Source organism: Paenibacillus sp. FSL R7-0210 (assembly GCF_038009085.1).
GTDB classification, from domain to species: Bacteria; Bacillota; Bacilli; order Paenibacillales; family Paenibacillaceae; genus Paenibacillus_AQ; species Paenibacillus_AQ silagei.
The window spans coordinates 57672-173014 of the sequence record NZ_JBBPAR010000001.1; the positions used below are offsets into that span (position 1 = coordinate 57672).

105 protein-coding genes and 1 riboswitch (2 of these 106 cut by a window edge) are annotated in these 115343 nt (G+C 53.4%); of the genes, 74 read left to right on the top strand and 31 right to left on the bottom strand.

What is annotated here, in order from left to right; genetic code table 11:
• Positions 1-665, top strand: partial view of a YutD family protein gene (locus MKY64_RS00295; RefSeq protein ID WP_340950388.1) — the 3' portion only. It extends 13 nt beyond the left edge of the window; only the last 665 of its 678 coding nucleotides appear in the window; its start codon lies off the left edge, out of view; it ends in the stop codon at positions 663-665.
• Between the two features lie 149 nt (positions 666-814).
• Here MKY64_RS00295 and MKY64_RS00300 read toward each other — a convergent pair whose 3' ends face one another.
• From MKY64_RS00300 to ylbJ, 4 genes are all read right to left on the bottom strand, one after another.
• The gene (locus MKY64_RS00300) at positions 815-2266 is read right to left on the bottom strand and encodes a S41 family peptidase (RefSeq protein WP_036722086.1); all 1452 of its coding nucleotides are present in this window, start codon (positions 2264-2266) and stop codon (positions 815-817) included.
• Positions 2267-2300: 34 nt separating this feature from the next.
• A complete protein-coding gene (locus MKY64_RS00305) occupies positions 2301-3479 on the bottom strand; it encodes a stalk domain-containing protein (protein WP_340950390.1) in 1179 nt (392 codons plus the stop codon).
• Positions 3480-3651: 172 nt separating this feature from the next.
• A complete protein-coding gene (locus MKY64_RS00310; protein ID WP_036722084.1) occupies positions 3652-4449 on the bottom strand; it encodes an NAD kinase in 798 nt (265 codons plus the stop codon).
• A 132-nt stretch (positions 4450-4581) separates the two neighbouring features.
• Positions 4582-5853, bottom strand: a complete 1272-nt coding sequence (gene ylbJ, locus MKY64_RS00315; RefSeq protein ID WP_340950391.1) for a sporulation integral membrane protein YlbJ — start codon at positions 5851-5853, stop codon at positions 4582-4584.
• Positions 5854-6294: 441 nt separating this feature from the next.
• Between ylbJ and MKY64_RS00320 the strand changes: the two genes are divergently transcribed.
• Complete coding sequence (locus tag MKY64_RS00320) at positions 6295-6678, top strand: globin domain-containing protein (RefSeq protein ID WP_339250957.1); 384 nt, start codon at positions 6295-6297, stop codon at positions 6676-6678.
• A 17-nt stretch (positions 6679-6695) separates the two neighbouring features.
• Positions 6696-7412 carry a DUF2225 domain-containing protein gene (locus tag MKY64_RS00325; RefSeq protein ID WP_036722075.1) on the top strand — a complete coding sequence of 239 codons (717 nt, stop codon included), beginning with the start codon at positions 6696-6698 and terminating at the stop codon, positions 7410-7412.
• Between the two features lie 120 nt (positions 7413-7532).
• Here MKY64_RS00325 and MKY64_RS00330 read toward each other — a convergent pair whose 3' ends face one another.
• Both MKY64_RS00330 and MKY64_RS00335 read right to left on the bottom strand, forming a co-directional pair.
• The gene (locus MKY64_RS00330) at positions 7533-7763 is read right to left on the bottom strand and encodes a hypothetical protein (protein ID WP_036722073.1); all 231 of its coding nucleotides are present in this window, start codon (positions 7761-7763) and stop codon (positions 7533-7535) included.
• The gene (locus MKY64_RS00335) at positions 7760-7951 is read right to left on the bottom strand and encodes a YycC family protein (RefSeq protein WP_036722071.1); all 192 of its coding nucleotides are present in this window, start codon (positions 7949-7951) and stop codon (positions 7760-7762) included. The genes MKY64_RS00330 and MKY64_RS00335 overlap by 4 nt, the downstream gene beginning before the upstream one ends.
• A 105-nt stretch (positions 7952-8056) precedes the next feature.
• Between MKY64_RS00335 and MKY64_RS00340 the strand changes: the two genes are divergently transcribed.
• Both MKY64_RS00340 and MKY64_RS00345 read left to right on the top strand, forming a co-directional pair.
• A complete protein-coding gene (locus MKY64_RS00340; protein ID WP_076081557.1) occupies positions 8057-9856 on the top strand; it encodes a M3 family oligoendopeptidase in 1800 nt (599 codons plus the stop codon).
• 353 nt (positions 9857-10209) lie between these two features.
• Positions 10210-10623, top strand: a complete 414-nt coding sequence (locus MKY64_RS00345; RefSeq protein WP_076081559.1) for an O-methyltransferase — start codon at positions 10210-10212, stop codon at positions 10621-10623.
• Between the two features lie 114 nt (positions 10624-10737).
• On the opposite strand, the gene MKY64_RS00350 is transcribed toward MKY64_RS00345, so the two are convergent.
• Entirely contained in the window at positions 10738-10971 is a 234-nt protein-coding gene (locus MKY64_RS00350; RefSeq protein ID WP_036701727.1) for an alpha/beta-type small acid-soluble spore protein, read from the bottom strand.
• Between the two features lie 102 nt (positions 10972-11073).
• Positions 11074-12045, bottom strand: coding sequence for an aldose 1-epimerase (locus MKY64_RS00355; RefSeq protein ID WP_340950393.1), 972 nt, complete (start codon positions 12043-12045; stop codon positions 11074-11076).
• Between the two features lie 447 nt (positions 12046-12492).
• On the opposite strand from MKY64_RS00355, the gene trpS reads away from it, so the two are divergent.
• Positions 12493-13482 carry a tryptophan--tRNA ligase gene (gene trpS / locus MKY64_RS00360; RefSeq protein ID WP_036722062.1) on the top strand — a complete coding sequence of 330 codons (990 nt, stop codon included), beginning with the start codon at positions 12493-12495 and terminating at the stop codon, positions 13480-13482.
• 1 nt (position 13483) lies between these two features.
• On the opposite strand, the gene MKY64_RS00365 is transcribed toward trpS, so the two are convergent.
• Both MKY64_RS00365 and MKY64_RS00370 read right to left on the bottom strand, forming a co-directional pair.
• Positions 13484-13675, bottom strand: a complete 192-nt coding sequence (locus MKY64_RS00365) for a hypothetical protein (RefSeq protein WP_036701722.1) — start codon at positions 13673-13675, stop codon at positions 13484-13486.
• A gap of 331 nt (positions 13676-14006) precedes the next feature.
• The gene (locus MKY64_RS00370; protein ID WP_340950394.1) at positions 14007-15011 is read right to left on the bottom strand and encodes a metal-dependent hydrolase; all 1005 of its coding nucleotides are present in this window, start codon (positions 15009-15011) and stop codon (positions 14007-14009) included.
• A gap of 206 nt (positions 15012-15217) precedes the next feature.
• Here MKY64_RS00370 and cyoE point away from each other — a divergent pair, with 206 nt between their 5' ends.
• Both cyoE and MKY64_RS00380 read left to right on the top strand, forming a co-directional pair.
• Positions 15218-16150, top strand: a complete 933-nt coding sequence (gene cyoE / locus MKY64_RS00375) for a heme o synthase (protein ID WP_036722057.1) — start codon at positions 15218-15220, stop codon at positions 16148-16150.
• 31 nt (positions 16151-16181) lie between these two features.
• A complete protein-coding gene (locus tag MKY64_RS00380) occupies positions 16182-16799 on the top strand; it encodes an SCO family protein (RefSeq protein ID WP_340950396.1) in 618 nt (205 codons plus the stop codon).
• 107 nt (positions 16800-16906) lie between these two features.
• Here MKY64_RS00380 and MKY64_RS00385 read toward each other — a convergent pair whose 3' ends face one another.
• Both MKY64_RS00385 and MKY64_RS00390 read right to left on the bottom strand, forming a co-directional pair.
• Positions 16907-17266 carry a DNA primase gene (locus MKY64_RS00385; protein ID WP_036722053.1) on the bottom strand — a complete coding sequence of 120 codons (360 nt, stop codon included), beginning with the start codon at positions 17264-17266 and terminating at the stop codon, positions 16907-16909.
• Between the two features lie 110 nt (positions 17267-17376).
• Positions 17377-18555 (bottom strand): MFS transporter, encoded by a 1179-nt coding sequence (locus tag MKY64_RS00390; protein ID WP_340950397.1) that lies wholly within the window; start codon positions 18553-18555, stop codon positions 17377-17379.
• Between the two features lie 253 nt (positions 18556-18808).
• Here MKY64_RS00390 and MKY64_RS00395 point away from each other — a divergent pair, with 253 nt between their 5' ends.
• The 14 genes from MKY64_RS00395 to MKY64_RS00460 all read left to right on the top strand — a co-directional run bounded on the left by MKY64_RS00395 (position 18809) and on the right by MKY64_RS00460 (position 35090).
• Complete coding sequence (locus tag MKY64_RS00395) at positions 18809-19252, top strand: hypothetical protein (RefSeq protein WP_036722049.1); 444 nt, start codon at positions 18809-18811, stop codon at positions 19250-19252.
• A gap of 51 nt (positions 19253-19303) precedes the next feature.
• On the top strand, positions 19304-20443 hold the full coding sequence (locus tag MKY64_RS00400; RefSeq protein WP_340950399.1) for a transglutaminase domain-containing protein: 1140 nt from the start codon (positions 19304-19306) through the stop codon (positions 20441-20443).
• Positions 20444-20593: 150 nt separating this feature from the next.
• On the top strand, positions 20594-22660 hold the full coding sequence (locus MKY64_RS00405; protein ID WP_340950401.1) for a peptidoglycan D,D-transpeptidase FtsI family protein: 2067 nt from the start codon (positions 20594-20596) through the stop codon (positions 22658-22660).
• Positions 22661-22693: 33 nt separating this feature from the next.
• On the top strand, positions 22694-24808 hold the full coding sequence (locus MKY64_RS00410; protein ID WP_340950403.1) for a peptidoglycan D,D-transpeptidase FtsI family protein: 2115 nt from the start codon (positions 22694-22696) through the stop codon (positions 24806-24808).
• A 93-nt stretch (positions 24809-24901) separates the two neighbouring features.
• Positions 24902-25681 (top strand): Cof-type HAD-IIB family hydrolase, encoded by a 780-nt coding sequence (locus MKY64_RS00415; RefSeq protein ID WP_036722039.1) that lies wholly within the window; start codon positions 24902-24904, stop codon positions 25679-25681.
• A 248-nt stretch (positions 25682-25929) separates the two neighbouring features.
• A complete protein-coding gene (locus MKY64_RS00420) occupies positions 25930-26415 on the top strand; it encodes a DUF456 domain-containing protein (RefSeq protein WP_340950406.1) in 486 nt (161 codons plus the stop codon).
• Positions 26416-26441: 26 nt separating this feature from the next.
• A complete protein-coding gene (locus MKY64_RS00425) occupies positions 26442-28070 on the top strand; it encodes a putative polysaccharide biosynthesis protein (RefSeq protein ID WP_209875896.1) in 1629 nt (542 codons plus the stop codon).
• An 86-nt stretch (positions 28071-28156) separates the two neighbouring features.
• Entirely contained in the window at positions 28157-28501 is a 345-nt protein-coding gene (locus tag MKY64_RS00430) for a thioredoxin family protein (protein WP_036722030.1), read from the top strand.
• 108 nt (positions 28502-28609) lie between these two features.
• Positions 28610-29545: a COX15/CtaA family protein gene (locus tag MKY64_RS00435; RefSeq protein WP_340950407.1), complete on the top strand. Its 936-nt coding sequence runs from the start codon at positions 28610-28612 to the stop codon at positions 29543-29545.
• 61 nt (positions 29546-29606) lie between these two features.
• Positions 29607-31379 carry a UbiD family decarboxylase gene (locus MKY64_RS00440; protein ID WP_340950408.1) on the top strand — a complete coding sequence of 591 codons (1773 nt, stop codon included), beginning with the start codon at positions 29607-29609 and terminating at the stop codon, positions 31377-31379.
• A 26-nt stretch (positions 31380-31405) separates the two neighbouring features.
• Complete coding sequence (locus tag MKY64_RS00445) at positions 31406-32152, top strand: Cthe_2314 family HEPN domain-containing protein (protein WP_036722024.1); 747 nt, start codon at positions 31406-31408, stop codon at positions 32150-32152.
• Positions 32153-32244: 92 nt separating this feature from the next.
• A riboswitch (SAM riboswitch) is annotated at positions 32245-32380 on the top strand.
• Positions 32381-32480: 100 nt separating this feature from the next.
• Positions 32481-33497: a methionine ABC transporter ATP-binding protein gene (locus MKY64_RS00450; protein ID WP_209875902.1), complete on the top strand. Its 1017-nt coding sequence runs from the start codon at positions 32481-32483 to the stop codon at positions 33495-33497.
• Complete coding sequence (locus MKY64_RS00455) at positions 33497-34156, top strand: methionine ABC transporter permease (RefSeq protein ID WP_036722016.1); 660 nt, start codon at positions 33497-33499, stop codon at positions 34154-34156. Before MKY64_RS00450 ends, MKY64_RS00455 begins: the two co-directional genes overlap by 1 nt.
• A 58-nt stretch (positions 34157-34214) precedes the next feature.
• Positions 34215-35090, top strand: a complete 876-nt coding sequence (locus tag MKY64_RS00460) for a MetQ/NlpA family ABC transporter substrate-binding protein (RefSeq protein ID WP_036722014.1) — start codon at positions 34215-34217, stop codon at positions 35088-35090.
• A 182-nt stretch (positions 35091-35272) separates the two neighbouring features.
• Here the strand turns inward: MKY64_RS00460 and MKY64_RS00465 are convergent, their stop codons facing one another.
• Entirely contained in the window at positions 35273-35521 is a 249-nt protein-coding gene (locus MKY64_RS00465; RefSeq protein ID WP_036701687.1) for a NifU family protein, read from the bottom strand.
• A gap of 82 nt (positions 35522-35603) precedes the next feature.
• On the opposite strand from MKY64_RS00465, the gene MKY64_RS00470 reads away from it, so the two are divergent.
• Entirely contained in the window at positions 35604-35858 is a 255-nt protein-coding gene (locus MKY64_RS00470) for a YuzB family protein (protein WP_063829082.1), read from the top strand.
• A 26-nt stretch (positions 35859-35884) separates the two neighbouring features.
• Here the strand turns inward: MKY64_RS00470 and MKY64_RS00475 are convergent, their stop codons facing one another.
• Positions 35885-36946: an NAD(P)/FAD-dependent oxidoreductase gene (locus tag MKY64_RS00475; RefSeq protein ID WP_036722010.1), complete on the bottom strand. Its 1062-nt coding sequence runs from the start codon at positions 36944-36946 to the stop codon at positions 35885-35887.
• 78 nt (positions 36947-37024) lie between these two features.
• Positions 37025-38131 (bottom strand): aminofutalosine synthase MqnE, encoded by a 1107-nt coding sequence (gene mqnE, locus MKY64_RS00480; protein ID WP_036722008.1) that lies wholly within the window; start codon positions 38129-38131, stop codon positions 37025-37027.
• A gap of 380 nt (positions 38132-38511) precedes the next feature.
• On the opposite strand from mqnE, the gene MKY64_RS00485 reads away from it, so the two are divergent.
• Complete coding sequence (locus tag MKY64_RS00485) at positions 38512-38871, top strand: HesB/IscA family protein (protein WP_036722005.1); 360 nt, start codon at positions 38512-38514, stop codon at positions 38869-38871.
• Positions 38872-39040: 169 nt separating this feature from the next.
• Here MKY64_RS00485 and MKY64_RS00490 read toward each other — a convergent pair whose 3' ends face one another.
• A complete protein-coding gene (locus MKY64_RS00490) occupies positions 39041-40450 on the bottom strand; it encodes a hypothetical protein (RefSeq protein ID WP_036722004.1) in 1410 nt (469 codons plus the stop codon).
• A gap of 280 nt (positions 40451-40730) precedes the next feature.
• Between MKY64_RS00490 and MKY64_RS00495 the strand changes: the two genes are divergently transcribed.
• Positions 40731-41216 carry a hypothetical protein gene (locus MKY64_RS00495; protein ID WP_036722003.1) on the top strand — a complete coding sequence of 162 codons (486 nt, stop codon included), beginning with the start codon at positions 40731-40733 and terminating at the stop codon, positions 41214-41216.
• A 281-nt stretch (positions 41217-41497) separates the two neighbouring features.
• Here MKY64_RS00495 and MKY64_RS00500 read toward each other — a convergent pair whose 3' ends face one another.
• Entirely contained in the window at positions 41498-42046 is a 549-nt protein-coding gene (locus MKY64_RS00500) for an RNA polymerase sigma factor (RefSeq protein ID WP_051477763.1), read from the bottom strand.
• 253 nt (positions 42047-42299) lie between these two features.
• On the opposite strand from MKY64_RS00500, the gene MKY64_RS00505 reads away from it, so the two are divergent.
• The 12 genes from MKY64_RS00505 to ltrA all read left to right on the top strand — a co-directional run bounded on the left by MKY64_RS00505 (position 42300) and on the right by ltrA (position 53414).
• Positions 42300-42905 (top strand): hypothetical protein, encoded by a 606-nt coding sequence (locus MKY64_RS00505; protein WP_340950412.1) that lies wholly within the window; start codon positions 42300-42302, stop codon positions 42903-42905.
• A gap of 260 nt (positions 42906-43165) precedes the next feature.
• A complete protein-coding gene (locus tag MKY64_RS00510; protein ID WP_036722000.1) occupies positions 43166-43828 on the top strand; it encodes a GntR family transcriptional regulator in 663 nt (220 codons plus the stop codon).
• Positions 43829-43849: 21 nt separating this feature from the next.
• Positions 43850-45010 carry an amidohydrolase gene (locus tag MKY64_RS00515; RefSeq protein WP_340950414.1) on the top strand — a complete coding sequence of 387 codons (1161 nt, stop codon included), beginning with the start codon at positions 43850-43852 and terminating at the stop codon, positions 45008-45010.
• A gap of 42 nt (positions 45011-45052) precedes the next feature.
• A complete protein-coding gene (locus MKY64_RS00520; RefSeq protein WP_340950416.1) occupies positions 45053-46096 on the top strand; it encodes a methionine ABC transporter ATP-binding protein in 1044 nt (347 codons plus the stop codon).
• Positions 46071-46730: a methionine ABC transporter permease gene (locus MKY64_RS00525; protein ID WP_209875913.1), complete on the top strand. Its 660-nt coding sequence runs from the start codon at positions 46071-46073 to the stop codon at positions 46728-46730. The genes MKY64_RS00520 and MKY64_RS00525 overlap by 26 nt, the downstream gene beginning before the upstream one ends.
• Positions 46731-46757: 27 nt before the next feature.
• Positions 46758-47777 carry a uroporphyrinogen decarboxylase family protein gene (locus tag MKY64_RS00530; RefSeq protein ID WP_340950418.1) on the top strand — a complete coding sequence of 340 codons (1020 nt, stop codon included), beginning with the start codon at positions 46758-46760 and terminating at the stop codon, positions 47775-47777.
• A gap of 12 nt (positions 47778-47789) precedes the next feature.
• Complete coding sequence (locus tag MKY64_RS00535; protein WP_036721985.1) at positions 47790-48623, top strand: MetQ/NlpA family ABC transporter substrate-binding protein; 834 nt, start codon at positions 47790-47792, stop codon at positions 48621-48623.
• A gap of 16 nt (positions 48624-48639) precedes the next feature.
• Positions 48640-49455: a pyrroline-5-carboxylate reductase gene (proC, locus tag MKY64_RS00540; protein WP_340950420.1), complete on the top strand. Its 816-nt coding sequence runs from the start codon at positions 48640-48642 to the stop codon at positions 49453-49455.
• On the top strand, positions 49455-50228 hold the full coding sequence (locus MKY64_RS00545) for a VOC family protein (RefSeq protein WP_340950422.1): 774 nt from the start codon (positions 49455-49457) through the stop codon (positions 50226-50228). Before proC ends, MKY64_RS00545 begins: the two co-directional genes overlap by 1 nt.
• 122 nt (positions 50229-50350) lie before the next feature.
• The gene (locus tag MKY64_RS00550) at positions 50351-50830 is read left to right on the top strand and encodes a DinB family protein (RefSeq protein ID WP_340950423.1); all 480 of its coding nucleotides are present in this window, start codon (positions 50351-50353) and stop codon (positions 50828-50830) included.
• A 23-nt stretch (positions 50831-50853) separates the two neighbouring features.
• Positions 50854-51393, top strand: a complete 540-nt coding sequence (locus tag MKY64_RS00555; RefSeq protein ID WP_340950425.1) for a GNAT family N-acetyltransferase — start codon at positions 50854-50856, stop codon at positions 51391-51393.
• Positions 51394-52115: 722 nt separating this feature from the next.
• On the top strand, positions 52116-53414 hold the full coding sequence (ltrA, locus tag MKY64_RS00560; RefSeq protein WP_340950427.1) for a group II intron reverse transcriptase/maturase: 1299 nt from the start codon (positions 52116-52118) through the stop codon (positions 53412-53414).
• A 295-nt stretch (positions 53415-53709) separates the two neighbouring features.
• Here the strand turns inward: ltrA and MKY64_RS00565 are convergent, their stop codons facing one another.
• Positions 53710-56505 carry an O-antigen ligase family protein gene (locus tag MKY64_RS00565; RefSeq protein ID WP_340950428.1) on the bottom strand — a complete coding sequence of 932 codons (2796 nt, stop codon included), beginning with the start codon at positions 56503-56505 and terminating at the stop codon, positions 53710-53712.
• 341 nt (positions 56506-56846) lie between these two features.
• Positions 56847-57056, bottom strand: a complete 210-nt coding sequence (locus MKY64_RS00570) for a hypothetical protein (protein WP_036701644.1) — start codon at positions 57054-57056, stop codon at positions 56847-56849.
• Positions 57057-57255: 199 nt separating this feature from the next.
• Between MKY64_RS00570 and MKY64_RS00575 the strand changes: the two genes are divergently transcribed.
• Together MKY64_RS00575 and MKY64_RS00580 are read left to right on the top strand one after the other, a co-directional pair.
• Positions 57256-57918: a YheC/YheD family protein gene (locus MKY64_RS00575; RefSeq protein WP_036721970.1), complete on the top strand. Its 663-nt coding sequence runs from the start codon at positions 57256-57258 to the stop codon at positions 57916-57918.
• 327 nt (positions 57919-58245) lie between these two features.
• Positions 58246-58389, top strand: coding sequence for a sporulation histidine kinase inhibitor Sda (locus tag MKY64_RS00580; protein WP_036721967.1), 144 nt, complete (start codon positions 58246-58248; stop codon positions 58387-58389).
• A 132-nt stretch (positions 58390-58521) separates the two neighbouring features.
• Here the strand turns inward: MKY64_RS00580 and MKY64_RS00585 are convergent, their stop codons facing one another.
• Positions 58522-59496 (bottom strand): NAD(P)/FAD-dependent oxidoreductase, encoded by a 975-nt coding sequence (locus MKY64_RS00585; RefSeq protein WP_340957991.1) that lies wholly within the window; start codon positions 59494-59496, stop codon positions 58522-58524.
• A gap of 325 nt (positions 59497-59821) precedes the next feature.
• Here MKY64_RS00585 and MKY64_RS00590 point away from each other — a divergent pair, with 325 nt between their 5' ends.
• Positions 59822-61015, top strand: coding sequence for an NAD(P)/FAD-dependent oxidoreductase (locus MKY64_RS00590; RefSeq protein ID WP_036701637.1), 1194 nt, complete (start codon positions 59822-59824; stop codon positions 61013-61015).
• Between the two features lies 1 nt (position 61016).
• A complete protein-coding gene (locus MKY64_RS00595) occupies positions 61017-61295 on the top strand; it encodes a hypothetical protein (RefSeq protein WP_209875925.1) in 279 nt (92 codons plus the stop codon).
• Between the two features lie 157 nt (positions 61296-61452).
• On the opposite strand, the gene hemQ is transcribed toward MKY64_RS00595, so the two are convergent.
• Positions 61453-62211: a hydrogen peroxide-dependent heme synthase gene (hemQ, locus tag MKY64_RS00600; RefSeq protein ID WP_340950431.1), complete on the bottom strand. Its 759-nt coding sequence runs from the start codon at positions 62209-62211 to the stop codon at positions 61453-61455.
• Positions 62212-62479: 268 nt separating this feature from the next.
• Between hemQ and MKY64_RS00605 the strand changes: the two genes are divergently transcribed.
• From MKY64_RS00605 to dnaI, 3 genes are all read left to right on the top strand, one after another.
• Positions 62480-62776: a YuiB family protein gene (locus tag MKY64_RS00605; protein ID WP_036721959.1), complete on the top strand. Its 297-nt coding sequence runs from the start codon at positions 62480-62482 to the stop codon at positions 62774-62776.
• Between the two features lie 181 nt (positions 62777-62957).
• Positions 62958-64508 carry a DnaD domain protein gene (locus tag MKY64_RS00610; RefSeq protein WP_076081645.1) on the top strand — a complete coding sequence of 517 codons (1551 nt, stop codon included), beginning with the start codon at positions 62958-62960 and terminating at the stop codon, positions 64506-64508.
• A gap of 18 nt (positions 64509-64526) precedes the next feature.
• A complete protein-coding gene (gene dnaI / locus MKY64_RS00615) occupies positions 64527-65486 on the top strand; it encodes a primosomal protein DnaI (RefSeq protein WP_340950433.1) in 960 nt (319 codons plus the stop codon).
• 126 nt (positions 65487-65612) lie between these two features.
• Here the strand turns inward: dnaI and MKY64_RS00620 are convergent, their stop codons facing one another.
• Together MKY64_RS00620 and MKY64_RS00625 are read right to left on the bottom strand one after the other, a co-directional pair.
• Complete coding sequence (locus MKY64_RS00620; RefSeq protein WP_036721951.1) at positions 65613-66986, bottom strand: glycoside hydrolase family 43 protein; 1374 nt, start codon at positions 66984-66986, stop codon at positions 65613-65615.
• A gap of 208 nt (positions 66987-67194) precedes the next feature.
• On the bottom strand, positions 67195-67356 hold the full coding sequence (locus MKY64_RS00625; protein WP_155991192.1) for a YqzM family protein: 162 nt from the start codon (positions 67354-67356) through the stop codon (positions 67195-67197).
• Between the two features lie 139 nt (positions 67357-67495).
• On the opposite strand from MKY64_RS00625, the gene MKY64_RS00630 reads away from it, so the two are divergent.
• From MKY64_RS00630 to MKY64_RS00660, 7 genes are all read left to right on the top strand, one after another.
• Positions 67496-67987, top strand: coding sequence for a GNAT family N-acetyltransferase (locus MKY64_RS00630; RefSeq protein WP_340950435.1), 492 nt, complete (start codon positions 67496-67498; stop codon positions 67985-67987).
• Positions 67988-68227: 240 nt separating this feature from the next.
• Positions 68228-68545, top strand: a complete 318-nt coding sequence (gene trxA, locus MKY64_RS00635) for a thioredoxin (protein ID WP_036701616.1) — start codon at positions 68228-68230, stop codon at positions 68543-68545.
• A 178-nt stretch (positions 68546-68723) separates the two neighbouring features.
• The gene (gene uvrC / locus MKY64_RS00640) at positions 68724-70787 is read left to right on the top strand and encodes an excinuclease ABC subunit UvrC (RefSeq protein WP_340950437.1); all 2064 of its coding nucleotides are present in this window, start codon (positions 68724-68726) and stop codon (positions 70785-70787) included.
• A 742-nt stretch (positions 70788-71529) separates the two neighbouring features.
• A complete protein-coding gene (locus MKY64_RS00645; protein WP_340950438.1) occupies positions 71530-76104 on the top strand; it encodes a galactose-binding domain-containing protein in 4575 nt (1524 codons plus the stop codon).
• Complete coding sequence (locus MKY64_RS00650) at positions 76104-77777, top strand: extracellular solute-binding protein (protein WP_340950440.1); 1674 nt, start codon at positions 76104-76106, stop codon at positions 77775-77777. Before MKY64_RS00645 ends, MKY64_RS00650 begins: the two co-directional genes overlap by 1 nt.
• Positions 77778-77842: 65 nt before the next feature.
• Positions 77843-79399, top strand: a complete 1557-nt coding sequence (locus MKY64_RS00655; RefSeq protein WP_340950441.1) for a response regulator transcription factor — start codon at positions 77843-77845, stop codon at positions 79397-79399.
• Between the two features lie 6 nt (positions 79400-79405).
• The gene (locus MKY64_RS00660) at positions 79406-81166 is read left to right on the top strand and encodes a cache domain-containing sensor histidine kinase (RefSeq protein WP_340950442.1); all 1761 of its coding nucleotides are present in this window, start codon (positions 79406-79408) and stop codon (positions 81164-81166) included.
• Positions 81167-81233: 67 nt separating this feature from the next.
• Here MKY64_RS00660 and MKY64_RS00665 read toward each other — a convergent pair whose 3' ends face one another.
• Positions 81234-82937: a CPBP family intramembrane glutamic endopeptidase gene (locus tag MKY64_RS00665; protein ID WP_340950444.1), complete on the bottom strand. Its 1704-nt coding sequence runs from the start codon at positions 82935-82937 to the stop codon at positions 81234-81236.
• Positions 82938-83178: 241 nt separating this feature from the next.
• Here MKY64_RS00665 and MKY64_RS00670 point away from each other — a divergent pair, with 241 nt between their 5' ends.
• The 7 genes from MKY64_RS00670 to MKY64_RS00700 all read left to right on the top strand — a co-directional run bounded on the left by MKY64_RS00670 (position 83179) and on the right by MKY64_RS00700 (position 92261).
• Entirely contained in the window at positions 83179-84549 is a 1371-nt protein-coding gene (locus MKY64_RS00670) for a TrkH family potassium uptake protein (protein WP_340950445.1), read from the top strand.
• Between the two features lie 12 nt (positions 84550-84561).
• Positions 84562-85230, top strand: coding sequence for a potassium channel family protein (locus tag MKY64_RS00675; RefSeq protein ID WP_036721939.1), 669 nt, complete (start codon positions 84562-84564; stop codon positions 85228-85230).
• Between the two features lie 244 nt (positions 85231-85474).
• Positions 85475-87742 (top strand): AraC family transcriptional regulator, encoded by a 2268-nt coding sequence (locus MKY64_RS00680; protein ID WP_340950447.1) that lies wholly within the window; start codon positions 85475-85477, stop codon positions 87740-87742.
• Between the two features lie 193 nt (positions 87743-87935).
• Positions 87936-88181 (top strand): hypothetical protein, encoded by a 246-nt coding sequence (locus MKY64_RS00685; protein WP_340950448.1) that lies wholly within the window; start codon positions 87936-87938, stop codon positions 88179-88181.
• Between the two features lie 491 nt (positions 88182-88672).
• Positions 88673-89632 (top strand): ABC transporter permease, encoded by a 960-nt coding sequence (locus MKY64_RS00690; RefSeq protein WP_076082240.1) that lies wholly within the window; start codon positions 88673-88675, stop codon positions 89630-89632.
• 14 nt (positions 89633-89646) lie between these two features.
• Positions 89647-90546, top strand: a complete 900-nt coding sequence (locus MKY64_RS00695) for a carbohydrate ABC transporter permease (protein ID WP_340950450.1) — start codon at positions 89647-89649, stop codon at positions 90544-90546.
• Between the two features lie 65 nt (positions 90547-90611).
• Complete coding sequence (locus MKY64_RS00700) at positions 90612-92261, top strand: ABC transporter substrate-binding protein (RefSeq protein ID WP_340950451.1); 1650 nt, start codon at positions 90612-90614, stop codon at positions 92259-92261.
• Between the two features lie 115 nt (positions 92262-92376).
• On the opposite strand, the gene MKY64_RS00705 is transcribed toward MKY64_RS00700, so the two are convergent.
• A complete protein-coding gene (locus MKY64_RS00705) occupies positions 92377-93276 on the bottom strand; it encodes a LysR family transcriptional regulator (protein ID WP_036701597.1) in 900 nt (299 codons plus the stop codon).
• Positions 93277-93693: 417 nt separating this feature from the next.
• Between MKY64_RS00705 and MKY64_RS00710 the strand changes: the two genes are divergently transcribed.
• From MKY64_RS00710 to MKY64_RS00745, 8 genes are all read left to right on the top strand, one after another.
• Positions 93694-94359, top strand: coding sequence for a succinate dehydrogenase cytochrome b558 subunit (locus tag MKY64_RS00710; protein ID WP_209875953.1), 666 nt, complete (start codon positions 93694-93696; stop codon positions 94357-94359).
• 42 nt (positions 94360-94401) lie between these two features.
• The gene (gene sdhA / locus MKY64_RS00715; protein ID WP_036701593.1) at positions 94402-96144 is read left to right on the top strand and encodes a succinate dehydrogenase flavoprotein subunit; all 1743 of its coding nucleotides are present in this window, start codon (positions 94402-94404) and stop codon (positions 96142-96144) included.
• A 38-nt stretch (positions 96145-96182) separates the two neighbouring features.
• Positions 96183-96947 (top strand): succinate dehydrogenase iron-sulfur subunit, encoded by a 765-nt coding sequence (gene sdhB / locus MKY64_RS00720; protein WP_036701591.1) that lies wholly within the window; start codon positions 96183-96185, stop codon positions 96945-96947.
• Positions 96948-97222: 275 nt separating this feature from the next.
• A complete protein-coding gene (locus MKY64_RS00725) occupies positions 97223-98041 on the top strand; it encodes a DUF3891 family protein (protein WP_340950453.1) in 819 nt (272 codons plus the stop codon).
• 18 nt (positions 98042-98059) lie between these two features.
• A complete protein-coding gene (locus MKY64_RS00730; protein ID WP_340950454.1) occupies positions 98060-98746 on the top strand; it encodes an ion channel in 687 nt (228 codons plus the stop codon).
• 37 nt (positions 98747-98783) lie between these two features.
• Complete coding sequence (locus MKY64_RS00735; RefSeq protein ID WP_076082256.1) at positions 98784-99716, top strand: metallophosphoesterase; 933 nt, start codon at positions 98784-98786, stop codon at positions 99714-99716.
• 52 nt (positions 99717-99768) lie between these two features.
• Complete coding sequence (locus MKY64_RS00740; RefSeq protein ID WP_340950456.1) at positions 99769-100311, top strand: GNAT family N-acetyltransferase; 543 nt, start codon at positions 99769-99771, stop codon at positions 100309-100311.
• A gap of 334 nt (positions 100312-100645) precedes the next feature.
• Entirely contained in the window at positions 100646-101386 is a 741-nt protein-coding gene (locus tag MKY64_RS00745) for an NADPH-dependent oxidoreductase (protein ID WP_340957992.1), read from the top strand.
• Between the two features lie 126 nt (positions 101387-101512).
• Here the strand turns inward: MKY64_RS00745 and MKY64_RS00750 are convergent, their stop codons facing one another.
• Both MKY64_RS00750 and MKY64_RS00755 read right to left on the bottom strand, forming a co-directional pair.
• Positions 101513-102322: a histidinol-phosphatase gene (locus tag MKY64_RS00750; protein WP_340950457.1), complete on the bottom strand. Its 810-nt coding sequence runs from the start codon at positions 102320-102322 to the stop codon at positions 101513-101515.
• A gap of 45 nt (positions 102323-102367) precedes the next feature.
• The gene (locus MKY64_RS00755) at positions 102368-103270 is read right to left on the bottom strand and encodes a LysR family transcriptional regulator (protein WP_036701586.1); all 903 of its coding nucleotides are present in this window, start codon (positions 103268-103270) and stop codon (positions 102368-102370) included.
• A gap of 386 nt (positions 103271-103656) precedes the next feature.
• Between MKY64_RS00755 and MKY64_RS00760 the strand changes: the two genes are divergently transcribed.
• The 5 genes from MKY64_RS00760 to MKY64_RS00780 all read left to right on the top strand — a co-directional run bounded on the left by MKY64_RS00760 (position 103657) and on the right by MKY64_RS00780 (position 108555).
• On the top strand, positions 103657-104112 hold the full coding sequence (locus MKY64_RS00760; RefSeq protein WP_036727095.1) for a chemotaxis protein CheX: 456 nt from the start codon (positions 103657-103659) through the stop codon (positions 104110-104112).
• Between the two features lie 28 nt (positions 104113-104140).
• The gene (locus tag MKY64_RS00765; protein ID WP_340950459.1) at positions 104141-104917 is read left to right on the top strand and encodes an SDR family NAD(P)-dependent oxidoreductase; all 777 of its coding nucleotides are present in this window, start codon (positions 104141-104143) and stop codon (positions 104915-104917) included.
• 185 nt (positions 104918-105102) lie between these two features.
• Positions 105103-106590: a DEAD/DEAH box helicase gene (locus MKY64_RS00770; protein ID WP_340950460.1), complete on the top strand. Its 1488-nt coding sequence runs from the start codon at positions 105103-105105 to the stop codon at positions 106588-106590.
• Positions 106587-107333 (top strand): ABC transporter ATP-binding protein, encoded by a 747-nt coding sequence (locus tag MKY64_RS00775; RefSeq protein WP_036701580.1) that lies wholly within the window; start codon positions 106587-106589, stop codon positions 107331-107333. Before MKY64_RS00770 ends, MKY64_RS00775 begins: the two co-directional genes overlap by 4 nt.
• A 1-nt stretch (position 107334) precedes the next feature.
• Entirely contained in the window at positions 107335-108555 is a 1221-nt protein-coding gene (locus MKY64_RS00780; protein ID WP_036727101.1) for an ABC transporter permease, read from the top strand.
• Between the two features lie 211 nt (positions 108556-108766).
• On the opposite strand, the gene MKY64_RS00785 is transcribed toward MKY64_RS00780, so the two are convergent.
• Together MKY64_RS00785 and MKY64_RS00790 are read right to left on the bottom strand one after the other, a co-directional pair.
• Positions 108767-108880, bottom strand: coding sequence for a YjcZ family sporulation protein (locus tag MKY64_RS00785; RefSeq protein WP_209875980.1), 114 nt, complete (start codon positions 108878-108880; stop codon positions 108767-108769).
• A 153-nt stretch (positions 108881-109033) separates the two neighbouring features.
• Positions 109034-110335, bottom strand: coding sequence for an aminotransferase class I/II-fold pyridoxal phosphate-dependent enzyme (locus tag MKY64_RS00790; RefSeq protein WP_340950461.1), 1302 nt, complete (start codon positions 110333-110335; stop codon positions 109034-109036).
• Between the two features lie 224 nt (positions 110336-110559).
• On the opposite strand from MKY64_RS00790, the gene MKY64_RS00795 reads away from it, so the two are divergent.
• From MKY64_RS00795 to MKY64_RS00805, 3 genes are all read left to right on the top strand, one after another.
• Positions 110560-111345 carry a helix-turn-helix domain-containing protein gene (locus MKY64_RS00795; protein WP_036727103.1) on the top strand — a complete coding sequence of 262 codons (786 nt, stop codon included), beginning with the start codon at positions 110560-110562 and terminating at the stop codon, positions 111343-111345.
• Positions 111346-111771: 426 nt separating this feature from the next.
• The gene (gpmA, locus tag MKY64_RS00800) at positions 111772-112521 is read left to right on the top strand and encodes a 2,3-diphosphoglycerate-dependent phosphoglycerate mutase (protein WP_036727105.1); all 750 of its coding nucleotides are present in this window, start codon (positions 111772-111774) and stop codon (positions 112519-112521) included.
• Positions 112522-112691: 170 nt separating this feature from the next.
• Positions 112692-113561 carry an imm11 family protein gene (locus tag MKY64_RS00805; RefSeq protein WP_340950462.1) on the top strand — a complete coding sequence of 290 codons (870 nt, stop codon included), beginning with the start codon at positions 112692-112694 and terminating at the stop codon, positions 113559-113561.
• A 151-nt stretch (positions 113562-113712) separates the two neighbouring features.
• Here MKY64_RS00805 and asd read toward each other — a convergent pair whose 3' ends face one another.
• Positions 113713-114504: an archaetidylserine decarboxylase gene (gene asd, locus MKY64_RS00810; protein ID WP_036727108.1), complete on the bottom strand. Its 792-nt coding sequence runs from the start codon at positions 114502-114504 to the stop codon at positions 113713-113715.
• A 90-nt stretch (positions 114505-114594) separates the two neighbouring features.
• Positions 114595-115343: the 3' portion of a YheC/YheD family endospore coat-associated protein gene (locus tag MKY64_RS00815; RefSeq protein ID WP_340950463.1), read on the bottom strand. Its footprint extends 349 nt past the window's final position; 749 of the gene's 1098 nt are visible here — the last part of the coding sequence; its start codon lies beyond the right edge, outside the window — the gene reads right to left on this strand; it ends in the stop codon at positions 114595-114597.

The following is a 115343-nucleotide window of genomic DNA, read 5'->3' on the forward strand; positions in this document are numbered from 1 at the left end:
GTGGAAAAGGTTACGAGCTGATGCTCGATCATAAGGATGGCTGGAACCCTGAGGCTTTTCGCGGAAGATACAGTGAAGTGCTGGACCGGTACGATTATATCATCGGTGACTGGGGCTACAGCCAATTGCGCCTCAAAGGCTTTTACCGGGATAATCACCCTAAAGTGAACCGGGACACGGCCATCTCAGGCATGGTGGATTATATTAACGAATACTGTAACTTTGGTTGTGCGTACTTTGTGCTGCATAAGCTGAAGGAGTCCCCGCAGGAGGGAAGCTTCAAGGATATTCTGATCAAGGAAATCCCGGAGCCGGAGCTAGACGAGGATCTGGAGCAGGATGCTGAACAGGTGGTGACGGTAAAAGAACACCGGGAGCCGCAGACCAAGGGTGCAGGCCGGGAGCATGTAACCAAAGACAGACCGGTGCGTGAGCACCAGAGCCGCAATCACCGCAACAAAGAAGGCCAGGGCAAGAAGAACCATAAAGAGTTCCAGGGCAGAGGCCAGCAAGGCCAACCGAATAATGCCCGGCAGAACAGAGAACACAAAGACAACCATTCCAACCGGTCTAACAAGCAGGCGAATCAGAATAAGCAGGATAGACCGGAGAAGCAGGACAACCAGAGCAGACAGGATAGTAACCAAAACAAGCAGGACAACTAGAACGATAGCCAATGGGGACAGCATGTACCCCCGGTTTCTCAATGTAACTCAAAAAGCCTCTTCAGCACACTAGCTGAAGGGGCTTTTTCTAATTCTATGGGCGGGCGAGAGGGCACGGGCCAAAGGTATGCGAAAAACCTCTGACGATTCTATTTCACAGCTAATTTCAGCTGTTTCAGTGAAGCATTGTAGCTCCATACGAGCGCAGGGAACTTTTTCTTGAAGGCATTCAGCTCGATGAAGGACTCTCCGTCCTGGAACAGCGCCTCCTTGGAGGCCAGGGTGAACCCGAATACGTTACCGGCGCCGGTGGTCAGCATTACCTTTTTATTCTTGGCATCCCAGGAGACCTCATTCTCCACTAGCGCGGCGAGGACACGGGAGGCAGCATACACCTTATCGCCCTGCTTGATCAGACCTACATTTCCGGCAAAAGCAGTGCCGTTGATATCCAGAATATGATGGTCACCAGACGCGACAATCTCTTTCATGCCGGCAATTTGCAGAGCGGTAATCAACTGGGCAGTTTTGCCCTTGACCTCGATATCAGGCGCAAGCCCGATATGGTTGAAGTCCTCCTTGTTCGGAGTCAGATACTTCATGGTGGTCAGCTTCAGCTCGCCGCCGCCGGACATGGGAATCAGGCTCTGAATCCGGGCCTTTCCGTATGAGCGTGTGCCTACAACTGTAGCCAGCTTGTTGTCACGAAGTGCACCGGTTAAGGCTTCGGAGGCGCTGGCCGTATATTCATTGGTCAATACGACCACGGGCACGCCGATCTTGCTGCCGTTCGTAATTGCGACCGGCTTCAGTGTACCGGTCTGATCGGAGGTGTACATCATAATACCGGAATCCATGAACTTTGAGACGATATTCTGGGCGCTGTCCATATAACCGCCCGTATTATCTCGCAGATCAAGAACCAGCGATTTCATGCCGCCTGAACGCATTTTGTCCAGCGCTGCGGAGAATTCCTCATCGGCAGTCTGGGTGAAGCCGTTGATGGAGATATAAGCAATTTTAGAGTTAAGCATCTTGCTGGTTACGGAGCTTGTAGCAATTTCACTGCGGGTTACCGTATAGGATTTGTTAGCTCCGTTTCTCTGAATCAGCAGAGAGACCTTCGTGCCCGCTTTGCCGCTCAGCTCATCGCCGTTCGTATCAGCCACCCGCACCCCGTTGATCTTGAGAATGGAGTCGCCGCGCTTTAGCCCTGCAGCCTCGGCCGGTGAACCGCTCATGACCTCTTCAATATATAGCTCTTTGGCCGTATACATCAGCCGGACACCGATGCCGACATATTCCAGATCGACCTGATGACCGAAGTCAGCAGCCTCCTCCTTCGTGAAGTATTGGCTATAAGGATCTTCCAATGTGCCTACCATACCGTCAATTGCACCGCGGATAAGTGTATCCTGGTCCACACCCTCAACGTTGTAATACTCCAGATATTGCATAATTTCATTGATGATCTCCGTCTTCGAGGCTTGCGCAGCTTCTGTAGAGGCAGCAGCATCTGCCGCTGAAGCAGCAGGGGCCCAGGCGATGGATAGTGCCAGACAGCCGCTTAAGAGTGCGGTAACGATTTTGGCTGATTTCATGAGTTCATTACATCCTTTAGATGAATTTTTGAATTTAGGACTGCGCGTCGAAGCCGATATGATAAGTAGTATCGATCGTCCAGGCACCGCTCTCCGGCTTCGAGAGCAGGAGGATCAGAGACTGGGTATAGGTCTCCTTCGATTCACCGTCCGTAATCACCACTTCCGTATAGACTGCGGCTTCATAGTCAGTGTAATAGAAGACATTGGAGGAAGACACCGCATAGCTCAGATCGTAGGTTTTGAAATAATCACGCAGCTCCTCTTTGTAAGAGTCATCCTCTTCCTTATCGTACGAGGTCATCACGGCAAGGACTGCATCTGCATTGCGGGCATTCATACCCTGGTAGTATTTGCTTAGCGTATCCTTAATTCCGGTCTGATCGCCCTGTGGAAGCACAGCGGGCTTCATGCCTTGTTCGCGCGTCAGCAGCACAGAGGATTCCTGCAGCTCCATTTCGGAGATCTTCCACGCGCCGTCTTGACGGACCAGTGTATATAAATATTCGTACTGCTCATCCGGAGTATAATAACCGCCGGTTCGTACTGCTTTTTCGACAGTATAGACTGTAGCTTCATTACCTGTAACACTGAGGACTTTAAGACTCTCAATCGTGTTCTTGATGTCATATAGCTCGAACTGGGAATTCATATTGCTTACAGCTTCTGGTTTGTCTGCCCCTGCATCGACAATCGAATAGAAGCTGCTGGCCTTCTCTTCATTATAATATTGGTTAGCTAATTGAATGATAGCCTTGATCTCCTGCTCACTGGAGGCGGAGGACGGCGATACGGTGATCTTCACGCTGCGGCTGGCTGCATCCCAGACCGCTGTGCCCCCGGTGGCTTCGGCAATGAAGCGCAAGGGTATGTAAGTGGTCCCGGCGTTCGATACAGGAGCGACTGTAAGCTGCTTGACGGTTCCATTGACGCTGGCCCGCTTGCTGCCTACCTTAAGGCTGATATCCAGCCCTGTTCCGGTGCCGGTTACCGTACCCGTCTTGGAGTCCCACAGCACCTGCAGGCCAAGCTTCTCAAAAACAACGCGGAAAGGCACGAGCACCGTATTATTCTTCAGATACGGAGTCCCTGCTGTGAAGGCAAGATTGCTGCCGTTAATATACACCTTAATGGGTTTGTCTGCGGCAAAAGCGGGAACCGCCAGCACAAGGGCCAGCAGGCTGATGCCTAGCAGGGATACTAATTTCTTCAATAGATTCGCTCCTTCAAATAGAAAACTTTGTAAAATAGAACCATTATACCATTTGGAAATTCCGTCTGTCTATTTATTCTACGGGATAATGCCAGGCTCAGTAGAGTTCCCGTCAGCCGGCATGATAAAGCCGGAGATCGGGAGCATCTCCGGCTTTATCGGCAAATACTAACTAGACCAAGAAGGCCTCCCGGACACGGTTCCAGAACGGGAAAGGGCGGTAACGGGCGAAGCTGATTTTTTTGTCAGCGACCTGAGCACGTACCGAAATCAGATCATCCACCGGAATATTATTATGGTCAATGGTCAGCAGCAGGCGCTGATCCTTGCGCGAGAAGATATCGCAGTGATGATGCTTAGGCAGCATTAGCGGCGAGCCCATGGTGCGGAATACCCGGTTATTAATGGAGGCAATTTCAGCAATCTGCAGCGCCTCGATCGAGGGGTGTACCATAGCGCCTCCCAGACTTTTGTTATAAGCGGTACTGCCGGAAGGTGTGGATACACACAGGCCGTCCCCGCGGAACATCTCAAAGGTCACATCATTAATATCCACCTGGATCACAACCGTCCCGTCCACGCCCTTAAGGGTGAATTCGTTCAGGGCAATGTGCTTGCTGGAGCCGGATTTCTTATGTATTTCCAGTTCGAGCAGCGGGTACTGTACGATACGGGGTTTATGCGGCCCAACCTCTCCGCACATGTAATCAATCAAGGACGGCAGCTCTTCGGCCTGCCAGTCCGCATAGAAGCCCAAATGGCCGGTATGCACGCCAACAAATGCGAGGTTCGGGATCTGATCGATAAACGTATGAAAAGCGTGCAGCATCGTGCCGTCACCGCCAATCGAGATCACGATTTCCGGTGACTTGGCATCCAGCTCCAGATTCCGGCCTTGCGCCAGCTTGTGAAATTGCTCCGCTAGTTGGATGGATAATTCATCTCCGCGGTCCAGAACATAATATCTCAAGGTGTACAGGCTCCTTTGTGTAATTCAGTCATACACCGATCATAATCAATCTTGACCCGGAACACAATATTAGCGCTGTGAAAAGCCGGAATCCGCTTCAGTGTTGCATCAGCAGAGCTGTGACATATCGAATTAGCTGCGGTGCGCATAAGATTGCCGCCACAGCTTCCCGAGCACAAAGACTACCAGAGACAGGGCCAGCATGACTGCGAGCAGAAGGCAGAGCAGGCTGATGCTGCTGATTAGAGCGGCTTCTGGAGCGGCCAGCCCGGAGGCGGCGGGTAGTATGGACCACTGACCAGCCAGTCCCGAGCTGACTACCGGCTTCCAGAGCAGGAGAAGCAGAACCGCTGAGAGGAGGGCATGCACCAGGCGGGCGGCCATGAACGGGAGATAGCGCAGTCCGGTACCGTTCAGGATACTGGCGACCTGTGCATGAACCGACAAGCCGCCCCAGGAGAGGATGAACGCTGCCGCCGCAGCCTTGAATTGCAGCGGCACGCCTCCGGCAGCTTCACCAGCCGACCGGGCGCCGAGCGTCACTTCGAATAAGCCGCTGACCAAGGCGGCTGAGAGCTCAGGCGGGAAGCCGGCCAGCGACAGCAGTCGTCCGGTCATGCTGAACAGGGCGGACATTACGCCGGCACGGGCGAGCAGCTCCATCAGCACATTGAAGAAGACAACCAGCCCGCCGACAACAATAATAAGCTGGAGTGAGGAGGTAATGGCACTCTTCAGCAGCTCGCCGAGACTTCTGCCGTCTACCCGGCGCGCATGTGCCATCGCGTTCAGGGCAGTCCGCAGCCTGCCGGGGCCTTGTCCTTCCGGAGATACAGAAGAGCTGCCTGAATGGGGGAGGGCGGTGTTCGCAGCTGCTGCTTCCGGCCTGCCCCGGCCATGGAAGGACATCAGCAGACCTACGATGAGCCCTCCCCCGTAATGGGCAAGGGCAAGCACAAGCCCCAGAGAGGCATCGTGAAAGAATCCGACAGAGACTGCACCCAGCAGGAAAATCGGGTCCGAGGAGGTCGTGAAGGCGACGAGCCGCTCGCCTTCGATTCTGCTGATCATTCCCTGCTCGCGCAGCTTGGCGGTTAATTTCGCGCCGACAGGGTATCCTGATACATATCCCATTGCTAGGGCAAAGCCGCCGCTGCCGGGTATATTGAAGAGCGGGCGCATCAGCGGATCAAGCAGAGCGCCGAAGAGATGGACGATGCCGAAGCCCAGCATAATTTCAGAGATGACGAAGAACGGGAACAGCGAGGGAAACAGCACATCCCACCAGACGGCGAGCCCGCGCAGCGCCGCATCCAGGGAGCTGGCGGGATGGACCAGCATCAGCAGCATACAGCCCGCCAGCACGATCCCGAGCAACGGGCTTGCGATTTTGTTCAGAGTCATCGGTTTCTCGCCTCCAGTTCTATGCTTAGTTGTATGCCGAAAGCTGGACAAACAGCACAAAAAAAACGAGGAAAACGGTTACATTTACCGGTGCTTTTTCATTGAAATTATGGTATTATAAACTTAATTAATGCACATCTTGTTGAGATAGATTTTCAGGGATGGAGTGATGGTGATGAGTGTAGTTGCCGGAGTGCTCGTTTGTGCTTTTGTATATGTGATCCGGGTCTCCCTTGTCCCGCCTGGTGATGAAGATTTTAGAACATACTGATTAGCTTACGAGCGCTGAACTCCGGTTTGGCGCCTTTTTTTTGTTCAAATTTTTATTTTCATAGGCTTAGCAGGCATGTCTTAAGGCAGGGATAACTGTGCAGCCTGTTTTTTGGTATAATGATAAGCAACTGCTTATCAGATTAATATGGAAGAAGGCGAAACCTCCAAATGAATCCGAAAGAGAGCCTGTATGACAGCCTGGGAGGCGCTGAGGGAATTCGCCGTCTGGTGACTGTGTTCTATGCCAAGGTGCAGCTTCACCCGCAGCTCAGTCCGTTATTCCCTGAAGATATTACTCCGGTGCTGGAGAAGCAATATCAGTTCTTGAGCCAATTCTTTGGAGGCCCTGCCCTGTTCTCCGAGCAGCACGGCCATCCCATGATGAGAGCCAGACATATGCATGTCCCCATCACTCCTGCTCTGGCGGAGGATTGGCTCGCCTGCATGAAGGCGGCGCTGGAGGAGATTGGTGTGGAGGAGTCCCTGCGTACGTTTGTCCTGAGCCGGCTGGCGGGTCCCGCCCATCATTTTGTCAATATGCCCCATGAATAAAGTGTAGTTGTGAAAGGATGAGGGCACCCGTGCCGGAATTAATACCGCTTTACTCGATCAAGGTTACCTGCTGTAACTGTGAACATGAATTTTCAACCTCAAGAGTACGTCCCAGCCTTAAGAAGGCCATCCGCCGCGATGCGGACTTCTGCTCCTATTACAAGGCGGAGAATCCCGATTATTATGTGGTTCGGGTCTGTCCAAAGTGCGGCTTTGCCTCCACGGAGAATTCTGCAGACAAGCTGGCTGACTGGCAGCGCAAGTCCTTCGATGCACAAGTAGGAAGACGGTGGCAAGCCCGCGACTTCGGAGAGAAGCGTAGCTGGGAGGAGGCGCTGGAGACGTACAAGCTGGCGCTGATCTGCGCGCAGAGCATTAAGGACAAGGAACGTATTATAGCCAGCCTGCTTCACCATATTGCCTGGCTGTACCGTTATCAAGGGGATTCGGTGCAGGAGCAGCGTTTCCTGGCCTATTCGCTGGATGAGTATGTGAAAGTGTTCGAGAATGATTCATCCGGTGGTAATGATGCGCGTCTGATGTATCTGATTGGTGAGTTGAACCGCCGGATCGGGGAGTTCGCCGCTGCTGTGCGGTGGTTCTCAAGGGTCATTAATGACCAGCGGATTACGGACGCGGCCATGATCCGGGCTTCGCGCGAGCAATGGGCCATTCTGCGTGAGCAGATGCGCGGGCTGGACGTTGATCCGGACGGGCTTCCCGCAGGTACATAGAAGGCGGAGTGAGGGTGTTAGAGTGTCTATCCGGTATACCGGAACGCAAAAAGGCGTAGAAGGGATGCCTCTTCTACGCCTCTGCCCGCTTAAGCGGGGCGAACTGCCGGACAACCGCGTTTAGCGGACCGCCCGGTCAAACAACAGGTAGTCATTGTCATTATCAATGACGGTGGGACTTGCACTGCAGCAGGGAAAGACCAGCAGCTTTTTTTTGCCGTCACGCACGTGCTGCAGCTCCCGCGGCTTCATCGGCAGAAGCACATTCTCATGGTCGCAGAAGGGGCAGTATTGCACGTACATGTCGCCAAGAATAATGTCATAAGGCCAGGTATGGCTGAAGGGGATCATTGCTTGTCCTTCTCGTCAGAGGGAGCAGGCACGCTGCCTTCGGGGGTCTCGCTAGCAGCTTTCTTGGATAATTCAGCGATCTTTTGCAGCAGGATATGTTGGGGCATATGCATCAGGTGTTCCAGCGGAACGCCGAGTTGTTTCGATAAGGTGATGGCCGTCTCCGGCGATATTTGCAGTGGCTTCATCAGGATGCCCTCCTTACAGTTAGTGGAGTATCATGATTCACTTTACCATGGCTGTACCGCAAATACAAAGAAAACTACTCTATAACGAAGGAATGGTGAGTATATATGAAACAACCGTTATCACTGACATGGGAGCTGGAATCGATTTTTCCGGGAGGCTCTGCCTCCCCGCAGTTTGAGAGCTTCCTGAGCCAGCTCGAATCCGATATTGAGCGCCTGCGCGCACAGGTGGCTGCCGCTGCCGCACCGGCTGATGCGGCTTCAACGAAGGGGCTGGACCCGGTCATTGAGCTGCTGCAGAGCTGTGCCGGACGCCTTACACAGGCCTCGGAATTCGCCGGCTGTCTGGGTGCACAGAATCAGCTCGACAAAGGGGCGGTGAGACTGTCCTCCAAGGTAACGGGGCTGCGCGCCGGTTATGAGGGCATCAGCTCTGCCTTCGATAACGTGCTCCGGCAGACCTCTGACGCGGTATGGGCCGAGTGGATGGCCCGGCCGGAGATTGCGCCGCTGAATTTCGTGCTCAGTGAGAGCCGGAATCTGGCCCGTGAGAAGATGAGCCCGGAACTGGAGAGCCTGGCACTTGAGCTTGCAGTTGACGGCTATCATGGCTGGAGCGAGCATTATGAGACGATTGTCGGACAGATTCAGATTCCTTGTGAAGAAGACGGGGAGCAGAAGCTGCTCTCTGCCGGGCAAGCCTTCAACAAGCTGGCGGATGAGAATCCTGAGGTCCGCAGTACGATGTTCCGCAAATGGGAAGAAGCCTGGGGCGGCGCGGCCGACTATTGTGCAGATACCTTGAATCATCTGGCAGGCTTCCGTCTGAAGCTGTACAAGGGCCGCGGCTGGGAGGATGTGCTGAAGGAGCCGCTGGGCATCAACCGTATGTCCCGTCAGACCCTGGATGTCATGTGGGATGTAATCACGAAGAGTAAGCCTGCCCTGGTATCTTATCTGAAGCGCAAGGCGGAGATTCTGGGTCTGGAGTCACTCGCCTGGGTCGATGTGGATGCGCCAGTCGGCAAGTCCTCCGGCAAAATTCCCTATGAACAGGCAGCCGCCGACATCGTGACCCAGTTCCGCAAATTCAGTCCGAAGCTGGCGGATTTCGCCGAACGCGCCTTCGACAAGGATTGGATCGAGGTCGAAGACCGGGCCGCGAAGCGTCCGGGGGGCTTCTGCGTCTCCTTCCCGGAGAGCAAGGAATCCCGCATCTTCATGACCTACAGCGGTACGCCGTCCAATGTATCCACACTTGCGCATGAGCTGGGCCATGCCTATCATTCCTTCCTGCTGGAGGACCAGCCGCTGTTCAACCAGAACTATGCGATGAACGTGGCGGAGACGGCTTCTACCTTCGCGGAGGTTATTGTATCGGATGCGCAGGTGAAATCTGCGACGGACAGTGAGGAGAAGCTGGCGCTGCTTGAAGCGAAGATCCAGAACAGTGTGGCGTTCTTCATGAATATCCATGCCCGCTTCCTGTTCGAGACCCGCTTCTATGAGAAGCGCAAGGCAGGTCTGGTAAGCAGTGAGGAATTGTCCGCGCTGATGGAGGAAGCCCAGAAGGAAGCCTTCTGCGGGGTTCTTTCCGAATATCATCCTCATTTCTGGGCGTCCAAGCTTCATTTCTATATCACAGATGTGCCGTTCTACAACTTCCCGTATACGGTAGGGTATATGTTCAGCACCGGTCTATACCGGCTCGCGCTTGAGGAAGGGGCTTCCTTTGCCGGTAAATATGACAGCCTGCTGCAGGATACCGGAGTGATGACGCTGGAGGATCTGGTGTCGAAGCATCTGGGCGTTGATCTGTCCAAGCCGGATTTCTGGCAGGGGGCTGCAGATTTAATCGTTGCCGATATTAATGAATTCCTGGAAATGACGGAACAACGCGGCTAAGAATTTGTCGAAAATGAGACGAAATGCTTTTTTACAGTAAAATGATGGCGGTTGAATATGGTGTGAATGTGCAAAGACCCCGGTTAAGGGGTCTTTTTATGCTGTTTATTTGTCGATAAATGGCGACAAAAGTTTGTATATTGCTATTAATACTAAATAATTTGCGCATTTATAGGGATTATAACCCAATTATGTTGAATAATGTTGTGCGTGTTTAATTAGTATCCTATAATGAGCCTAAAGCCTTATATAAGCGCTGCTAGACCCACAAAATTCAAACAACTGCTTACGAAGCAAGTGTTGTGTGAGGCAGAGCCATGAGGCTGCATCACCCACAAGACTTTTAGGAGGAAATGCATGTGAGGACGGAACAATTATCGCTTGCAAGACAGATGGATCTGGTATTTCATGAGCTGCAGGAGGAATTGTCAGGACTGAATTCAGGGACCGTATTTGTACAGATCAGGAATAATATCATCGGCAAGTTCGGGGTCCGCCACAATCCGCTCGCCGGACGCAGCGGAAGCTTCGCAGCCGGGCAGGAGGGGCTGACTTCAGGCCAGCAATCCTCATTCCGCGTCATGGCGCTGGAGAGCCTGAAATATAAAAAACGGTGGACACATGGAGAGATCAGCTATGAATTTGCTGTACGCCAGGGGATGGTGGTGGTGGATGCCACGCTGGAGTCCAATTACAATATGGCGAATCTGATGATCCGCTATCCGCGCAACAGCCACGGCGATGTCTCGGATCAATCCTTCGGCTGATTCTATATACATATAGAAAAGCCCCCCTGCGCTTCGACGAGAAGCGCGGGAGGGCTGTGAAGCTGCTCGGTCTATGCCTCACGGCTTAGACGGTTTGTAAAGATAAGGTAGCGATTACGAACGACCGGACAGTTGTTGCTCTGCCAGTTGCACCAGACGTTTGGTGATATATCCTCCCAAAGAACCTGTTTCGCGGGAAGTATAGTTCCCATAATAACCGTCAGCCGGGATAGTTACTCCAAGCTCTTGTGCTGCTTCATATTTCAACTGCTGCAGCGCTGCATTCGCTTGAGGAACGACCAGGTTGTTAGAACGGCTACCACGACTTTGTTGACCTGCTTGACCCATGTGTGCTCACCTCCTTCGCCCGTTGTGAAGATAGTATGAGCGCGGGAGGGAGAATTCATGCACGGATGTTGAAGTTTTATAGGATGGTAATTATTATGAAATTTATCGTTCCGGGTAGATCATCTGCAGGGTGCCCCCCAGCACCAGCGTCTGTCCGGGTTCAAGCGTGATCAGCCCGGTAGCGGAGGCGTCCTGCTGGAGATTAGGCGCATCCGGGAGCCAGGTGAGCGGTTCAATGCACAGGAACTGGTCGGCCTCGCCTTTGGTATAGAGAATCCAGTGGCGGAAGAAGTCAGTATCGGCTGAGTAACGCAGCCCGTATCCATCATCGCGCATCAGCACGGCCTCGGCAGGCTGGCCCTCTGCTATACGCAGGACGGTATCCAGGTCCGCACCTTGAAGATTCAGCCGGGTATGCAGGCTCGTAAGCTCTCCGAGCGGCAATAGCTGGCCGGTAGGCAGGAGATCCTCACTCAGCTCGCAGACGGCTCCGGCAGGAAGGGTTACATTCCAGCGGGACGGCGTTCCGTCAAGCATGAACCAGGTATGGTAGCCTGCGCCAAAAGGAATACGCTTGCTGCCGAGATGAGTGACCTTGAGCGTCTGCTGCAGCCGGTCATCCTGAAGCCGGAAGGTCATTTCAAGCTTCAGCGGCTCAGGGAATTGTCTGATCCACTCCGGATCATCTGTGGTTATGAACTCAGTGGTGACCGCGCAGCCGAACTCGTCCTCCTCAATATCACTGACACACCAAGCCTGGGCGCGGTGCAGCCCGTGAATATGATGTTCTCCCGCATTCCGGTCGAACTGGTAGCTTGTGCCGTCGAACAGGAAGCTTCCGCCGCGTATGCGGCCAGGCGGCACAAGAAGCGGAAGGCCGAAGTGATAAGGCTTCTGCATATATGATGCCAAGTCGCTTTCTTCAGGCTGACGGAGGATCTGCCGCTCCATGGTGCGGTCCCATAATGAAATTACGTTATTACCCAGCCTGGGCAGAAGCGTGACTTCCAGTTCCCGGCTATGCAAAATATACGTATCATAACCGTTCCATTGCCCTTTGGTCACCTGTTTCATAAGAGATATGCTCCTTTGATAAGCTGTAATCGGATTACATACACACGAATACCTTTATCATACCAGATTTATCCGGCGGAGGTTAGGGATTTGACAACTTCTCCAGGCCGATCTATGATGGAGGCATCAATTAACACAAGTAATGCGATGACAGGGACAAGTAAGCATGGACTGTACCTCCAGAAAGCCGGTGGCTGATGTGAACCGGTGGTGCACCTCTGACTGAATGGACCCTTGAGCGCCGCGCTCGAACAGGCTGCAGAAGCCCTAAGTAGACCGGCCGTCTCTTCCCCGTTAACGGAAGCCAAGGCTGTTTGCATAGATCCCTCCGGGGACTCCAGGCAGCGAATAAGGGTGGTACCACGGTCTCACGTCCCTTGCGGATGTGGGGCCTTTTTGCGTTCCTTGCACCAGCGGACAATTTTAATGATGATGGAGGATAAGAGGATGGCTAAAAAAGTATTGTCGGGCATACAGCCCAGCGGTTCACTCACACTCGGTAATTATATCGGGGCAATCAAGAATTTCGTCAAGCTTCAAAAGGAATACGAATGTTACTTCATGGTGGTCGATCTGCATGCCATTACGGTAGCCCAGGACCCCGCAGCCCTGCGCGAGAATTCGGAATCGGTAGCCGCGCTGTATCTGGCAGCAGGCATTGATCCATCGATCGCGCATGTCTACATGCAGTCCCATGTGCCGCAGCATGCCGAGCTGGGCTGGATTCTGACTACGCTCACTGCCATGGGTGAGCTGGAACGGATGACACAGTTCAAGGATAAGTCGGCCGGCAAAGAATCCGTAGGCGCAGGTCTGTTCGTCTATCCGTCGCTGATGGCCGCCGACATTCTGGTCTACAATGCGGATCTGGTACCGGTAGGCGAAGACCAGAAGCAGCATCTGGAGCTGACACGTGACCTGGCGGGACGCTTCAATCACCGGTTCGGTGACTTCTTCACCGTCCCTGAGCCTTACATTCCGGAGGTCGGGGCGCGGATCATGTCCCTGGATGACGGCACCAAGAAGATGAGCAAAAGCGATCCCAACCCCGGCAGCAGAATCGGACTCCTGGACCCGCCTGATGTAATCCGCAAAAAGATTAGCCGGGCCACAACGGATTCCGGCCGTGAGGTTATTTTCGACCCGGCGGCTAAGCCGGAGATCAGCAATCTGATGAGCATCTATGCCGAGTGCTCGGGAATGAGCCTGCAGCAGATTGCCGACAAATATGAAGGCCAAATGTACGGCGGCTTCAAAAAAGAGCTGGCTGAAGTGGTCGTAGCGCTGCTGGAGCCAATCCAGCAAAGATATCAGGACATCCGCAGCTCAGGGATGCTCAGCGATATTCTGGCTCAGGGTGCCGAAAGTGCACGTATAAGTGCCGCCCGTACCCTGGAGGGCGTGAAGGAACGGATGGGCTTCCTGCCTACCCGTTAAGTTAAGGGGTAGGCTGGTTGCTCTCCGCCTTGCGTCTCAGCCTGGCCTTGACGATGAAGCCCCAGCCGATGTTAAGCACGCACAGCGCGCCGAGCAGCAGCGCCAGCCAAATGTTATAGCTGATCGAGATGGAAGCTGCTGTGAGGAGTAGAATTGAAGAGCAGGCGAACCACAGTGACAGACCTTTACCCATATGTTCCAGCCTTCCTTTCTGCTTCAAATAATGTACAAGTGAATCCCGGTGTGCCTCGCAGCATGCCGGGATTTTACGTAAAGTGAGCGTATATAGGCTTTGACCTGTAAGCGCTTTTGAAATATAAGAATGTAAATGTTTCACACTGTGCATTGTCTTTATATTTCTCGCTGAAAGGGTACCGTCCTTTAAAAGGACGGCAAAGCCTTTCCACTTGTTGTTGATTGTGACTTATGCGGTCCCGGACGTCAAGAGGGTTGCCCAAGGCAGCCATTTCCTTCCTGGCTTCCGGGGCAACCCTCTCCATGGTGATTATCGTTTGCAAATCATACTACAGCTTGACGGTTCCCGGATCAACGGCGAAGCGCTCATCCAGCTTCTCGCTGCTCAGCCAGCCGACATAAGTATTCAGCGCTTTATACTCATGGTCCATTACCAGCACAGCCACGAACGGGAATTGCTTACGGTGTAAATAACGGACATCTCCCCAGCGTACAATATAACCAGAGGGCAGCTCCTCCACCTCCGCGACAGCGTACGAGGTGAAGTACAGGAAGGCCTGAATATCCGGATGGGATTTGGAACGCTCGACAGCGGGGTGAGTGGAGCACACCGCATGCTTGAACCATTCCAGCCGTCCGCTGTTCAGCAGCCCGACATTGTAGCTTCCGTCCGGCTTAGCTTTGACCAGATTCCACCGCGTTGGCGAAATGGTTGGGATCACATAGTAACGGTCGCCTGCATTATGGTGAACATCCTTGTTCTTGATGCTGCGGGTAATGCGGGCATGAACGAGGGTCCGCCAGATGTAGTACAAGACGATGCAGGCATACAAGGTGATGAACAGGGGAGCGGGCGGCACCAGTCCGCTGATCCAGAGAATAATCGCCGCTGCATGGCTGCCGAAGATAAACGGATCGAAAATATGGATGATGTTCCAGGCGATCCATTTCTCGGTGAACGGGCGTGCGGCCTGAGTCCCGTAGGTGTTGAACAGATCGGAGAATACATGGACGGCAACGCCGATGAAGCTCCAGAGTGCGATATGGCTTAAGGTGCTCAGGTCCGTGAAGCCGAACAACGGCCCGATGACCACGGTGATCAATGCCGGCCACAGCAGTAAGAAGGGCAGGGAATGGGTGATCCCCCTGTGATTGCGGATGTATACCGCGTTATCCTTCAGACGCAGGGCGGTATCGGCATCCGGTGCCTGAGAAGCCAGTACAGTAGCTACCATCACCGCTCCGGCAAGCGTTCCATTCGAAGCGACGAGCGGATCGACGAAGGACAGACCTGCAAGTCCAAGTCCCATAACAAAATGTGTGGCAGTATCCATTAGTCAGATCTCCTTTGTACGGAAGTTCTCTATTAATAACTACCCATTATTGGGCTAAGTTATTTAAGGACGGGAAAATAAATATCGTCACGTAATTGTCGAATTAATGAACATCTTGGTCAATGATTGTCAAAGTCTTTCCCAGTTTGCTATGATAAAGTTAATAGCGGAGTGTAAGAAGTTCCCTAGAAGGAGGAACCCGATACGTGGACAATCAATTGAGATATCAAGCTTCTTCTGATTCCGCATCAATGTCTGCCAAGTCTCCACCGGAAGGTGCAAGCTGGCGCGACTTTATTACCGTTACAAAGCCCGGGATTATCCGCTCCAATCTGATTGCGGCATTCGCAGGCTACTGGGTGGCATCAGGCTGGGATGTACAGTATGGCCGCCTGATTCTGACTTTGCTCGGCACCATGCTGGTCATGGCTTCAGCCTGTGTCTTCAATAATTATTTTGACCGCGATTTGGATATGAAGATGGAACGGACCCGGGAACGCGGGCTGCCTACAGGAAGGCTGAAGCCGACAACGGTTCTTATCTATGGCATTGGGCTCGGCATTGCCGGGCTGGGCGTGCTGTTCGCCTTCTGCGGCGTACTAGCCGGATTATTCGGCATAGTCGGCATGTTCGTATATGTTGTAGTGTACACCCTTTGGCTCAAAAGAACCTCCACCTGGAGCACCTCGGTAGGTGCGATCTCGGGAGCCATGCCTCCTGTCATCGGCTATGTGGCTGTTACAGGAACAGTGGATCTCGGCGCCTGGCTGCTGTTCGCAATGCTCTTTTTGTGGCAGCCGCCCCATTTCTGGGCCCTTGGCATCCGCCGCAAGGAGGAATACAGAGCAGCAGGATTTCCGCTCCTTCCGGTTGTGAAGGGGACGCGCCGCACCAAATTCCAGATGATTCCTTATGTGGCATTGCTGCTACCGGTGCCTGTGCTGATGTACGCCTATGATTATGCAGGTATATATTATCTGATTGTATCACTGGGACTGTCGGTGGCATGGCTCTACTTAACTCTAATCGGATTCAAGGCAAAGGATGATGAGGTATGGGCGAAGAAAAGCTTCCTCTTCTCCATTAATTATCTGACCTTAAGTCTGATTGCCCTGGTGCTGAATACCATTCACGTGTAAGTATTCTTAGGATAGAGGGGGAGGGCGTCCTGTGCAGACCTTGAAGCGCTACAAGTGGACCTGGCTGCTGCTGCTGATTGCAATAATTATGGCTGGCTATCTGGCAGTCCAATCCTTTGGGTTCGGTGAGAAGAAGCTGCCTGTCATAGGTCAGGTACAGGACTTCTCTCTGGAGAATGTGGACGGGAAGCAGATCAGTCTGGCGGATACGGCAGGCACAGCAAGGCTGGTCTATTTCTTCTTCACGGTCTGTCCCGATGTGTGTCCGATTACCACCTATATGCTGTCAGAGACGCAGGATATATTGGTTAAAGACGGCAGCTTCGGCAAAGACGTTGAATTCGTCTCGATATCTTTCGATCCGAAGAATGATACAAGGGAAGCGATCAAGGCCTTCGCCGACAAGTTCCATGCCGATTATAACGGCTGGTACTTCCTGCGGGGGGATCAGGAGCAGGTACGCAAGCTGGCAGCGGAGTCCTTCAAGGTGCTGATCTATGGCACGAGCAAGGATGATTTCGCCCACGCGAACCTTATTGGCCTGGTGGACAAGAACAACCGGCTCCGGGGATTGTACGATGCCGGGGATACGGAGAAAGTAACGCCGGAGTTCCTGGCCAGAACGGTTAAGAAGCTGGCCCGTGAATAGCACAGGAACGCAATAAACGAGGGTGTCCGTGGAGCAGTGGAGCTGCTGCACAGGACACCCTCGTTTTGTGGTGAAAGGTTAAGAATGTATATGCTTCATGCGATGAATTATCCTTCTATACCCTGCGGATACGGCTGGGGGTAAATAATGAAATCTTCAAGTCCGGCCTTCTCCAGCTGGGTGATGTTATATTCATCCGGAGTCCCTTCCACGCCGGCATAACCCTTGCGGGTATACATATGAATGGCATCGGGAAAGGCATCACGCAGGACTGCACGGATTTTTTTGCCTGAGCTGTCATTGTCCATGTACAGGTAGACTTCCCCGTCCCGGATGGTATTCCGCAGGGATTCCAGCTTCAGGGTATTCAGCGTACCGAAGGTGCACAGAATGTCGACCTCTGGTTCAAGCAGCCGCCTCAGTCTGCTGCGGTCGTTCTTGCCTTCGACAATAATGGTGATGGACATATGCAATCAGCCCCCGGATCTTAGTTGTTATGACGATATTGTACCTAAGCTGCGCTATTTTTAACAGCTTGGCGGAACAATATGTATTCATTCCCCGGGAAATGTCGCATTCAGGCGGCCGGGCTGTTCCAGCCGGGAGCGTAGGAAGAGAGACGGCCGGATCTGCCCGGAGGCAGCAGCATAAGGGCTGTCATCAGCAGCACGAAGGCGATGAAGTACGGGGACACGTACTCCCTTAGCTGCCCGGCAGCGACGGGTCCGGCGAAGGCTCCGAGGGACATGGCGATGGATTGCAGCGAGAAGGTCCGGCCCAGCCGTCCTGCGCCGCCCAGACTGATGAAGAGGGAGGCCATAGCCGGGAACAACACGCCTTTGGCAGAGCCGAGCAGGAAGAGAATCACTCCGGCCGGGATGCTGCGGAAGGCAGCCAGGGTGAAGAAGCAGAGAGCCATTCCCAGCAGGGCAGCGGCAATCCGGATGCCCGGCGAGAGGCGGTTCAGGAAGAACAGGCAGAGGGTCGCCAGCGCTCCAAGGCTGAGCAGGGAGAGCAGAATTCCGGTAGATACCATCCCGTCTTGTCCTTGTGACAGCGGAAGCTCGAAGAACAGTACGCCCTGGGAGCAGGATACGAAGAAGGGCAGCAGATAGTAACGCCTGGAGACAGCAGGCTGGCCGGTAGCGGCCGCCCCAGACGGCAGATTCTCCTTCACCGGGAGTACTGGCCCCGGCAGGGCCAGGGCCGGATTATGCTTCGGCACACTGAAGAAGGCCATCACACCGGTGAAGATCAGGAGCCACCCCAATGTACTGAACGTGCCGGAGTAACCGGCTTTGGCGACGATGAAGGCTCCGGCGGCAGGGGAGACAACCGAAGCTAGCGTGTGAATAATTCCGTTGCCTGACATGTATTTACCCTGGGTCGCAGGGTCAGACGAGAGCGAGGCCAAGAGGGTCATACAGGCAGGGGAGAGGAACGCCAGAGCGAACCCGCTCGCTGCCCGCAGCAGGAGTAGATGCCAGGGCAGCTGGGCATGCGCCTGCAGAAGCAGGATCAGACCTGCTACAGTAAGGGCGAATACGATATAGCGGCGGCTGCCGTTGCGGTCTACAAGTACACCGGCCAGCAGATTGCCCGGGAGGTGGGTCAGGGAATACATCCCCATCATCCAGCCGATGAAGGCCGGGCCCGCTCCCAGGGACATGGCAAAGGGTGTCAGGATAGGGTACTGGGCATGTAAATCGAAGAACGCCAGGAACATGAAGAGGTACAGCCACATTGCAGTTTTCACGGATAACACCTCCAGATTAGCGGCCAGCCGCTGATGACGGAACGGATTCCAGCAGAGGGAACAGCCTACTTGTACTTTACGTGCGGCAGCGGGGGCTTATACCATTTTCTTGGCCAGCCTCTGTATGCAGTTCTGCATTCCGGCAACCATGAATTATAAAGGTCATTCATGTATAATAATTAATATTAATGAAATGTCTGACGGGACAGCGTCCCGGAGTGGCGAAATTTGCGATTGGGGTGTTGTGAAATTGATGAATCCGGAAGTGTGGTCACAGTTTATCAGAGAGAATTGGCTTGTTATCGTTATTGCGCTTGTCCTGCTGTTCGCAGTCGTTAACATCGTTAAGACTATGCTGAAATGGGCTATCGTCGTCGTTATTGTGGTGGGGTTATTCATTTATAGCGGGGTGACCATGGATCAGATCGGTAATGCCGTTAACAAAGTGGCGGACGGGACAGTCAGCACGCTGAAGAATGAGGCGCAGGAGGTTATGCTCAAAGAAGCGCAGGAGGCGGTCTATACCTCTGGCGGTGACGGCACCTTCACCATCACTACTCCTAATTTGGAGGTGAAGGGCTCTGCTGCAGAGGACAAGGTGGAAGTGGTCTTCCGCGGAGTCAGCCTCGGGAAGTGGAGCGTTACGGATACAACCAAGACCTTCATCGACGAAGCCCGGAAGCAGGCGGGCAAGTAATAGTGCAGCGGGCTCAGGGTTACCTGCAGCAGCAGAAGGAGGAGTGATTCATTGAATACCTGGATAGAAAGTCTTCGTGAAGCCAATATCATCTCCATTGTTCTGCTGCTGATCGTCCTCTTCTCTGCACTGCAGGGCTGGGGCCGGGGCTTCCGCAGAGCAGCCGGAGGGCTGTTCGGCATGCTCGGATCAGGAGTGCTTGCGGCAGCTTCGCTGGTGATGGCGATTCCCGCAGCCGTATACCTCTCGCCTGCTGCCGGGAACTGGGCTTCCGGCATTACTCCGCCGGAGGACAAGCTAAGCCAATGGCAGCAGCTATATTATACCGGTGCCTCTGTACTGGCGAATTCACCGGTAGTGCGGTTTCTGTTGCTGCTCTTGCTGTGCTATACCTTGATTCGTCTGCTGCTGGGTCTGCTGTTCCTGCTGCTGCCGTTTCGCCTGCCGCGCCAGTCCGGGAGGGGTTCGGGGCGGATCACAGGCGCCAGCCGGCTGGTCGGGGCAGTGCTTGGCACCGCCGCAGGGCTTACCCGGGCCATGGTGCTGGTCTTTGTCCTGTTCATCAGTGTCGCCCTGAACCCGGACAGCGGCTTCAGCCGCTATGTGCAATCATCACCGGTCTACAGCCAGAGTGCGGAAGCGGTATTTGAGCCGCTGGCCGGTGAACAGGTCAGAGGCAAGCTTCCGGTACTGACCAAGGCGGTAGCCGCCGAGATGAGTGACATTCTCCGTCGTAAATATGAGGTGATTGACCATGATATTTCGGCGGATATTGCCGGTGCAGCCGCAGAGATCGCCGGACAAGCAAGCGGCGATGAAGAGAAGGCCAGGCTGCTCTATGACTGGGTAGGCTCGCGTATTGCCTACGACTATAACAAGGCGAAGAATTATGAAGAGAGACGGATCTGGCACGAGCAGACCCCGCAGGATACGATGGATACACGGCTTGGGGTATGCATTGATTACGCGCGGCTCTATGCCATGATGGCCCGCTCGCAAGGTCTTCAGGTGCGTGTCGTCACCGGCAAGGGCTATGACGGTCAAGGCGGTTATGGCCCGCATGCCTGGAATGAGGTCTATATCAGCAGCAGCGCAGCCTGGATTCCGCTCGATTCCACCTGGGCCAGCAGCGGCAACTGGTTCAATCCGGGGGATTTCGACTCCACGCATATCAAGGAAAACGTCCTCTGAGAAGGAAGCGGACGCTCTTGTATCTATGGTACAATAACAGCGGGCAAGTGGAAACGGCTGTGCCGTCTTTTCAAAGGACGGTACTGTTAGCTCTTGCCCGTGATCTGACGGATAAGCAGTACTGCAAACCATACAAGGAGAGGACTTGCTGTGAGATGGTTCGGTAAGCCGGGCTCCGGCCCGGGTGATGGAGAGACCCGCAACTACCTGAGCTTACGCATAAATCTGTTTTTCTTCGGCACTTTTTTTATTTTTGTGATCATTATGATCCGGCTTGCGGGACTGCAGTTTGTAGAGAGTCCCGAGCTTAGCGAGGTGGAGGCCAGCCGGGAGACCAAGGATGTTCCGCTTGCGGCGATCCGGGGGACTATTCACGCGGCGGGCGGGGAAGACATCGCCCATTCCACACCGATTCAGTCGCTATTCGTTACGTTAACCCAAGAATACACCGCGAAGGTCAAGAATAAGAACACCGGCTTATATGAACCCACCGCTGAAGCCAAGGAGAATACGAAGGCGCTGGTGGCGGGGCTGTCATCCGTTTTTGAACAGTATGGGGATCCCTCTGCGAAGAAGCTGCTCAAGGAGGATATCCTGCAACTGCTGGACCTTGATTACAAGAAGTCACTGGGGTATGTACCGCGCAAGATCAAGGCCGGTCTTACGATGAAGGAAGTCGCCCATCTGATGGAGAACAGGCAGCGTTATCCCGGGGTGTCAGTGGTGGAGGAGAGTATCCGCCATTATGACAAGGACACGGTGGCTGTCCAAACGGTTGGTTATATGAAGCAATTCCGTTCTACAGAAACAGGATATAATTTATACAAAAATATCCGCAGCGCCATGAAACAAACGGGTGCGGACCCGGGACTTAGCTACAGGGAAGATGAGTTCGTCGGCATCTATGGTCTTGAACAGCAATACCAGCGCGAGCTTAGAGGGAAGAACGGGTATCAGACGATCTCAGTCAATGCCCAGAATATGGCCGAAGAGGTTATTGCGTTGGTCCCGCCCGTCAAGGGCAACGATATCTGGATGACGATTAACAAGCAGGTGCAGATGAGCACAGAACAGGCGATTATGGATCAGCTCAACTGGCTGCACCGCAACCCTGTACAGGGGAAGCTTCATAAGGATGCGCTCACCGGCTATGCCGTTGCGATGGAAGTCGATACAGGCAATGTAGTGGCAATGGCGAATATGCCGGACTATGATACGAATGTCTGGAATGCCGAGAGGCTACCGCCAGAAGAGTGGGCCAAAATTGAGGACTATTATCAGAACGGGACGATTACCGATATTTCCTCCGGTATCTCCGGCAACGGACTGAAGTCATTGATCTACCTGGGTTCCACGATTAAGCCGTTAAGCGTCCTGATCGGTCTGGAAGAAGGCTTATTCACTACCGGTGATACTTACATGGATAAAGGAATTGGTTATTTCGGTAAAGATAACAGCTCCTCCGTGAGGAATTCCTCCGGCCATGTCCTGGGCCCGCTTAGTCCGGCGAAGGCGATTCAGGAATCCTCGAATGCTTTTATGGTAGAGTGGGTCGGTAATGCCCTGTACAAGAAGTATCCGGGAGAAGGCATTGCCATATGGGATAAATATATGAAGGCATTCGGGCTTGGGGTATCTACGCAAAGCGGGCTTCCGGGTGAAAGTCCCGGGGTTGCCGATTATCTTGATCCCAAGAAGGCAGGCTCTGCCCAAGCGGCGCTGGTCTATGCCTCCTTCGGCCAGAAGGGGAAATACACCGCACTGCAGCTTGCCCAGTATACGGCAACACTTGCGAATGAAGGCGTGCGGATTAAGCCCCAGCTCGTCAGTAAGATTACAGATCCCGATGGGAAGACGGTTAAGCAATTTGGACGGGAAGTCCTGGACAGCATCTCGTTTCACCCTTCTTACTGGAAGGAGATCAAGCGCGGGATGAATACTAAGGTTAAGGCGTTTGACGGATTCCCGTATGACTTCGCCCGCAAGACAGGAACCTCTGAGATGGAAGCCTTCGGGGCCATCCGTGACAACGGGGTGTTCATTGCTTATGCTCCGCGTGAGCATCCTAAGCTTGCGGTGGCCGTGATTATTCCGGAAGGCGGCTTTGGAGCGAACAGTGCCGCACCGGTAGCCCGCCGGATTTTTGAAGCCTATGACCAGGAGTATGGACTGGATGGAGTCCCTAAGAAGAATGTGCCAGAGTCAAGGGTGGATTAAACGGTTTATTTTGATGTAGAGGAGTGAAAAACTGTGGGTGTTTTCCGAAAGCAGGCCTCCCCCCCGGAAGAGAAGGACAGCAAGAGCTCGCTTGGCCTGCGGCTTAACGTGTTTTTCTTCAGCACGTTTGTTATTTTTTGTGTCATTATTATTCGCCTCGCAGTTATTCAATTTGTGGAAGGACCGACGCTGACCGAGGTAGAGACCAGCCGGGATACCAAAAGTGTCCCGCTCGCCTCCATCCGCGGAGGCATCCGCGCAGCTGCAGGCGAGCAAATTGCCTACTCCACCTCCGTTCAAACGCTGTATGTTACGCTTACGAAAGAATATACAGCCAAGGCGGTGGACAAGGAGACGGGGATCAGCTCGCTGAAGCCGGAGGCAAGAGCCAATGCGTATGCGCTGGCGAATAATCTGGTTGCGAAATTTGACGAATATGGCGACCCGAACGGCGAGAAGCTGACCGTTAATGAAGTGATTAATTCTCTGGATTTATATTTCAAGAAATATTCGGGCTATATGGCCCGCAAGATCAAATCCGGTCTGACCACCAAGGAAATCGCCTATTTCATGGAGCACAAAAGCGAGTTCCCCGGTCTGGAGATCGTAGAAGAAGGCGTGCGTCATTACGACAAGGATACCGTTGCCGTGCAGACGGTCGGCTATATCAAGCCCTTCAAATCCTCCAACACGCTCAACATCTACAAGAATATTCAGAGCGCGATGAAGAAGATCGGCGCAGATCCCGGCCTGAATTATAAAGACGATGAATTCGTCGGCTTCGACGGTCTGGAGCTGCAATACCAGCGGGAGCTGCGCGGCAAGAACGGCTATCAGGTCATCTCGGTGAATCCGCAGAACATGGCCGAGAAGGTGGAAGAGGTAGTGCCGCCTGTCAAGGGTAATGATATCTGGATGACGATTGACAAGAATGTTCAGCTTAAGACGGAGCAGGCCATCACCGAACAGATTAATTGGCTGCACCGCAACTCTGTACAGGGTAAGACTCATCCTGACGCCAAGACAGGCTACGCCGTGGCGATGGAGGTCGATACCGGCAATATTGTGGCCATGGCCAGTATGCCGGATTACGATACCAATGTCTGGACAGCGGAGAAGCTGGATTCAGATACCTGGAACAAGATCATGGGCAATTACCAGAACGGGACGATCACCCCGTATTCTTCCGGCCTGTCCGGTCATGGATTCGGCTCCACAGTGCTGCTCGGTTCCACCATTAAGCCTCTGACGGTGCTGATTGGTCTGAATGAAGGCTTCTTCAGTACCTCCTCTACGTACACTGACAAAGGGATTGCTTATTTCGGTAAGGATGATAAATCCTCTGTCCGAAATTCCTCGGGTCACGTATACGGCCGGATGGGTCCGGCTAAGGCGATTGAGGATTCCTCCAACGTGTTCATGGTGGATATGGTCGGTAAGAAGCTTTATGAGCATTACAAGGGTGAGGGCATTAATATCTGGGATAAGTATATGAAAGAATTCGGCCTGGGCGTATCTACGCAGAGCGGTCTGCCTAATGAATACCTGGGACAGATCAACTACACAGATACTAAGGCAGCGGGCAGTGCGCAAGCCGCGCTGGTCTATGCCTCCTTCGGACAGCAGGGCCGTTATACGGTGCTGCAGCTAGCCCAGTATGCCTCGACGCTTGCGAATGAAGGGGTGCGGATTAAGCCGCAGCTTGTCAGCAAGATTACGGATTCAGCGGGCAAGGTGGTCAAGAAGTTTGAGCGCGAGGTGCTGGATGAAGTGACGACCTTTGACAAGTCCTATTGGAGAGAGATTAAAAAGGGCATGAACAGTAAGGTCTCCGCATTCGCAGATTTCCCTTATGATTTTGCCCGTAAGACAGGGACCTCACAGCAGCTGGGAAAAGGGCAATTACGCGATAACGGGGTATTTATTGCCTTCGCCCCGCGTAATAATCCTAAGTTAGCGGTGGCTGTGGTCATTCCGGAAGGCGGCTTCGGCTCCAACAGTGCCGCTCCGGTTGCGCGTAAAATTTTCGATGCTTATGATTGGGAGTACGGACTGGACGGTGTGCCTAAGAAAAGCCTGAAAACAGCGAACTCAAATGACGGCGCTGCTTCCGGTGACAGTGCCGATAATACTCCTGCAACAAACTGATGATATTATAATCGAGTAGGAGATGGATCTGCGTAATACCAAATATACGGTTGCCTTCAAACGAAAGAGCAACCAAGAATGGAGGGGTGGCAAATGACTGCCAAATACCGCCTGCTAGCATTGGATATGGATGGAACCCTACTGAACGACGAACAGAAGATTACCCCGCTTACGGTGGAATGGATCAAAAAAGCGATGGAAGCCGGCGTACATGTCTGCCTGTCTACCGGACGCTCCTCGCGCAGTGCGATGCCGTATGCTGAACAGCTTGGCTTGAACACTCCGATGATTATGGTCAACGGAAGTGAAGTCTGGCGTGCGCCTCATGAGCTGTATCGCCGGTCCCTGATGGATGTTGAACTGGTCCGGGAGATGCACAAGATCGCTGAAGAATTCGATATCTGGTTCTGGGCCTACTCCGTAGATGAAGTGTACAACCGGGATAGCTGGGACGGGGAGATTGACAGCAGGGAATGGTTGAAATTCGGCTATTCCACCGAGGATAACGATATCCGTCATAAGCTGCTGATGCGCCTGCAGGAGCTGGGCGGGCTGGAGATCACCAACTCCTCGCCGTTCAACCTGGAGATTAATCCGCTTGGCGTCAATAAGGCTTCAGGCATACTTGAAGTATGCAAGCTGCTCGGCATTAACATGTCCCAGGTTGTTGCCGTAGGCGACAGCCTCAACGACCTGGCAGCGATCCAGCAGTCCGGCTTCGGAGTGGCTATGGGCAATGCGCAGGAAACTGTTAAGCAGGAAGCGGATGCGGTAGTAGCTACGAATAATGAAGACGGGATCGCGGAAGTGATCCAGAAGTACATCCTGACAGAGGCCGGAACCTCGGCCGGTAGAGTGTCGAAACGAGCTTAAGATTACTGAGAGACAACAATATAGGTGGGAGTAACGGAGGGGAAGTTTGAGCTGTAGGAGCGGTAGCGACCGCCTGAAAGCTTTCCGTAGGAAAGCTAGCTTCGGAAGCATCAGCAGTCACCGGATTTCCACCGCTAACAGCGGTTTGAATCAAGAAATCTGGTGACAACAGCGGCCGGAAGCCAAACATTCACCGCAGTTACGACCCGCACCATTGATAGCTATCTAAACTTAAGGAGTTGAGGGAATTGACAATTCTGGGCTGGATTCTGATCATTGCTTTGTTCGCAATCGGGCTGGCGGGGGCGGTATATCCGATCCTGCCGGGGGCGCTTGCGATTTACCTGGCTTTCTTTGTATATGGCTGGTTCTTTTCCTTCGACTCCTTCGGTCCCTGGTTCTGGATTGCCCAGACCCTGATCGTTGTCGTTCTGTTCGTTGCCGACTACGTGGTCGGGGCCTGGGGCGTCAAGAAGTTCGGCGGCTCCCGCGCTTCGGTGATCGGCAGCACCATCGGTCTGATTGCCGGTCCGTTTGTGATTCCGGCATTTGGCCTGCTGATTGGCCCGTTCGCAGGTGCCTTCATCGGCGAGCTGATTGCTGGCGAGAAGGCCGGCAAAGCGGTTAAGGTCAGCTTCGGCGCTCTGCTGGGGCTGTTCAGCAGCACAGTCGTCAAGATTATTCTGCAGATTGCTATGATCGTCCTCTTCTTTATCTGGATCGGGCGTTACTAAATTTATTGTGAAGAAGGCGAAACAGCTTGTCCACCAAGAAAGAATCCTTTGTCAAAGGCACGCTTATTCTGGCGGCAGCCGCACTGGTGGCCCGTGTCCTCGGGCTTGCCCAGCGGGTGCCGCTGGAGCATTTATTCAATGAAGTCGGTAACGCTGCGTTTACACAAGCCAACAACGTGTATCTGCTGCTGCTGCCGCTGGCGACAGCTGGAATTCCCAGCACACTTAGTAAAATGGTGTCCGAGCGCTATGCGCTGAACCGCCCGCAGGAAGCACAGCAGGTGTACCGGGCGGCGCTGATTTTTGCGGCTGTGGTTGGTGTGCTTATGAGTGTGGCGCTCTACATAGCTGCTCCTTATTATGCGGAATCCAGCAAGGTTCCCGAGAGTACATTGGCCATACGGGCGATTGCCCCGGCGCTGCTGCTATTCCCCGCGATCGCGATGATGCGCGGGTATTTCCAAGGGCGTAACAATATGATGGCCGGCGGCATCTCACAGATTGTTGAGCAGATTGCCCGGGTATCCACGGCCATTCTGCTTGCCTTCATTCTGCTGCGCCAGGGCTACAGCAACACCTGGATGGCAGCAGGCGCATCCTTCGGGAGTGTGCTCGGCAGTATCGGCGCCTTTGGCGTGATGCTGTATTATGCCATGAAGCTGCGCCGCAGCGAGGAGAAGGTTGCATTATATGAATCGAGTGAGGCCCGTATCCCGCTGCTGAAGATTTACAAGGATATTTTCAAGCTGTCCATACCGATTGTATTGTCTTCCGTTACGGTGCCTGTAGTGAACTTCATTGATACTACCTTTATTGTGCCGCTGCTTAGCGGACAAATCGGCTTGAAGGAAGCCACGTGGACACTGGGGATCTTCGGCAGCCGGGCACAGAGCGTGGCCGGGATTCCTCCGGTCTTGTCGATCGCCCTAAGTGCATCGCTGATTCCGATTATATCTGCCGCCTTCGCCCGCAAAGATGAACAGCACCTGCAGCGTCAGGTCACACTTGCCATGCGGGTGTCCATTCTGACCGGCACACCGGTTGTGCTCTCCCTGGTCGTGGCTGCTTATTCTGTGAATGGCCTCTTGTTCAAGACACTCGATGGAAGCGGCATTGTGGCGATGCTGACGCTGGGTACCATTTTCCAGATTACGATGATGACCACGAACTCGATCCTGCTTGGAATGGGCAAATCGCGGATATCGATGTATTATGTACTTGTTGGTATCCTCGTGAAGTTTGGCTCCAATTTCCTGTTCAGCCAGTGGTTCGGCATCTACGGCATTATCGGCTCTACGGCATTGTGCTTCATTGTCATTACACTGCTGAATCTGCGGATGCTCAAAAAAATCGTACCCTTCTCCATTCTCGGCAAACGCTGGGGAGGCTTCTCCATTGCGGTTCTGGCCTCGGCAGGCATCGGCTATGGTCTGAATGAAGCAGGCCTGTTGATGACTGATCTGATGCCGGCCCGTCTGGCCTTCCTGATCACCTGTCTGGTGGTTGGAGCGGCAGTCGTGATTGTGTATCTGGTTCTCCTGATTATTCTGGGTGTACTCAGCAGCCAGGAGATTGCCGGTTATCCCCGTCCGCTGCGCAAGCTGCTGGGTCCTTTAATGAAATTGCAGCCCGCCCGTGTTCGTGCCGGTGAATAATGATGTTTGACTTATTCCGTACATTTTGCTTCACTTAAAGAGCAAGCTTCTTGTGTAACTTTCTGATAGAAGGGAATGGTCAATAAATGGACAAAATCAGCTCGCCTGCCCAGTTCCAGGTGGCAATTCAGTCTCCGCGCCTGACGGTGGCAGTCTTCAAGGCAGATTGGTGTGTGGATTGCAAATTCATTGATCCGTTCATGCCGGATGTGGAACAGAAATATGCAGAGCGTCTTACCCTAGTCGAAGTGGATGTCGATGCCGTAGGCGATGTCAGCCAGGAACAGAATATTCTGGGCATTCCAAGCTTTGTCGCGTACACCGATGGACGGGAACTGGTCCGGTTTGTGAACAAGCTCCGGAAGTCCCGGGAGGAAATCGAGAAGTTTCTTGATACGGCGCTGGACGTTTATCTCAGCATTCACAAGTAATTCCGCAGCACCGCTTTCGCCCTATCCGAGCAGAAGCGGTGCTTTTTTTCTAATCATATAAGCATTTATATGTTTCATACTCATTCCAATACAATACGGGTGATACTATTGACGACACATCAATTAAAATGGCTCAGCTATCTGACCTGTCTCATTATGTTCATGGCGCTGTTCGGCGGGGTTGTGGTGACTAAGACCGGCTCGGGACTGGAATGCGGAAATCAGTGGCCGCTGTGCCACGGGAAGCTGATTCCGGCCTATACCATCGGCTCTCTGATTGAATATACCCACCGCTTGTTCAGCGGCCTGGCTGGCCTGCTGTCCCTGGCTTCCATGGTTGCCTTCTGGCGTTATGCCAGGCACCGCAGAGATCTGCTGGCCTATGCCCTGCTGACCCTGATCTTCGTCATCGTTCAAGGCGGGATGGGAGCGCTTGCAGTAGTGAAATCGCAGTCGGCTGCGGTTATGGCCCTGCATATGGGCTTCTCGCTGATTGCCTTCGCCGGTTCGCTGATGCTGGCGCTTGGGACCAGACGGACATTCGCTCCAGGAGCGGAATTCAGCACAGGAAGTCCCAAAGTCCGCCCAGCCTTCCGCAACTTAACCTGGGTTACTGCAGTATATTCATATATCGTGGTCTACATCGGCGCCTACGTAAGCCATACCAGCTCCCAAGGCGGGTGCTCCGGCTGGCCGCTGTGTAACGGACAATGGATTCCGGAGATGAGCGGCGGAGTAGGGATTGTATTCATTCACCGGATGGCGGCGGCGATTCTGTTCCTGCTGACGGCTATACTTGGGCATCTGGCCTTCTGGAAGCATAAGGAGCTGCCGGAGCTGAGGGCTCTGGGAGTAGCGGCAGTTCTGTTATGCCTGATGCAGGTATTCAGCGGAGCCGCAGTAGTATACACATTGAATAATGAAAGATTGTACATATTTGCTGCGTTGTCTCATATCGTGCTGATCTCCGGACTCTTCGGGGTTCTGTGCTACATGAGTGTAAGGGTCTGGCAGTTAAGCGGAGCCGGCAGGGGCAGCAAGTAATAAGTAAACGGCAACGGTGGACGGGATAAGCATAAGGTCCTGTTTGAGGAGGAACGCTATAGTGCGATACGGTAATTTACGACAATGGATTGAGCAGCTCCGCAGGGATAAGGATCTGGCAGTGATAGATACCCCTGTTGATCCTTATCTGGAGCTTGCCGAAATTCACCGCCGGGTGGTGGAGGAGGAAGGCCCGGCACTGCTGTTCACGAACGTGCAAGGAACACCGTTCCCGGTCGCTACGAACCTGTTCGGTACAGTTCAGCGCGTCAACAAGGCCTTTGGGACAAGACCGGAGCAGCTGCTGAAGTCGCTGACAACGGCGATGGACCAGCTGTTTCCGCCTTCAGGCGCCGGCTTATGGCGGGAGAAGACGGTGCTGCTGGAGCTGCTGAGGGCAGGAACCAAGAATATACCGCAAGGAGAGGCTCCGGTACTCGGCGTCTGCAGCAGCAGTGATCCGCTGAAGGAGCTGCCCCGGATTACGGCCTGGCCTAAGGACGGCGGGGCATTCATCACGCTTCCTCTGGTCTATACGGAGAATATCACCAACCCCAAGGATCATAATCTCGGACTGTACCGGATTCAGATGTATGACGACAGCACCACAGGTATTCACTGGCAGATTCACAAGGGCGGCGGCTTCCATCACTCGCAGGCAGAGCTTCTCGGCGAGACCCTGCCGGTGTCTGTCTTCATCGGCGGGCCGCCGGCCCTAATTGCAGCGGCAGTGGCACCGGTGCCGGAACGGATTCCGGAGCTGATGCTGGCTTCGCTGATGCTGGGCGGCAAGCTTCCCATGGTGCAGGACCCCTTGGGCGGGCACCGGATTCCGGCTGAGGCGGAATTCTCCATCCGGGGACGCGTGTCTCCGCTGGAGCGGAGAGCGGAAGGGCCTTACGGCAGCCAGTCCGGCTACTATTCCATGCAGCATAATTTCCCGGTCATGCATGTTCAGCGGATGTGGCACCGCAAGGATGCCATCTACCCGGCGACCATCACCGGCAAGCCGCGCCAGGAGGATTATTATCTGAAGGATTATTTGCAGCGGCTGCTCGCTCCAGCCTATCCTCTGCTGATCCCTTCGGTCAAAGCGCTGTGGTCCTACTCCGAATCCGGTTCGCATTCACTGACCTCAGCGGTCGTTAGGGAGAGCTATCCCCGTGAGTATATGGTGTCAGCGTTTCGTATCTTAGGGGAAGGTCAGCTCTCTTTAACCAAATTCCTGCTGTTGACTAATGTGCAGGTGGAGCTAACGGATTTCCCCAAGCTGCTGGAAACTGTGCTTGAGCGCTTCAATCCGCAATCGGATCTGACGATCTTTGCCAATACCTCCATGGATACACTGGATTATACCGGACGTAAGCTGAATCATGGCAGTAAGGCGGTGATGGCGGGCATTGGCAGCCCGGTCCGTGAGCTGCCACGGACCTATACAGAGGGTCTGCTTCCATCAATCACCGCCGCTGTGCCTTATTGCGGAGGATGTTTAGCCGTTTCCGGTGCATCCTATGAAGAGGACCCGGAGCTGCCGGAGCGGCTGGTGGCTGCCTTCAAGGAGAGGGAGACCGCCTGGCCGCTGATTGTGCTGGTGGATCAGGCAGAAGAGGCGGTAAGCACGCAGACCTCCTTCCTGTGGACCGTATTCACCCGCTTCAATCCGGCGGATGATATCTATTCGGCGGCCGGGGTACACCGGGGCAGCGTCAGCTATACACTGCCGATCATTATAGATGCCCGGATGAAGCCGGGATACCCGGAGGAACTGGCTCCGAGCGAGGATATTGCGAAGCGGGTAGACCGCAACTGGAACCGTTATTTTCCTCTAGTGTAAAAGTGAACTTTAAGGAGGGTCAAAATATGCTGCGGACGTTACTTGGAGAGCCGCCCCGCGTGAACAGCGGTGTGCTGGCTGAAGCTATGGAGTCCATGGCGAAGGCAGCCTCCATGCTGCGCAAGGAGATGGCGGCACATGAAGACCATGACCATGAATACCGCAAGCTGGAAATTTGGACACGCGGCCTGATCTCCTCTCTGGATGAGCTGGAGCAGAGCTGGTTCGCAGCAGCCTTTTTCCGGAAGTCAGTGATCGCAGGTTATATGGATGATATGTCGTCCACGGAGCAGGGGGAGTACGCCAGATATGTGTATTTCTACAAGGATGGCTTCATCCGTGTCTTCTCGCTGCTGGACAAGCTGGGCACGGTGCTGAATAATCTGTACAATCTCAATACAGGCAAGGTGAAGACGCATTTCTCTTATTTCACGGTGCTGAGGCAATTTCAGCTGCTTCACCCGCATCATCCGCTGGCGGAGAAGCTGGAGCGAATCAGGAATTCCTACCGGGAGCCAGTGGAGAATCTGCGCAAGCGGCGCAACGCTGAGATCCATTACATGAACGCGGAGATGACCGACGACCTCTGGCAGCGTCACCAGGGATTGCATGACAAGATTCGTCTGGAGGATCTCGACAGCCACCTGGAGGATTTGAAGCAGAGCCTGGAGATGGTATGCCAATCACTGGCCGCCGCATACAGCTACGGGAATGAACAATGGCACAAGAACAAAGCGGCCCCAGGCCCGAAATCCGGACAAGCCCGTCCGTAAAAACTTACCTTTGACAAAAATCTCGAAACTGAATTATACTTAGGCATACATTAACTTCTGACAGGATACGGAGTCTATAACTTCATACTATGATCTTATCGAGAGCGGCGGAGGGATAGGCCCGATGAAGCCCGGCAACCGGTTTGAATACAGCCTTACGCTGCATCCAAATGTCATGGTGCTAATTCCTACAATGCCGCCGGATTCGGGGGTTTTGGCAGATGAGAAGGCATTGTCATTATACACACAGGGCCTCTTGCGATCTGCATGGATCGTAGGGGGTCTTTTTTGCAATGATGGAAGCTAGAACAGAAGGGGGACGCAGCGGTTGATAGAATTGAAGGATATAACCAAGGTGTATGGCAAAGGCAGTAAGCAGGCAACTGCACTCTCTGCGCTGAGCCTGTCGATTAAGAAGGGGGAAATCTTCGGGGTGATCGGTCACTCCGGGGCCGGCAAAAGCACGCTGATCCGCTGCATTAATCTGCTGGAACGTCCGACTGCGGGCGAGGTGTGGGTGGACGGTGTCGAGCTGACAGCGCTCAGCCAGGGACAGCTGCAGGAGCAGCGGCGTAAGATCGGAATGATTTTTCAGCATTTCAACCTGCTCTCATCGGCTACAGTCTATGATAATATCGCGTTTCCGCTGCGGCTGATCGGAGCCGGAAGGAACGAGATTGAACAAAAGGTTAAGGAACTGCTCGCCCTGGTCGGGCTGGAGGAGCACTGGAATAAGTACCCGGCTCAGCTATCCGGCGGACAGAAGCAGCGTGTCGGAATCGCCCGGGCGCTGGCAAGTGATCCGGATGTTCTGTTATGCGATGAGGCGACCTCGGCGCTTGATCCGCAGACGACAGACTCCATTCTGCGCCTGCTGATGGATATCAACAGCAAATTCCATCTGACCATCGTGTTGATTACCCATGAGATGCATGTCATTCAGAGCATCTGCGACCGTGTTGCCGTGATCCATGGCGGCGGTATTGTGGAGCAGGGTGAAGTGGCCGAGGTCTTTCTGAAGCCGAAGCATGAGGTTACCAAGGAATTCATCCGCAGTGAGACCCAGTCGGACGGACCGCTCCGGCAAGCGATTGATGCTGTACAGCCAGGTTACACGAAGTCGGTCAAAATCACTTTTCTCGGACAAAAGACTTACGGGTCGACGCTCTCACAGGTGGTTCAGGGAACCGGGGTTCACTTCGCCATTCTTCATGGAACCATCTCTACGATCAAGGATGTTCCTTACGGCCAGCTGATCGTCCGGTTCGAAGGACCTGAGGGTGCGGTCGAAGCCACGCTCACTGAGCTCATAGCGCAAGGTCTTGATGTGGAGGTGATTTTGTAATGGACTTTAGCACAATTAATTGGGAAGAAATGCTGGAAGCTACGATTGCTACACTCAAAATGATCGCTATTTCAGGAATATTCACAATAATCCTTGGTTTACCGCTTGGAATTGTGTTATATTTATGGGGCAAGTCAAATAACGTTATTATCAGGGTGGTTTACTCGGTATTATCCTTCGTTGTGAATATCCTGCGTTCGGTTCCTTTTATCATTCTGATGGTTGCCCTGATTCCGTTCAGCAAGGCCATTATGGGCACTTCGATTGGTGTGCTTGGAACGATTCCGGCACTGGTAATCGGCGCGGCGCCATTCTTCGCCAGACTGGTGGAGACGGCACTGCGGGAGGTTGACCGGGGAATTATTGAAGCGGCGCAGGGCATGGGAGCGTCCACCGGGCAGATCGTTATGCGCGTGCTGCTGCCGGAGGCTCGTCCGGGTCTGCTTGCCGGTGTAACCATTACTGTTGTGACCCTTGTCTCGTATACCGCAATGTCCGGCATGATCGGCGGCGGCGGACTGGGTGACCTGGCGATCCGCTACGGATATTACCGCTATGAGAAGGAAGTCATGCTTATCTCGGTAGCGCTGATGGTGATTCTGGTGCAGCTGCTGCAAATGGCCGGTGACCGGCTGGTAAGACATTTTACACGGAAATAAGGTACGTCCACATATAGCCTTATTCAATAAACCATATGGATTAGAGGGGGATTTACAGATGAAAAAAGTACTGCTTACATTCTTCAGCCTGACCTTGATATTGGTGCTTGCCGCTTGCGGAAACAACAAGGCGAATAACACCACGAATTCTGCTGCGACAACGGCACCTACAGAAGCGGCTGCTGCAGAGCCGACTACAGAGCCTGCTGCGGACCCGGTAACCCTGGTGATTGGTGCTTCTCCTGTACCGCATGCGGAGATCCTCAAAGCGATTGCCCCACTGCTTGAAGCCCAAGGCATTAAGCTGGAGATCAAAGAATTCACAGATTATATTCTTCCCAATACACAGCTTGCCGAGAAGCAGCTCGATGCGAACTTCTTCCAGCACAAGCCTTACCTGGATGATCAGAACACCAAGAACGGCACAGATCTCGTATCTGTAACTGCTGTTCATGTAGAGCCATTTGGCGCCTATTCCAAAAAGATCAAATCGATCGATGAATTGGCAGAAGGTGCGAAGGTTGCGATTCCGAATGATGCAACGAACGGAGGCCGCGCCTTGATTCTGCTGGCGAAGAACGGTCTTATCAAGCTGAAGGATGACACCAATATTGCTTCCACCAAAGCGGATATCACCGAGAACCCTAAGAAGCTTGACATCATTGAGCTGGATGCAGCCATGCTGCCCCGTCAGCTGGATGAAGTGGACCTGGCGCTGATCAACACCAACTTCGCACTGGATGCCAAGCTGTCTCCTACGAAGGATGCGTTGTTCATCGAAGGCGGAGATTCCCCGTATGCTAACCTGCTGGTAGCCCGTCCTGACAATAAGGATTCCGATGCCATTCAGAAGCTGGCAGCAGCGCTGACTTCCCCGGAAGCGAAGGAATTCATCGAAAAGCAATATGACGGAGCAATTATCCCGGCATTCTAAGCTTAAGCCTAGGGAAGCGGAATAATCTAATGAGACCAGAAGAAGCCCGTAGCCAGAAATGGCTGGCGGAGCGGCTTCTGGTCTTTTTGAATCGCCGGGTGGTTGATCCTACAGACGAAATCCTCTATAATAAAAAAAATCCCGGCCTCTTAGCGGAGGCCGGGATGGTTTATGAAACGGGATTAGAATACCTGAACGACTTCTTCCACGCCTTCTACTTCTTCAATCAGGGCGCGTTCGATCCCGGCTTTTAGCGTGATCGTGGAGCTTGGGCAACTGCCGCATGCACCCATAAGCTTCAGCTTAACGATGCCGTCTTCAACATCAATCAGTTCCACGTCACCGCCATCGCGCTGCAGGAACGGACGAAGTTTATCAAGGACTTCCAGTACTTCATCGTACATGGTTGCGCTTTGTACATTCTCACTCATTTCTCAATCACTCCTTTCGTATGTTTATTATAGTACAAAAAGTTAAAAAATAAAATGGTTAAGGCAGAATAGGGAGATTATCATGAGACCAATTATAGAATTCTGTGCCAGCAACATCGGCCACGGCACTGAACCGCTCAAGCTTAAGCTGGAGCAAAACCCTGAATATGATGTAGTGGAGTACGGCTGTCTGAACAACTGCGGAGAGTGTTATCTCCAGCCGTTCGCCATGGTTGACGGGGAGATCATTGAGGCTGATTCCCCCGCTGCTCTGGAAGAGGCCATAGAAGCCGCTATACGAGAGGCAGAGGCCTGGGACAACCTGGAGATAGACTAAGCCGCCTGGATTCAAGCCGGGATTCTTTAGCCGAAATGGCGTTTGGACATCCACAGGACGCCGCTCTTCAGCAGGCGCGGAACCCGGCCCATGACGGAGCGGCGGCCCATCAGGCCGAAGCCGGCATTTTTACCGAGTGAACCGAGGGTTCCCTTCAGCTTAATCTTATTCAGCTTCGGGGTTTCCCCCCGCCATAACGCCTGTAATATCTGTCCCACCTGCTCGCCCTGGGCACCCGCCGCCTGTGCACTGGGCGCGAAGGGCAGGCTGGCACAGTCCCCGATCACATAGACCTCCGGATATTCAGCGATATTGTAATATTCCCCCACAATGAGCCTGCCTCCACGGTCCTTCGGAAGCTCCAGCTGCTGCACGACCTTCACGGGTTGAATACCGGCAGTCCATACCGTCACATCCGCCGGAATAGCTTGGGTGCCATTGAAGATGGCATCCTTCTCGACATGAGAGACCGACACCCCGCCAATCGTCTCCACCTGATGCTCACTGAACCATTCCTCGACATACCTGGACAGCTTGGCCGGAAAAGAAGATAAAATACGTTCTCCCCGGTCCATCAGAGAGATATTCAGATCCGGCCGGCTCTCCCGCAGCTCCGAGGCAATCTCTACGCCGCTCAGTCCCCCGCCGACAATATTGACGGTTCCATAAGGCTTCACATCGTTCAGCCGGCGGTAAGTTTCCCGGGTTCCGGCGAAGCTCTGAATACTGCAGGTGTATTCCTCGGCACCCGGAATGTTATGGTAATTATCCGTACAGCCGAGGGCAATCGCCAGGATATCATAGGCTACCGGCTCCCCGGAATCGAGCAGGACCAGCCTGCTCTCCAGATCAATGGAACCCACCTGCCCGTAACGTACGGTCAGGCGGGGGTGTACCGGGAATTGAATCCGCAGATGGTAATCGGTGGCGGTGCCTGCGGCCAGTGCATAATATTCGGTCTTGATCCCCTGATACGGCATCCGGTCCACCAGGATGATTTCCACATCAGGAGGAAGATGATTATCCAGCAGTTGCTGAATGAGGGCAAGACCGCCGTAGCCGCCGCCCAAGACAAGTAGGGTTCTCATGCCAACTGATCTTCCTTTCGGGTACATAATGGACAAGGCAGTTCTGCGTTCACTGGCTGAGGTAAGCTTGTTCTGTTCTTATTCGTATACCTTGATCTCGTTATAGAAGGTATCCCGTTCTACAGGAATCCGTCCTGCGCCCTTCACGAGCCAGATCAGCTCATCCCGGGTCAAGCCCTCCGGCGTCAGCGCGCCGGCAGCGTGGCTGATCCGTTCCTTCAGGATCGTTCCGTGCACATCGGAAGCGCCGAAGTTCAGGGCAACCTGGGTCAACTGGGGCCCGATATTAATGAAGTAGGCCTTGATGTGATCGAAATTGTCCAGCATCAGGCGGCTGACGGCAATGGTCTTCAGATCCTCATTCGCGGAGTTGCGGCGCATAATGCCTGCATTCTTGTTCTTAGGCTGCATGGACAGCGGAATGAATACCATAAAACCGCCGGTCTCGTCTTGCAAGTCACGAATTTGCAGCATATGGCGGATGCGGTCTTCACGGGACTCAATCGACCCGTACAGCATCGTGGTATGGGTCTTCATGCCAAGGTGATGGGCGGTGCGGTGCACCTCGAGATATTCCTCGACATTGGCTTTGTCGACGCGCATTTTTTTGCGGTACTGGTCAGACAGAATCTCTGCCCCTCCTCCGGTAAGGGTCTTCAGTCCGGCGGCGCGCAACTGCTCCAGCACTTCACGGATACTAAGTCCGCTGATGCGGGTGAAGAAGTCGATCTCTGCCGCTGTATAGGCCTTGAGAGTCACTTCGGGGAAATGCTCGTTCAGAGCCTGCAGCGAATCAACATAGTACTGGAAGGGCACATTATCATTATGCCCGCCTACAATATGGAACTCGCGCACGCCGGGATGAATATGCTGCTGCACATACTCCACCATCTCCTGGCCGGAGAGGGTGTAGGCCCCTTCTTCGCCTTCATCCTTGCGGAAATTGCAGAAGGCACAGCGGGATTCGCAGACATTGGTGAAATATAGACTCATGTTCTCGATAAAATAGACTTTATTCCCGTTCTTTCGCAGATTGACCTCATTAGCCAGCTGTCCGATCGTTAAGAGATCGTTACTCTCATATAAATAAACGCCGTCTTCCAAATTCAATCGTTCTCCGCCGCGAACCTTCTCAATGATGTTCGCCATCCGGGCATCTGTGTGGGGTGTAATAAGGGTAGACATATAAGTTCCTCCTGAAGGTTGGCGAGGCAATTGCATCGCATAATCGTGTACCTGAGAATATCCGGCAACAGCCGGCATTATAAATAGAGGTTAACTGCAACCCCCGTGACAATTTTTCGAAAATTTATCGCTTTTCTCATTATAAACTTCTCCCGTAGGGTGAGCAACCGCCAGAAACTGCAGGTCTTCCGGGATAAATGGCTTACCTGCGCCCGGTTTACGACTTGAGGGCAGAAGAATAGTGGAGTATACTGATTGAAAGAGCCGATGAAAATGATATACATCATACTCATTCTTTTCCCGGCAAGGCATTGATTTCATTACGTACAGCCTGAAGGCTGCTTGATTCCAATACAATGAACCCTAAGGAGGTTGTTATTATGATTAACATAAGTGAGACAGCGGCAGGCCAGCTGAAGGCCATGCTTGCGGAGCAGGAAGTGCCGGATATGTTCCTCCGTCTGGGCGTAACCGCCGGGGGCTGCAGCGGATTCTCGTACGCGATGGGCTTCGATGATACCGAGACTGAGCAGGACATCTACATGGACGTTGCAGGTCTGAAGGTGGTCGTCAGCAAAGACGATATCCGTTACCTCAACGGCCTGGAGATCGACTTCGAGGAATCCGGCATGACCGGCGGCTTCACCATCAATAATCCCAACGCCAGCGCTACATGCGGCTGCGGCTCCTCGTTCCGTACGAAGGAAGAAGCAGGGAACCCGGCGGCGGAGCCTTGCTAAACCTGTGAATGCTGAATTATTGATAAAGTAAGCGTGGATTGCGGCTTCCGCGACCTCTTAATTATGTATGGTGCAAACTGTACTTATTAGGAACCCACAAGGCCAGATACAACAAAGAGCCGCAGATCCTAGACACAGGATTCTGCGGCTTTTTGTCGGGAAGTCGATGTTATGGAGAAATGAGATAAAGTCCAGTAAGACCTAAATCAGAAAATGTTGACCACAACGCCTCGTATACTTTATAGGTGCCTGCTTTAATACCGCTCGCCAAATCTTGGTCTATTGTTAGCGATCCTGTATGAGTTCCTGCCAGTTTGAAGGTCCAGCCAGAAAGATTATTGTTATAAGCATAATTAGTTAATACAGGCCCGCCGCTATCCCCTCCTACTGAGGTGTAGCCAGAGGCAAGGACTTCGTTAGTGTTATAACCATAACCATCTGAGCCCCACCAAATATCAACATTTGAATATTTGATCGTGCCAGAAGTCGTTGCTCCACTATTTGCGCCCCTCATGTAGATGGTATCCCCAACCGTATCGGTTACGTAGGTACCTGTTATCATAGCCATATTAGTTGAAGAAGGGTATGGTACTCGTGCCCATGGTGAAAATCCAGAATTTAAAGTAATATATCCGGAATCGGAAGCCCCTGCTGAACCGTCACCGGGGGATGTAGTCCTGAATGTGTAATCACCTATCGAACTCGTTGCATTTGTCGGCTGATACCATGCACTAACGGTGCCTGCTGTTTGGCAATGGCCAGAAGTCACCACTACAGCTTGATCAGAAGCATTTACGCCAAAATATCCGTTAGTGCATACGCCATAGATCGTTTGTGAGGGGTTACTCGGGTTTGGACGGTAATTGCCACCGATTTTTGCACCCATTGGAATGGTGGAACCCCAATTTGTATTATCGGTTTCCGTTTTAAATGCTGAGGCTGGCAATGTTGTGTAGACAAGCAGATCTGACTTTTCGAGAAGCAGTGATGAAACTGTTTGCTTTGATTGTATGCCAGATTTTTCGTCTAAGGCGATAATAAGCTTATTGTTCATTGTATCCGGTATGAGCGCAAGTACTGTTCCCGGTTGGACTGTTTTTTTGATTTTTTCTTTCGCTTCAGTAATATCCGACCACGAGTATTTTGTTACTTCAAATTTTATTTTATCTCCGTTTTTTGAGGCTTTTCTTATTAATGCCTTCAAAGATTCCGAATCTTCCGTGATCTGAACGGTTACCATTCCGGTATCCGCATCGTAATAGTGGCCCGAGAAACGGGAGGGATCATTTTCAATTAGTTTCTTAATGGTCGGTAAGTCTGCTTTCACCCGCTGTTTCTCGACATAATCGGCAAGAACTTTGCTGTTCTTTAATTGTTCTGGAGGAGTGCTCAATTCTATCGGATACGGAATCTCGTTCAATTCATTTTGTTTTTGCGTGGCAGCCTGGATTTCGGAGATTGTTCCGAAAAAAGCCTTTGCTTCAGCATTAGAGCTTCCTTCTGCATGTACAGAAGTGATTGAACTGCAAAGGAGTAAAGCTGCCAGGAAAACAGGGAGTATATACTTTCTTACAAACATTCCTCATCAACATCCCTTCGTATTGAAATGGGGTGATTGGGAAATGTGGCAAAGCGGACGGTAGATAATGACTCCATTCTCCCTTCCTTTTAATTTTGCGCTCTGCAACAACTCCCGGATTGTAGCCGATGCAGATCAAGTTGCAGTTCACTCTCCTATATGGGGCTACTGAATATATAACGATGGTTTAAGGCGAAACCTGACATCTCTTTTTAGAATTCATACCCATTTTAGCGAAACAAAACCATCTGTCGTGACGTCAATTAGGTTGGAGGTGTTTATGTTGAACAAGCTGATTGTTCTCCTTTTGATGGCCGTAATTTTGTATCATTCTTCGGAACCGAATGAATCCATAGCTGCCAAGGCGAGTCCCACGCCATCTGCCTCAGAAAACGTGAAAAGTGAACCTTTTTCAGTTCAGATCTCTATTCCGAAGCAGGTGAAAGCAAATCAGGAATTTGTTATTTCTGCTGAGTTGAAAAATGAAACTGGACGGGATCTGGAGATTACAACGGGAAGCACGGCATTTTACTATGTTGTACGGGACAGTAACGGCAAGGTGATTAATTCGATTGCAAGAAAAGATATTGGACTTACAACTTCAATGCCGAAGGGGGCTGTCATTTCAGAAAAATCTCAATACCGGATTAAAAAACCGGGCACCTACGAGATTTCCGCGATTGCAGAATTTTCGGTTAAAGGCGGAGGAAAGAATGAGGTCTTCAAAATAGAAACGGCTCGAAAGTCTATTCAGGTAAGCGACTAAAGGCAAGCTCATGGTCCTCGATAGCCCTCTCCACAGTAAATAAAGCGCCGCCCCGCCTTGGGGGCATTGGCGCTTTTCTTTATGTGCAGAACATTCGTTTAACTACGGAAATGGGCTAAATATTTTTTGGAAATCTTGATTTTATGAAAATAGACTCAAGCGCTCATCGTTTCCCAAGGGAGAATGCAAGGTCTAGGACAAGGGTTTGCCGTTTATTGTGGTCTAATATATATTCACCAATGATAACATCCGGTACTTTCTTCTATTTTAAATAACTGAACTTAATTCTGTGACATAAGCTGTCGGAGATGATTTCTAGCTCTTTGCAATCTCTTTAAGGTAGTGGATTCCGTTATGTCCACGATTGCTCCAATTTCCTTGCAACTTTTCCCATCCAAATAAAACATTTCCACCATTGCACGGTGGTTATTTTGTAATTCTCCGATAGCATCATACAATTCCTCATGCAGCCATTTTTTTTCTAATACCGTTTCTACAGAAAAGCCAATAGAAGTTTCATAAAGGGGAACGAGGGCGTTAAAAATCTCAGCTTCTTTTTTTGCCTTCCTTATAAAATCAATTGCGGTAGTATAAGCAACACGTTTGATCCAAGCAGGAATATTCCGCATGGATTGTAGCTGTGGTGCTCTTGATGAAATTTTTAAAAAGCTTTCATGAATCAAATCTTCAGTAAGTGAGTGATCGGAAAGTAGAGCATATAGATAGGGATAAATAAAAATGCGATATTTTTTGTAGATGCTCTCCTGTTGGTCTTTTTCCAATTCTTTATAAGGCCTGCACAATAAATCAAACCAATTCTTCTCCATCATTGGTACACTCCTCCCAACTTTGTGTTGAAGGGTTCTTTTCATTCCAGGATTTAGTGGTAAATATTATCGACTTTAACATATCTATTATACCTGACACCAAATAAATATGGGAGAAAAGGCAATTATTTGTCAACTTTAATCGTAATATAGAAAGGAGCTTCTTTCGGTCGGGAGGTTTTTTTATGTTGAATTAAACCATTATATGTTAAAATATGGTGATGAAATAATTAATGGAGCTATGAGGAGGGTAACAATGATACGAATGAGAATGCCATTTGAACGTCCAACAGAGCATTATGATGAACGGATTATTGATATCGATCAAGAAATTTGCTCTTTGATCAAGAAGAGAAAGGAAGTGGCGGATAATAATCCAGGATTTCCTCCGTTAGAGTATATTTCTAAATGGTCAGAGGAACTTGGGCTTTATGAAGGATTCTTGATGTCGTTATTTGGAAGTATGATGAATGAAGAACAATATAAACCAATGATTGAACCAGCCGGATTTAGACAACACATTGCAATTCTGAAGTCAGTCGTGAACGGGGAGCGTTTCTATACTCTAACGTCCTTACGACAATACAGTAATGCAAGTGTATTAACACTAAATATAGATTGGGACGATGAGCCGGAAGTTGAATCCAACTCTCATCAACATAGGCATTACGAACTAGATATTAACGGCCAATATGATTGCCGAATGATTAATGGTGGAAGCGGATCAGATCATGCATCATATAAATATGTAGTCTCTCCACCCTTACCTGATGAGATTTCAGGAATTCAATTTAGGTTCAAAGAATACAGTCACCCGTTCAAGATGGGTGAGGCAAGTGATGAGATAGTATTTGAACTTTAGTAAGGTGAATAGCCCTCGACACCTATTAGGTGCAGGAGGGTTATTTATTTGTCCAATTAGTGTCAATTCGCAATTCCCCTATAAAACATACTTGACTAGTGGGAATAATAGGATTATAGTATGAAAAAAGCTTGATTGCACAGAGAGATTTTCAACCGATACTTTCATTTTATCTTGAATCTCTCTCCTCTTATTAATTGTATACAATTATACAGTTGACCGGGCGACCCGCAAATGAGTGGCGAGGAGCAATGAAATCTATGGAAATGCGTTCACGAAGATTGTCGAAGGATAATACCTACTATGCACTTAAGCAAAAAATAATAGATAGCGAGCTGGAGCCGGATCAGGCGGTTAACGAAGAGAGCCTGGCGGCACTTCTCGGGGTCAGCCGGACTCCGTTACGGGAAGCGATTCAGCGGCTGGAGAATGAGGATTTCCTGGTGCGCCAGCCTAACGGCAGGCTGCGGGTAGCCCCTTTAACGATTAAGGAGGTCGAAGAGATCTTCCAGATCCGCAGTATGCTTGAAGGCCATATCGCCAGAAGCGCTGCCAGAAACGCTACCATCAAGGATATTCAGCGGTTAACGCTGATTCTGGAGAAGCTGAAGCAATCCTTCCAGATGGGGGATCAGCAGGATGTTGTATCCTATGGCTTCGAATTCCATGATTACTTGTGGGAGATCAGCGCGCTGAAGACTTTTGAGAAGGTGCTGAACCAGCTAAGAGACCGTTCCCTCCGGTATTGCCGTTATGTCTCTCTGCACGGGGACTGGAATACGCAGGCGGATGAGGAGCATCTTGTGATTCTGCAGAGGATTGTAGCCAGGGATGAGGAGGGGGCGGAGCGGGCGATGCGGGAGCATATCTTAAGCAGCCTCGCGACTGCACTGGAGCGGATTAGAGGAATTGAACATACGTAATGAAGGGGGAAGAACAGGAATATGAGACCACAGCATGAGACGGAAGAAGCACTGGCAGCCCGGCTAACCGAAGTGCGGAGGAACCTGCACCGTGAACCGGAGCTTAGCAATCAGGAGTACAGAACCACGGAGAAGCTGCGGAAATGGCTGAATGAAGCGGGGATACGTGTGCTGGACCTTCCTCTGAAGACCGGGCTGATCGCAGAGGTGGGGCAAGGTGATGGCAGCATAGTAGCGATCCGTTGTGATATCGATGCCCTGCCGATTGAGGAGCAGACGGGCCTGCCGTTCGCATCAGAGATTCCGGGAGTCATGCATGCCTGCGGCCATGACTTCCACACCGCTGTGATCCTGGGCGCGGCCAGCCTGCTGAAGCAGCGTGAGCATGAACTGCCGGGCAAGGTCAGAATCCTGTTCCAGCCGGCTGAAGAGACGGGACACGGTGCGGAGGATGTACTGGCATCCGGCGGGCTAAGCGGGGTGGAGGCCATCTTCGGATTACATAATTCACCGGACCTGCCTAACGGGGCGTTCGGCACAAGAACGGGAGCTTTAACGGCGGGGGTGGACCGCTTTGAGATTACGGTGCAAGGGGTCGGCGCTCACGCCGCTACACCGGAGAAAGGGGTAGACACCATTGTTACCGCCGCGCAGATCATTACGATGCTGCAAACCGTAGTCAGCCGTCTGAATAACACGCAAGAGCCGGTCGTGCTCAGTGTGACCCGGATCAATGGGGGCTTCACCTGGAATGTCCTGCCGGAGAAGGTGGAGCTGGAAGGGACAGTACGTACCTATAACGAAGAGATCCGCAGCAGCATCCCGGCCCAAATGACGCGGATCATAGAAGGGATTGCAGCCGCAGCCGGAGCAGAGGCGAAGCTGCACTGGTATCCCGGCCCGCCCGCTACGGTCAATCACGGAGCATGGACAGACTTCACCAAAGATGTCGCGGCACAATCAGGCTATGAGGTACTTGATATTCCGCCGCAGATGGGCGGAGAGGATTTCGCCTATTATTTGCAGCAGATCCCGGGTGCTTTTGTGAATATTGGTACCGGCCCGAACCATGCGCTGCATCATCCCCGTTTCGATGTCGATGAGGCGGCCATCCTGCCGGCGGCTAAGTATTTCGCCCTGCTGGCAGAAGAGGCGCTTGCGAAGCTGAAGCAGCAGACTTGAATCCTGAATCCTAAATTTACCAGATGATTGAGGGGAACAACTATGATTGAACTACGGAATGTGTACAAGACGTTCACCCGCAAAGAGGTGAAGATAGAAGCGCTGAAGGGGATTAGCCTGAAGGTTGAAAAGGGCGATATCTTCGGGGTCATCGGCTACAGCGGAGCCGGAAAAAGCACGTTAATCCGCCTGGTCAATTACCTGGAACGGCCGTCTGAGGGCCAGGTGCTGGTAGACGGGTACGATCTGGGCGCGTACAGCGACAAAGAGCTGCGGGCAGCCAAGAAAAACATCGGCATGATTTTTCAGCATTTTAATCTGCTGGAGTCCAAAAAGGTGTTCGACAATGTGGCCATTCCACTCGTCCTGCTGAAAAAGAGCAAGGCGGAAATCCGCAAGCGGGTGGAGGAGCTGCTCGAATTCGTCGGGCTAAGCGACAAGGCTGGAAGCTATCCGAGCGAGCTGTCAGGGGGACAGAAGCAGCGGGTCGGGATTGCCCGGGCGCTTGCCTCGAACCCTTCGATACTATTGTGCGATGAAGCTACTTCCGCTCTGGACCCGCAGACGACACAGTCCATCCTGCAGCTGCTCAAGCGGATCAACGCGGAATACAACATCACAGTGATGATCATCACGCATGAGATGTCGGTGATTCAGGAGATCTGCAACAAGGTAGCCGTTATGGAAGAGGGACGGATTATCGAGCAGGGCAGCGTGCTGGATGTGTTCGGAGAACCGAAGCATCAGACGACGCAGAATTTCGTCAAAACAGTCATTCAGAACAGTATGACCTCAAGCGTCCGCAGAACTCTGAAGACAGAGCAGGGGAGCCGGGTGTATAAGCTGAATTTTGCCGGGGAGAGCGCTTCTGAGCCTGTGCTGTATGAGATCATCCGGTCTTATAGTGTTAAGGTTAACATCCTGTTTGCGAATACGACAGAGATTCAAGAGACGACGCTCGGTACGATTATCGTTCAACTGCAAGGTGATCCGGCACAGCTGGAAGCGGCCTTGAATTACATGAAGCAGCATGAGGTCCGGGTAGAGGAGGTGAAGTCCTATGTTCTCGACATCGATCACAAGTGAACAATTCCTGAAGGCGATTATTGAAACGATTCAGATGGTGGGCGTGTCGCTATTCATCGGCTCGCTGCTGGGTATTCCGCTGGGCATCCTGCTAGTCATTACCCGTCCGGGCGGGGTACTGGAGAATAAGGCGCTCTATACGGTGCTCAATCCGCTGATCAACATTATCCGTTCGCTTCCGTTCATTATCTTACTTGTCGCTATCATTCCGGTAACACGGGCAATTGTTCATACTTCGATTGGGACCAGTGCCGCGATTGTTCCGCTGATTATCTACATCGCACCTTATATCGCACGGCTGGTGGAGAATTCTCTGCTGGAGGTCAATCCGGGTATTCTAGAGGCAGCGGAAGCAATGGGAGCTACGCCGTTACAAGTCATATGGTACTTCCTGCTGCCGGAAGCGATTGGCTCGCTGATCCTCTCCCTGACCACAGCGACCATCGGGCTTATCGGGGCAACCGCAATGGCCGGAACCGTAGGCGGCGGTGGGGTTGGTGATTTGGCTATCGTGTACGGATATCAGCGTTTTGACAAGGTGGTCATGGTTGCTACCGTTATTATTCTGATCATTCTGGTGCAGGGTATTCAGTCCCTGGGCAACACATTGGCGCGCAAGATTCGCCGTTACTAGAGATTACGAGACAAAGGGGATAGGCAGATGAGTGTATGGAGCAAGCAGGAGCGTTTTCAGGCGATCTTATCCGGGGAACTTGCGGACCGGCCGATGATTAGCGGATGGCGCCACTTTATTGACAAGGAGCAGAACGCTGAGGACTTGGCGTCGTCTACGATTTCTTTTACGGAGAAATATGATTGGGACTGGGTGAAAATCAACCCGAGAGCGACCTATCTGGCGGAAGCCTGGGGAAATGAGTATAACTTCGCAGATTACCGGACGGTATTTCCGAGACAGCTGACTACGGCAGTTCCGGCAGCCGCGAATCTCTGGGATCTTGAGGTGAAAAAAGCCGCACAAACCCCTTCGCTGCTGGAGCATCTGGAGGCGGTAAGGAAGATCCGCCAGGGCTTGCCGGATACACCGCTGATTCAGACGGTATTCTCACCGCTCACGGTATTGCTGTTCATAGTAGGACGTTCTGCTTATGTTACGGAGACCGTATTCGGGATTGAGCAGCCGGTGACGCTGGAATCGCTCTTCAAGGAACACCGTGCCGCTGCGCATCATGCCCTGCATGCGATTGCCTTAACCTTGGCCGATTATGTGCAGGAGCTGCGGCAGGCGGGATCAGATGGACTGTTCTATGCGGTGACAGGCACAGCCCACCCCGGCTTATTTGATGAAGCGATGTTCGATGAGCTGTCGAGACCGTATGATTCCATCGTGCTGGAGGCGGCGAGCTATGGCAAGAATATTTTACATACCTGCGGCGCTCATGCCCAGCCTGAGAAATTCAATGATTACCGGATTGACGGGATCAGCTGGGATACGGTAGCCGAAGGCAATCCTGGGCTGGACGCCGATCTCAAGGCTACGAAGGTGGGCGGAGTGGATCATGGGCTGTTTGCCGGAAATCATCTGGAGCAGATTGAACAGCAGGCTAAGGAAGCCTTGGCCAAGATGAAGGGGCAGCCGTTTATTCTGTCGCCCAACTGCGCCATTCCGCTGACGGTTACAGACGAGGCATTAGTGCATTTTAAAAACACAGTATTAGGATAGGGGATGAGAGTGATGAGAAAATTACTGGCGGTTCTACTGATTAGTTCGATGGCGGTGCTGGCGGCTTGCGGTAACAATAAGGAAGCGGCAAGCTCCGGGGATAAAAAGGAAATCACAGTCGGATTCGGCGTAGGTACGTATGAGGAGCAGTTCCGGCAATCCATTCTCCCGATCCTGGAAGGAAAAGGGTATACTGTAGATATCAAAACCTTCTCGCAGAATATGCAGGTCAACCCGGCCATGAAGGAAGGCTCGATTGACGCGAGTATCTTCCAGAGTACGGCCTATATGGATGCGATCAATAAGGAAATTGGCGCCGATATGGTAGGCATTGCTTATGTTCCAGGTGCACCGCAGGGGCTGTACTCGGTTAACCACACGACGCTTGACGATGTGAAGGACGGCACTACCGTCGCGATTCCGAACGACCCGGTTAATCAGGAGCGCGCGCTGCGGATTCTAGAGGAGCTGGGTTGGGTCAAGATCAAAGAGGGCGCCGGGGTAGCGGACTTCAATGTCAACAGCGTGGAGCCGGACAAGTTCAAGATTGACCTGAAGGTGCTGGACCCGGCACAGATTCTGGTCTCGCTGCAGGACGTTGATTATGGTGTAGTGAACGGGAATTATATCGCTAACGCTCCCGACCGCAAGATTACAGATGCGCTGAAGATTGAGAATACGCCTATGCAGCACAGAATCATCGTATCGGTGAACAAGAAGGACCAGGATACCCAGTGGGCCAAGGATCTGAAGGCTGCGTATGAATCCAAGGAGTTCGAGGAATACATCCTGGGACAGGAGAAATATGCCGGGTTCATTCTGCCGGAGGCTTGGGCCAATAACTAATCTAATCAGGGAGTGAATGGGAGTGTCAAAAGGCAAGATTCATTTCATTGGCGGCGGGCAGATGGCGGAAGCGATCATCCGGGCCTGCCTGGCAGGCGGCACGCTGGCTGCCGGACAGATCAGTGTGTCAGATATTAATGAGGCCCGGCTTGGGCTTCTAAAAACCAAATATAACGTAGACACGGATAGCGCGCAGGAAGAGGCGCTCTCCGGCGCAGAACTGATCGTCATCGCTGTTCGCCCGCAGGATAATTTGGCTGCACTTGGAACTCTGATCCAGCAATCTGCCTCACCGTCTGCGGTCATTGTATCGATTGTAGCGGGGGTAACGATTGACCAGCTTGGAGATTATTTCGGAGCAGAACGTCCGATTGTCCGCGTGATCCCGAATACCTTGACCGATACCGGTTATGGATACAGCGGTGTAGCTCTGAATGCTGCCGCTTCTCTGGAGCAGGTAGAAGCATTTCTGCTGGGCTTCGGCAAGGTGCAGGTTCTGGAGGAATCCTATATTGATATCTTCACCGGCTTCGGGGTAGCCGGACCGAACTACATCTATTATTTCATTGAGTCGTTCACAGATGCCGGAGTTCTTGCCGGACTGCCGCGGGAGCAAGCCTGGAAGGTGGCGCTGGAGAATATGCTGGGAGCGGTGGCTATGCTGCAACAGACCGGACTGCATCCAAGACAACTGCTGGATATCAACAACTCGCCTGGCGGCGTCGGTATGCACGGCTTGTATGAGCTGAACAACAGTGATTTCGCTGCCGGATTGCAGCGGAGTGTACTGGCCGCGGTGAAGCGGACCACGGAGCTGGGAGTGAAGAAGTAATGGCCGTACTGAAATGGGATCACCTTGTACATTATGTGAATGATCTGGACCAGCCGGTTCAGCTCTTCGCGGAGCATGGACTAACAGCCTTCCGGGGCGGATCGCATAAGGATTGGGGAACGTATAACGCCCTCAGTTATTTCGGGCTCACCTACCTGGAGTTTCTCGGGATCGAGAACCTGGAGCTGGCACGGGCGACCAAGCATAATGTGGTGGTGCGGGATGCCGTCACGCTTTTGCCGGAGCATGAAGTGCTTAGCCGGGTGGTGCTGCGCACGGATGATATTGAAGCTGTTGAGGCAACGCTGAGGCAAGCGGGTATGTTATTGTCGCCGGTCATTGACGGCCGCCGTCTGGATGATCAGGGCCGGTTGATCGAGTGGCGGATGATGACCATTGACGGTGACTTCCAGGGACTGCCCTATCCGTTCATTATTCAGTGGAACGAGAGGGATGAGCAGCGGCTGGCTAGTCTGAACAGTGCGGGAATCAACCGTCCTCACCCTGCAGGCCAGGTGGAGGTCGTCAGTGCAGGCTTCCGGGTCAGCGATCCGGCCGCTGCCGCCAGCCACTGGAGTGAACTGTTTGGTCTTCCGGTGAGCGCACCTGCGGATGGTTCGGATGGCAGCTACAGCCTTAAGGCCGGAGACCAGACGTTTGAATTCACGCCAGGGGAGGAGAACCGGCTCAGCCGGATCGTGTTCCGCACGGACTCCCCTCAGCTGAAGGGACAGACGCTGGCTGTTGGCGAAGGCGAGTACGTGTTTGAATAAATGCAGGACAAGCTTAGGGGACAGGCTGTTGCCGCAATTAGCGGTAGCGGGCCTGTCCTGTTTTATGTTAAAGTGTGACACAAGAATGGAGTAAGGGAATATATGGAGAATGGAGGCAGCGGATGCAGAAGCTATTTGAGTATAACTGGCAAGTGCGCCAGGATTGGTTCAACTGGTGCAGCGGGGTGGACAGGGACGAATTGATGAGGCCGCGCACCGGGGGCTTAGGCTATATCCTGCCCACGTTGTATCACATTGTAGCGGTTGAATACGGTTGGATCTGCGGCGGCATTCAGGAGAGAGTCATTGAAATTCCAGCATTCGGGGAAATCGCCAGCCTGGAGCTTGTGCAGGATTTCTCCGCCCGCTGCCATGCGGAGCTGGCTCCGTTTGTCTATGGCTGGTCGGATGAGCTGGAAGACCGGATTATGGTTGATATTACGGATGAAGGGGAACGCGAGCCCCATCCCTACGGGGAAGTGATGCGGCATGTGATCGCCCATGAGATCCATCATATCGGCCAGCTCTCGGTATGGGCGCGGGAGATCGGCAAGCCGCCGGTGACAGCTAATTTGATTGGCAGAGGGTTGTTCGACAAATAGAAGCGTAAGGAGGCCACAGAGATATGGAATTTGAGACCAGACGTCTGATCATCAGAGAGTTCACTCTAGAGGATATAGGGCAGGTACATGAGTATGCATCTGATCCGGCAGTAGTAACGCATTCGATCTGGGGGCCCAATTCTCTGGAGGATACCGGCGAATATATCCGCCATACGCTGACATTGCAGCAGGAGGAGCCGCGCCAGGGCTTCGAGTATGCGGTAGTTCTGAAGGAGAACGGGCTGCTGATCGGCGGCTGCGGCCTGCATATTACCGGAACAGGCCAGGGAGAGATTGGCTATTGCTACAACAGGCTGTACTGGGGACAGGGCTATGCTACTGAGGCTGCCGCTGCACTGCTGGACTTGGGCTTTCATAAGCTGGAGCTTCACCGGATCTATGCCACCTGCCGTCCCGGGAATATCGGTTCCGCGCGTGTGATGCAGAAGCTTGGCATGACATACGAAGGGCATCTTAGAGGACATATGTATCATAAAGAGAAGTGGATGGACTCCTACCAATATTCGATTCTGGAGGATGATTATAAGGGGCTGCACCGTTGACAGCGGCGCAGTATACTGCATTCATTGTTTTTCGCTAATGGCGACTAATGCGACCGGAAATCTTCAACTCTAATTGCATTTTATACAATAGATTTCACTTTAGTTCACACTAAAATGCAATCTGCTGTATTTGATACATTTGATTTCTGGATTTTTGCTTGGGAATGCCTAATTATTGAAATTCTACTGTACAAAGTGGAGCGACCGAGCCTAGGTTGAGTAACTTAGCAGGTGGAACCCCTGCTTGGAAAGGCGAAAGCCACGCCACCAATAGCGAGTCTTGGAGCGGCAAGGGTAACCCTGCCGTTTAAGCGTAGACAGTTAGGATGCAGGCCTGAAAGTGATGGAGCCTCGAAATGCAGCAAACGGGAAGGTCGACGGGCTCACTTTCCCGGAAGACAACATGACTCCAGCCGAAAAAAAAAAAAAAAGGCGAGGATGGAGGAGCTTCCCCGGGGTCGAAGAGCCAGGCATGTATACCCATGGTTACTCAGCAACTCGGGAGACCCTGACGCTCTTCTGCGAGAGAAGTACTATTTAGGAACCTTTGCAGGAGTATGGCAAACAAGCCGTAACACGTAAGAATGTCAAACGGCGTTCAGGGAGTCGGATTGCCGCATAAGACCTGTGAAACCCCTGTAATGGGGGCGGAGGAAAGGCAGGCGACACCCCATCAATCTTGGTAAGGACACATTGGCCACACACAGAGGTGGGAAAAAAAAATGGAAACGAAATTAACAAGAATAGCAGAAATGGCCAAAGCAGATCCGAAGTTACGGTTCAACTCCATCGGACATCTCATTGACACAGAAGCATTAAAGAGAAGTCACAAAGAGATGAAACCGGGAAAGGCAACCGGAGTCGATGGATCGACCAAAGAGACGTACGAAGCCAACGTGGAAGCGAATGTAACACACCTGGTGGACCGGTTAAAGCGAAGAAGCTACAGACCTCAGCCCGCGAGAAGAGTGTACATCCCAAAGGACGGGAAAAACATGCGGCCCCTAGGAATTCCTGCGTATGAAGACAAACTGGTGCAACATGCGCTGAAAAGAGTACTGGAAGCCATTTATGAACAAGACTTCATGGATTTCTCGTATGGATTTCGCCCGAACCGAAACATGCACAGTGCGCTGAAACATCTAAACCGGGTCATCGAGCAGGGAAAAACCAGCTATGTCGTCGATGCAGACATCTCCGGCTTCTTCAACCATGTAAATCACGAATGGCTGATGAAATTCCTCGAACTGCGAATCGGAGATCCAAACATCCACCGGCTGGTGAGACGGATGCTGAAAGCAGGTATTCAGGAGGATGGACACTTTGAACCGACGGAGGAAGGAACTCCCCAAGGTTCGGTGGTGTCGCCCCTGCTAGCCAACGTCTACCTGCACTATGTCCTTGACCTATGGTTTACCGTGACGGTGAGGAAGCAGTGCGGGGGGCAAGCCGAAATGGTGCGCTTCGCCGATGATTTTGTATGCTGCTTCCAGTACAAAGAAGATGCAGAACGCTTCTATACCGCACTTGTGCTCCGGCTGGAGAAATTCGGGTTAAGCATTGCGGAAGAGAAGACGAAAATCATCGCGTTCGGTCGTTTTGCGGAAGCAGAATCACGGAGGAAGGGCGAAGGGAAACCGAAAACATTCGATTTCCTAGGCTTCACGCACTACTGCGCCAAGAGCCGAAAAGGAACCTTCCGGGTAAAGCGTAAAACGAGTGGGAAGAAATTCAGACAGAAGGTCAGAGCCATGAAGAGCTGGGTCAGGTGGAATCGCCACATGAAGCAGGAGGATTTCCTAGGCGTCATCCGGTCCAAACTGTCGGGACACTACCGATACTATGGAATCACGGATAACTCGGAGAAAATAAAAACCTATTACATGCAAACGCTCGACTTGATCTATACATGGCTAAACCGCAGAAGTCAGCGCAGGAGTTTCACCTGGGAGAGGTTCTACGAAGTGCTAAACGAATTCAGGCTACCTAAGCCGCGGATCTACGTCAATATCTACGATTAAGGCCAATTGTGAACGATGGGGTGAAGAGCCGTATGCGTAAATTGCGCACGTACGGATCTGTGAGGGGTAGGGGCACAATCCACGAAGGAAAGGCCCCGCCTACTCGACCAATAGATTGTCTTTTTGGGTGAATTTCAGAGGTATCTATTGTAGGAAATACAACAGAACCAAAAACAGAAAAAATCCAGCAAAAAAAACGGGGGCAATAGCCATGAAATGGAGGCACTGCCCCCGCAGACAGTAAAGAGCGCCCAGCCGTTCAGGCAGGCGCTCTTTACTGTTATTTGATTGGCGGTTACAGCGGCATTCCCGCCACTTCATTAATCCTCGCCGCTTCTTCCGGATCAGCAGCGATCAGCTTCTGATAGACCGCCTGATCCTGGGCGCTTTGCAGTCTCTGTTGAACGGCCAGCAGCCACCGGGCAAGCTCACGGTTGACAGGGTTGCTGTAGTCCTCACTGAGACCTTGCCTCAGTGTGGCTTCTGCGGCCTGCATGTCCTGCGACATGTACTGGATCTTCGCGGTGTTCAGCAGCAGTTCCGGCGTGACGCTAACGCCCTGCTGCTGTGCATCCTGATCTGCGGCGGCGTAAGTATAAGCATCCAAGCCGGTTTTGAAATACCGCTGCTTGTTAAGTGTCTCTTGGTCCTTGATCTCCAGCTTGCCCTCGGCCGCCGCTTCCTGCGACCGCTTCAGGGCTGCGGCTCCCAGCTCCTGCGACCGGGCAATCACTCCGCTGTACCAGGCGGTCGTCCACAGGCTTTCGCTGTCGGTCAGATCCTCGTATCCGCCCGTGAAGCCCTGCTTCACAGCCGCGGCAGCCGCGTCCTTGTCCCCGGACAGGAATTGTACTCTCCCTGCGCTTAGGCCAATTGTAGGTGTGACGAAGAATTCACGGCCCTGAAGCTGCTCGGGAGGGAGGCTTTTTAAATGCGCAATGCCGTCCGTTACATGTCTGTACGCGGAGAGCGCGGAAGCGAAATACGTCTGTTGCCCGGCTTCATCCTGCTTGGAGTAAGCTTGCTGTCCCAGGAGGGAAGCCCGGCTGACCAGCCCGGCATACCAGTTGATATCCCACATGAACCTGTCCGCGTTGTCCAGATAGACATGATAGGCCGCATCGCTCTCGCCCTTCTGGTCATAGTAGCTGGCGAGCTGGGTCAGCAGCTCTTTGTTGGACGGCTCATCCTTCAGCGCACGGGTCAATACCGCATAGGCCTCGTCCAGGAACTGCTCGTTCTTGGTCTGCTCATACACCTTCTGATCCAGCAAGGACAAGTACATAGCGGATTCGGGGTGGTAGGGGCGGATGTTGAGTGCTTTTACCAAAGGAGCCTTGATCTCCTCATAGGACTGGCTCACTTGGATCAGCTTCTTGGCGGCATAAGCCTCAGAGCTTGACCGGATGTACCCCAGAGACAGGAAGAGCAGGTAGCCTGTGCCGACTCCGAGTACTGTGAAATAGCCAGCTCTGATCCACAGCTTGTTCCACGTAAAGCGGAGCGGCTTGCTCTCCATGGCCACAGCCATTCCCCCCAGAGAGAGGAAGACGAGCATACCCATGAACGCATAACTGAGGTTGAAATCCAGCAGGCTGTGAACGAGAATGGACAAGGCGATAATGAGATAGAAGAATCCGTTGTTATAGTCATCGGTCTCCCGTCTCAGGTACTGTCTGCTGAATTTGTAGAAGATAAACAGGATGAAGCCCATGAACACCAGAAAGCCGACAATGCCGACTTCAATCAGATATTGCAGGAAAAAGTTATGCGCCTGGCGGCTCAGATAAGGGTTGTTCTGATAATGCTCATAGAGTGTAGCCCAGCCGCCGCCGCCCGCGCCCAGTACCGGGTAATCCTTGACGACCTTCATGGCATCCTCGTAAAAGGTAAAACGCTCCAGGACACTGTGCTGCCTGAAGTTGATATTCTCCAGCCGTGTTCCGATATTCGCCGGGAGAATATTACGCGCGCTGGTGCCGATGAACAGGAAGGCGATGATCGCGACGCCAGCCACAGAGACGGCTGGAATCCACAATCCGCTCATGCGGCGTGATTCTAGTCTGTCAAGCTTGCGGCTCAGATAAGGTGCCAGGTAACGCTGAACCACCAGACAGAGCACGCCTGCACAGGCAGATGCTCCCAGCAGATAGCCCCAGCCTTTAAGGGCAGAGGACGAGGTGAACTCCGTATTCAGCTCCAGGCCCAGCCGTGTGAACGGGCTGGTAATCAGCAGAGAGAATAGGCCGGCAATGGCGAGATGGACAATCCACAGAATCTGCTGCACAGGCTTCAAGAAGAGCAGCAGGAGGATGAACACCACTGGCAGCAGCACCAGTCCGCCCCGGGATAAGGTAAGCAGCAGCGAGACGATGATTGGCACCAGCATGAAGCCGTGCAGCAGCTGTCCGGCCCATTTGCGGGAGCGGATCAGCGCGAAGACGGCCACGAACAGAAACGCCATCAGGAAGGCTGCATATGTATTGGCATACTGAAAAATGGAAGTCAGGCGCAGGCCGTTCGAATCAGTCATAACTGCATCGTTATACCTGCCGTTAATTACGGTCTCTGAGAACCAGCCCACCAGGCTTCCAGCCAGCTTCCAGCTTCCGAGCCAGTTGAGCAGTCCAAAGCCTACGATCAGGTAAGCGAGGGTAAGCACGCCATGCTGGACGGCGGAATTGAGCCGCTTGTGCCGGAGCAGAAGGATGCTGATGATGAAGACTTCGGCATAGGTGAACTGGGTGAACAGCATGTTCATCGCCGAGTACCGGGAAGCTGCGCCGAATAGCGACAGGGCATAGGTTACGGGAAGCAGAATGGCCGCTGCAGTGAGCAGGTCACGCTGACTCTCCAGCTTGAAGGTTCTGAGATACAGGATCGCAGAGGCCAGCATCAGAAGCCCGCTCACCAATGCAGCTACATAGATAGGCTTCTCGAACTCCGCCCTCATTCCGTTGAACAATCCGATCTGAAAAGCGGCCCAGCCAAAAAACAGCAGGAACGCAGCGCAAATCATCCAAGCTGCCCCTGAAAGCTTGTCCGTAGCTTTGACAGAAGCCGCCTGTTTTCCGTACACAGGTTTCGACACGATAGAATCTCCTTTTTCAAAATAGTAGGTCTTCCAATTTATTGCACATACATATTACGGATATAAAGTGAAAAAGTTGTTGTCTGAACGGAAATTTCAAAGATTGGAGTGTCTTGCAGGAGAGGAGGGAACGGAAAAGTGGGGAATAGGCCGGAACCTGCTCAGCGAATGAAGCAGTCTGTCCGCACAGGCCAGCCTGACGCAGTTTTCATAGAATAAGGTAACGGAGCGAATCTATGATTCATGTAAGAATGGACGCTTAAGAGTTCCGCCCGAAGGCAGCAATGACGGCAGGGGAACGCGCAATCCGCATCCTGGGTCACTGCTGCCGGGAACGAGCTTCAGGCGGGGATAATAAATTTCAGGTTAATCATGAACACGATCAGGGCGGAGGCCCCCAGGGAAAAGGCGATGCAGCCGGCACCGAGCACTCTGCGCCGGTCCTTGATGAATTTGAAGCCAAGCGCACAGACGAGTATTGTCGTTCCTGCCAGTACAACAGACATGCCGATCATCGCAAACCAATACAGGATTTCAAAAAACTCAGCCATTAGGAAACCCTCCCTTTCAGGCAATAATACAACGAATTTTAATGATTTTCCAGTCAAATGAATCAGGGACATAAGGCCCCGCAGCCATATGCCCTTTTTTGCTGTGGCCTGCTATACCACGGACAATCATACAGGAGGGCACGGCCTTTCGTGAGTAATCTATAGGGTAGGCTGGGAATGCGAAAGGAGAGGGCAAATAATGGCGGGGAGAGAACTGGCAAGCAAGCTGCTGAAGACGGCGGCGCTGCTTAGCGATTCACGGGTTGCCGGTTACATTCCGAGAACGCGGGAATATAGTGCTGCCGGATTGTCCGCGATGCTTGGAAGATACGGCAATGTTGTCATCAAGCCGGTTGTAGGCGGAGGAGGATATGGTGTCATCAAGGTGTTCCGGGATCATAGGGGGTATGGCTTCACGTATATGCAGAGCACACGTATCTATGGAGACTTTACTTCCATGCGCCAGGCACTGGACAGATTCAAGGTGAAACGGAAATATTTGATCCAGCAGGGCATTTCCCTTGCACGGATCTCCGGGCGTCCGATTGATTACCGGGTCAAAGTAGTGAAGAACGGCGAGCACTGGGAGTTCCGATCTATGGTAGGGAGAGTAGCCCGGCCGGGATTGTTCGTTACGAATCTCTGCAAAGGAGGTACGATGCTCAGCTGCCGCCAGGGACTGCGAAGATCATTGCCAAGAGTGGGGACCTCATCCAAAAAGGCGGAAATGCGCAGGCTGACCCTAATCTGTACCGAGCTGCTGGAGCGGCATTTTCCGGGGATCGGTGAACTGGGCTTCGACTATGCTGTAGATCATCGGGGGAAGATTTGGATTCTGGAAGTAAATACAAGACCTAAATGATTAATAAAATTTTTATATTTGACGATAAATACAGTAATAGGATAATATTGCGTTTAGTTGTTTAGATTCAGAGGTAATAAAACAAGAAATATCCCAGCCAATTATGAACATTCTAAAAAAGTTTTTGTGTGGAGATGTCAGGTTTCAGCCCTGTGCATAACTGTTATCCCCATAGTCCACTGCGCAATTGCTGACATTATAACCCTTACTCACATATTATACACAGGATTTCCACAGCAGCTTGTGGATAATGAGAACGCTTGTTCGAAAAATGATAGTTTGCTATGATAGATTCAGATCCAAATAAAGGAAAGGTAGGTGAACGTTATGGTTGAATTGTCGGATGAGATGCTGCTTGACTCTTATCACAGAGCGATAGAGCTGCATTTGGAGCATGATTTCATCGCCCTGCTTCTCGCTGAAATTCGCAAACGGAACTTACACTCTCCAGACCATGCGGTTCTGCATTAAAGATCAGAGCACATCCTGCAGCATTGGACTTCTTTAAACCGCAAGCATCAAGGAATAGGGTATCTTTTCAAGTTGAGGTGGAATCAACCTGAAAGGATACCCTTTTATTATGGCTATAAGGTTATAGACAACCTAGAGCTTAAGATTACTGCTGTGTCCCGGAGACAGCTTCGCATCCGGATCAATATACACCTTGGCGTTATTGACTGCTGTTGGCGCTTCTCCGAATCCTACAGCGATCAGCTTCAGCTTGCCCGGATAAGTCGTGATATCGCCAGCGGCGAAGATTCCCGGAATGCTGGTCTCCATGCGGGAGTCAACTACAATGGAGTTGCCCTCAATGTCGATTCCCCACTCGGCAATCGGGCCCAGAGAGGAGATAAAGCCGAAATTGACAATAACGCTGTCTACTTCGATTTCTTGAGTTTCCTTGGTCTTGATATGGGACAAGGTGACCTTGGTAATGAATTCTTCACCGTGAAGCTCAGTGATCTCGGACGGCGTAATCACATTTACCTTAGAGGCCATCAGATTCTCTACACTATGCTCATGCGCCCGGAATTTATCGCGGCGGTGAATCAGGGTTACCTGTTCAGCGATCGGCTCCAGCATCAGCGCCCAGTCCACAGCGGAATCGCCGCCGCCGCTGATCAGCACCTTTTTATCCTTATAAGCATTCAGATCATTTACGAAATAATGCAGGTTGGCTTTCTCGAAGCGCTGTGCATCCGGTACCTCCAGACGCCGCGGCTCAAATGCGCCTACGCCTGCCGTGATGATAATGGCTTTGCTGTGATATTCAGCCTTGTCGGTGGTGACGGTGAAATGGCGCTCACCCTGCTTCACAACCGATACGACCTTCTCCTCCAGACGGATATCGGACTGGAACAGCTCCATCTGTCGGGACAGGTTATCCACCAGCTCCTGTGCGGTAATTTTGGGAAAGCCGGCGACATCGTAAATATATTTCTCAGGATACAGAGCAGCAAGCTGCCCTCCGAGTTGGGGCATACTCTCAATAAGGGTTACTGAAGCCTGGCGCATACCGCCGTAAAAAGCGGCAAACATACCGGCTGGTCCTCCGCCTATAATCAGCAGATCGCTCATAGGAACGGTTTGCTCTAATGTCACGTAATATTACACCTCCGAGTTGATAGTTTCAATTTGCCATACAAGCGTACCTACTCATTATAAACATAGTCTCACCTGCCTGCAAAGGCCTTGATTTCAAAGAAAAAGTGTGACATTTTGTTGTATGATTATATTTGATTAAAACGATACTAAGGTTTACAATGGATATGGTTATTTTAGAAATCCTTTAAGTTTTATTGGAAATTCTTCTGAATTTAAGTGTATAAATTCACAAAAGAAACCTGATTTTTTTACAAAAAATAACACATAGACAGATTCACCTGTTGGAAGGAGCCGGAACATGAGCAGTATTCCCAAAATCGTTATTCTAGGCGCGGGGTATGGAGGGATTTTGACCGCCCAGCGGCTGCAGAAAGCTTTGAATTATAATGAAGCCGATGTAACCCTGGTTAACCGCCATGAATATCACTATTTCACGACCCATCTGCATATGCCTGCAGCGGGCACGGACAGCATCGAGCATACACGCGTATCTATCTCCAAATTAATCGATGAGTTCAAGATCGATCTTGTCAAATCCTCGGTGCAGGAGATCCGCACCCAGCAGAAGAAGGTTATTCTGGAGGACGGAACGCTCTCGTATGATTACCTAGTGATTGCCCTTGGCGGTGAGCCTGAAACGTTCGGGATTCCGGGACTCGACAAATATGCGCTGACCATCCGCAGCATCAACTCTGTGCGGCTGATCCGGGAGCATATCCAGTACCAGTTCGCCAAATATAAGAATGAGAATAATGCACAGGAGCATATCAACTTCGTCATTGGCGGCGCGGGCTTCAGCGGGATTGAATTTGTTGCGGAGCTGGCTGACCGGATTCCTGCACTATGCAAAGAATTTGATGTCGATCCAAGCATGGTCAACATCTATAATATAGAAGCTGCGCCTACGGCTCTGCCGGGGTTCGCGCCTGAGCTGGTTGAGCATGCCATGACCGTACTCACCAAGAAGGGGGTAACCTTCAAGATGGGCGTAGCGATCAAGGAATGCCTGCCTGGCGGCGTGATTCTGGCCACGGGTGAAGAGATCAAGGCTTCCACCATTGTATGGACCGGCGGTATCCGCGGGAACCGTCTGATCGAGGCTGCCGGCTTCGAAGCGATGCGCGGACGGGTGAAGGTAGACGAATATCTGCGGGCTCCGGGACATGAGAACATCTTCATCATTGGTGACGGCTCCCTCATGATTAATCCAGAAGGGCGTCCTTACCCGCCGACGGCACAGATTGCAATGCAGCAGGGAGAATGCTGTGCGCATAATCTAGTAGCGGCCATCCGCAGCCAGCAGCCGAAGAAATTCGCCTTCAGCAACAAGGGAACCGTAGCTTCACTTGGCAAGGGCCAGGGAATTGCCGTAGTCGGCGAGAAGACCTACAAAGGCTGGAAGGCAGCGCAGCTGAAGAAGGTTGTCGATATGCGCTACCTGCTCATCATCGGCGGCATCCCGCTCGTGCTCAAAAAAGGAAGATTCCTCTAAGATGCGCCACTGCAGCGTGCAAGTACGCGGACTGCTGACGCGCGAGGAGCTCGACCGCTATAATGCTCTGATTGAGGTAGGCTCTTATCTGGAGGATCAGACGCGGTATGATCTGGCCTACAATATCCAGAAGGAAATCGATATTCTCATTCTTCCGGCCATCGAACGCCTGAAGGATAAGGGACGCGCGCGTGACCGGGCGACAGCGGAATACCTGGAGAGCCTGCGTGACGGGGACGAAGACGAAGACGAAGAGGACGATAAGGAACCTTCGGCATAAGTGGAAGTAGAAAAGACGTACAATGCAAAGAGAGCCGTGCTTGCAACACGGCTCTCGGGTGCAATAGCCGCTTTTAAGGGCGGCGGCTTTCGGAAAAGTAGTCAAGAAATAGACCGCATACCTCTGCTGAGGTGGCGGTCTATTTGCGTTTATGCTGTTACAGCTTCAGCATCTCCTCGAACGATTCTTCGTTCAGCAGGTTGCCGACATAGAAGGGGCCGAACTCTCCGTAGCGGGCGCTGACTTCATCGAAGCGCATCTCGTAGACGAGCTTCTTGAACTGCAGGGCATCCTCGGCGAACAGAGTCACGCCCCACTCCCAGTCATCGAAGCCGACGGAGCCGGTGATGATCTGCTTCACCTTGCCGGCATAGCTGCGTCCGATCAGGCCGTGCGAATACATCAGCTCCCGGCGTTTCTCCATATCCAGCATGTACCAGTTGTCGGCAAGCTCACGCTTCTTGTTCATCGGGTAGAAGCAGATATGCTTCATTTGCGGCAGTACAGGCTTCAGCCGGGCAGCGACATGCGGGTTCAGCATCGGATCGCTGCCGTCACCGGCATTTCCTCCTGCGGCGTAGTTGCTGAGCTCAACGATGCTTACATAGGAATAAGCCTTCGTAGTATATTGGGCAAAGGCGATTTTGTTAAAAGCGGTCTCCAGCGCATTCAGCGCCTCCAGACTCTCTCTCAGAAACATCATCACGAAATCAGCCTTCTGGCCCACGATGGAATAGACAGCAGTGCTGCCCTCCTTCGCTTCCTCGACAGGTCCCCACTCCTGCATGAAGGCATGCAGCTCCTCCAGGGCCACTGCCCGTTCCTCGTCATCGGCTGCCGTCCAGGCTGTCCAGTTCAGTGAGCGGAAGTCATGCAGCGCATACCAGCCTTCCAGTGTCAAAGCGGCTTCGTTCAAGTTGTTCACTCCTTATAGGTTATCGGTGGAATATCCTCGCGTAAAATCTTCTTGGTCCGCATACCTTAAATATGTATGAACATAGGTCGGGTGCTATTTGCATTGTAGCGCAGCGGGCGGCAGAGAGCAAACGCCAAGGCCCCCATTCACGCGAATTCCGGTATTGAGCGCGATAATGTTCATTGCTTCGCTACATTTTTTCTAGTAAACTTACTATTATATAAGCTTAGGTGTGCGGTTCTTTATAGAGAGAGGGGATGGCGGTACGATGGGCTTTATTCCGGTGTTTGTTCTGGCCGTTTTATTCTTTGTGATGATGTTCGGCATTGGCTTCATTCTTAACATGCTGATGAAGACTACCTGGTTCCCTGCCTATCTGTTCGTCATTGTCATTCTTCCGGTGGTGGTCTACTCCATCTGGGACCGGAGCGCGATGTCCTTATGGGAGCACCTCTCTACCTTCCACATTGTGGATTATCTTACCGGGGTAGCCGGTCTTGCCGGAGCGGTGCTGAGCGGCTGGACCATTCAGAAGCTGCGGCTGGGCGGATACAAGATGTTCTAAGCGCTGCCTGAAGTGCGGTACAACAAGAAACGGCTAATCTCCTGTAATGGGGGGAGCCGTTTTTTTCTTTTTCCTCCAGAAGAGCCAAGGATTCATCTTTATTTTACATTTTCGGCCGGGTGTTTTGTGATAGAATAGAAATCTATATGAATTCGTATAGAAGAGGGGGAGGTATCCGCAGATGCGTATGAGCAACCTGCATCATTTCACTGAACATCACCGGTACTGCGTGTCCCGCGAATTCGGTCTAAGCCAGCTGGATGGACGTATGCTGGGCTCAGTCTATCAGCCAATGGTAGGCGCGTTCGCCATCAGCCTGTACAGATTGCTGTTCGAGCATATTCCGGCTGAATCTATCGGTTACTCCGGTGTGGAGCAGCAGCGCAGGCTCTTTATGACCCTGGGCGTTGAACCCAACGAGAAGGGCCGTAAATATATGGTAGACCAGGCTTCCCGGCTGGAGGCGGTGGGACTGCTGCAGACCTGCCGGCTGTATGCCGCGGAGAATGATGATTATATGTACGAATACGAGTTAATGCCGCCGCTGTCGCCGGCTGATTTCTTTGCAACCCAGCATCTGACGCTGCTGCTCCGGGATAAGATCGGCAAGTTCGCTGTGCTGTCGCTGCGTGAGCAGTTCTGGCACCGGGAACCGGAGGAATGGAGCGGGCGGTCGCTCGGGAAAGAGAATATTTCACTGCCCTTTTATGATATTTTTGAGCTGAATACCCATGTGATCGACTATGAGCTGGAGCAGGCGCTGGCCGAGGTAGCCTCCGTGCGTCAGCCCGGCACCACTCAGGCGGTTGAGCCGAATATAGCCTACAGCGATATTATCCTGCGCTTCCCGCGTGAATCGGTGAACCGTGCGCATGTTGAGAAGCTGCGTTTTGACCATAACCAGATGGGTGTCATTAATTATGTGGCCCGCAAATACGAGCTTGGCCCGCAGGATGTATGCCGTCTGCTGGATGAGGATGATGTCTTCACGCCGGACGGAGAGGTGATTCTGGATACGCTGCAGTACAAGGCAAGCCAGCATTTCCGTCAGGATAGGAAGCGTCAGGAGAAAAGAGAGATTGCTGCCGCCAAGGTAGTGTCGCTGCGCTCTGCCGCTGAGGAAGAGAGTGATCCCTCCGCAGTGCCGGTGGAGCAGGCTGTCGAAATGGAGTTCTATGTAGAAGTGCCTCCGCAATTTCTGTCCAAATGCGACATTCACCAATATAATATGATGCTGCGCAACGAGCCTTATACACGGCTGTTACAGACGTTCTTCCCGGGGGCGGTTCCGGGCCAGCTGATGGATATCTTCGAGAAGATTGATCTGAACTATAAGCTCAGCGGCGAAGTGATCAATGTCCTGATCCATTATCTGATGACGATGGTGGCCTCCGGCGGCGATCAGCGGATGAACCGCAACTTCGTGGAGGCGATTGCCTCCAATATGCTGGTGAAGCAGGTGAATACTTACGAGAAGGCCGTGCGCTATATCCGTGACCAGTCGAAGGTGAAGGGCAAGGGGGCGGCTTCCGCCTCCTCCGGCACAGGCACCGCGGGAGCCCGCCAGCGTTCGTATACGAAGAGCGGCGGGCGGTCCGGCAAGCAGGAGATTCCGATTGTGCTTGATGACGGCAGCGCCGGAACCGTATCGGAAGAGGAATTCGCGGCGATGATGAAGAAAGCGGCCGAGATCAAGGCCAGCAAGAAAAAAGGCGTTCTGAGAACGCCCTGAAGAAAGTGAGGTGCAGCGATGGAGTCCATGGGCGAAGTGCTGCGTTCGATGAACAACCCCGCTCTGCGCCAGCGCTCCCGTGACCTGGAGCAGACCCTGCTGAACCATCCCCTGGTCAAGGAGCTTCAGGCGGAGCATCCCGAGCTGGACGAGTCCCGGCTGCGGCTGCACTTGAGCCGGCTATACCAGTATGTCGAAGAGGACCGGCATTGCAAGAACTGCCCCGGCCTGGCGGCTTGCCCGAATGATTTCCAGGGGCATTACAGCAAGCTTACGGTAGAGACGGTTAATGGTGTAACGGATCTGTACGAACGCAAGACACCGTGCAAGCTGAAGATTGCACAGGATAATCAGGATAATGTCCGCAAGCGGATTCGCAGCTTCTATGTGGATGAGCGGGTGCTGAACGGCGGATATGATGAGATGGATATTATGGGCAAGGACCCCCGGCGGGCCTCAGCCGTGAACAAGATATTTGACTATATAGCAACTGTGCGGGCAGAGGGCCTGACTTCGCGGGGGATCTATTTGCAGGGCAGCTTCGGGACCGGCAAAACCTTCCTGATGTGCTATCTGCTCCATGAGCTGGCTATCTCGGGCTACAGCGGCGTGATTGTCTATATGCCGGATTTCATCGAGGAACTGAAGCTGATCATGATGGACAACCAGAAGCTGAAGGAAATGGTCGATACGATGAAGAATTGTGATCTGCTCATCTTCGATGACATCGGCGCCGAGAATCTCAATCCCTGGGCGCGTGACCATGTGCTCGGAGCGATCCTGAACTACCGGATGAACCGCAAGCCGACCTTCTATACCTCGAATTATCCGCTGGACGGGCTGGAGAAGCATCTCAGCATCACCAGCAAGGACGGGGAAGAGCTCTACAAGGGTCAGCGGCTGATGGACCGGATTGCCCCGTTCGTAGAGGTGATTCCGCTGCATGGGGAGAACCAGCGTGGCAGGGCCAGAGACTGAATTTTTATTAATACAAGCGGAAACGGCTTCGGATAAGTTATCGGGTGAAACATATAAATTCTATATTTTAAAACAGGGGACCACGCCAGCATCTGGCCGGGGTCCCCTGTTTGCCTGCGCTTAGATTTAGCTGGCGCTGAATTTCCACCAGTTGATATTGAACAAGTATCCGCTGCCGCCTGTGAATTTCAGGTAAAGGTCATGAGTCCCGCTTGCTCCACTGACCGTGCAGGTCTTGGTCACCCAGCTCTGCCAGCCCCCTGTATTCTGCACTGCACAGGTGCCGACCAGTGTTCCTGCCGGACTGTCCAGCCGCAGCTCAATATTACCGCCGCTGCCTGCTGACGCTACCCGGGCCTCGAAGGCTGCGGCTCCGGCGCCGAAGTTCACATTTTTGATTTTGAGATAATCGCCGTGATCTATGAAGCCGACATTCATTCCCCCGTCCGTATCTGAGGTGGTCTCGGTCTCTACCCCGGCCGCCCATGCACTGGTCTCGGCTTGTGTTCTGACATAGGGGTTAAGGGTGGCGATGGGCTGCGGCCCGGCGGTTGTCATGTTGATGACCGGGAAGCTTCCGTCCGCGTTGTAGGTGAATTGCTCTACCCCCACTGACCGGGTGAAGCCACCCCCTCCAGGCAAGGCACCATTATGGTAAAAGAAATAGGAGCGGCCTTTGAAGTCGATGATGCCCGGGTGATTCGTGAAACTCCCGCCCTGGGTGGGCATAATGACCCCTCTGTACTTCCACGGGCCGGTAGGCGAAGAGCTGGTGGAATAGGCGATATTCTCTGGAATGCCGCTTGCGGCGTAGACCATGTAGTATAAGCTGCCGCGCTTGTAGAACCAGGGTCCTTCTTCGTAGAGGGTCGGTCTGTCGGCATTGCCGTTTCGCACACCGAAGCTGTCTGTGGTCATAGGCACCTGGACAATACCCGTACTCTGGTTGTAGGAGATCATATCCGGGTTCAGCTTCACATATTTCAGTGTCGGATTCCCCCAGTAGAGATAGGCCTGGCCGTCACTGTCTACATATACCGTAGGATCGATGTCGCCCCAGCTGCTGGAGACGAGCGGCCCTCCGATAGCGTCCACGAACGGGCCGGTCGGGCTGCTGGAGACGGCGACGCCGATGGCGGGCCGTCCGAGCGAAGTGCTTTTTGCCGTGACATAAAAGTAGAATTTGCCGTTGCGCTCAATGACCTGGCTGGCCCAAGCTTCTCCGCTCGACCAGCTAAACGCCTTATAAGATAGCGGTGACCCGTGATCCGTCCAGTTCGCCATGTCCTTGGAAGAATAGACCCTCCAATCATTCATCGTATAGTAGGTCGAGTTGTCTTCGTCATGTCCGGTGTACAGGTAGACCGTATCATTGTATACAAGCGGGGCCGGGTCTGCCGTGTAGATGGTCTGTACAACAGGGTTGTCAGCGAACGATACCGGGGAATATAGCGCCGATGCCAACAAGCCTGCGACAGCAAGGCTGACAAGCTTTTTCATTCTTCCTTCCTCCTCAAAATAGGGTATAAGAGCGCTTTCGCATACAGAGTAACATGGCTCCTGTGAAACAAAAATGTGTTTTCTTTTTATTAAATTGTAAATTTATGTTATTGTTACTGAATCTCGATGGAGCACAAAATGAACGCAAAAAAAATCCGGCATCCCGCCCTGACCTGGGCAAAGAATACCGGACACTGCAGCTAAGCAGCTATTCGGACAAATACTTGATGATTACCATTCCAAAGAAGACCACGGTCATGAAGCCGGTCATTCCGAAGAAACCGGCCAGCAGATCACCGAGATCGTTGCGGGGCTCCTCATTGATATGCTCCCGCGGGTCACGGACCTGTGCGTTGACATTGACGTCCATTCGCTTCTTCCTCCTTGCTGTTGCATGACTGCATGAAGTGGGTTACAGTTATACATGTGAGAGAAGTCATTGACAATTAATGCGCTTTCTTCAAGTATACGAAGATGCAGGGAAGATGTAAAGATAGAAGGGTGATTTTATGATACATATAAGACCTATGGAACCGCAGGAGTATGATTTTCTACTGGATATGCATTATGAGTCCATTCATATTGAACAAGGTAAGCCGCCCAGAAGTGAGTTGCTGAATTCCCCGGGGATTGCGAAGTACAACGAACATTGGGGGAGACAAGGCGACAGGGCGATAATCGCACTGGTGGACAATCAGCCCGCAGGTGCTGCCTGGTACAGGCTGTTTGACGAGACGAACCAGGGCTACGGATTTGTGGATACCACAACCCCGGAATTAGGCGTTGCTATTCGGTCTGACTACAGGCAGCAGGGATTGGGAATCAGGCTAATGGAGGGCATCATACAGCAAGCCGTATCCGATGGATACCCGTCACTTTCGCTCAGTGTTGATCCGGAGAATCAGGCGGCCGTCCGGTTATATAACAAGCTCGGCTTCGAGTATGCCGGGACAGCCGGTACCTCGTGGACTATGAAGCTGAATCTCAGGGACAAAGTTTAAACCGTTAAAAGACAAATTAATTTTATGCAATATAATTTCTCGAAATATATAACAAATGCATTGTATTTATGTTATACTGTGGATGTGTCGGTAATTGATAATCTGGTTATCATATTACATGAAGCATTTTATCCCGCTATGATCTCGGAGTAAATTCTGCGGACTTGGCTCAGGCTATAGAAGCGGAAGTTATTTCGTACAGCTTAAGCTCAACAAAACTTTTTGAGGAGGAACAATATCATGGCTATCGTGAACGTGTCTGACCAATCCTTCGTGAATGAAGTGGAAGGTCAAGGTACTGTAGTAGTAGATTTCTGGGCACCTTGGTGCGGCCCTTGCAAAATGCTTGCCCCAATTCTCGAGGAATTGTCCACCGAGCTGGGTGACGATGTGAAGATCGCTAAATTGAATGTCGATGAGAATCCTGAGACAGCTTCCCGTTTTGGAGTAATGAGTATTCCTACTCTGATCTTCTTCAAAGACGGCCAGCCTGTTGACAAAGTCGTAGGACTGAACTCCAAGGACTCCCTTAAGAATATCGTAGCCAAGCATCAATAATGGGTTACAATCTGCTGTAACCTGGGCCTTGCGGCCCTTCAGACAAAGCGCCTTCGGATTACCGAAGGCGCTTTGTCTGTCCTATAGAAACGGATGTTCTATATTAAGGCTTGAATGTGTAGTACATTCTATTCTAAACTTACCTTATAACCGTGTAGTAACAGGTGGGGGAGAACTTATGGATTATATGGATAATATCCGCAACAAGCTTGCGCTGCTGCCTGATCTGCCCGGCTGCTATCTGATGAAGAATCAAGAGGGTACGATCATTTATGTCGGCAAGGCCAAGGTACTGAAGAACCGCGTGCGCTCTTATTTTACAGGCAGCCACAACGGGAAGACGCAGCGGCTGGTCGCCAATATTGTTGATTTCGAATATATCGTGACATCGAGCAATATGGAAGCACTCATTCTGGAGTGCAATCTGATCAAGAAGCATATGCCGCGCTACAACGTGCTGCTGAAGGATGACAAGACCTTTCCTTATCTAAAAATCACGAACGAAGCCCATCCGCGCCTGGAGGTTACCCGCCGGGTGTTGAAAGATAAAGCTAAATATTTCGGCCCGTATCCGAACAGCTACGCCGCCCAGCAGACCAAGAAGCTGCTCGACCGGATGTATCCGCTGCGCAAGTGCGGGGTGATGCCGAAGGAGGTCTGCCTGTACTATCACATGGGCCAGTGCCTCGCGCCGTGCGAGAAGGAAGTGCCGAAGTCCGCTTACGAAGAGATTATCCAGAACATCTCCTCGTTCCTCGGAGGCGGGCATGACGCGGTGAAGAAGGATCTGCAGAAGAAGATGCAGGAGGCGGCGGAGGAGCTGTATTTCGAGCGGGCCAAGGAGCTGCGCGACCAGATTCAGCATATCGATGCCGTGATGGAGAAGCAGAAGATCAATACGGCCGACACCAAGGACCGCGACGTCTTCGGCTATGCGGTGGACAAGGGCTGGATGTGTGTGCAGATTCTGTATATGCGGCAGGGGAAAATGATCCAGCGCCATTCGTCGGCTTTCCCGTTCTACGGAGAGGCGTACAGTGACTTCATGTCTTATGTGACGCAGTATTACAGCGACAATCCCGCGCTGCCGCAGGAGATTCTGCTGCCGGATATGGCAAGTGCCGGCATGGTTCCGCCGGAAGCAGGCAGCGCTGCCGGCCAGGGAAGCAGCGGGCTGGTAGCCGGTGGAATGCCGAGCGGCCAGGCGCTGATGGCGGCCTTGGGCGCAGAGGATGAGTCGGAGGCCGGAGAGGTGTCTCACGGAGCGGACGCTGGTGAGGTGCTTGCGGCTGATCCGTCCAGGGCAGCAGGGCCGGGCGCAGCGGCGGAAGCGGCGCGGGAGCAGGCGGAGCAGGATGCAGCCGCCGAAGGAACCGTGGATGCGGCCGGAGGCGCCGCCGCCCTGCAGGAATGGCTGGGCATCAAAGTGCTGGTGCCGCAGCGCGGGCTGAAGAAGCAGATGATCGGCATGGCCTGCCAGAACAGCCGGGTCGCGCTGAATGAGAAGTTCCGCCTGATCGAGCGGGACGAGGAGCGCACCTCCGGGGCGGCCAGCAGTCTGGGGCAGAGCCTGGGGCTGGACTCGCTGAACCGGATCGAAGCGTTCGATAACTCGAATATCCAGGGGGCCAATCCGGTCTCGGCCATGGTGGTCTTCATCGACGGCAAGCCTGCCCGCAAGGAGTACCGTAAGTATAAGGTCCGCACCGTACAGGGGCCGGATGATTATGAGACGATGCGCGAGGTGATCCGGCGGCGTTATGAACGGGTGCTGAAGGAGAATCTGCCGCAGCCGGATCTGATCGTAGTCGATGGAGGGAAGGGCCAGATCTCTTCGGCGATCGATATTCTGCAGAATGAGCTGGGGTTATTCATTCCCGTCTGCGGTCTGGTCAAGGATGACAAGCACAGAACCGCCCAGCTGCTGGTCGGCGACTCCGCCGAGCCGGTCTCGCTCGCCAGGGACAGCCAGGAGTTCTACCTGCTGCAGCGTATCCAGGATGAGGTTCACCGCTTCGCCATTACGTTCCACCGGGAGCAGCGCGGCAAGTCGATGGTCACCTCGAAGCTGGATTCGATTCCGGGCATCGGGGACAAACGCCGGAAGCTGCTGCTGAAGCATTTCGGCTCACTTAAGAAGATCAAGGAAGCCTCCATAGAGGATTTCAAGGTGCTGTCCATCGGCGAGAAGCTGGCCGGTCAGATTCTGGAGGCGCTGAAGGATGAGGAGCCGCCAATCTAAAATGGATTTGAACGGTAACGGAACAGAAGCCGGCCCCATGTGGGCCGGCTTCTTTGGGTCTGGTTAGGAATGGAGGGTATCTTCAGACATCCCGCTAGTCGTCTGGATGGCAGGCCAACGAGGGCTAAATGTAGTCGAAAAACCGAACACATTGGGCGGGCGCGAGTGTGTGGGCGAAATGTAGTCGGAAAACCGAACATATTGGGCGCTGCGTGGGCGCGAGGGCGAAATGTAGTCGAAAAACCGAACACGATGGGCGTGACGGGGGCACGTGGATCAAATGTGATCGAAAAACCGACTACATTTTGCAGGGATGAGGCGTGTGGATCAAATGTAGTCGAAAAACCGACCACAGTGGGCATGGTGGAGGCGTGTGGATCAAATGTAGTCGAAAAACCGACTACATTTGCAGGGAGGAGGCACGTGGATCAAATGTAGTCGAAAAACCGATCACAATGGGCGTGACGGAGGCGCATGGATCAAATGTAGTCGAAAAACCGACCACAGTGGGCATGGTGGAGGCGCATGGATCAAATGTAGTCGAAAAACCGACTACATTGCGTTGGGTGGCGCTGTGCGGGCCAAATGTACATAGTAGACTGAACACTATGAGCTGCTGCATAATTAGGTTAATCTTTACTTTCTGCATAAAATCGTTGATTTGTATAATTGCAACCGGTTTCGGTAAAGGGTACGCTTATCTTGAATCTATGAAAACGCTTATAAGAGGAGGATTAAAGAAATGGGATATTCAAAAACAGTAAGACGCAAAAAGGGGATCAATGGGACCGCTCTTTGTCTGAGCATCATCATGCTGCTGAGTCTCGTGCTGGCGCTTCCGCCAGGACCGGCGCATGCTGCGGACTCTTATCTGCTCTCCAAAGACCGGCCGGCGTATGCCTCTGGCACAGAGGGCAATAATACCCCGGATCTGGCGGTGGACGGCAATACGGGTTCAAGGTGGAGTAGCTCATGGGGGACGGACCCGAACTGGATCTATGTTGACCTCGGGGCAACTGCCGCCGTAGACCGCGTGGTGCTCCGCTGGGAAGGAGCTTACGCCAAGGCCTACAAAATCCAGGTATCCGCTGACGAATTGAACTGGAGCGATATCTATTCCACAACTACAGGAGATGGCGGTGTGGATGAGCTTACGCTCAGCGGCACCGGCCGTTATGTCCGGGTATTTGCCACGGAGCGGCACCTGACGCAATACGGTATCTCTCTCTATGAGTTCGAGGTATATGGCACCGGCGGCGTTAATCCTCCTCCGGTGGTTCTGGGGCCGAATGTGGCCTTGAACAAGCCTGCGACGGCTTCATCCTATCAGGTGGCCGACTATCTCCCTCCCGGCTCTACCCTGCCGGAACTGGCGGTGGACGGCAACCTGAACACACGCTGGTCCTCCAACGCTACCGATAATGAATGGCTGAGCGTTGATTTTGGCAGCGTACGTACGCTGGGCCGGGTGATCCTTAACTGGGAGGCAGCCGCCGGCCGGATTTATGATATTCAGGTCTCGAATAACGGAACCTCATGGACTACGATCTACCGGGAGCTTCACGGCGACGGAGGCACCCTTAATCTTCCCGTCTATGCCAGCGGCCGCTATCTGCGGATGAAAGGGATCAGCAGAGCAACCTCCTTCGGGTACTCGATCTTTGAATTCCAGGCCTATGATTATGTGGCAGGCGATCCTAAGCCGGTCTATAACATTCCGGCCCTGCCGGAGCTGACTACAGTGGCCGTGGGTCAAGGCAGTCATGCTGCGAATGACCTCTCGGTGCCCCAGCCCAAATATCCGCAGTATAAATCGGATGCACTGACTGCACCGCTACCTTCCAATGACTGGTGGCAGTCGATCATGATTAATCAGCTCGGCAACGGCATTATTACGCTTCCGCTCAAATCGAAATATACCAAGCAGGGCCTCAGCATTCTGAATCCGGGTGCAGGCTACTTAAGCGCCGACGGCAAGGCGCAGGAAGCCGCGGGAAGCCCGGACCTGTACCTGATGGCCGGCAATATTAATACCTCGGGGATGTCGAACCGGATTACCGGTTACGGCGACTGGTCGGCGACGGCCGTGTTAAGCGATGGCGCTGCGGAGAAGCTGAAGACAACGTTCGTCAAAGGCTCGCCTTATCTCTACTCGCAATTCAGTGATCCGTCCAGTCCTGAAGTGTATCTGCCGGCCGGGGCCCGCTTCTTCGACGGCAGCAATAATACGATTCTCGCTGCAGACGGCGCCACCGTTACAGCAGACCATATCGGCATTGCGGTCACCAATTCCAACGGGGCGCCAACGCCTGAAATGGTGACCAGACACTATGGGCTGTATGCGCCGGCCGGTACAACCTTCAAGCGGGTGGGCGCCAAGCTCAAAATTCAGCTGGGAGGAGGCCAGAATTACCTGTCCCTGTCGGCTCTTCCGGCACCGTCCAATCTGAATTATTTCTACCAGCACGGCTATGCCTTCGTGACGGACACGAAGGTGGCCTATACCTTCAACGAGACCACCTCCGATGTCACGACCACCTTCAATGCGGTGACAGAACTCAAGCGTTCGGGCTTCCCGAATACAACGCTGATGGCACAGCTTCCCCACCAGTGGAAGGTTACTACAACACCGTTGACTGCTGTCTCCTTCCCGTCCATCCGCGGAAAGATGAAGGTATCAGAGGGCAATTCGTTCGCCACTACTGATAAATTCTACGGCATTGTGCCGCAGTTCACCGAGCCGGGCGATTCCACCTATTCCCGTCAGGATCTGCTGAATTATCTGGCGTTGCTGGATACGGACACCGCCACTAATCTGATGCAGGCCGATGCTTACTGGCAGGGCAAGAAGCTGCACCCGCTGGCCATGGGTGTGCTGATCGCCGATCAGATCGGCAATGAGAGCTACAAGAATCTGTTCCTGTCCCGCATGAAGACGGTGCTTACAGACTGGTATACGTACACCTCGGGGGAAACCGATTATTATTTCGACTACAACTCCGACTGGGGTACATTGATCTATAAAAACAGTGAGTTCGGTGCGAACTCTGGCATCACGGACCATCATTTCACGTATGGCTATTATGTCTTTGCATCTGCCGTGCTTGCCACCTACGATACCGACTTCAGAAATAAATTCAGCGGGATGGTCGATGAGCTGATCCGGGATTATGCCAATCCGTCGAAGACGGACCCGAAGTATCCGTACTTCCGCAACTTCGACCCGTATGAAGGCCATTCATGGGCCGGGGGTTATGCTGACAATGACAGCGGCAATAACCAGGAAGCAGCAGGGGAATCGCTGTTCGGCTGGGTCGGCCAATATATGTGGAGCACACTGACTGGCAACACCGCCTTCCGCGATGCTTCCATTATGGGCTTCACGACGGAGCTTAGAGCGGTACAGCAATACTGGTTCAACTACGACCAGGATAACTGGCTGCCGGGCTATACGCATAAAACTGTGGGGCAGATTTACGGAAGCTCGAATTTCTTCGGCACCTTTTTCAACGGGAATCCGGTGTATGTCTATGGCATTCACTGGCTGCCTACAGCAGAATATCTGACCAGCTACGGGTTCGATACGGCTAAGGCGGCTGGATTATACAGCGGCTTCGTAGCCGATAACGGCGGGCCGGAACCGGACTGGTACCATATTGTCTGGCCGATTCAGGCGCTGAGCGATCCGCAGGCTGTGCTGAATAAATGGAATCCGGCATTGCCGCAACAGAACGAATTGTTCAACACGTACTGGTTCGTGCACAATATGGCCACGCTTGGATCACGCACCAAGGACATTTGGGCGGAGAACGGCTACAGTGCAACGGTGTATAAAAAAGGTTCCGCCTACCGTGCGCTGGTCTGGAATCCGACCAATGCGGCGATTACCGTTACGTTCCGCAATAGCGGAGGTGTTACAGGCTCGGCTATAGTCCCGGCCGGGAAGCTGGTGAAGGTGGACCCGACGAAGGTGACCACGGATACGCTGCTTACTCCGCCTGCCTTGACAGCTGACACCACCCAGAATGCTGCCGGCCAGCCGATTGAGCTGACGTTCACGGAGAATGCAGCCTGGAGAAATGCAATTACTGCGGTAAAAGTGGATGGAACTTCAGCAGCAGCAGCGGATTATACCGTGGAAGCCGGTAAAATCACATTGAACACCGCGCTGTTCCCCACGGCGAAGACTTACACGGTTACAGTCACAGCAGACGGATATACCGATACTTCGGTGCAGCAGGTCATTACCGGCGGAACACAGCCGTCCGGGAACCTTGCCCTCAATAAGGCGGTTACCGCTTCGGAGAATCCGAAGCAGCCCGCTGCCGGCGCTGTAGACGGAAATGCGGGCACCCGCTGGGAATCGGACTTCAGTGATCCGCAGTGGATTCAGGTGGATCTTGGCTCTGCCCAGACGGTCAGCCGTGTCCTGCTGAACTGGGAGGGGGCATATGCCAAAGCCTACACGGTCGAGACATCGGCAGATGGCGCGAACTGGGCAACGGTCTATTCGACAACCACTGGAGACGGGGACATTGACGATGTCAGCTTCACCCCGGTCAACGCGCGGTATGTGAAAGTAAACGGCACAGAACGCGGCACGCCGTACGGGTATTCCTTGTGGGAACTGGAGGTGTACGGCAGCGGCAGCGCCGTGACACCGCTGGCTCCGCCTGCTCTGACAGCCGACACCACCCAGAATGCTGTCGGTCAGCCGATTGAGCTGACGTTCACGGAGAATGCGGCCTGGAGAACTGCAATCACTGCGGTGAGGGTGGATGGAGTGGCAGCAGCGGCAGCGAATTATACCGTGGAAGCCGGTAAAATCAAACTGAATACCGCGCTGTTCCCTACAGGGAAGACGTATACGATTGCAGTAACAGCAGCGGGATATAACGATGCTTCGGTGCAGCAGGTGATTACCGGCGGCACACCGCCGCTTGTGAACCTTGCGCTGAACAGGGCGGTTACCGCTTCGGAGAATCCGAAGCAGCCCGCTGCCGGAGCTGTGGATGGAAACGAGGGCACCCGCTGGGAATCGGATTTCAGTGATCCGCAGTGGATTCAGGTGGATCTCGGCTCTGCCCAGACGCTCAGTCGTGTCCTGCTGAACTGGGAGGGGGCGTACGCCAAAGCCTACACGATCGAGACGTCGGCAGACGGTACGAACTGGACCACAGCCTATTCCACAACAACCGGGGATGGCGGACTCGACGAAGTCAGCTTCACCCCGGTCAGTGCGCGGTATGTGAAAGTGAACGGGACGGAGCGCGGCACCCAGTACGGCTATTCTTTATGGGAACTGTCAATCTATTAATGCCCAGGTCAGCGGCACTCCTGTTCTTGCTGGTTCTAAGCAGTCTTAGTGCCTGCTCGGACAGCGGCCGCTCCGAAACTACGCTGCCTGCGGGCCATCCTTCAGCCGTCCCCCTCTCGGAGCTGGCTGCCAAGGTGAAGCCGGTTCAGTTCACCGTCTTTGTGAACTATGACTGGTATACGGCGCCGGACTGGGAGGCCGGGCCGCATAGCCGGTGGATCACCGATCATCTGAAGGTGAAGCTTCTGCCGGTACCATCGAGCGGTGCTGCCGCCCAGAAGCTGAATGCGATGATAGTCTCCGATCAGCTTCCCGATGTGCTGGTTATGGATCGCGGCAAGGATGTGGAACGGCTGCAAAAGGCGGGCAAGCTGGTGGCGCTGGACTCTTATCTGGAGCAATATCCTGAATTCGCCCGGACGGTTGGTGAGAACACGCTGAACATGCTGCGCAGTGAAGACGGCAGGCTGTACCAGATTCCGAACTGGTATATTAACGGCAGCGGCGGCAGCGGCAACGCCGGTTTCCTGGTGGAGAAGAGAATATACCGCGAGCTCGGCTCCCCTAAGCTTGCGACATGGGATGATCTCGAAGCGTATCTGCAGCAAGTGCAGAGGAAATACCCGGATATTGTGCCGATCGACTTCGGGGAGACCCGGGACGGCGTGGAAATACAGATGATCGGCATGCTGTACAGCGGTGCGGCGGATAACCGGATGCCAAGCTTCATCTCTCCCGGTTCAGGCCAAATCTTCGGTGTGCCCTCCGGCATCCGGCTGACTTCTGTGTACCGGGACCCGGCATTCCTGGAGACGCTGCAGCTGGCGGCCCGGCTGGTCCGTCAGGGACTGACCTCTCCGGATCTGTTGACCGAGACACGGGATCAGGTGCTGGAGAAGCTGAAAAGCGGCCGGATCGCCGTATTCGGCGCTTATGACGCTGTCGTGGAAGGGATCGGCCGGGAAGCGAATAATCAGCTCTCGGCTAAGGACCCGCTGGACGGCTATGAGCTCATCTGGCCGTTGCACCGCGAAGGTGTTGATCCCGGCAAGGTCTACTCCTCCGGGTACAATACGCTGGGCTGGAATGTCAATGTCATTACAACCGCTGCCCGGGACCCGGAGGCCATTTTCTCCTATATGAACTGGGCGACGAGTCCTGAGGGGCAGCGTATTCTTTTCTTCGGGCCGGAGGGATTGTTTTATGATAAAGTAGAGGATGGAGTCCCCATCCCAAATGATTCCTATATTGGACGTGACTTGAAATGGTATGATGATCTGAAGATCGGAGAATTCAACTGGTACGGTAATACTTCATACATTGATGCTGCTAAAGCACAGCGTGAGAAGCTGCTGCCCGCCGGAGCCCGGGACTGGACGACCCTTGGACAAGCCAATATAACGTTCAAGACTTCGATGAACATCACCGAATTCTCTAATCTTGACCCGGCGCCTGCCTCGGAAGAGGGACTTATTCTGCAAAGGCTGAGGGATCAATATGCGCAGGTGGTGCCCCGGATGATTTTTGCGGCAAGTGATGAAGAGCTCCGGGAGCTGCTTAAGGCAGCAGACAGGGAAGCATCGGACCTGGGCTATGACAGGCTGCTGGCCTGGAAGACCGGAGTGTGGCAGAGCAATCTGAAGAAGATCAAGAATTACACACCAGAACAATAAACGTTTGGAGAAGAAGAGGGATACGTTATGTACCCTCTTTTCCGCATGAAGGAGTGCTGGTTGCGATGTACGGAGCTGTCTTGGTAGATGATGAGAATTATGACCTGGAGGGGCTGCGCTGCCTGATTCCCTGGAGTGAGCTTGGGATTGAAGTGGTCTGCAGTGAGAGCAACCCGCTTGCCGCTCTCCAATATATCGAGAATCATGAGATTGATCTGCTGATTACAGACATCCGGATGCCGGCGGTTTCCGGTATGGAGCTGTCCCGCCTGGCTCTGGAGCTGAACCCGGGGCTCAAAATCGTTTTCATCAGCGGCTACCAGGAATTTCATTATGCGAAGCAGGCACTCGACTTGAAGGCCCATGCCTACGTTCTTAAGCCGGTTGATGATGAGGAGCTGATCGGTGTACTGCGCACGGCTACCGCCGAGCTGGAGCTGGAACGGAGCAGGGGCCCGGAGGACGGCGGGATGATCGCTTCCTTCGATTTCATCAAAAATGATGTGCTGCAGCATCTGCTGGAGGGCAGCATTGACGGGGCTACGCTGGGCGCCTTCCTGGACCGGTATCCGCTCGATTTGGCCTTCTCCAGCGCTTCTGCGGTGCTGATTGAGGCCGATGATGTTCTGATGCGGGTGCAGGAGCAGCCGGAGGATGTCTATGCCGGTCTGGACAGGCTGTTTCAATACATCGGGACAGAGATTGACGCCGCCGCTGCCGGGAAATGGTGCCGGTTGAACCGTTCACAGCTCGGTTTCGTCTATACCGGGCAGCGCCTGACGCTGGAAGAGCAGCTTCAGCAGCTGGTGCAGAAGGTCCGTGAGCACACGGAGTATACGATCACTGTAAGTTATGGAGCAGAGGTGGGGTCTCCGGAAGGACTGGCCTCCTCCTTTTCCCAGGCGAAGGCTTATATGAACGGCAAAATGTTCATCGGCAAGAACAGGGTGATTCCGCCGGTGATGAGCAAGCCGGGCATGGTTCAGGAGATCAAGGAGCTGAGCGTTGTCCTGGAGGGGATGTTCGGGGCCATGGCGGCCTACAGGCTGGCTGATATTTGCGACTGCCTCGACGAGCTGTTCGAAATGGCGGCGCTGTTCGAGCATCCGGTGAAGGTCTATCATTTCTCTATTCATATCGTTACCCGGCTGGAGGCTTACCTGGGGACACTCAACGAGACCTACGAGAGTCTGCAGCAGATGGACGTTATTCATCATCTGGAGACCGTTGACGATATCAAACGCTGGCTCCGGTGTACCTTGTTTGAGATTTCCGAGCTTCTGTTCATGAAGAAGCAGCACAAGAACCGCCGGCTGATGGAGAGGATTGAAGCCTATATCCGGGAGAGGCTGACAGAGAATCTTACCTTGCGGGCGGTAGCTGCCCATTTTGCCTATTCGCCGAATCATCTCGGGGTCCTGTTCAAAGAGCACACGGGGGAGAGCTTCAATGAGTATCTTGTGCGGCTCCGCATGGAGAAGGCGATTCTCCTGCTCGATCAGCCTCAATACAAAATTTACGAGGTGGCTGATAAGGTTGGCTACAAGAACATTGCTTATTTCAGCAGGCAATTCCGGGAGTTTTTCAATATGACCGCAGCTGATTACAGAAAGCAGAGCTGATCCGGCATGCAGATGAAGCGTGCGAAATCCTTATACATTCCCATAAGCTACAAGCTGCTTATTTCTTATCTGCTGCTGGTGCTGACACCGATCATCGCGATCGGCAGCTATGCCTACCTGTCGTCTGTGCGTTCCACCGAGCAGCATACCAGAAGCAATCTGGAGGTGGCTGTCAAGCAAATGGCCAGCAACGTGGATTTCCGGCTAAAGGATATGGTCCGCAGCACCGATGAGCTGTATGCAGACCAGACCCTGGCGCGTTATCTGGCAGGCTATCATTCCGGCTGGGAGAGATACAGTATTATGTCGCAGTATATCCTCCCCAGGCTGAAGAATGCGGCGAATCTGCCGGACCCTGAGGTCGAGCTCTCCGTCTATGTAAGTAATCCTGATGTCGGGGAATTCTATTACAACGATAGTGCAGCAGAAGATGTCCGGAAGTACTCTTTGTTTCATATGGACCGCATTGAGGATGAAGCGTGGTACAGAAGGCTCGATCTGCATTACGGCTCCAGTGCATGGCGGCAGACGGGCAATGACAAGGCGGATGGCAGCATCTCCTACCTGCGGCCCCTGATCAACTACGATACCCTGCAGCTGAATGGTCTGATCAAAATGACGGCGAATATGAAATACATCTTCTCTGATGCAGTCTCGGGGCAGCTGGGCGAGGACAGCATCCTGTTCATCGTGGATAACGCAGACCGCCTGCTGTTCACAAGCTCCCCGAACGGGGTTATCCCTGAGCCGCTGGCTTCAGCCGCTTCAGGTTATATTAAGCAGCCCGGTTCTTATATGCAGATCAAACAGCCGGTTACCAATATGCCGGCCAGTGTAGTGGCCTGGATTCCATATGCTTCGCTGCAGAAGAATTCACAGCAGGTCCGCAATGTGACCATCGGCATCTGTCTGGTTACCCTGGTGCTGCTCTTTCTGATCAGTCTGGCGATGTCCCAGTATTTCTCGCGGAGCTTCCAGAAGCTGGTGTCTTCCCTGAAATCTTTTCAGGAAGGGGACTTCCACAAGCGGATGCCGGTCCGGGGCAATGATGAGTTTGCGGAGATCGGCAGTGCTTTTAACGAGATGGCTTCAACCATTCAGCGGTTAATCGATGAGGTCTATGTCGTCAGTCTGGAGAAAAAGGAGACCGAGCTGCAGGTGCTGCATTCCCAGATGAACCCGCATTTCCTGTATAACACCTTCTCTTCCATCAGCCGGATGGCCAAGCTCGGGGAGATTGATAAGCTGCATGAGGTCATCCGTTCACTGGCCCGGTTCTACCGGCTGACGCTGCACCGGGGGGAGATGATTATTCCCGTGGAGCAGGAGCTGCAGATCGCGGAATCGTATCTCGACATTCAGCGGATTAAGAATGCGGACCGGATTCATGTGGCCTATGCTGTAGCGCCGGAGGTGCTGGAGAGCGAGAGCGTGAAATTTATTCTGCAGCCGTTTGTGGAGAATGCGCTGGAGCATGCCTGGTATGACGATGAAATCTCCCTGGTTATCCGTGCTTACATGGAAGAGGGGGATGTGGTCTTTGAAGTGGAGGATAACGGGCTGGGGATGAAGGAGGAGCTGATCGGACAGATTCTTGAGCCTGCGGGCCAGGGGATCGGCTACGGTATCCGCAACGTGGACCAGCGGATCAAGCTGCAGTACGGCAGACCGTATGGCGTAGCTATTCACAGCTCTCTGGGCGAAGGAACGCTGATCCGGCTCCGCTTTCCTTACCGTCCGTATCATTCTGTGCCGGAAGAGTCATGACAGCTATAGCTATACAGCAGCAGCGGCTGCGCTTTCCCTGATCAGGAGGCGCAGCCGCTGCTGGTGTTTATGGAGTAGAGAAAGGTTCTACCGGCTTCGGCTCCCGTGGAGGATTGAAGCGGTATACCAGATAACCGACGATGAACGGCAGGATGATGGTCACGATGCCTGCCCCTACATTCACCTTATCCTGCATGAAGATCAGCGTAGCCCCCATCAGGATGCTGTCGAATACCACATGGCTGAACATCACCGCGATGAACCCGTACCGGATGAAAATATAACTGAACAGGAGGCCGATGACCGTCAGCTCAATCGGCCGTGAGATGACGGGATAGATCGGGTAGAGCGTATGTCCGAGTGCCCAGATCAAGGTCGTGATCAGTGAAGCGATGAGCGTATTCTTAACCAGCTTCTTCAGCATTCGGATCCCGAACAGGCGGTAGACCGCCTCTTCCGAGAGCCCGGCCAGCCAGGCTACAATCGGCAGCAGCCAGGCATATTTCATATTGTAAGGCGACTGGCTGGCGTCAGTGGTGGACCAGTTATCCAGCGTATAGGACAGAATAATGAACATGACGGTCTGTACGCCAAGCAAGATGAAGGCCCAGATATAACCAGCCTGAATACTCTTCAGTACATAGTGGCCGTAGCCGGGCTCGGAGGCCCGGGGCCAAGGATTCAGCTTCTCCTCAGAGCGCCACAAGCCGTCCCCTCCAACAAGGGAGAAGTAGAGCAGAAGCGACATCAGCAGACTGTACAGAACGTAGATGATGAACATGACTACGGCTGTAACTCTTGCCTCAGCGCTGCCGCTGCCGGATTCGGACACCACATTGTAGCTGCTGACCATCATGATCAGGAAATGGACGGAGCTCAGGAAAATTCCGCGCTTCCAGGAAGTATGCTTCCTGCGCAGAATGCCGTAGATCATCGCCAGGATACCGAGCAGCAGGGTAGGCAGGCCGTAGCCGAACAAGGTGAGCTTCTTGGCAAGCGAGGTCTGCCCGTCCACATAAGTATCATGCCAGGCGGGAGCCGAGAATCCGGCACGGAAGTACGAGACCTCGCCGTTCAGATAATTGAATTGGTACTTAAGCGGTAATTCACCTATGGTGACGGAGTTGTCGGAATAGACAAGCCCGTATCCATCAAGGTTAGCCTCAATCTTCAGCTTGGCAGGATTGGCCCCCCATAGCTTCAGCCAGGGAAGGGCGAGCCTCTCTTTTGCCTCCAGGCTCAGATCCGGTATGCTGCTTACAGGATTGGCTGTACTTGTACGTTTGGTTGCCGCTGTGGGCCGCTCCCCGTAACTCAGCCCGGACGCAGCGTCGGCATCGGCGCCAACAGCAAAAGCCACAGGCTCGCCGGTATACATATTGAGATCGACTGCCAGCCTGGCTGCCGCCTCTCCGGACGTATAGAGTACCGCATGGTACACATCGAACGGATAACGCTGGTCCAGCTTATTCTTGGAATAGTCCGGAAGCAGCTTCTCACGGGACATATAGCCGTAGAAGGAAGAGTCCGTCTTGTACAGGATCACCCATTCATCTCCGGCTGCGGCTTCATAGCCGAGCTGCCCGGCAGCGAATGCGGCGGCCTTCTCCCGGATTTCGCTTTTGCTGAGAATGGCTGTATCCCCGTCTGAACTGGAGAGGAGCTGTGGAGCGATCTGGAACATGACAAATAGAATGAGTCCTAGAATTCCGGCTAGGATAAGTTTGGTAGTAAGGGGCCGCTGATGCAGGGGCTGGCCGACGGGATTCATGGAACGCCTCCTTGAAATAAAATGCTCTCATCCATCCATTATAGTATTACATGCCGGGCAGGTACAAAGAAATGCCTTATTATCCTTTTACGTGAAGAAGTCCCGGCTTATGCTTAAAGGCTTGTTATTTTTGTCCCCATGTCAAAATGAGTCTTTGTGAAGTTAGGCAATAACGTATATAATTTTGTATGCTTATCTGATACTGATTGATTCGTAACTTCTAATAAGGAACCCTGAAAGGATGAGAAGTTTGGCGTTACCGTCTTCCAAGATCACCGGCTTCCGATTCCTGAAGCTGGCTCCTCCGCAAATCCTGGTGCTGAGCTTTGCTGCGGTCATCCTCATCGGCACGTTGCTGCTTATGCTTCCGGTATCCAGCGTACCCGGTCAGCCGCTCCGCTTCATGGACGCGCTGTTCACAGCCACCTCTGCCGCCTGTGTGACCGGACTGGCTGTAGTGGATACCGGTACCCATCTTACGGGCTTCGGACAAGCGGTCATTCTGGTGCTGATCCAGATTGGCGGGCTCGGGTTCATGACGATGGCCACGCTGTTTGCGCTGGTGTTCAGGCGCAGAATATCACTGCGTGACCGGCTAATTCTTCAGGAAGCCATGAATCAGAGCTCGATGGAAGGGATTGTGCGGCTGATTCGCAAGGTGCTGCTCTATTCCCTGGTCATTGAAGCTGCGGGAGCGCTTCTCCTGTCCATCCGCTGGGCGGTGGATATGCCGTTTGGCCGCGCGGTCTACTACGGGGTGTTCCACGCGGTGTCGATGTTCAATAACGCCGGATTCGATCTGTTCGGCGGGCATGATCATAGCTTAATTAGCTATGTCGGAGACCCGGTCATTAACCTGGTCGTTATGTTCCTGATCATCTCCGGGGGAATCGGCTTCATCGTAATCTCCGATCTGGCCGACTTCCGCCGCACCCGGCGGCTGTCGCTGCACAGCAAGGTGGTGCTGTCGATGACAGCCGGACTGATTGTGACCGGAATGGTGGTCATCTTCATCTTCGAGTTCACCAATTCGCGGACCCTGGGACCGCTGAATCTCGGGAGCAAGCTATGGGCCTCCCTGTTTCAATCGGTGGCACCGCGTACGGCAGGGGCCAACACACTGGATATCACGGGACTGCGTCAGGCCACTCAGTTCTTCATCGTGATCCTGATGTTCATCGGCGCTTCCCCGGGCTCTACCGGCGGCGGCATTAAGACCACAACCTTCACGCTGATGATCGGAGCTGTAATCTCCATGCTGCGCGGCCGCGAAGACATCGTGCTCTTCCGTTACCGGCTGGCTCAGGAGCGCGTGTTCAAGGCACTGACCATTACGCTGCTGGCGCTGCTGCTGATCGTTACGGTATCGATGATGCTCTCGACTACAGAGGGGCTGCCTTATCTGATGATTCTGTTCGAGACAATCTCAGCGTTTGCCAATGTCGGACTGAGTCTGGGACTGACCCTGGAGCTGACGCAGGTCGGCAAGATTCTGATCTGCCTGACCATGTTCGCCGGACGGCTGGGACTGCTGACGCTGGCGTATGCGCTCGGTCCGAGACAGGGTAAACCATTATATAAATATCCGGAAGGCAAAATGATAATTGGATAGGGGAATCAAGTCATGAAACCACAGCAGTTTGTTGTAATCGGCCTGGGCCGCTTCGGCTCAAGTCTGGCGCTGGAGCTGATGTCCATGGGCTACGAGGTGCTTGGCATTGACCATCAGGAGGAGCGGGTGGAGGAGATGACCGGACGGCTGACCCATGCAGTCATGGCAGATGCTACGGATGAAGGGATTATGCGCTCCCTCGGGGTGCGTAATTTCGACTGCGGCATTGTGGCGATCGGCGATAATATGGAGCGGAGTATTCTGGCTGCGATTCTGCTGAAGGAGCTGGGCGTCAAGCAGGTGGTCGGCAAAGCCATCTCCATTCTGCATGGCCGCGCGCTGTCGAAGCTGGGGGTAGACCGGGTGATTTTCCCGGAGCGGGATATGGGTATCCGTGTGGCTCATCAGCTGGTGACGCCGAATCTGCTCGATTATATCGAGATCTCCAAGGATTACAAGGTCGTTGAGCTGACGGTGCCCGCTTGCATGAACGGCAAAAGCCTCTCCGAGCTGAACACCCGTGCCAAATACGGCTGCAGCATCATTGCCCTGAACCGCGAGGATGGCATCATCGTGGCCCCGACTGCGCATGATCATGTGCATCAGGGAGACATCATGGTGGTGATCGGCTCCAACGACAGCATCGAGGAGTTTGAGGATGAAGCGGTGAATGCGGAGTAAGGATTTCCTGCCAGCTAGCCTATCCCGATAAAAGAAAGCTAAAAACGCCCGGATGGCAAGGCATCCAGGCGTTTTTGCTGTTTCGGCGTAAGCCTGCAGCCGCACATCAGAATGCCTGACACCAGCCTGTAACATGCCGCGTCGGGGTTGAAAAATTTTCCTATACACATATGTAAAATGTATCCTGAAATGATAAAATAAAATATTGTAAGCGGTAACATAGAAATCCTTAGGGGGATACGTGATGAAAAAAACACCGATGATCCTGCAGCTGGCGTTGATTCTATTCTGCATTATGGCTATTCCTACAGCAGTCCTGACCTGGTACAGCGGTTCGCAGATTATACAGAACTCTGAAGCGGCTATCGGGGAATCCACGCTGGCCGGGCTTAATGCCAACCGCAGGCTGAACGAGAACGCGCTGGCTAATCTGGCCCAGGATACGTCGCGTCTGGCGGCGACGAATATTTTTGACCGTATCCGCAGCTTCGAGACCTACGATGAGATTAACGCCAACTATAACAATGTAAGTCTGGCGTTGTCTGTCACCAAGGAATTGCTGAACCTGAACCGCCGGGTGGACGGTGTGTACTCTTCATTCTTTGTCCTGGAGGATTCGGATTATGTCTTCTCCACCGACAGCAGCATCACGACGCTTGCCCGCTATGAGCCTATCGGATGGATCACAGAAGCGCTTAAGGGGCGCAGGGGGATCAGCGGGGTATGGGTGCCCCGTAAGCTTCCGTCGGGCGAGAACGTGGTGTCTTATGTGTACCCCCTCAACCGCCTGTCCACCACCACCAGGGGAGTGATTGTCGTCAACATGAAGGAGAGCCAGATCGGCAAATATCTGCATGCTACCGAGGTGGGTGACAGCAACTACCTGCTGCTGGATGCTGCGGGTACGGTGATCTCCTTCAATGACCGGTCCATGCTGCTCTCCGACAGCCGTAAGCTGCCCTTCTTACAGGAGATTCTGAATCAGGAAGCCAGTGAAGGCTACACCTTCCGCAAGCTGGAGGGCAAACGGACGGTGTATGCCTGGAGCCGTTCCTCCTTGTCCGGGTGGTGGAATGTAAGCTGGAGCTCCATGGATGAGCTAATGACCAAATCCAGGGAGATGCAGGGGAATATTATTCTGCTGACGGGGGCGATCATTGTACTGGGGACGCTGCTGGCCATCTTCCTGGCCACTTGGCTGTCCAGGCCCCTGAGGCAACTGGTGCAGACGATGCGCTCGAAGATGGATCTGGGCGTAGTGAACAAGAATGAGCTGGCCTTCCTGGATCTGGCCTTCAAACGGATGCAGGAGGAGGAAGAGAGCCTGTTCCAGCTGCTGCAGGAGCGTGAACAGGATACCCGCAGTCTGGCCGTGCACCGTCTGCTGCGCGGTGAGATTCCGCCGCGGATCACGGAGGTTTTTCCACATGCCTGTTACAGAGTGGTGGTGGTCTCCATCGACCAATATAGAAGATACGTGGGCCATACCAATGGGGAGACGCGCAGTTATCACCGGTATTTGCTGAGTGCCAAGTATGAGAATGTTTTCCCTGAGGGGCTGGTGGCCCGCTGTGTCTACCATAATGAGGGCTGTACAGTGATTGTACTGAACTTTGCTCCGGAGGAGGGGGAGGCGCATAGTACTCTGATTCATCAGGCGCTGGAGGAGATCCGCGATCAGTCTCTTGAGCTGCTGGAGCATTCGGTCACGATTGGGGTGAGTGAGCGGACGGATGCTCCGGAGAGGGTGGCGCTGCGGCTGTTCGAAGCGATGGAGGTGATTAAGCGTAGGATGATCAAGGGGGCCGGAAGCATCATGTACTGGCATGACGGGGAGGATAACAGCCGCAAGTATGTTGACTCTGAGAGCAGCGAGCGGCGAATTCTGAATTTCCTGGATGCCGGCGACCTGGTGGGAATCTTCAAGGAGCTGCAGAGCATCCGCAGCCAGATCTCCGCAGAGGATAATATCTCCTACGATAATATTATGTTCATCTATCATCAGCTGATGGGCGCGACGATCAAGCATCTCCGGGAGAACCACCTCGGAACCGGAAGGATGATTATGGGCCGGGGCAACGTGTATTCGATTCTCGCCGCGATGGATACGCTGGATGAGCTGGAGGAGTACCTGTATGATTTCTACTGTGAGATTGTACAGAGCCTGGATCGCAGCACCCATGAGACCAATTATGCGCAGCGGATCATGGATTACCTGAAGCAGCACTACCGCGAAGAGATTGTCTTCGAGGACATGGCCAAGCAGATTGGCATCAGCTACTCCTACATGCGTAAGCTTGTCTATGAGCAGACCGGCAGCAGCATGATTGATTTCGTCAATCAGCTAAGGATCGAGCAGGCGAAGGAGCTGCTGCTGGATTCGGGGCTGACAATCAAGCAGATTGCCGCAGAGGTCGGTTACGCCAATGTGCAGAGCTTCAACCGCTTTTTCCGCAAGTATGAAGGCATGCCGCCAAGCGGCTACAAGTCAGCTAAGAGTAAGAGTTCCTAAAAGCTCATAGATGGTGATAAAAGACCATAAAAGCTCATAGAAACCCGTAGAAACCATTAGAAACCCATCCCCGGCGGACCGGTATCTCGTTTCAAGGATCTTGGTTTTTCGGCTTGTCGGTGGAAAGTGGGCAGGCGGTGGAAATGAGAGGGATAAATCCCTCTAATGGTGCTGAAAGTGGGTGGATGCGGAAATGAGAGGGATAAATCCCTCTAATGGAGCCGAAAGTGTGCTGGATGCGGAAATGAAAGGGATAAATCCCTCTGATGGAGCCGAAAGTGGACGGGAGGTGGAAATGAGAGGGATAAATACTTCTAATGGAGCCGAAAGTGGGCTGGATGCGGAAATGAAAGGGATAAATCCCACTAATAGTGCTGAAAGTGAGCGGATGAGAAGCATAAGTGCCCCTGAATTTCAGAAAAGTTGGCCAACTGAGTAAATGAAGAGCACAAGTGCCCCTGAGTTCGTGGAAAGTAGGAGTGTACAAATCTATATTAGTCAAAAGCGGGCGGGGTGAGCAACAGTAGCTCCCTAATCATTCCTGATAGCTCTCATAGCTCCCTAATCGCCCCCTGTTAGCTCTCATCTCTCCCTAATTGCTCCCTCATCGTTTCCAAATAGCTCCTCACCGTTCTACGATCCATCCCCAATCCCCCCTGGCCCCATCCCTCGCCATGCCTTTCTATCCGACTTGTACCTGCTCCCCTCCCAATTGAAAGCGCTTTATTAATTTTGGGAATGCCTATCAGTTTTGATTATTCTCTTGCGGCTGAGGCCAGGAGTGCCGGGCGGCAATCAATTGGCAATCAATTGTGATAGGTGATCATCAATACTCATGATATTCAAGACCCGGCAAAGGCGGTAGCATAGGAGCCAGGCCGGAGAATAATAGCCGGAAGCCGGCAAGAGAATTCAAGGCAGGAGGTGAATATGTTGAAAGCTGCAAGCGCTTCACAAACGGATCACAGTCCATTATTAAGAAGGAAACAGGGGTTCAGCTATTATTTACAGCGGGATTGGCAGCTCTATCTGCTGGTGATGCTTCCGCTGGCTTTTGTCATCGTATTCAAATATTTGCCCATGACCGGACTTGTAATCGCCTTCAAGGACTATAAGATCGCCAGAGGCTTCTGGGGTAGTGAATGGGCCGGACTGCAGGTCTTCCAGGACCTGTTCGCCAAGCCTGATTTCATCCGGGCCGTCCGCAACACCCTGCTGCTGAACGTGCTCGACCTGTGCTTCAGCTTCACGATGCCGATTGTGCTGGCTCTGCTGCTGAACGAGATCAAGAGTGTACGGTTCAAAAGAATCAATCAGACGGTGCTCTATTTGCCCCACTTCCTGTCCTGGGTCATTATCGGAGCCATCGCCTATCAGCTCCTCAGTGAGGGGGGCGGCGTTGTCAATAACCTCATAGAACTGATGGGAGGCACCCGGATTCCGTTCCTGCAGCAGGATACGAATTGGCTCATTAGCTATCTCGTGATCGGGGTCTGGCAGAGCATGGGCTGGGGCACGATTATCTATCTGGCGGCGATGAGCGGGATCAACCCTGAGATGTATGAAGCGGCTACGGTGGACGGGGCAGGCCGCTGGAGAAAGGTATGGAATATCACCCTTCCATCGATCCGGGCAACGATTGTGACGCTCTTGATTATGGCGCTGGGCAAAGTAATGGACGGCTCCTTCGAGCGTATCTATGCGCTGCAGAATAAGGCCACCACGGAGTTCACCACCACCATACCGGTCCTGGTGTACCGCTGGGGGATTGAGAGCGGTAATTTCAGCCGGGCGACCGCCATCGGATTATTCCAGTCCGTCATCGGGATTATTCTGGTCATTTCCGCGGACCGCGTAGCCAAGAAGCTTGGCGAGGATGGGATTTTGTAGAAAGGAGAGGAACCATGAAAGCCATAGCCGGAGGCACTGCCGCACCCCATAAAGCACGTATCGATATCTGGGAAACGCTGATCCGCCTCGTCATTATTATCATCTCGCTATTCTGCCTGCTGCCATTCATTCATGTCGTATCGAAATCGCTGAGCTCTGACTCCTTCGTCATTGCCAACAAGGTCTTTCTGTGGCCGCAGGGCTTCACCATTGAAGCGTATAACAAAATCTTCGCGGATGCCAGTATCCTCCGTTCCCTGTACATCTCGGTCATCGTGACTGTGCTGTTCACCATTCTGGGCATGATCCTGACCATCTGCGCCGCCTATCCGCTGTCCAGAACCCAGTTCAAGGGCCGCAGGGTGATCACCTTCATCTTCCTGTTCACCATGTATTTCAGCGGAGGCATTATCCCCGACTATATGAACATCAATAATCTGGGGCTGATGGATACCATCTGGTCGCTGGTGCTGCCGCTCTCCTTCAGTGCCTTCAATCTGCTGATTATGAAAACCTCGCTGACCAGCGGCATTCCCGTCAGTCTGGAGGAATCTGCGCGGATCGACGGTGCCGGGCATTTCCGGATTCTGTTCAGCATTGTGCTGCCGTTATCTAAGCCGATTATGGCGACACTCGCTCTCTTCTATGCGGTGGGACGCTGGAATGCTTATCAGGACGCATTGTTCTATATCAAGCATGAGACCTCGCTCCGGCCGCTTCAGCTCAAGCTGTATTATCTGGTCATTCAGGCAAGTGAAAGCTTCCAGCTGGAGGCCAGCCAGGTGCAGCTCAGCAATCCCGAAGTTCTGAAGGCGTCAGTCGTTGTATTCGCTACCTTGCCTATCCTCTGTGTGTATCCGTTCGTCCAGAAATACTTCGTTCAAGGTGTTATGCTCGGAGCCGTCAAGGAGTAATCCTGCGTCCCTGGTATATAGTCATTCTTTGGAATTACGAAAATTCAAAAAATGGGGGAATTGCGATGAGTAAAAGAAGCGTGTATTCGTTAATGATGGCATCCGTCATGACGGCCGGCCTGCTGGCCGGGTGCTCCGGTGGAAATAACACCAAGGATACAGCCGAATCCAGCAATAAGCCGGCCGAGACAGCCGCTGCTACGAACCAGGCCGAAGGGGCCTATCCTGATTATTCCAAGGGCTTCGAGAAAAAAGTCTCGCTCGACATTCCGGTCTATGAGCGTGCCTATGAAGGTTGGAACGTGTCCGATAACTACTATACCCGCTGGGTGCAGGCGGAGTTCGGCGACAAATATAATATAGAGGTTAACTATGTGCCAATTACCCGCTCCAAGGAAGTAACGGATTTCGAACAGCTGCTGGCTTCGCACAAGGCTCCGGATATTATTTTCCACTATGATATGCCGCAAGCGCTTACTTATTATGGTGAGGATGTGATGCAGCCGCTCGACTATGCAGAGATCCAGAATTATGCGCCGACCTACTGGAAGAACTTGGGTGAGACAATTGAACAGTATGGTACCGTGGACGATCAGAAGACCTTCTTCTTCGCTGCCCGCCCTGAAGCCGACAACTTCGTCAACATTATCCGCAAGGACTGGGTGGAAAAGGTAGGCATGAAGGTTGAGGATCTGACCTCGCTGGAGAAGTATAACGAGATGCTGGCCAAATGGAAGGAAGCCGGACTCGGGGTAAGCGGCGGCAATCTGCAGCAGAATTTCTTCAACTTCAACTATCCGTTCCGTAAATGGCCGGTGGATGCGAAATATCGTGCGCTGTATTCCGATCTCAGTGTGGCCGATCTGACTACGGAGGAGACTGAGGCTTACCTGCGGAACCTCAATTATCAGTATAACAATGGCCTGATTGATAAGGAATTCTATCTGCGCAACGATGAACCGAAGATTAAGGCTGAATTCGTGGCAGGTAAAACCGGCAACTTCGGCTTCTATCTGGCGAACAACACTGATGTCTTTGCGGCTACGCTGCAGAATAACCCGGATGCCGAATTTGCGGTGGTGCCTCCGTATGCGGGAGTTCCGGAAGGCAACAAGCCTCAGGGACGCGCTTACTGGCCGTTCGGCTTCATTATGGGAATTAACTATGAATCCACGCCGGAAGAACGCGCAGCCGTGTGGATGTATCTGGAATGGCTCAGCCAGCCGGAGAACCTGTTCAAGTTCCAGAACGGGATCGAAGGGGAGAACTATACGCTTGACGCAGACGGCATTGCGCTGAAGAACCCGGATTATAAGGGCGAAGCGGTGCTGGCACAGAACAATAACAAGGACTATTGGGGTCTGGTGACAGAAATTGCCCAGTACCCGGATGAAGCCAAGACCCGCAAGGCCAACCTGCGCAACTGGGCACCGGCCGGTTATGAGCCGCTGGCGGATGATCTGGTGAAGTATTATGACGAGGTTGCCGAATTCCGTACACCGGATGCCCTGTTCAATGTGGTGCTGGAGAAGGTGAACGAATACAAGGCGGATCTGAATACGCTGTTCCAGGAGCTGTACGTGAAGGTGGTGCTCGCTCCGGAGGCTGAATTCGATGCTACTTATGAAGCGGCCAAGAAGACGTACCTGGAGGCAGGCTACCAGGAGATTCTCGATGAGAAGCAGGCGGCAATTGATGCAGGCAAGTTCCGTTAATCTTGTGTAAGTCTGGCTTAGTATAGCAAAAAAAATTACCCGGCAGTATCCTCACCCGGCAGGCCGATCCGTAGCATTACGGAGGCTTGCCGGGTGATTGCTGTGTTCCCCGCCGCTACTCGCGGCTGTTCAGGAAGACATCCTCCGTCACCTGCACCAGGCAGCGCGCTGCCGTGCTGAGTCCGCCGCTGCTCTGGTAGATGAGGCAAGTGGTCCGCTGCGTCTGCTCCAGCTCCTTGATGTGCAGGGAGACCAGCCCCCCGCCGTTCAGCAGCTCCGGACGCAGATACGAATTCGGCAGCAGGGCCGCAGCTTTGATGGTGGGCAGCAGACGGACGATGGCCTCGAAGGAGTCGATCTCCATCCGTACATCGGGATCAACCCCGCAGCGCTGGAACAGATCATCTGTCGTCCGGCGGTACCAGGTTCCCTTGGAGAAAAGGATCATCGGCAGCCGGGAGAGATGCTCCATGGTGAGCCGCGGCGTCAGGGTCAGCGGATGCTGCTCGGAGACGACCAGCCGGAGCTGGTCCTCGAACAGCGGGATGCAGCGCAGCCCCGGCTCCTGGACCTGGGAGGCGATGATGGCCACATCGCATTTGCCTTCGCTGACAGCGGTAACCATCTCATGGGTTTTCCCGGTGATGAGCTTCAGCTCGGCTGCCGGATATTTCTCTGTGTATGCTTTTACCAGGGGAGGCAGGGTTGTCTGCAGCGTGGTCAGGCTGGCGCCTAAGGTCACGAGCTGCGGCTCGCCTTCCTTGAACTTCGATAACGCTTCCAGGAACTTGGAACGCTGCTGCCGCTGCTCCAGCGCATAGGTGTAGGTAAGGCGGCCTACCTCTGTAAGCTCCAGGCGCTTGCCGAAGCGGTTGAACAGGGCGACGCCGAGCCGCTCCTCCAGCTTGGAGATTTTGCGGGAGAGGGCCGGCTGGGACAGGTTGAGCTGGCGCGAGGCCCGATTCAGGCTGGAATGCTCCACCACCGCAGCAAAAGCATCTAAATCATCATACATTTCATAGTGCTCCTCTCTCTCCCAAATTCCCATTCAACTGTGATAAAAAGTATAGCAGATGAGCAGAGTTGCCCCTGATGCGCAGGAAGACAAGTCTGGATTGTATGTTATTAATGAAGATAAATGAGAATTATTATCATATTAAAAATATTCTTATGCAATTATAGTATAACGATTAATAATTAGATTGCAATTCCCTTATAAGCGAAAAAAGAGTAACATGAAAAGTGACACAGGATATTCACATATTGTGAATTATTCAGCAAAGTCCGGGAAAACAATGGATAGTGGTGCAAACAGACTATTAGCCGGTAAATCAAGCCTGCCGCTGCCCTGTTTCAACTGTACTCCCGGCGGTGTATGCTCTTTAAAAAGACTTGTGAAAACGCTGTTTTATATGGAAAGGGGACACTTTGCATGAGAGGATTTTATTCCAGAAAGATTCATTCCTTGCTCGGCGTTATCCCGCTCGGGGCATTCTTCCTTGAGCACATGCTGACGAACTTCGCAGCAGTAGAGGGTGGCGCTTCTGGCTTTACAGACAGTGTGCTGTGGCTGAACAGCCTGCCGCTTGTCTTCTTCCTGGAATTGTTCGGCATCTGGCTGCCGCTGCTGTACCATGGAGTCTACGGCCTGTACATCGCGTACCAGTCGAAGCCGAACCTGAACCGCTACAATCTTGAGCGCAACTGGCGTTATACGCTGCAGCGGATTACCGGAGTCGTCACCTTCATCTTCATTGTCTGGCATCTGTGGGACACCCGCGTCCAGGTAGCGCTCGGCAAGGTGGAGCATGATCAGCTTGGCGGAGTGATGCATAACATTGTGACCCAGCCGCTGCTGATGACTCTCTATATTGTCGGAATCGTGGCTGCCTGCTTCCACTTCTCCAACGGTCTATGGTCGTTCCTGATCAGCTGGGGAATCACGGTGGGGCCGCGTTCGCAGAGAGTATCGTCCGTACTTTGCCTAGGTATTTTCGTTATCGTTACTTTCATGTTCGTCCTGTCGCTGGTTACCTTCCGTAACGATGAATTCCAAACGGCAGCCGTGGCGATGCAGTCGCTGCGCAGCTTTATTTAGTAATAGAAGAGAGAACTATTAACTTGTAGGAGGGGAACAATCATGGCATCAGCCGATATCATCATCGTGGGCGGCGGTCTGGCCGGCCTGATGGCTACCATTAAGGCCGCTGAATCCGGCGCGCATGTACATCTATTCTCACTGGTCCCTGTCAAAAGATCACATTCCGTCTGCGCTCAAGGCGGCATCAATGGCGCCGTGAATACCAAGGGCGAGGGCGACTCGCCCTGGGAGCATTTCGACGATACCGTCTACGGCGGCGACTTCCTGGCCAACCAGCCTCCGGTGAAGGCCATGTGCGAAGCGGCACCGGGCATTATTCACCTGATGGACCGGATGGGCGTAATGTTCAACCGTACCCCAGAGGGGCTGCTCGACTTCCGCCGGTTCGGCGGAACGAAGCGCCACCGCACAGCCTTTGCCGGGGCGACTACCGGCCAGCAGCTATTGTATGCGCTGGATGAGCAGGTGCGCCGCTGGGAAGCGGAAGGCTTGGTGACCAAGAGCGAGAACTGGGAATTCCTCTCGGTGATTCTGGATGATGAGCGGGTCTGCCGCGGCATCAGCGCCCAGAATCTGAAGACGATGGAGATTCAGACCTTCCCGGCGGACGCGGTCATTCTGGCCAGCGGCGGTCCGGGAATTATTTTCGGCAAAACCACGAATTCGGTCATCAACACAGGAACCGCCGCAAGCGCCGTGTATCAACAGGGTGTGCATTATGCGAACGGGGAATTTATTCAGATTCACCCGACGGCGATTCCCGGCGATGACAAGCTGCGGCTCATGTCGGAATCGGCGCGCGGTGAAGGCGGACGGATCTGGACCTATAAGGACGGTAAACCGTGGTACTTCCTTGAAGAGAAATATCCTTCGTACGGTAACCTGGTGCCGCGCGATATTGCTACCCGTGAGATTTTCAATGTGTGTGTGGATCAGGGGCTGGGCATTAACGGCGAGAACATGGTCTACCTGGATCTGTCGCATAAGGACCCGAAGGAGCTTGACGTCAAGCTGGGCGGCATTATTGAGATCTACGAGAAGTTCATGGGGGATGATCCCCGCAAGATTCCGATGAAAATCTTCCCGGCTGTGCATTATTCGATGGGCGGCATGTGGGTCGACTATAATCAAATGACGAATATTCCCGGCTTGTTCGCGGCAGGGGAATGTGAATATCAATACCACGGGGCCAACCGTCTGGGCGCGAATTCCCTGGTCTCTGCCATTTATGGCGGGATGGTCTCTGGTCCGAAGGCTGTGGAATACATCAAGGGCCTTAAGAAATCAGTGCAGGATATCTCCTCGACGGTGTTCGATAGCTTCCACAAGACGCAGACCGATAAATATGAGTCTCTCCTGGGGATGACTGGTACAGAGAATGCTTACGTGATCCATAAGGAGCTTGGCGAATGGATGACGGCGAACATGACCGTGGTGCGTGAGAACAAGAAGCTGGAAGCGACCATCGGCAAAATCAAAGAACTGAAGGAACGCTACAAGAATATCAATATGAGCGACACTTCGCGCTGGAGCAACCAGGGCGTGGCCTTCACCCGCCAGCTGTGGAACATGCTGGAGCTATCGGAGGCGATGACGCTTGGAGCCCTCCTGCGCAATGAGAGCCGGGGCGCACATTACAAGCCGGAATTCCCGACGCGCAATGATGAGGAATTCCTCAAGACCACCAAAGCCGCTTGGACAGCAGACGGTCCGCAGATCTCCTACGAGGAAGTCGATGTATCGCTGATTCCTCCGCGCGTACGGGATTACTCGAAGGACTGACAGGTTAGACTAACCAAACTTTCTAGGAGGTAACTGACATGGCGGAAACAGCAGCAGCTCCCAAAAATGTGAAATTTATTATTACCCGCCAGGATGAACCGGAGACCAGCCCCTATACGGAGGAGTTCGAGCTTGCCTACCGTCCGGGGATGAACGTGATCAGCGCGCTGATGGAGATTCAGCGTAATCCGGTGAACGCGAAAGGCGATAATACAGTTCCTGTATGCTGGGAATCCAACTGTCTGGAGGAGGTCTGCGGCGCCTGCTCCATGGTCATCAACGGCAAACCCCGTCAGGCCTGCGCAGCGCTCATCGACAATCTGGAGCAGCCGGTGCGCATTGAGCCGATGAAGACCTTCCCGGTCGTCCGCGACCTGGTGATTGACCGCAGCCGGATGTTCAATGCCCTGAAGCGGGTCAAGGCCTGGATTCCGATTGACGGCACGTATGATCTCGGTCCGGGACCGCGCATGCCGGAGAAGAAGCGCCAGTGGGCCTATGAGCTGTCCAAATGCATGACCTGCGGCGTCTGCCTGGAGGCCTGCCCGAATGTCAACGAGAAGACCGATTTCATCGGGCCGGCAGCCATCTCGCAGGTGCGGCTGTTCAACGCTCACCCGACAGGTGAGATGAACGCTGAAGAGCGCCTGGATGCGCTCATGGAAGACGGCGGGATCGACGGCTGCGGCAACTCGCAGAACTGTGTGCGGGCCTGCCCGAAGGGCATTCCGCTCACGACCTCCATTGCCGAGATCAACAAGCAGACGACGAAGCATATGTTCAAGCGCTGGCTGGGTGTCTGAGGCAATGTAGCCCATTTCTCTATAATCAGAATTGTAGCAGGCCATTCAGGTGTCAATCCTGGGTGGCCTGTTTGGCTGCGTCTGGCATAGTAACAGGTCAAGGATGTTTCTGGCCGGCTGGAAAAAGGGTACATGTGTAGACAGCCTGTAATGAGAAGCCTGTAGCTGCATAGAATAGCCATACGTCCACAGGTTCCGATAAATATAGGTGAATATGTTATAATCTACATAGCTGAAGATAACCGTCTGACAGCGGATAACGGGGAGGAATGACTGTGATTTGCCGTGAACAGGATGGAACGCTTGTAATGACGAAGCAGCATGAGCACGGTCTGCTGGCTGGAGAATTTGCTAAGTGGTTCAAGGAAGAGCATACGCCCGCGGAAGGCCGCCGGGCTGAGGTACTGTGGGCAGTAAGTAACCATGACCGGGGCTGGATTGATCTGGATGAGACACCGTTCTGGAATGATGCGGAGGGGCTGCCTTACAGCTTCCTCGATTTCCCGGTTGTGCCGAAGCTGACCTTTTATAGACGGGGAATCGATGAGGTGGAAGCGGAGACGCCATACGGGGCGCTGCTGTGCAGCTCGCATTTTGAACGGCTGATTGAGGTGTCGGGTGAGGAATGCCCGGAGCTGACGCAATATCTGGAGGATGAAGCGGACCGACGTGCCCGTATCCACCGGGCGCTGGAGCAGAGCAAACCGCTTGAAGAAGGCGAGCTGTATTATGACGCCAGACTGCTGCAATTCTGCGATGATCTGTCGCTGTTCCTGGCGCTTAGTAGGCCGGGCAGCGCCGAATCCGAGAAGCACCCCTGGTTCGCAGACGGCTTCTCCGGCAGTGAGGAGTTCAGCTTCACCTCCGGCCGTGCCATTGAGGCGGAGTGGCAGGACAGTGCTACGCTGACCCTGACCCCGTTCCCGTTCACACAGGAGGTTGAAGTGAGCTTCAAGCAGCGGCGGGTCAGCCGCAAGGACATTCAGGCTAAGGGTATTGCCCTTGCCTACCGCGAGGCTCCTGAGGAAGAATGCCGGATCAGAGTCATAAGCGGACCGGATAAGGACCTTCCCGGCGGGAAGCCGGGAGCATAGAACAGGAGCGTAAAAGCCATGGCATGGTGGATCTGGGCTTTTAATATCATTGTCATTGTATTCCTGGTAGTGAGGTTTGCCCGGTTGAAGCTGAACTGGATGGGCAGAGGCGTGTTGCTTGCTCCTATTCTGATCTATGCGCTGATCTCGGTGGAGGATCTGCTGAACCTGATCGATCTGGGGACGATTGTGCCCGGCAACCGGGGACTGCGCGGACTGATTCTGTTTTTTGTCCTGGCCTCAGTCCTGTTTTATATTCTGTTTATTTTCCATGAAATCAGGGATTCCAACAATAAGGAAGTCAGAATGCAGCAGACGCTGGTCCGGATCAGCATCGCTGCGTTCACCTGCATTCTTTTTTTTACAGTCGTATATACATCGATATATAAGCTGTTTGGACAGTCCTCGTTCCAGGGAGAAGGCTTGGGCCAGGATCTGCTTAGCCAGTTGATTACGTTCCTCTATTTCAGCGTGGCTACTTTTACGACCGTCGGTTACGGAGATATAGCTCCCATAGACAATACCTCAAGGCTGGTTGTAGTTATGCAGATCTGCTTCAGCTTCATTACGGTCGCCTATGCGCTGTCCATGCTGGGCTTGTTCCGCAAGATTCTTGGGGTAAATACCACGGAGGAAGAGATTGAGGCGGCCATTGAAGTAGATATTGATGACAAAGTGGATGAAGCCGTAGCGGATCGGCAATAACCCGATTAGAATTCAAGACAGAGAGGAGAATCTCCCTATGAAAAAATCGTTCGGAGGCTCTCCCGAGCGTACAGTTCCTGCTGCTGCCGATGGCGCGGGAACAGGCCCCCCGAAGCCGGAAGGCCGAAGCGGCCGCAAGATGACCCGCCGCCAGTTCCTGGCCCGGGGAGCAGGAGCGGTGGTAGGGGCGGGTCTCCTCGCCGGCGGCTATGCCTGGCAGGGGGAGCCGAACTGGTTAGAGGTGACCCGCCGGGAGCTGCCGCTTGCGGAGCTGCCGTCCGCGTTCGCCGGGACCCGGCTGGTCCATTTCAGCGATGTGCATCTGGGCTTCAACAAGGATGCGAAGGATCTGGCCCGGCTGACGAAGCATATCAAGGAAGAGCAGCCGGATCTGATCTGCTTCACCGGGGATATCGTAGACAGCTATGCCGAGGATCTGACCGACTCAGTCCCCCTGCTGGCAGAGCTACAGGCTCCGCTTGGGAAGTATGCCATCCTCGGGAATCATGATTACAAGAATACGGAGTTGCTGACCCGTCTGCTGACGGAGGCCGGATTCCGCGTCCTGCGGAACGAGTCTTATCTGATCAAGCAAGGCGGAGCGACGATTGCCGTAGCAGGACTGGATGACATGCTGCACGGCAAGCCGGACCCGGAGGCAGCCATCCGGGATATTCCTGACGGCATCTTCACGGTGCTGCTGATGCATGAGCCGGATTACGCCGATGTGGCGGAAGCGTACCCGTTTCACCTTCAGCTCTCGGGGCATAGCCACGGCGGTCAGATTCGCCTGCCGCTGGTCGGCGCGCCGTTCACGCCCTACGGATCTCAGAAATACATAGACGGCTTGTATTATACAGAGAATAAGGCCATGCCAGTGTATGTGAACAGGGGTTTCGGCGAGACATTGATGCCGCTGCGCTTCCTGTGCCGCCCGGAGCTTACCGTGCTGACTCTGCGCCGGGGGTAGCCGGACTGCAAGAGAGGGACGCGATAGGCGGGAGAAGAAGAGGGAGAAGTTCATGAGCACTTATGAGATGATCATGGGGATGTCACTGCAAGGTTCTAAGGTAGAACTGAAGAATATGGCGTCCGGCGACGGAGCGCTGCTGAAGTCGCTGCTCTCCCACCCTGAGGTGCAGCCGCATATTCAGCTGCGCCATGGATCGACTTCCCGGCAGGGTGTGCTGGATAAGCTGGTGAACCGGATGCTGCACGGCTATGATCCCGGCGCGCTGCATGCAGGAATCTATATGTTAGGCCAGCCGGAGCTGATCGGTTCAGTCTCCCTGCAGAACTGGAACCGGCAGGAGGGCCAGGCGGTGCTGGGCTATATGCTGAATCCGTTATGGTGGGGTCGCGGGTATGCAACCGAGGCACTGGGATTGCTGCTGGCCTACGGTTTCAGGGAACTCGGCCTGAGGAAGGTCGAGGGGCGCTGCCGTGGGGATAATTACCGGTCCGCTCAGGTCATGCTGAGGAACGGCCTGACCCTGGAGCGGACCCTGCCGATGGCGGACGGCTCGGGCGACGTAATGAAAGTCTTCACATTGTTACACAATTGAAATAATGCCGTTATCAAACTCTAACAGTCAGCGGTTAAACTAAGTACATGACCCCCTTTTGAAAATATAACTGCTGTTGGGACCCGATGATTCGGGTCCATTTTTTTTGGCCGTGTGCGGGCCTGGGCCCCCGATGAGAGGAATAAATCCCTTGGGATCGGCCGGAAGTCGGCTCAACGAGCGAATGAGGAGCATTAGTACACCTAGATTTGCAGCCACCATACTTGTGGTATCAAACATTGTGTGCTGGCAGTCTCCGAGTGGATTGGGCTATGATAGTGTAGAGGGTACATGGACAAGTATAGATGGGGGAGGAAATGAACCTTTGAATGATGTGATTAGATTACTTATGAACCACCGTTCATTCCGTAACTACAGCGGGCAGGCGGTGGAGCCTTGGAAGCTGAAGACGATTATTGAGGCAGCCCAGGCGGCACCGTCGTGGGTGAATGGCCAGCAAGTATCGATGATTGCGGTACGCAGCGAGGAACGCAGGCAGCAGCTGTCGGCGCTAAGCGGTAACCAGAAGCATGTGGCGGAAGCACCGGTATTCCTGGTGTTCTGCATGGACTTTCACCGGGCCAAGCTTGCGGCGGAGCTGGAAGGCCAGCCGTTCGAAACGGCTGCGGATATAGACGCGCTGCTCGTTGGGGCTACGGATGTCGGCATTGCACTATCGAACGCAGTAGCTGCTGCCGAGTCGCTGGGGTTGGGGATTATCCCGATTGGGGGCGTACGCCGTAACACGGCAGGGGTGATTGAACTGCTGCAGCTGCCAGCGTATGTATTCCCGGTGGTCGGACTCTGCATCGGCTATCCGGCGGGAGAACAGCCGAAGGGTTCACGCCTGCCTATAGCAGCTGTGTATCATGAAGAGGTCTATAACCCGGATCAGCAACACTTGATCGAAGAATATAATGAGACTCACCGGGAGCTGCTCAAGTCCCAGGGGCTGACGGAGCGGAGCTGGACCAGTATGATTGCCCGCTTCTACGCTCTGAATCCGCAGTATGGGGACTCGCAGCGTACGCTGAAGCAGCAGGGCTTCACCTGTGAGAATCTGAATAAGGAATAAGCACAGTATTAGGTGTACAGCGCAAAAAAGCACCACAGCAGCAGGCAGCGTGACGGGGAGTGTCCCGTTACGCTGCCTGTTTGCGCGGTGCTGGTTGTACGCGGAGAATTCCCGCCCACTTACTGCCTACAATGCGACCTTAACCTTCTCGCGCCGCTTGTAATAGACCCAATATTCGAATCCAATCTCCTTCAGCCGTGCAGCCACCTGATTGCGCTGGTCGGCAACACGGGCAGGGAGATGGGCATCGGAGCCGAAGCTGACCTCCACGCCGAAGTGCAGGGCCCGCTCCAGAATCTCATCGGAAGGGTACCAGCCGCCGCACAGCTTGGTGCCGCCGGAGGTGTTGATCTCGATGGCCGGGCCGCATTCGCCTATTACGCGCAAGGCTTCGTCAATCTCCTTGGGGGCAGCGATCTCGGAGAAAGGCGGATAGTTCCCCTTCATGGCATCGATGTGGCCGAGAATCTGGAAGATGCCGCTGCGTGCGGATTCGGCAATCAGCCGGTAGTACTCGCTTTTGGAGGCAAGCCTTTGCGCGGGGGCAAGCCCCTTCCAGCGGCCCTGGTTGAAGATACTGACTTCCTCAACATGATGCACGGAGCCGATTATATAATCGAACGGGTATGCGGCGTAGGTCTTGCGGTACAGCTCCGCATGCTCCGGGAAAAAGTCGGATTCCATGCCGAGCAGAACATCAATGCGGCCTTCGTATTCTTTTTGCAGCGACAATACTTCCTCTACATAGTGGACCAGCTCGGACTTGGCCATAGCAATGCGCGGAAAAGCCTGCTCGGACGGGCTTCCGAAGTAAGGCGAATGATCGGAAATACCGATGACATCCAGCTCCGCCGCTATTGCGGCTTCAATATAATCCCGGATCGTGCCGTCAGCATGGCCGCAGCGGAAATGATGGGTATGCAGGTCGAACTTCATAATCGGAACATCTCCTTAGGCCAATATGGCGAAATAGGGTGCAGGTTACTCTGAGCCGATGAACTGGGTCTCGGGCATTCCCTTAAGGTCGCTCAGGAACTGTCTCATCGCAGAGTTGACATACTTGCCCGACTTGGTAATGACACCTACAGGATGGGTAACCTCAAGCTCGATGATCGGGACGATCCGCAGGGTTCCGCTTCTGACCTCGGCAGTGACAGACTGCTTGGAGATGACCGCCGCTCCCAGATCAAGCTCGACCATCCGCTTCACTTCCTCACTGCTGGTCAGCTCCATAATCACCAGCGGCTGAATACCGTGCCTCGCCAGTACCTCATCGACAAATTTCCGGCCGACCGTATCCGGTGAGAGCAGGATGAGCGGGATGGTGCCCAGTGCCTCGATCCCGGCTGTTTTGACCTGGGCCAGCGGATGGCGGGGCGAAACCACCAGTTCAAAAGTATCATAATACAGGACCGAGGTCGTCATTCCCGGATTGCGGCCGATCAGATAGCCGATGCCTACATCCACAATCCCGTTCTCGACTTGCTGGTAGATCTGGGAGGAGGACATGGATGAGATCGAGGTTTTGATATGAGGGAACTGATCCTGGAAGTAGGAGAGCACCCTGGGGAGAATCTGGATGGCGATGGAGGTGGTCGTACCGAGAATAATATGCCCTTGGGGATTCTCTTCGAGATCGGCAAGGCGCTGCTTAAGCTCATCTACGATTCCGACAATCTGTTCCGCGTGGGCGAGGAAGACCTTGCCCCTGTCCGTCAGCGTCACCGGCTGGTTCCGGTCAACAAGCTGCGTTTTGAACTCTTCCTCCAGGCTTTTGATCTGGGCCGAGACCGCCGGCTGCGTCAGGTTGAGCAGCTCTCCCGCCTTGCGGAAGCTCATGGTTTTGGAGATGGTGATCAATGTTTCGAGCTGGCTGATATTCATGGACTGTCCCCCTTATGGCTACCGGATGGTGCCGCCGTATATTTGTACAAACAGGGAAAGCCGCAGCTTTCCGGAGGGCGTATGCGCACATGCCGGCTTCCAGAATTAGAGTCTGCAAGCCGCGGATTCTGACAAAGCAGATAGGTACAAGGGTCGCTGTGAGTGCTGCACTCGGAGGGTGTGACGCCGCAGATCTTACGTTTATTGATTAAATTATAGGAGATTCCTCCCGGGAGGGCAATGTTGCGCTCCAAACTATCTTCAGAAATCATTCGACAAGACCATTAATTTTTGGTGAATAATGCCGATATATGAAGTATAATAAATTTTATTGCTTAGGACTTTTGGTATATGACTAAAGACTGGTCGAGGGGGACAGCACTTTCATGAAAGCAGAAGTAATCAATCCGTTTTTAGAGTCTGCGCGCATTGTAATTGAACAGGTGATCCAAGTCTCGCCGTCCACCGGTATGCTGGGGATTAAGGATATTGAACTGATCGATAATCATATATGGATCCAAGTAGGAATGACAGGTCAGCTCAGCGGGAATATTATCTTCGGGATTGCCGAACCGGTAGCACTTAAGATGGTGTCGGCCATGATGGGCGGTTATGTGATAACAGAGATGGATGAGATGGGCCAGAGCGCCATTTCCGAGCTGGGCAATATGATCAGCGGCAATGCCAGTACTATTCTTTCCAATCAAGGGGTGTCGGTAGACATTACCCCGCCGAAGCTGATGAAGTCCGAGGGTATGTCCATCCTGCCGCGCAAAGCATTGAGTATTCCTCTTTTGATGGAAGGCATCGGGGAGCTTGATATTCAGGTTATGATCTCTTAGGCAAATAATCGGGAGTTGAACCTATTCCATGGCAGTACAAGGCAAGATTGTGGTGATTACAGGAGCTTCCAGCGGGATTGGAGCGCTTACGGCACAGATGCTCAGCGAGCGTGGGGCGGTTCCCGTTCTGCTGGCCAGGTCCAGGGACAAGCTGCAGGCTGTTGCGGCGGGTATTCAGGGGGAGCATGGGCTGTTCGTCTGTGATGTGACCGATGAAACGGCAGTTAAGCATACCTTTGCGGAGATCCTGGAGCAATACGGCAGAATTGACATTCTGCTCAATAATGCCGGTTACGGCAAGTTTGCGGCTTTTACAGAGATGGAGTCTGAAGAGTTCGCCGACATGATGGATGTTAACTATATGGGAATTGTGCGCTGCACCAAGGCTGTCGTTCCTCATATGCTTACACGCGGCAGCGGTCAGATCGTGAATGTGGCTTCCATGGCCGGCAAAATCGGAACCGCACGCTCAGTGTCCTACACGGCCACCAAGCATGCCGTTCTCGGCTTCACCAATGCGCTCCGCCAGGAGCTTCGCAAGAGCGGTATTATTGTCTCGGCTGTGAACCCTGGACCTATCGCCACCGAATTCTTCAAGACCGCCGACCCTTCAGGCAATTATGAAAGAAGCGTAAGCCGGATCATGATGACGCCGCAGCATGTGTCCGCGAAGATCGTCAAGCTGATGGACAAGCGCAAAGAGGAAGTGGATCTGCCCGGTCTGGCAGGCTTCGGCATCCGGCTCTATGGCCTGTTTCCGCGGCTGGCAGACAAGCTGACCTATAACCTGATGAACAGAAAATGACCAGAGAAGTATAGTTCATAGTTACCGTCTGTGGCGTGAACGGCTTGTCCCCCTTTGGTATACAGGATGGTATGACCGTGTTAAATACGGCCCCAACTTAGATTTTATGGCCTTCCATTTGGTGGAGAGGCCTTTTTGGCATATAATGAACATATTATCTTAAGTGAAAAGGATGAAACCCTATTATGAATAAACCTTCTTTTGCGGCTATCGGCATCCAGGAAGACCTTGCTGCCCGATTGTCTGAATTCGGCATCACTGAACCATCCCCTGTACAGGAGCAGACGATCCCGCTTCTGCTGGAAGGAAGAGATGTTCTGGCCGCATCCCAGACAGGAACAGGCAAGACACTGGCTTATCTGCTGCCGCTGCTGCAAGGGATTAACCCGGACTCGAAATCGGTGCAAAAGCTGGTGCTGGCCCCAACCCAGGAGCTGGCGATGCAAATTCTCCGTGAAGCGGAGCGCTACGGGGCACACCGGGGCATCCGGGCCATGGGGCTGATCGGCGGGGCGGCGATCAAGCGCCAGATTGACAAGCTGCGGGAGCATCCGCATCTGGTGGTAGGCACCCCGGGACGCATACGTGAGCTGATCGGGCTGCGCAAGCTCAAGATGCACGAGGTGAGCACGATTATTCTCGATGAGGCAGATCAGATGTTCCAGCTTAGCGGTGCAGGCGAAGTGACGAAGATCGTCAGCAGTGCGCTGCGTACGCGGCAGCTGGTCATGCTGTCAGCCACCATTGGACCGGAGACCCGTCTGCTGGCAAACCGGGAAATGAAGAATCCGGCGGAGGTGGGCATTGATCCGGAGATGATGACCGCAGCGAGCCTGGAGCATCACTATGTGGTGTGCGAGGAGCGGAACAAGATCGATATGCTGCGCCGGGTCATCCGCCACTACAAGCCGGACCGGGCCATTGTGTTCGTGAACGCTACGGAAGACATCGCTGAAGTGACTGCGAAGCTGAACCATCTGGGGCTTCCGGCTGCTGCGCTCTATGGAGATGCTGACAAGGTGACGCGCGCAAACGTGCTGACCCGCTTCCGGGACGGCAAGCTCAAGGTGCTGGTCGCCAGTGACGTAGCGGCACGGGGCCTGGACATTGAGAATCTGACGCTTGTCGTCAGCTTCGATCCGGCCTTTGACTCCGAGCACTATGTCCACCGTGCCGGACGTACCGGGCGCATGGGCAAACGCGGCTTATCCGTAACGATCGTTACGGAGCAGCAGACGTTCATCATGCGCAAATTCGCCCGCGAGCTGGATATCCAGCTGGACGAGCGGGCCATGGCGTTTGGGAAGGCGCTGGCGGAAGGCGAGCGCAGTGATTTAGGCGGCGGGGGCGGGAACGCCCGCCGCGAAGGGGCTGAACCGCGCGGCGGCATTGCAGCGCGCACCGGCAAGCCGCAGGTGCGGACCTCGGCGGCTGGAACAGCAGCCGGAGGGACGGGCGGCGACGCGCCGGCAGGCCAGCCGGGCGCAGCGGCTGGCGGCAGTGGCGTTACGGCGCGGCGCGAGCAGCACCGGCCGGGAGTGAGCGCCGGCACGCGCAGCGCGGCGGGGCCCGGGGGCAAGGCCCGCAGCCAGGCGGAGCGGGAGCAGAACCGCAAGAATAAGGGAGCCCCGAAATGGCTCAAGAACAAAACCCCGAGAGGTGACGGTCAATGAATACAGCTCCCGTATTGGAAATTACGGGCCTCAGCGGAGGCTACAGCCTGAACAAGCCGGTGCTGCATGACATCGGCCTGCAGGTGCAGCCCGGTGAGATGGTTGGGTTAATCGGACTGAACGGTGCGGGCAAAAGCACCACCATGAAGCATATCCTGGGGCTGATGTCCCCGCATAAGGGTGAGATTACGGTACAAGGGAAGACGCGCAGCAGCGATCCCGAGAGCTACCACAGTGCGTTGTCCTTCGTGCCGGAGTCCCCTCTGCTCTATGAGGAAATGACGGTTCGTGAGCATGTGGAATTCACTGCCAGAGCGTATGGCGTGGAACGCAGTGATTATGAATCACGCACCAGCCAGCTGGCTGCACTCTTCAATATGGAGGACAAGATGGATACCTTGTCCTCCCATCTGTCCAAAGGTATGAAGCAGAAGGTGATGATTATGTGCGCGTTCGTAGCGCGCCCGGCCCTGTATGTCATCGACGAGCCGTTCCTCGGCCTTGACCCGCTGGGTATCCGCTCCCTGCTGGATTTCATGCTGGACCTGAAGAAGTCCGGAGCTTCAATTCTGCTCAGCTCGCATATCCTCTCCACGATCGAGAACTATTGTGACCGGTTCATTGTGCTGCACGGCGGTAAGGTGATCGCGGAGGGAACCCTCGCCGAGATGACCGCGAAGGCCGGGCGGCAGGGCTTGAATTTGGAGCAGCTGTTCTACGAGCTGGTTCAGGGAGGGAAATGATATGGATTTGAAGGAGCTGCGCCGGCAGCGGCGCAGCCGGTTCACAGGAAGCCTTGTCCCTTATATGGGATATATCATACAGAGCGGTGTCGCCATGGTGTTCCTGCTGGTGCTGATTATTTTCTCCGCCTGGTACACAGCGCTGTTGCGCGATATTCCGCCTGGCATACCGATCCGCTGGATTATGTTCGTCCTGCTGGTGCCCGCGGCGGTACACAGCAGCTTCCGGACATATCTGCAGACCCCGGATACGATCTTCCTGCTGCCGCAGGGCCACCGGATGAGAGAGTATTTCGCCCCGTCCTGGGTCAGCGGCAATGTGTGGAAGATTCTGCGACTGGCCTTTATCCTCATTACATTATGGCCGCTGTACATACGCACCGAGGAGTCTCCCCGGGGGCTACTGGGTACCCTGCTGGTGCTGATTCTGGTCAAGCTGTTATCCAGCTACGGGTTATGGCGGGAGACGGCGATGCTCTCCCGCCCCGCTGCGGCAGGCTATAACCTGCTGCGCTGGGCGGTCGGCGGTCTAATGGTCGGGGCATGGCTATGGCAGCCGTCCATGCGCGCCCTGATCTTCATCCTGATTCTGGCCGCAGCCTATGCGGCCGCGCTGGCCGTTCCCGGACGGCATGCTGTTCCGTGGGAACGCCTGATCACCATGGAGAAGAACCAGGGGACCCGGGCGCTGATGGTCCTCGGCTGGTTCGTCGATGTTCCGGGACGCGAGCAGCGGGTCTATGCCCGCCGTTATCTGTCGCGTTGGGGCAGCGGGCTGAGTTGGCAGCGGGATTCAGCCTACCGGTTCCTCTTGACCAAAAGCTTCGCCCGGGGTGACGTCTTCGGCATCGTCCTGCGGATGGCTGTGCTGGATCTGTTCCTGGTGTGGATGATGAAGGACGGCTATCTCGGCATTGGCATCTATGTATTCTTCCTCTTCCTGATGGGCATTCAGCTGACGGCGCTGCGCAAGCTGCACAGCGAATCGTTCTGGCTGACCGTCTACCCGCTGCCGGAGGGCAGCAAGGGCAAGGGAACGATCCAGTTTGTATTCCGGGCCCATCTGGTCCTGGCGCTGCTGACCGGATTGCCGCTCCTGCTTCAGGCAGGGCAGCGCCCGCTGGAAGTGCTGGCGACCTTCGCCTGCGGATTCCTGCTGGCGTATCTGTTCAAGGCGTACTCCACTCGCAAGGAAGCGCGTATGGATGAAGACGACCTGTAGAACAGATTGCAGCAGCCGACAAGGCGTACCCGCAAGCGGGTGTGCTTAACACAAATGGCCTCAGACTCTCGCAGATGCGGAGTCTGAGGCCATTTTCAGAAGGAAAGAATGTATAAAAGGGAATCCCCTCTTCATATCAGGTGGAGCAGGGAATGCTATAACACGTGGATCGGAGAGAGCACGCAGCTCCCTCCAGGGGACTCACTCCCTGTTAGACAAAGAGTGAACGGCTGATGATGACCAGCAGGATAAAGAGAACCAGAATCGCTCCAGTGCTTGTGAACCCGCCGCCGTATCCGTATCCGCCTCTAACTTCTTCGCTCATGTTCATTCCCCTTTCGCGTGTGAGTTGTTGTACTTGAGTACATCGTATTGTATGTGCGGAGGGCAGAACGTGTATAGGCCAATGCCGTAGCACCGGGCAAAAAAAATCAGCCCCGGCCTTCCGGGGCTGACGCAGGTATGCAAAGGCGGATGATCAGGCCTTCTCCAAATCACGGATGCCCGCATAGACCAGATCGAACAGATCTTCCAGCTGATCCTCCTCGATACAGGAAAAGGCAATGCGCAGGTCGCTCTCGCCAAGGGCGATGGTGCCCAGGCCGTAGGTGTGAATCAGATGAAGCCGCAGATCCTCCGCAGAGACGGTAAAGAGCTTCAGGCACATGAAGTACCCGGAGTTGAACGGATAATACGTCCATACATCATCGCCGTATTTTCCGCTGTCCAGCAGCGCCTTCACTTTGTTGGCCCGGCCTTTCATGATGAGGAATTTCTCTTCCTTCTGGGCTGAGAATTCCGGCGCCTTCAGCGCGTCCAGTACGAAGGTCTGCGACGGATGCGCGCCGCTGGAGATGGTGGCCCGGATAATGCCCAGGGTTTTTTGTTCCAGCGCAGCCAGCAGCTCCTTGTTCTCCGAAGCGTAGGTGATGAAGCCGACGCGGAAGCCCCAGACGAATTCTTCTTTGGTGGCTCCGTCAATCTTGACCGCCAGCACGCGCGGATGCAGATTCGCCAGCTTGCCGAACAGGGATTCCTTGAGTGAATCCTCGAAAAAAAGTCCGAAATAAGCGTCATCGCTGACCACTACCACATTAACGCCTTCTTCGGCAGCACGCAGGATAGCGGCAACAATGGCTTCGCCTTCTGCAAGGCCTGGCGTATATCCGGTTGGATTATTCGGGAAGTTAAGGAGGACGATGGCTTTGCCGCGGTCCTTCTGGGCCAGCAGGGCATCCAGCAGCCCTTCGCTGTTGAAGCTCATGTCCTCCGTGAAGAGCGGGTAATTCACGGTTTCGGTCTGGCGGCGGATGCCGAAGGTCAGCTCGTAGTTCTCCCAGTTTTTGTCCGGATAAATAACGGCATCCCCTGGCTCTGCGAACAGATCGGCAACGATGCTAAGCCCGTGGGTCAGCGCATTCGTTACGACAGGATTGCTGAAGGACTTGCCTTCAAGCGACGGATTCTCACGCAGCATCTTCTCCCGCCATACGGAGCGCAGCTCCGGCTTGCCTGCTGGAGGCGCGTAGCCATAGAGGTCTTTGGGACTGTAGGCGGAGAGTTTATCCTGGATCACACCAAGGTGCATCGGCAACCCGTTCTCCGTAGCGATTCCGATGGTGGCGTTATACTTTTTAGCATGAGCCGTTGCCTCTGCGGATTGGCTCAGAATCCCCTCTTTGGGAAAATAGATCGCTTTACCGAGACTCGAGAGCATATCGAATACATGTTCATTGCCTGCCTTGATGCTGTCATTCAATTGTCCAGCCAGTGGATTCATCAGTTTCATCCTTCCGGTATTCTTCTGGGATATATACGCTAACATTGCCTAACATTATAACACCGTGGATTGCCCCCGTCACTTAGGAATGCTGCGTTTTCATAAATAGTTTTGGAAACGAAGCGGCGTCCCGTCCCCATGCGCAGCCCAGAAGATGTACAAATGGGAACCGGACAAGGTATTATGAAAAGTAAGCTTACGCTATATCTATAGGAGGGAATCATATGCTGCATGCATCGCCATCCTCTTTTGTAATCCTCCCGGCTCTGGCGAAGATTGTCTGTGAACCGGGCTGGAAGTGGCAAAAAAGAGAGAAGCCGCTGCAAAATTACGATTTATTCTACGTCTGGAGCGGGGAGGGGACTGTTGTGCGCGGAGGAGTGCCCTATCAGGTAGGGAAGGGAAGCTGCTTCCTGTTCCGCCCGGGGGATTATACCAGCGCCACACATAATCCGCAAAAGCCGCTTGTGCTTACATATATTCATTTCGATGTTGCCGAAGAGGTGACCGAGGTGCCGGCGTTCTACCACGAGCTAAGTGAGACGGTGGAATTCGAGCATCTGCTGGCCCGTTATGTCCGGCTGTTCCTGGTGCAGACCTACGCTGCGGAGGAGGAGGGCCGTCTGATTCTGAAGCAGCTCATGATTCATCTGCTGCGGCAGGATCAGGCAAGGCCGGTCGAGCGCCATGTCAGCAACCAGCTGGCGGAGGTGATCCACGAGGTCGCCAACTATGTCAGCCAGCATCCCGGGGCGGCGCACCGGGTAGAGGATCTGGCCGCCCGTGCAGGGCTGTCCCCTCGCTATTTCTCGATCAAGTTCAAGGAGATCACCGGCTCCTCGGTCCAGTCCTATGTGATTCGCGCACGGATCGAACGGGCTCAGCATCTGCTGCTGTATGCGGGCATGAACGTCACAGAGGTGGCGGATGCGCTTGGCTACAGGGACATCTTCTTTTTCAGCCGCCAATTCAAGCAGCATACCGGGAAGAGCCCGTCGGAGATTCGCTGAAGCGGTGGAGTGTATCGTGCTGAGTGTGTTATAGGTGCTTCGGGTGCTAGATGTGCTATATGTGCTATGTGCGCCATCCGTGCTATGTGTGCTGTGTATGCTACGGGTGCTAGATGTGCCGTATGTGCTATGCGTGCCATGTGTGCCATCCGTGCTATGCGGACCGTGAGGGCCTTATTTTGTGAAAAAGTCACTTATTCCCCCTGCTGCGGACTCAGGAGCCGTTATCAGGCTGATTGGGGCCGAAATGGAGGCGTATGGGCTAACTTAAGAGCATCTGAGTCCGCTTGCCCTGCGTGATCTGGCAGAATCACTGAAATAGCGGCTCTCCAGTCCGCAAGGCAGGCATGAAGTTGAAGCGGACACTGCGCTGTGACAAAATAAAGGAAAGCGCAACAAAATATACACGGGAGAAGGAGAATACTTATGTACGAAATAGTCCTGATACGGCATGGAGAGAGTGAATACAACCGGCAGAATCTGTTTACGGGCTGGAGTGATCCTGATCTGACGGAGAAGGGTGTTGAAGAGGCGAAGAAGGCGGGCAAGCTGCTGAAGGATGCGGGATATACCTTTGACCTGGCATTCGCCTCTGTGCTGAAGCGTTCCATTAAGACGCTGAACTATATCCTGGATGAGATGGATCTGCTGTGGATTCCGGTGCAGAAATCCTGGAAGCTTAATGAGCGCCATTACGGTGCATTGCAGGGCCTCAGCAAAAGTGAAACCGCACTTCAATACGGTGAGGAGCAGCTCCATATCTGGCGGCGCAGCCTCTCGGTCCGCCCTCCGATGCTGGAGCCGGATGATCCGCGTTATGCCAGACATGATATCCGCTACAAGGAAGTGCGTCCGGGTGACATCCCGCGCGGCGAGAGCCTGGAGGATACCGTGCACCGGGTCGGAGATTTCTGGACCAACCGGATTGTGCCGCTGATCCGCAAGAAGGAGCGGGTCCTGATCTCGGCGCACGGCAACACGCTGCGGGCCTTGATCAAGTATATGGAGGATATCGACGAGACCGCGCTGCTGGATCTCAATATCCCTACCGGCGTTCCGCTGGTCTACAAGCTCGACGACGATGTGAAGCCGATCAGCCGCTTCTACCTCGGCGAACCGGAAGAGGTGCAGCAGAAAGCCCGCGAGGTGGCGAATCAGAGTAAGGTTACGGAGTAACCGGAGCGGCGCTGCGCCCAGCTTAGCATAGAGGATGATAAAGGGAGTATTCCAGCCATTTAATGGCGTTGGGATACTCCTTTTTTTGGTATCATGGAATTGGGATCAACTATGCCTACAAGTAAGCTTCATAACTACCCTTCACTACAACAAGGGGAAATTGCGTACTAATGAGTACAAACTATGCAATGCAACGATATGGGGGGAGAAAAACGAAAGTATATAGCTTAAGATCCAATGAAGATTCCAGCGATTTAATGCTGGACAAGTCTGTGAGTGCAGAGCATCCTATAGAGTTGAAATTTAAAGGGCAATCTAAAATGCCGATGTGGACGCCACCGCTCTTGTACACTAACAATAAAAGGAAATACAATGATTTTCCAAGATACTTATCTGGACAACCAATTGTATCGGAGAAGGTAAAGGATATTTTATTTCCAATTATTGCGGAAGAAGTTGAAATTCTTCCGTTAGCTCATCCTGAATTAAATTTGTTTATGCTTAACATCACCAATGTCATTGATTGTGTTGACTATAACCGCTCAGAAATTAAGCTTACTGGGAAAGGAAACTTTGCGCGATTTATTAAATTTGTTTTTGATTTTTCAAAAATACCTGAAAAAACCTATATGTTTAAAATCAAGGAAACAGCTGTCGTCCAAGTTTTCGTAACTGAAGCATTTAAAGACCTTGTAGAACTTCACGGCCTTAAGGGCTTGGATTTCTCAGAGGTTTACGATTCAGCTTTTACTTCAGAAAAAGAAGAAGAACAGAAACGGAATTATCAAGCAGCCCTTGATTCTATTGAGCACAGTAAAGGGACTGAGTTTTCTTATGATGAAGCTCGCATTCTTATGGAGCAGGGAAAAGCGGTTGCCAGCGGCAAATGGAAAATGCAATATGATGAAAAGGGAGAATTATGGCTGGGAGAACTTATGCTGGATTTGAAATACGAATGGGGTAGACCAGTATATATTCCACCAATTCTCCTTGGCTACGCATGGCATGAAGTTGACTTTACCCAAATGAAGCATACATAGGCATAAATGAGTGTCATCTCAAATCATTGGATGAAATCTATCATAATGTAAGCTATAAACCTAAAAAGGAATGCTAAATAACCATGAAATATCTGCATATTAAAAGGACTTTAGGCAGAAACAGCCTGAAGTCCTTTTTGAATAGATTGTGTTACACCGGCCGCCGCATCTCTCCCAGCAGCTCGCCCATCTTCACCTTCGTATCCGGGGCAAGCCCGGGGCGCGGGGTGAAGGTGCCGCTCTCCATCAGCAGGACTACCGTGGAACCGAATTCGAAATATGCCAGGTCGTCGCCGCGCTGCCATTCTCTGGCTGCCTCATCGGTGTAGCGGATACTGCTCACATTCATTGCGCCTACCTTGACCACGGCGGTCTCGCCATAGCTGCCGGCTATATAAGTAATCAGCCGTTCGTTACGGCTCAGGACACTCTTCATATGGCGCATGCCGAAATCATTCACGGGGTAAGCCCGTCCGCGGATATAATCGCTCTCCCTCAGCTGTCCGGTTAACGGGGAGTGAATCCGGTGATAATCGGTAGGGCTTAAGTAGAGGACGAAATAATAGCCTTTCTTGTACAGTTCGAGGTGTGGCGAGTGATTAAGCAAATCCTCCAGCGTATAATCCTGCCCCTTCACATTCATTATCGTGCCGCAGTTGATTTCGCCCATTGCCGTAATCATCGCGTCTACAGGACTGGCTACGGCATGCTCACCGCTGGCCACCGGGCGCATCCCCGGCTTCAGGCGGCGGCTGAAGAATTCATTCAGTGTACGGTATTCTCCGGCAGCCTTCTCCGCCTCGGCGGCAGGAATCTGATAGGAACGAATAAATACCGGAATCATAAGGCGGCTGAGTCTGCTGTGGGATAAAGCCCCCATCAACCTGGAAAGCCATCTGTGCGAGGATAGCTCGGTCATCAGCCGCAGCAATTGTTTAACCATGCCCATCTCCCTTCCATCATGCAGCAGTGTTATCCTGTGCCAAGGGACTCCACCCGCTCTGCATTATATTGACATAGAATAGGAGACAAATCAATAAGAGTTCATTCTTAATGCTTCTTCGTACAGATATCTGGCATAGCCCATAGGCTGGCGGTAGCTGTCTTTCCATACCCCGCGCAGTCCGGCCTTCTGGAAGCCGTAACGCTGGTCGCGCCCGTTGCATTCAATGAAATACAGATGTCCGTGCTTCGTGACACCGATGTCCAGACCGATATCGGCCAGCCCCGGCAGACTCTTCTCCAGCTCACGGGCGAGGGCGAGACTGAGTGAGAGGACGGACATACGGATTCTGGCTGCCTCTTCTCCAGGGAATGCCTGCTCCAGCGCAAAAGAGGATTTCAGGGCTTCGCCTCCTCTGGCAATGTTCGATACAAAGCCGCCTGGAGCGGCGAGCTTGGCGAACAGGCCGGTGACCTGCCACGCTCCGCCCCAGCCCCGCTGTACCGTAACACGCAGGTCAAAGGGGCGTCCGTTAATCTCGGCCAGCGGAATCCGTTCCTGGGCCAGATAGGGCACAGAAGAGAGCCGGGCGCGGAGGACCCGGGGAAGGGCGTCCGGGTTAACGGATCTGCTAACCTTGCGTCTTGAGCCAGAGAGAGAGTAGCTCCAGAGCCAGCGCCCTTCGCCGCTGCGGGAGAGCCGCATCACGCCGTTACCCACGCTGCCCCGGCAAGGCTTGAGGATCAGATCCGGGTAGCGGTTCATCATCTCCCTCAGGCCGGAGAGTCCGCTTGCAGTGACCGGCAGATAAGCTTGCAGTTCGCGGCTGCGCTCCAGCA

Bases quoted from the DNA above. Each gene is read 5' to 3' on its own strand.
- MKY64_RS00395 (WP_036722049.1), top strand. From the start codon at position 18,809: ATGAATCCGGAAGTGTGGTCACAGTTTATCAGAGAGAATTGGCTTGTT.
- MKY64_RS00605 (WP_036721959.1), top strand. From the start codon at position 62,480: ATGGGCTTTATTCCGGTGTTTGTTCTGGCCGTTTTATTCTTTGTGATG.
- trxA (WP_036701616.1), top strand. From the start codon at position 68,228: ATGGCTATCGTGAACGTGTCTGACCAATCCTTCGTGAATGAAGTGGAA.
- MKY64_RS00595 (WP_209875925.1), top strand. From the start codon at position 61,017: ATGCGCCACTGCAGCGTGCAAGTACGCGGACTGCTGACGCGCGAGGAG.
- MKY64_RS00590 (WP_036701637.1), top strand. From the start codon at position 59,822: ATGAGCAGTATTCCCAAAATCGTTATTCTAGGCGCGGGGTATGGAGGG.
- MKY64_RS00575 (WP_036721970.1), top strand. From the start codon at position 57,256: ATGGCGGGGAGAGAACTGGCAAGCAAGCTGCTGAAGACGGCGGCGCTG.
- MKY64_RS00585 (WP_340957991.1), bottom strand. From the start codon at position 59,496: ATGAGCGATCTGCTGATTATAGGCGGAGGACCAGCCGGTATGTTTGCC.
- MKY64_RS00470 (WP_063829082.1), top strand. From the start codon at position 35,604: ATGAGACCAATTATAGAATTCTGTGCCAGCAACATCGGCCACGGCACT.
- MKY64_RS00695 (WP_340950450.1), top strand. From the start codon at position 89,647: ATGAAAGCCATAGCCGGAGGCACTGCCGCACCCCATAAAGCACGTATC.
- ltrA (WP_340950427.1), top strand. From the start codon at position 52,116: ATGGAAACGAAATTAACAAGAATAGCAGAAATGGCCAAAGCAGATCCG.
- MKY64_RS00490 (WP_036722004.1), bottom strand. From the start codon at position 40,450: ATGTTTGTAAGAAAGTATATACTCCCTGTTTTCCTGGCAGCTTTACTC.
- MKY64_RS00665 (WP_340950444.1), bottom strand. From the start codon at position 82,937: ATGAATCCCGTCGGCCAGCCCCTGCATCAGCGGCCCCTTACTACCAAA.
- MKY64_RS00735 (WP_076082256.1), top strand. From the start codon at position 98,784: ATGAAAAAATCGTTCGGAGGCTCTCCCGAGCGTACAGTTCCTGCTGCT.
- MKY64_RS00345 (WP_076081559.1), top strand. From the start codon at position 10,210: ATGCATGTGAGGACGGAACAATTATCGCTTGCAAGACAGATGGATCTG.
- MKY64_RS00570 (WP_036701644.1), bottom strand. From the start codon at position 57,056: ATGGCTGAGTTTTTTGAAATCCTGTATTGGTTTGCGATGATCGGCATG.
- MKY64_RS00700 (WP_340950451.1), top strand. From the start codon at position 90,612: ATGAGTAAAAGAAGCGTGTATTCGTTAATGATGGCATCCGTCATGACG.
- MKY64_RS00780 (WP_036727101.1), top strand. From the start codon at position 107,335: ATGGATTTGAAGGAGCTGCGCCGGCAGCGGCGCAGCCGGTTCACAGGA.
- MKY64_RS00340 (WP_076081557.1), top strand. From the start codon at position 8,057: ATGAAACAACCGTTATCACTGACATGGGAGCTGGAATCGATTTTTCCG.
- MKY64_RS00610 (WP_076081645.1), top strand. From the start codon at position 62,958: ATGCGTATGAGCAACCTGCATCATTTCACTGAACATCACCGGTACTGC.
- MKY64_RS00550 (WP_340950423.1), top strand. From the start codon at position 50,351: ATGCAGAAGCTATTTGAGTATAACTGGCAAGTGCGCCAGGATTGGTTC.
- MKY64_RS00730 (WP_340950454.1), top strand. From the start codon at position 98,060: ATGGCATGGTGGATCTGGGCTTTTAATATCATTGTCATTGTATTCCTG.
- MKY64_RS00350 (WP_036701727.1), bottom strand. From the start codon at position 10,971: ATGGGTCAAGCAGGTCAACAAAGTCGTGGTAGCCGTTCTAACAACCTG.
- MKY64_RS00765 (WP_340950459.1), top strand. From the start codon at position 104,141: ATGGCAGTACAAGGCAAGATTGTGGTGATTACAGGAGCTTCCAGCGGG.
- MKY64_RS00740 (WP_340950456.1), top strand. From the start codon at position 99,769: ATGAGCACTTATGAGATGATCATGGGGATGTCACTGCAAGGTTCTAAG.
- MKY64_RS00555 (WP_340950425.1), top strand. From the start codon at position 50,854: ATGGAATTTGAGACCAGACGTCTGATCATCAGAGAGTTCACTCTAGAG.
- asd (WP_036727108.1), bottom strand. From the start codon at position 114,504: ATGGTTAAACAATTGCTGCGGCTGATGACCGAGCTATCCTCGCACAGA.
- gpmA (WP_036727105.1), top strand. From the start codon at position 111,772: ATGTACGAAATAGTCCTGATACGGCATGGAGAGAGTGAATACAACCGG.
- MKY64_RS00750 (WP_340950457.1), bottom strand. From the start codon at position 102,322: ATGAAGTTCGACCTGCATACCCATCATTTCCGCTGCGGCCATGCTGAC.
- MKY64_RS00790 (WP_340950461.1), bottom strand. From the start codon at position 110,335: ATGAATCCACTGGCTGGACAATTGAATGACAGCATCAAGGCAGGCAAT.
- MKY64_RS00455 (WP_036722016.1), top strand. From the start codon at position 33,497: ATGGACTTTAGCACAATTAATTGGGAAGAAATGCTGGAAGCTACGATT.
- MKY64_RS00495 (WP_036722003.1), top strand. From the start codon at position 40,731: ATGTTGAACAAGCTGATTGTTCTCCTTTTGATGGCCGTAATTTTGTAT.
- MKY64_RS00770 (WP_340950460.1), top strand. From the start codon at position 105,103: ATGAATAAACCTTCTTTTGCGGCTATCGGCATCCAGGAAGACCTTGCT.
- MKY64_RS00625 (WP_155991192.1), bottom strand. From the start codon at position 67,356: ATGGACGTCAATGTCAACGCACAGGTCCGTGACCCGCGGGAGCATATC.
- MKY64_RS00645 (WP_340950438.1), top strand. From the start codon at position 71,530: ATGGGATATTCAAAAACAGTAAGACGCAAAAAGGGGATCAATGGGACC.
- sdhB (WP_036701591.1), top strand. From the start codon at position 96,183: ATGGCGGAAACAGCAGCAGCTCCCAAAAATGTGAAATTTATTATTACC.
- MKY64_RS00690 (WP_076082240.1), top strand. From the start codon at position 88,673: ATGTTGAAAGCTGCAAGCGCTTCACAAACGGATCACAGTCCATTATTA.
- MKY64_RS00355 (WP_340950393.1), bottom strand. From the start codon at position 12,045: ATGAAACAGGTGACCAAAGGGCAATGGAACGGTTATGATACGTATATT.
- mqnE (WP_036722008.1), bottom strand. From the start codon at position 38,131: ATGTCTACCCTTATTACACCCCACACAGATGCCCGGATGGCGAACATC.
- MKY64_RS00525 (WP_209875913.1), top strand. From the start codon at position 46,071: ATGTTCTCGACATCGATCACAAGTGAACAATTCCTGAAGGCGATTATT.
- MKY64_RS00620 (WP_036721951.1), bottom strand. From the start codon at position 66,986: ATGAAAAAGCTTGTCAGCCTTGCTGTCGCAGGCTTGTTGGCATCGGCG.
- dnaI (WP_340950433.1), top strand. From the start codon at position 64,527: ATGGAGTCCATGGGCGAAGTGCTGCGTTCGATGAACAACCCCGCTCTG.
- MKY64_RS00535 (WP_036721985.1), top strand. From the start codon at position 47,790: ATGAGAAAATTACTGGCGGTTCTACTGATTAGTTCGATGGCGGTGCTG.
- MKY64_RS00485 (WP_036722005.1), top strand. From the start codon at position 38,512: ATGATTAACATAAGTGAGACAGCGGCAGGCCAGCTGAAGGCCATGCTT.
- MKY64_RS00335 (WP_036722071.1), bottom strand. From the start codon at position 7,951: ATGAAGCCACTGCAAATATCGCCGGAGACGGCCATCACCTTATCGAAA.
- MKY64_RS00330 (WP_036722073.1), bottom strand. From the start codon at position 7,763: ATGATCCCCTTCAGCCATACCTGGCCTTATGACATTATTCTTGGCGAC.
- MKY64_RS00500 (WP_051477763.1), bottom strand. From the start codon at position 42,046: ATGATGGAGAAGAATTGGTTTGATTTATTGTGCAGGCCTTATAAAGAA.
- MKY64_RS00805 (WP_340950462.1), top strand. From the start codon at position 112,692: ATGAGTACAAACTATGCAATGCAACGATATGGGGGGAGAAAAACGAAA.
- MKY64_RS00365 (WP_036701722.1), bottom strand. From the start codon at position 13,675: ATGGGTAAAGGTCTGTCACTGTGGTTCGCCTGCTCTTCAATTCTACTC.
- trpS (WP_036722062.1), top strand. From the start codon at position 12,493: ATGGCTAAAAAAGTATTGTCGGGCATACAGCCCAGCGGTTCACTCACA.
- MKY64_RS00430 (WP_036722030.1), top strand. From the start codon at position 28,157: ATGGACAAAATCAGCTCGCCTGCCCAGTTCCAGGTGGCAATTCAGTCT.
- MKY64_RS00755 (WP_036701586.1), bottom strand. From the start codon at position 103,270: ATGAATATCAGCCAGCTCGAAACATTGATCACCATCTCCAAAACCATG.
- sdhA (WP_036701593.1), top strand. From the start codon at position 94,402: ATGGCATCAGCCGATATCATCATCGTGGGCGGCGGTCTGGCCGGCCTG.
- MKY64_RS00785 (WP_209875980.1), bottom strand. From the start codon at position 108,880: ATGAGCGAAGAAGTTAGAGGCGGATACGGATACGGCGGCGGGTTCACA.
- MKY64_RS00320 (WP_339250957.1), top strand. From the start codon at position 6,295: ATGAATCCGAAAGAGAGCCTGTATGACAGCCTGGGAGGCGCTGAGGGA.
- MKY64_RS00475 (WP_036722010.1), bottom strand. From the start codon at position 36,946: ATGAGAACCCTACTTGTCTTGGGCGGCGGCTACGGCGGTCTTGCCCTC.
- MKY64_RS00760 (WP_036727095.1), top strand. From the start codon at position 103,657: ATGAAAGCAGAAGTAATCAATCCGTTTTTAGAGTCTGCGCGCATTGTA.
- MKY64_RS00710 (WP_209875953.1), top strand. From the start codon at position 93,694: ATGAGAGGATTTTATTCCAGAAAGATTCATTCCTTGCTCGGCGTTATC.
- MKY64_RS00655 (WP_340950441.1), top strand. From the start codon at position 77,843: ATGTACGGAGCTGTCTTGGTAGATGATGAGAATTATGACCTGGAGGGG.
- MKY64_RS00300 (WP_036722086.1), bottom strand. From the start codon at position 2,266: ATGAAATCAGCCAAAATCGTTACCGCACTCTTAAGCGGCTGTCTGGCA.
- MKY64_RS00685 (WP_340950448.1), top strand. From the start codon at position 87,936: ATGAGAGGGATAAATCCCTCTAATGGAGCCGAAAGTGTGCTGGATGCG.
- MKY64_RS00325 (WP_036722075.1), top strand. From the start codon at position 6,696: ATGAGGGCACCCGTGCCGGAATTAATACCGCTTTACTCGATCAAGGTT.
- MKY64_RS00680 (WP_340950447.1), top strand. From the start codon at position 85,475: ATGAAAAAAACACCGATGATCCTGCAGCTGGCGTTGATTCTATTCTGC.
- MKY64_RS00460 (WP_036722014.1), top strand. From the start codon at position 34,215: ATGAAAAAAGTACTGCTTACATTCTTCAGCCTGACCTTGATATTGGTG.
- MKY64_RS00385 (WP_036722053.1), bottom strand. From the start codon at position 17,266: ATGTCCATCACCATTATTGTCGAAGGCAAGAACGACCGCAGCAGACTG.
- MKY64_RS00465 (WP_036701687.1), bottom strand. From the start codon at position 35,521: ATGAGTGAGAATGTACAAAGCGCAACCATGTACGATGAAGTACTGGAA.
- MKY64_RS00670 (WP_340950445.1), top strand. From the start codon at position 83,179: ATGAGAAGTTTGGCGTTACCGTCTTCCAAGATCACCGGCTTCCGATTC.
- MKY64_RS00510 (WP_036722000.1), top strand. From the start codon at position 43,166: ATGGAAATGCGTTCACGAAGATTGTCGAAGGATAATACCTACTATGCA.
- MKY64_RS00660 (WP_340950442.1), top strand. From the start codon at position 79,406: ATGCAGATGAAGCGTGCGAAATCCTTATACATTCCCATAAGCTACAAG.
- MKY64_RS00530 (WP_340950418.1), top strand. From the start codon at position 46,758: ATGAGTGTATGGAGCAAGCAGGAGCGTTTTCAGGCGATCTTATCCGGG.
- MKY64_RS00445 (WP_036722024.1), top strand. From the start codon at position 31,406: ATGCTGCGGACGTTACTTGGAGAGCCGCCCCGCGTGAACAGCGGTGTG.
- proC (WP_340950420.1), top strand. From the start codon at position 48,640: ATGGGAGTGTCAAAAGGCAAGATTCATTTCATTGGCGGCGGGCAGATG.
- MKY64_RS00675 (WP_036721939.1), top strand. From the start codon at position 84,562: ATGAAACCACAGCAGTTTGTTGTAATCGGCCTGGGCCGCTTCGGCTCA.
- MKY64_RS00705 (WP_036701597.1), bottom strand. From the start codon at position 93,276: ATGTATGATGATTTAGATGCTTTTGCTGCGGTGGTGGAGCATTCCAGC.
- MKY64_RS00630 (WP_340950435.1), top strand. From the start codon at position 67,496: ATGATACATATAAGACCTATGGAACCGCAGGAGTATGATTTTCTACTG.
- MKY64_RS00545 (WP_340950422.1), top strand. From the start codon at position 49,455: ATGGCCGTACTGAAATGGGATCACCTTGTACATTATGTGAATGATCTG.
- ylbJ (WP_340950391.1), bottom strand. From the start codon at position 5,853: ATGACTCTGAACAAAATCGCAAGCCCGTTGCTCGGGATCGTGCTGGCG.
- MKY64_RS00795 (WP_036727103.1), top strand. From the start codon at position 110,560: ATGCTGCATGCATCGCCATCCTCTTTTGTAATCCTCCCGGCTCTGGCG.
- MKY64_RS00580 (WP_036721967.1), top strand. From the start codon at position 58,246: ATGGTTGAATTGTCGGATGAGATGCTGCTTGACTCTTATCACAGAGCG.
- MKY64_RS00370 (WP_340950394.1), bottom strand. From the start codon at position 15,011: ATGGATACTGCCACACATTTTGTTATGGGACTTGGACTTGCAGGTCTG.
- MKY64_RS00520 (WP_340950416.1), top strand. From the start codon at position 45,053: ATGATTGAACTACGGAATGTGTACAAGACGTTCACCCGCAAAGAGGTG.
- MKY64_RS00515 (WP_340950414.1), top strand. From the start codon at position 43,850: ATGAGACCACAGCATGAGACGGAAGAAGCACTGGCAGCCCGGCTAACC.
- MKY64_RS00415 (WP_036722039.1), top strand. From the start codon at position 24,902: ATGACTGCCAAATACCGCCTGCTAGCATTGGATATGGATGGAACCCTA.
- MKY64_RS00775 (WP_036701580.1), top strand. From the start codon at position 106,587: ATGAATACAGCTCCCGTATTGGAAATTACGGGCCTCAGCGGAGGCTAC.
- MKY64_RS00505 (WP_340950412.1), top strand. From the start codon at position 42,300: ATGATACGAATGAGAATGCCATTTGAACGTCCAACAGAGCATTATGAT.
- uvrC (WP_340950437.1), top strand. From the start codon at position 68,724: ATGGATTATATGGATAATATCCGCAACAAGCTTGCGCTGCTGCCTGAT.
- MKY64_RS00650 (WP_340950440.1), top strand. From the start codon at position 76,104: ATGCCCAGGTCAGCGGCACTCCTGTTCTTGCTGGTTCTAAGCAGTCTT.